The following is a 115,343-nucleotide window of genomic DNA, read 5'->3' as shown; positions in this document are numbered from 1 at the left end:
ATGCAAACGTACGATATGGTTTTTGAAGAGGCGTGTCGGCTGGTGGGGCAATGTTATCTGGAGCTGGCACAGCGAGGCGCAGCAACCGAAAAAGAGGTGCTAGCCAGCGAGTTGCGCAATCTACAGTTGCGCTATCGTGAACTCACCGGCTCACCGAATCGGGCTGTAGAGATGGCCATCGTTCAGCTCAAGCCTTGTTAATCCATCAACATTAACCCAGCAAAGAAACGCCCGGCCATCGCGCCGGGCTTTTTCATCTACTCACTTTTCTCGGTTTTCCCGGCTAACTCGGCCAGCCGCTGATAACGCCGACTGGCGGCTTCCGTTGCATCACGCCACAGCTGCGACGCTTCATCTGGCCGCTGAGTTTGCAACTGGCGGAAACGCTGCTCGTTCATTAATGCCTGTTCGAGTTCCGAGGTCGGCGGACGCGAATCCAGCGCCAGCGCGGCTTTACCTTGCTCGGCGCGTCGAGGATCAAAACGATAAAGCGGCCAGAAACCGCTGGTGGTCAGCAGGCGCATCTGTTCGTGGCTATAAGCCAGATCGTAGCCATGCTCTTCACACGGGCTGTAAGCGATGATCAGCGAGGGTCCCGGCCAGGCTTCCGCTTCCTGTATCGCTTTCACGGTTTGATTGAGCTGCGCGCCCAGCGAAATCTGCGCCACATACACATGCCCATACAGCAGCGTCGACATGCCGAGATCCTTGCGCGCCTTGCGTTTCCCCTGTTCGCCAAACGTAGTCACCGCGCCGAGCGGCGTCGCTTTTGATGCCTGGCCGCCGGTATTGGAGTAACACTGCGTATCCAGCACCAGCACGTTGACGTTTTCGCTCAGGCTCATCACGTGATCGAGGCCGCCGTAGCCAATGTCGTACGCCCAACCATCGCCACCAATCAGCCAGACCGATTTCGCCACCAGCGCATCCGCTGCTTCGTTTAACGCTTTGGCTTCATGCTGCGGTGAAGCCGCGAGCAGGGCGCGCAGCTGTGTAATCTGCTCGCGTCGTTGCGAGATGATGACGCTGTCACCTTTTAATGCGTCAACCAATGCCCCCGGTAGCTGCGCAGCGCATTGATCCAGTAGTCTGAGCGCGCGCTGTTTCTGCTGGTCGACGCTCAAGCGGAAGCCCAGACCAAATTCGGCATTATCTTCAAACAGCGAATTCGCCCACGCCGGACCGCGACCTTCAGCATTGGTGGTGTAAGGCGTAGAAGGCAGATTACCGCCATAAATGGAGGAGCAGCCGGTGGCGTTAGCAATCAGCAGGCGATCGCCATACAGCTGCGTCAGCAGTTTGATATAGGGCGTTTCCCCGCAGCCCGAGCAGGCACCGGAATATTCAAACAGCGGCGTAATCAGCTGCGAGGTGCGGATATCAATACGTTCCAGCTGCTCGGCGGTGATCTCCGGCAGCGCGAGAAAGGCATCGTAATTTATCTTTTCCGTCTCAACATGCTCCAGGCGTGATTTCATGTTGATGGCTTTGATTTCTGGATGCTGGCGGTCGCTGGCCGGACAGACTTCCACACACAGATTGCAGCCGGTGCAATCTTCCGGCGCCACCTGCAGCACGTATTTCTGTCCGCGCATATCGCGCGATTTAACATCCAGTGAAGCGAGCGAAGGTGGCGCATCGTCCAGCGCTGCAGGATCAACCACTTTGGCGCGAATCGCCGAGTGCGGGCAGGCGGCGACGCAATGGTTGCACTGCGTACAAAGATCGGGCTGCCAGATCGGCACGGCTTCGGCGATATTGCGCTTTTCCCATTGCGTGGTGCCAACTGGCCAGGTTCCATCAGGTGGCAGCGCCGAAACCGGCAGTTTATCGCCAAGGCCGGCAAGCATCGCTGCGGTGACGGTTTTGACGAAATCCGGCGCGCTATCGGCTACCACCGGCGGGCGATGCGGACTGCGATCGTCTACCGGCTGAAGCGGCACCGTCTGTAGCGCTTGTTGTGCCATCGCTAGCGCTTGCCAGTTGCGCTGCACCAGCTCTTCGCCTTTGCTGCTGTAGCTGCGCGCAATGGCGTTTTGCAGTTCAGTTAATGCGCTATCGCCTGGCAAAATCTGGGTCAGCTGGAAAAAGGCCATCTGCATCACGGTGTTGATGCGTGCGCCCAACTGGCATTCGCGCGCGATACGCGCAGCGTTGATCACATAGAAGCGCGCCTGTTTATCGTTGAGCTGGCTCTGCACTTCCTGCGGCAGGCGCGGCCACACTTCCTCAGCGCTGTAGGGCGTATTGAGCAGAAAAATCCCGCCCGGTTTAAGCTGATCGAGCATCGAATACTTATCGATAAACTGCAGCTGATGGCAGCCAATGAAATCGGCTTGCTGAATCAAATAGGCGGATTGAATCGGATATTCACTGACGCGCAGATGGGAAATCGTCAGGCCGCCGGCTTTCTTCGAGTCGTAGACGAAATAGCCCTGCACCTGCCACGGCGTGGCGTTACCGATTATCTTCAGGTTGTTTTTACTGGCGCTGACGCTGCCGTCGCTGCCCAAACCATAAAACAGCGCTTCAAGCCGTGCACGATTCGGCACGATATTGGCTTCCAGCGGCAGCGAAAGATGGGTGACGTCGTCGTAAATGCCGACGGTAAAACGCGCTGGCGGTGTTTCGCGCAGCAAAGCACGAAACACTGCCAGCACCGCATCGGGTGCGAACTCTTTCGATGACAAACCATAGCGACCGCCGATCACCTTCGGCAGCGACGCCCGCTCGCCACGGCTGTAAGCTTCAGCCAGCGCGGTCATCACATCCAGGAATAGCGGTTCGCCGAGCGCGCCGGGCTCCTTGGTGCGATCGAGCACCGCAATCCGCTGGGCGGAAGCGGGGATCTTTTGCAGCAAATGCGCCGCCGAAAACGGGCGATAGAGGCGCACTTTCACCAGCCCGACTTTCTCGCCGCGCTGCAGCATCTCATCAATCGCCTCTTCCGCCGTGCCGCAGCCGGAGCCCATCATCACCATTACGCGCTCGGCCTGCGGATGGCCATAAAACTCAAACGGCTGATAATGGCGGCCGGTATTTTCGCCAAACACGGTCATTGCAGCCTCAACGTGCTGGGTGCAATCGTCATACCAGCGGTTGGTGGCTTCGCGTGACTGAAAATAGGTATCAGGATTGGCGGATGTGCCACGAATCGTTGGGCGATCCGGCGTTAATGCACGAGCGCGATGGGCGTTAATTGCCTCGGCGGGCATCAGCGCCTGCAAGGTTTCATCGCTGATCGGCACGATCTTGTTGATCTCGTGCGAGGTGCGGAAGCCATCGAAGAAGTGGATAAACGGGATGCGGCTATTCAGTGAGGCGATTTGTGCAATCAGGGCAAAATCCTGCGCTTCCTGCACGCTGGAGGCGCAGAGCTGCGCGCAGCCGGTTTGTCGTACTGCCATGACATCGGAGTGATCGCCAAATATCGACAGCGCGTGCGTCGCCACGGTCCGCGCCGCGACGTGCAGCACAAACGGCGTCAGCTGGCCCGCCAGTTTGTAGAGCGTCGGGATCATCAACAGCAATCCCTGCGACGAGGTGAAGGTGGTAGAGAGTGCGCCGGTTTGCAGTGCGCCGTGCACCGTGGCAATCGCGCCGCCTTCAGATTGCATCTCGACCACGCGCGGCACATCGCCCCAGATATTACGGCGGCCTTCGCCGGACCAGCTATCCGCCAGCTCGGCCATGGTGGAGCTGGGCGTGATGGGATAAATGGCAATCACTTCGCTGGTGCGGAAGGCGACTGAAGCCACTGCACCGTTACCGTCGACGGTAATCATAAATCGTCCTTTGCTACGCTGAGAAACCCGCAAACTTTACGGGGGTTATCAGTTCAGTTTAGCAAAGGGCTATGATGCGACTTTTTCATCTGTGTGCTGGCGAGATGGCAGCGCACCGCAATCTAACATTGATGATTTTTACATCATCTCCAGTGATTGAACGCCTTTGATTTCCATCACTTTGTCATAGATGTTGTTCATCGGCGTACGTCGTGACAATGTCACCTCTACGCTCAGTTCACACAGGCCAACCTCCTCATCACGGTTCACCACAGCGATATGGCCGTAACGCACATTCTCGCGTTGCAGTACCAGCAGCACCAGCGGCACGCTTTTCGGTTTGAGGTGCACCAGCAGCGTATGATGACGGCCAATCAGCCAGTGACTGATGCGACGGAACGTCTCCAGCACCACCAGCGCCAGCACCGTGCCGTAAATACCGATTTCATACATGCCACTACCGATCACCAGACCAATCGCCGCAGTAACCCATAAACCGGCGGCGGTGGTGAGACCTTTCACCACTTGCTTCTGAATAATGATGGTACCGGCGCCGAGAAAGCCCATGCCGCTCACCACCTGCGCCGCAATACGGCTGGGATCGAGCGCCACATGATCGCTGACTAACATGTCGGCAAAGCCATATTTCGATACCAGCATAAACATCGCGCTGCCGATACCGACCAGAATATGGGTGCGCAAACCGGCTTCTTTGGCGCGCAATTGCCTTTCCAGGCCGATCAGCCCGCCGAGAATCCCGGCCAGCGCGATGCGAATCAGCATATCCGTCAACATCGATCTCTCCTTAGTGGTTGATAAACAAACAGTCCGCCGGGTGAAAAGGGCGGAAATATCTCAAACAGGATAATTCTGCTTGTAAACAATGAAATTAAATTTTGTAAAAAGCTGTGTCGCCTATCGATCCCTCAGCGCACCTGACATATTCTGGTGCGACTTTTTCGCTCAATCCCCGGAGCCCCATCGATGAAAGCCGCTCTCTTCCTGCTGGCTGGCGCCACCTTGTTACTTTCTGCCTGCAGCAGCAACAGTGATAACGAACCGCCGCAACAAGCTACTGCCGCCCACGTACAACCGCGCGTTGTGATGTCATCAATGGCTGAAGTGAATTGCAGTAATGCCGGGGGATCGCTGGCGTTTTCGCGTCAGTTAGACGGTTCACGCATCGGTATGTGCCAGTTGGCGAATGGTCGTCGCTGTGACGAACAGGCGCTGATGGGTGGAAGCTGCGCCCGCTAAGGCAGGCGCAGAAGGGTTAAGCGGTGACCTGATTCGGGCTGGTTTCGCCGCGTTCCAGCTGCTGCAAGTTGCTGAGCGTGGTTTCTGAAATTGCCGTCAAGGCTTCGGCGGTCAGGAAAGCCTGATGGCCGGTGAACAGCACGTTGTGACAGGCCGACAGACGACGGAACACATCATCCTGAATCACGTCATTCGATTTGTCTTCAAAGAACAGATCGCGCTCGTTTTCATACACATCCATCCCCAGCGAACCAATCTTCTGCTGTTTAAGCGCATCAATTGCCGCTTGTGAATCAATCAAACCGCCACGGCTGGTGTTGATGATCATCACGCCATCTTTCATTTGGCTGAACGCCTGCGCGTTAAGCAGATGGTGGTTTTCCGGCGTAAGCGGACAGTGCAGCGTAATCACATCGGCTTCAGCGAACAGCGTTTTGAGATCGACATATTCCGCGCCCAGCTCCAGCGCCGCCTGGCTTGGATAGGGATCGAACGCTAACAGGCGCATGCCAAATCCCTTGAGAATACGCATCGCCGCGATACCAATCTTGCCGGTTCCGACTACGCCCGCGGTTTTGTTATGCATGTTGAAGCCGGTTAAGCCATCCAGCGAGAAGTTAGCGTCGCGCGTGCGTTGATAGGCGCGGTGAATGCGACGATTCAGCGTCATCATCAGGCCAACCGCATGTTCCGCTACCGCTTCTGGCGAATATGCCGGGACGCGCACCACGTTTAAGCCGAGCGCTTTCGCCGCCGCCAGATCGACGTTATTGAAACCGGCACAGCGCAGCGCAACGTGCTTCACGCCCAGCGCCGCCAACTCTTCCAGCACCGCTTTGCTGGCATCATCGTTGACGAAAATACACACCGCATCACAGCCCGCGGCGTTCTTTGCCGTCGCCGGTGTCAGCAGGAAGTCAAAAAACTGCAGCTCAAATCCGTAGCTGTCGTTGACGTGTTCAAGGTATTTTTGGTCGTAATGCTTGGTGCTGTAAACCGCAACTTTCATTGTTTCGCTCCTGAAAAATGCAACGTCGGTATCACAACAGGATAACGTTTTCCGCGTCATTTTGCTGTGCTTCAGCCAGACTATGTCGCTAACACCTTCATTTGCCGGACGTAACATGCCATCATTTGGCTCCTCGTCAGGATTGTGTAAAGAACAGGAACGTTAACTGCCATGACGCGTGGCCTTCGCCGAACACTTGCTGCGCTGCTGGCGCTGATACTGCTGCTATTGGGATTGCTGCTGACGCTCACGCAATGGTTGCCGCGTCTGGCCGGTATCTGGCTGCCTGAAAACACCCGAGTGGAACTTAACGGCACGCCGCGCTGGCAGCAAGGCGCGCTGCATTTTCCGTCGGTGCGCTATTTGGCGGGCGATTGTGTACTGGCAAACGTCAGCGATGCGGCACTCGGCTGGCAGCAAAAGCGCTGGCAACTTAGCGCGGGTGAAGTCCAACTCAACAGCGACTGCCTGCAATCGCTGCCGCACAGCGAAGCGAGCGGTGCGCCGCGCAGCCTGGCCGACTGGCAGAAGATGTTGCCTGGCGCCGATGTCCACCTGCAAAAAATCACCATTCTGCCGTGGCAACAATATGCCGGCCGTTTCGATCTCACCTTAAATAACGATGTGCAGCGGCTGTATTATCAGGGCGACAACCTGAGTATGGATGCGCGGTTGCAAGGCCAACTGCTGCAGATTGCCCAGCTGCAGCTCAGTCATCCTTTACTGCCCAAACCGCTCAACCTGCATGGCGATGTCACCTTGCCAACCTTTGCCGATGGCTTGCCGGTAGCGGGCGAACTCAGCGCTGACCTCAATATTGTGCAGTGGCCGCAGCCGCTGGCCCTGACGCTTAACTGGCGGCAACAGCAAGGCACCTTGACGGTGACGCAGCAGGATGACGATCAGCCGCTGCTGCAGCTGCCGTGGCAGGTCGATGAGCGGCAGATTCGTATTACGCAAGGTCAATGGCGCTGGCCGCAGGCCGATCAGCCGCTATCGGGTGGCGTGGCAGTAACGCTGGAAAACTGGCAGCAAGGACTGGAAAACACGCTAGTCAGCGGGCGATTTAATTTGCTGACGCAAGGGCGCGGCGGTAAAGGCAATCTGGTATTAAGCGTTGGCCCTGGCAAACTGAGCATGGTCGATAGCGCCTTGCCGTTCCAGTTGACCGGCGAGAGCAAATTCGCCGATCTGCAGCTGTTTGGCAGCATGCCGGGCTTACTGCACGGCGTGCTGACCGATCCGCAATTGACCCTGAAACAAGGCGCGCTGCTGCGTTTGCGCGGTCGCTTGCTCTCAACGCTGGAAGTGGATGAAGCGCGCTGGCCACTGGCGGGCGTAACGGTGGCGTCGAGCGGTATTAATGGTCGCCTGCAGGCAATACTTAAGGCACACGATCCCAGCTTTGGTCGTTTCAAATTGCATCTCGATGGCCGCGCCAGCGATTTCTGGCCCGACAGCGGCGTGTGGAACTGGCGTTATTGGGGGGACGGCCTGATCGAGCCGCTCACCGCCAAATGGGACGTGAATGGCACCGGCAGCTGGCAGGACACTTTGATCAGCCTCGACACGCTGAATACCGGTTTCGATCAGCTGGCGTACGGCATGGTGCAAGTGGCTAAACCGCGCCTGACGCTCAATGCGCCGGTGCGCTGGCAACGCGATCCTGCGCATCCGGCGTTTAACGGTGGTTTCACACTAAAATCCGGTCAAACCCAGTTCAGCTACGGCGGCTGGCTGCCGCCATCAGAACTCAATTTTGAAGCCAAAGGCAGCGATCCCAGCCAGTTTATCTGGCGCGGTCAGCTGACGGCGGAGGATATTGGCCCGGTACGCGTGCATGGCCGCTGGGATGGCGAACGTCTGCGCGGCGAAGCCTGGTGGCCGGCACAATCTTTGACGGTGTTCCAGCCGCTGCTCAGCAGCGATTTAAAAATGCGTATCCAATCGGGTGAACTGCGCGCGCAAGTGGCATTCTCGGCGGCCAGCGAGCAGGGCTTTGAAGCGGGCGGTCACTGGACGGTGAAAAACGGCAGCCTGTGGATGCCGGACAGTGAAATCAACGGCATCGATTTCTCGCTGCCGTTCCGGCTGAAGGATCATCAATGGCAGCTTGGACGGCGCGGCCCGGTTTCACTGCGTATCGCCGAAGTAAAAAATCAGTTCTCACTGCAAAACATCACCGCTGATTTGCAAGGTCACTATCCATGGCAGGAGCGCCAGCCGCTAACGCTCAGCAACGTCAATCTCGATCTGTTAGGCGGACACGTCAGCATGCCCGAACTGCGCATGCCACAGCATCAAGCGGCGCGCGTCTCGCTGAAGGAGATCAATCTCAGCAAGCTGGTCAGCGCGATCAAACCCAAGCAGTTTGCCATGTCTGGCAAGGTCAATGGCGAATTGCCGCTGTGGGTGAATAATCCGCAATGGCTGGTTGAAAAGGGCTCGATCGCCAACAGCGGTCCGCTCACCTTCCGGCTGGATAAAGATATGGCGGACGCGATTGTCAGCAATAACTTTGCGGCCGGAGCGGCGCTGGATTGGCTGCGCTACATGGAAATCTCGCGTTCATGGGCCACTATCGATCTGGATAACTTCGGCAATCTAATCATGCAATCGGAAGTGAAAGGCGTTAGCCAGTTCAGTAACCGCCGACAGACCGTTAATCTGAACTACCGGCATCAGGAAAATTTGTTCCAGCTGTGGCGCAGCCTGCGCTTTGGCGATAATTTGCAATCCTGGGTGGAGCAAAATGCCACCTTACCCTCGAAGAAGGATCCCCAACCATGAGCCTCAGGGCATTACTGGTGCTGGCAGCCTGGCTGCCGCTGATTGGCTGCGTGCCGCGCATTGAAGTTGCGGCGCCGAAAGAGCCCATCACCATCAATATGAACGTCAAAATTGAGCATGAGATTCACATCAAGGTGGATAAAGATGTGGAAGCGCTGCTGAAGAATCAGAGCGGACTGTTTTGAGGAGAAGCATGATGAAACGCAAGGGGATCGCGCTGCTTGCGGCGCTGCTGTTGATGCCGTCTGCCTGGGCGCTCACGCTGGATGAGGCGCGTCAACAGGGGCGCGTGGGCGAAACGCTCAGCGGCTATGTGGCGGCGCGTCAGCAGGACGAAGAAACGCTGGCGCTGGTCAAGCGCATTAACGATGGCCGCCTGCAGCAATATCAGCGCGTGGCGCAGCAAAATAACCTGACTGCCAGCGAAGTGGCGCGCATCGCCGGCGAAAAGCTGGTGAACCGCGCAGGGAGCGGCGAGTATGTGCGCGGCATCAATGGGCAGTGGCTGCGTAAGTAAGGTTTATCCGCAGATAATCTTTTTGGGAGCTTAAAATGCCAATGCCTCAAACGACAACGGATGCACAGAAGCGCGCCTTAATCGCCGGTTCAGTGGGCAATTTCATTGAATGGTACGAGTTTGCGGTTTATGGCTTTCTCGCGACGGTGATCGCGCAGAACTTCTTTCGACTGCAAGGCGAAGCCGAGCTGACCGGCATTATTTTGACCTACGCTTCCTTCGCCATCGCCTTTTTCTTCCGTCCGTTGGGCGCAATATTTTTTGGCCGCATGGGCGATCGTATTGGGCGCAAGCCGACGCTGATTTTTGTCTTGATCATGATGACGCTGGTAACGACCGCGATCGGCATTATTCCCACCTATGCCAGCATTGGTGTGGCGGCGCCGCTGATCATTACCGGTCTGCGTATTCTGCAGGGCTTGTTTGCTGGGGGGGAATACGGCGGTGCGGTGTCACTGATGACAGAGTTTGCCCCCAAAGGGCAGCGAGGACGTTACGGTGCCTGGCAATCATTCACCGTGGCGTTGGGCCTGCTGGCGGGCGCTGGCATTGTCGCGTTGCTGTCGGCGGTGTTGAGTGTGGATCAGATGCACAGTTGGGGCTGGCGCATTCCCTTCTTCCTCGCCTTGCCGATGGGGATGGTGGCGCTGTGGCTGCGCTACAGCATGGAAGAAACGCCCAGCTTCGTGCGTCAGCAGCAAACGCAAAAAGCGCATCAGCCAATGGCGGTCAGCGCCAGTTTTGGCGCGACGCTCAGGATTATCTTGCTGGCAATCAGCCGCGTGATGGTGTGGTCAGCGGCGGGCTATACCTATCTGGTGATCATGCCAACCTATCTGCAATCTTCGCTGCACACCGGCTTTAACCAGGCGCTATTGATTGCGGTGATCTCCAATCTTGGCTTTGCCGCCACCATCATTCCAGCGGGCATGCTTAGCGATAAAATCGGACGCCGCAGCGTGATGGTTATCGCGGCATGTTTGTTGCTGGTGCTGGCATTACCGTTATTGAAAGTGTTGCAGGCCGAGTCCTCAACGCTGTTGATCAAGGCGCTGGTGGTGTTTGTGGCGGGTGGAATTGTGGGATTGCTGGCAGGACCGGGCCCGGCAATGTTAGCTGAAATGTTCCCCACGCGCGTCCGCTATACCGGGCTGGGGCTGGCCTATTCACTCTCTAACGCGGTTTTCTCGGGGTGTGCCGGACTGATTATCACCTCCCTGATTAAGCAAACGGGGAATCTGGATATCCCCGCCTGGTACATTATGGTCACGGCTGCAATCAGTATTCCGGCGCTGATGACGCTAAACAAAAAAGACCATCTGCGTTCGCTGGATGAAGCAGATGGTTGAAGACGCTAGCGTGTTGCCAGTTGCTTAACTGCTTCATGCACCGGCACTTCACCGCCGGTTAACTCAATGATCACCCGGCTGACCGCCGGTTGATCGATGATTTCAGCCAGCGTCGCCGCCACGTCATCGCGAGGAATATCGCCATACGGGATGGCCAAACCAGCACGCACCCGGCCTTGGCCTTGCTCATCCGTTAGCGTGCCGGGGCGTAAAATCACCCAATCCAGATCGCTTTGCGCCAGCTCGACATCGGCTGCTTTCTTCACGCGCATGTAATTTTCGAAGCTGGCGGAGAGGTTTTTGTTTCTGCCGGCTTCAGGGAAAGCCGACACCAGCAGAAAGCGTGAGATGCCGGCCTGCTGCGCGGCAGCAACCGCGGTGGTTAATCCTTTGCCATCAATGGCGTTCGTCATCTCTTCACCGCCTTTGCCACCAGCACCGGCGGTAAAGACCACCACATCGCTGCCCTTCATCAGCGCGGCCAGCGATGTTGCGTCCAGCGCGGTTAAGTCGCCGTTAACCGGCTCAGCACCCCGTTCACGCAAAGGCTGCTCCTGTTCCGCTTTGCGTAACAGCGGGCGCGCAACGTGCCCGTTTGCGGCCAGCAGTGATGCCAGACGACGGCCAATGTTGCCTGCGCCGCCAATGATAAATACCTTGGACATGAGTACCTCTTCAATTGCGTGGATAACAGCGAGTCAGTATAGCCAACGTCAATCTGCGGAGAAAAAGCAGCGCAGCTTTTGCCTTTCGCGTCCGTGCTGATCCATATTCTCCGCCGCCAGCCATTGGCTTAAGGCCTGCTGAATCGGCGGCCATTCGCCATCGATGATTGATAACCAATCGGTATCGCGATTACGCTGTTTGCGCGTCATGGCCTGACGAAAACGACCTTCAAAGGTAAAGCCGATGCGTTCAGCGGCGCGTCGTGAAGCCAGATTTAGGGAGTCACAACGCCACGCCACGCGGCGATAACCGAGCGCGAAGGCCTGCTGCAACAGCAGATATAACGCTTCACTGCCCAATACGTTGCGCTGCATCAGCGGCGACCAGGTCACATGGCCAATCTCAATCGCGCCGTTCTGCACGTCGATATTGGCGAAACAGACCGCGCCAACCGCTTGCTGATTAGCCTGATCGATCACCGCATAACTGACCAATCCACGGTCACCTATTTTATTGGCAATCCAATCGTTCATCTCGGCTAACGATTGCGGCTGCGATGCGCCAAGCCAGGTCCAGTCGCGATCGTCGGGTACCAGCAAAAAGGCGGCAAACAGGGCGGGCGCGTGATTGAGTTGAAGCGGTGTGAGATGGCAAAAGCGGCCAGTGAGAATATCAGCGGGCGGGAAGATTGCGGGTTGCCAGTCGGGTAGCGCAAAACCGATAGGCTGACCATATTGATTGTATTGTGTCACTTCATCTCCTTTCGCTGTGCTGAAAAATAACAGCAAAAAAAATGCCCGCCGGTTAAGCCTGGCGGGCATTGATCATGCGAAAAAAATGATTACGCAGCAACGATTTGTTTGATGGCGTCTTTTGCATCGTTAGCCGCTTTGGTCGCCACTTCTGGACCATAAGCGATGCCTTCCGCGAACACGAACTCCACGTTAGTGATACCGATGAAGCCGAGGAACAGCTTCACGTATGGGGTCAGCAGATCGCTGGCCGTATCTTTATGGATGCCGCCACGGCTGGAGAGGATCACCGCACGTTTGCCGGTCACCAGACCTTCCGGGCCTGCTTCGGTGTAACGGAAGGTCACGCCAGCGCGGGCAATCAGATCGAAGTAATTTTTCAACTGAGTTGGAATGTTGAAGTTGTACATGGGTGCGGCAATAACCACGGTGTCATGGGCTTGCAGTTCAGCAATCAGCTCATCGGAGAGAGACAGCGCTTCCTGCTGACGTGGTGACAGTGGGGCATCGGATGGGCGCAGCGCGCCAACCAGCTCACCATCCAGCACCGGAATCGGCTGCGCGGCTAAATCACGTACGGTAACCGAGTCACCTTTAGCGCGTGCTTCGTCAGCGTAGAAGTCAGCCAGTTGATTTGACTGAGAGTAACCAGCGAGGATGCTTGATTTCAGAACTAAAACTTTGCTCATGGTATTTTCCTGTGCGTTACGCGGTTGGCTTACCGCTCAATGCTTTACACTGTACGGAGTTAGCCCGCGAGGTAAAAGCGCAATATTTCGAGATCAATGTTCGAAATAATTGAATAACCTCGCACGTCCCGTTCAGGCAGGTGTTCCAAATTGTGCTATGATGCCGACCATTAATTGCTTGAATCCGCCGGGAAATCATCTGCCCGCTGCAACAACAGGTAACGCATCGCTATGTCATCATCCGACTCTTCACCTTTAGCCTCCCTCTGGCCGCGGCTCGATAATCTGACGCTGCGCGACAGTCAACGTCTGCGACGTCGACTGCTGGGCGCTGCAAAGGTGAAAAATCCTGCGGCGCAGCAGGGCATTGTGGCTGAACTGGAGCCGGAATTTGTCGCGGCGGAGCAGCGCCTGGCGCAGCGCACGGCGGCGACACCGCGCATCACTTTCCCGGACAACCTGCCGGTGAGTCAGAAGCAGCAGGACATTGCTGATGCGATCAGTCAGCATCAGGTAGTCATCGTCGCGGGTGAAACCGGATCGGGTAAAACCACGCAGCTGCCGAAAATCTGCCTGGCGTTGGGGCGCGGGGTTAAAGGGCTGATTGGTCACACTCAGCCGCGTCGTCTGGCGGCGCGCACCGTGGCCAACCGCATTGCCGATGAGCTGGAAACCTCGCTCGGCGGCACCATCGGTTACAAGGTGCGCTTTAACGATCAGGTGAGCGAAACCACCCAGGTTAAGCTGATGACCGACGGTATCCTGCTGGCAGAAATCCAGCAGGATCGCCTGTTACTGCAGTACGACACCATCATTATCGATGAAGCACACGAACGCAGTCTGAACATCGATTTCCTGCTCGGCTATCTGCGCGAACTTTTGCCGCGTCGTCCCGACTTAAAAGTCATTATCACGTCAGCGACCATCGATCCGCAGCGCTTCTCACGCCATTTCCACAATGCGCCGGTGATTGAAGTGTCCGGCCGGACGTATCCGGTCGAAGTGCGTTATCGCCCAATGGTGGAAGAGGCTGACGACACCGATCGCGATCAGCTGCAGGCGATTTTCGATGCGGTCGATGAGCTGGGACAAGAGAGCCGCGGCGATATCCTGATCTTTATGAGCGGCGAGCGCGAAATCCGCGATACTGCCGATGCGCTGATGAAGCGCGATATTGCGCACACCGAGATTCTGCCGCTGTATGCGCGCCTGTCGAACGCCGAGCAAAACCGCGTGTTCCAGTCGCACAGTGGACGCCGCATCGTGCTGGCGACCAACGTGGCGGAAACCTCGCTGACCGTGCCTGGCATCAAATATGTTATCGATCCTGGCACCGCACGTATCAGCCGCTACAGTTTCCGCACTAAAGTGCAGCGCTTGCCGATTGAGCCGATTTCGCAGGCTTCCGCTAATCAGCGAAAAGGGCGCTGCGGCCGCGTTTCGGAAGGTATCTGTATTCGCCTCTATTCCGAGGATGATTTCCTCAGCCGCCCGGAATTTACCGATCCCGAAATTCTGCGTACTAACCTCGCCTCGGTGATTTTGCAGATGACCGCGCTGGGACTGGGCGATATTGCTGCCTTCCCATTTGTCGAAGCACCCGATAAGCGCAATATTCAGGATGGCGTGCGCCTGCTGGAAGAGCTGGGTGCCATCACGCTGAGTGAAGACGAAACCTACAAGCTGACGCCTTCGGGCCGCCAGCTCGCGCAGTTGCCCGTCGATCCGCGTATGGCGCGCATGGTGCTGGAAGCGCAAAAATTTGGCTGCGTGCGCGAAGCGATGATCATCACCGCGGCGCTATCGATTCAGGACCCACGCGAGCGTCCTTCGGATAAAAAGCAGGCATCTGACGAAAAGCATCGTCGTTTTGAGGATAAAGAGTCTGATTTCCTCGCCTTCGTCAATCTGTGGAATTACCTGCAGGAGCAGCAAAAAGCGCTCTCCAGCAATCACTTCCGTCGCTTGTGTAAAACCGAGTTTCTTAACTATCTGCGCGTGCGTGAATGGCAGGATATCTACACGCAACTGCGTCAGGTGGTGCGGGAACAGGGGATGCCGGTCAACAGCGAACCCGCGCCGTATCGTGAAGTGCACTGCGCTTTGCTCACCGGCTTGCTGTCGCATATTGGTCAGAAAGATAACGACAAGCAGGAGTTTACCGGCGCTCGCAACGCGCGCTTCGCCATCTTCCCCGGTTCCGGGCTGTTTAAGAAGCCGCCGAAGTGGACCATGGTGGCGGAACTGGTGGAAACCAGCCGTTTATGGGGCCGCGTTGCCGCACGTATCGATCCGGAATGGATCGAGCCGCTGGCGCAGCATCTGATTAAACGCAGTTACAGCGAACCGCACTGGGAAAAAGCACAGGGCGCGGTGATGGCGACGGAAAAAGTGACGCTTTACGGCCTGGCAATTGTGCAGGCGCGTAAGGTTAATTACAGCCGCATCGATCCGCAACTGAGCCGCGAGCTGTTTATCCGTCATGCGCTGGTGGAGGGCGATTGGCAGACGCGTCACGCGTTCTTCCGCAATAACCTGAAACTGCGCAACGAAATTGAAGATCTGGAGCACAAATCGCGTCGTCGCGACATTCTGGTCGATGATGAAACGCTGTTCGCTTTCTACGATCGCCGCATCGGCAGCGACGTGGTGTCTGCACGCCATTTCGATAGCTGGTGGAAGCAGGCCAGCAAAGAGAATCCGGATCTGCTGAGCTTTGATAAGCAAATGCTGATCAAAGACGGCGCGGACAAAGTCAGCCAGCTCGATTACCCCAATTTCTGGCATCAAGGCAACCTGAAACTCAAGCTGAGCTATCAGTTTGAACCGGGCGCGGATGCCGATGGCGTGACGGTGCACATTCCGCTGCCGCTGCTGAACCAAATCGAAGAGACCGGTTTTGAGTGGCAAATTCCGGGCGTGCGCCGCGAACTGGTTATCGCGCTGATCAAATCGCTGCCCAAGCCGGTGCGCCGCAATCTGGTACCCGCGCCCAACTACGCCGAAGCGTTTCTCGGCCGCGTTACGGCGATGGAACTGCCGTTGCTGGATGCGCTGGAACGCGAATTCCGCCGCATGACCGGCGTCACCATTGACCGGGAAGCCTGGCAGTGGGATCAGGTGCCCGATCACCTGAAAATGACTTTTCGTGTAGTTGACGAACACAACCGTAAGCTGCAGGAAGGCAAAAATCTGCATCAGCTGCGGCTGCTGCTGAAAGGCAAAGTGCAGGAAACGCTGTCGAAAGTGGCGGATGATGGCCTGGAACAGAGCGGTTTGCACATCTGGAGCTTTGGCGATTTGCCGCAAAGCTACGAGCAGAAGCGCGGCAGCTATCAGGTCAAAGCCTGGCCGGCGCTGGTGGATGAAAAGGACAGCGTGGCGATTCGCCTGTTCGATAGCGAAGTGGAACAGCAGAAAATGATGTGGCGCGGTCAGCGTCGCCTGCTGCTGCTCAACATTCCGTCGCCAACCAAGTATCTGCACGAGAAGCTACCGAACAAAGCCAAACTCGGTTTGTACTTCAATCCCTACGGCAAAGTGCTGGAACTGATCGATGACTGTATCGCCTGCGGCGTGGATAAGCTGATGGCGGAGGCGGGCGGCCCGGCGTGGCAACAGGAAAACTTCGAACAGCTGCGCGACAAAGTGCGTGCTGATTTGAATGAAACCGTGGTCACCATCGCTAAACAGGTCGAACAGATCCTGACCTGCGTGTTCAATATCAACAAGTTCCTTAAAGGACGCGTGGATATGTCGCTGGCGCTGGCGTTAGGCGATATCAAAGCGCAAATGAATGGCCTGGTGTATCGCGGTTTCGTCACCGGCAATGGCTGGTCGCGTCTTGGTGATACGCTGCGCTATCTGCAAGGTATTGAGCGTCGTCTCGAGAAGCTGCCGGTCGATCCTCACAGCGATCGCGCGCGTATGCTGAAAGTGCAGGCGGTGGAGCAAGCCTGGCAGACGTGGCGGAATAAATTGCCGCCCCAGCGTCAGGATGATGCCGACGTGCAGGCGATTCGCTGGATGCTGGAAGAGCTGCGAATTAGCTATTTCGCCCAGCAGTTGGGCACGCCTTATCCAATTTCGGATAAGCGTATTCTGCAGGCGATGGAGCAGTTGAGTTAATTGTTAGATGGCGCGATAAATCGCGCCGCTACGAAACAGCGCGTTTTTAACATCGCACAATTCTCGAAGAAAACGGCAAGGCGGGGCAGCGGCCCCAGGGATGGGCCACGACGACGTTACGTAGCGGCCCCGCCTTTTGCCTGAGAGCGCCGAATTACTGGGCTAACTCTTCCAGCTTATCTTTAAAGGACGGCACCGCAATCGCGCGGTTATCGGCACGGTAACGATCGGCCGGCGCGGGTGCTGAACTCTGTACCGCAATCAACTGCCACTCATCACCGTTCTTCAACAGCAGCGGCGAACCGCTGTCGCCCGGCAAGGTATCGCACTGATGCGACAACACTGCACGCTGCGCCCAACCGGTCACTAAACAATCGCTGTGCGAATAGAGCGTATCCAGATGATCGGCCGGATATCCGGCTTGCGTCACTTTACGTTGCGTGGTTTTCAATGCGGCGGTTAAATCGCCACGCGAACCCTCAAACAATGGAATCGGCACAATGCCGGAGGGCGGATTATGCAAAATAACCAGCCCATAATCGTAGGGTGCGGCTCCCGGCGGCACGATCCAGCCTTCGCCGTCTGCCTGCAACCGGCGCGCTAAAGAGGGTTCAACGCGCGCATCAATATCATGAATCTCGTAGCGCCAACCTTTCGCGCTGGCCATAAAACGCAGCGCCACCGGCTTATCAAACTTGCCGGGCGGAGCCAATAAACAGTGTCCGGCGGTCAACGCCAGATGGGCAGAAATCAAGGTGGCAGTGCAGAGGTTACCGCTTTCGGTCTCTAACTGACCGATGGCATCCCAGGGCGCGGCGCTCACGTCGCTGATCGCCTGGCGATGATCTTTGCCAAAAAACAACGTTTTGATGTCTTCCGGGCTTGGCCCATCTTCATCATCGGCATGTGCTGTGTGGGTAAAACTGAAAAGACCAACGAGTAACAGGATAGCCAGGCGCATAGTTCTCTCAATGGCGAGAATAAGTAGAAGTTGTTGTCATCACGCTTGAGCGATAACTATAGTCGGTGAGCGGTGAAAAAGGGAGAAATATTGGAGTAATCAGCACGCTACAACGATTAGATAAAAAAGCTGGCTGCAACTATGCCACAGAGGATCATCACAATCAGAATAATTTCGAAGCGATAGCGACGCACCATTTTTCGCTACTCCAGTAAATAAACACCCGGCATAACCGGGTGTTTTCAATCATCAATACGGTGTTGGCGCTAAAGCGATCTTATTTAGCTGCTTTTTTCACTTTGTGGTGCTTTTTAGCAGCCTGAGCTTTCTGCGCAGCTGGCTTGGTTACTTTGTGGTGCTTTTTAGCAGCCTGAGCTTTCTGTGCAGCTGGTTTGGTTGCTTTGTGGTGCTTTTTAGCTGCCTGGGCTTTCTGTGCAGCTGGCTTGGTTGCTTTTTTGTGGTGCTTTTTAGCAGCCTGGGCTTTCTGTGCAGCTGGCTTGGTTGCTTTTTTATGATGCTTTTTAGCGGCCTGAGCTTTCTGTGCAGCTGGCGCTTTCTTCTCTACTTTTTTGTGCTTCTTAGCAGCCTGCGCTTTCTGAGCAGCAGGTTTCTTATGATGTACTGCTTTGTGTTTCGCTGGCGCTGCAGTGGTTGCTGGCGTTGCTGGAGCAGCTGTGGTCTCAGCAGCGAAAGCAACAGAAGACATACCCATAGCAGCGGCGATCACCAGTGCAAATAATTTTTTCATTGCAAAATCCTCGAACTATTTTTTCATGTGTAGCCCACTGCGGGGCCGGTGAAAACACTATATGAAAAACAATTCAGGCTTTCCGTGAGGCATTGGTATCGGCGTGTAACGGATTGTACAAAGCGGCGTAAAGGAAGAGAAAAGGGCGGCCGCATCGGCCGCCGCGCAGTTTACTCAGAGAGATAACGTTGTTCAAGGTGCTGACGGAAATAGTGCGGATTCAGCGCTTCGCCGGTGGCATTGATCAGCAGCTGCTGCGTTGGGAAACGGCTGCCGTGCTGCCAGATGTTCTGCTGTAACCAGTCAAACACTGGCTGCAACTCACCTTGCTGGATCAGCGTCTCAACCTGCGGAATGGCACGCTTCACCGCCTGGAACAGCTGGGCTGCATACATCGCACCCAAGGTGTAGGTGGGGAAATAGCCAAACGCACCGTCGGTCCAGTGAATATCCTGCATGCAGCCATCGCGATAATTACCGCGCGTATCAATGCCCAACGATTGCTGCATCTTCTCGTCCCACAGCGCCGGGATATCTTCAACTTCAATCTCGCCTTCAATCAGCGCGCGCTCGATCTCGTAACGTAAAATCACGTGCGCCGGATAACTCAGTTCGTCAGCGTCGACACGAATAAAGCCCGGCTTCACGCGCTGCGCCTGACGGATAAAGTTGTTTAGCGCCAGCGCAGGCTGATCGCCCATCAGCGCCACCACCTGCGGATGGATATGTTGCAGGAAGGCTTCACTGCGCCCCAGCTGCATCTCCATAAATAGGCTTTGCGACTCATGAATCGCGGTAGAACGCGCCTGCGCCACCGGCTGACCGCGCCACTGTTTTGGCAAATTCTGCTCGTAGCGCGCATGGCCGGTTTCATGGATCACGCCCATCATGGCGCTAAGGAAGTCGTTCTCGTTGTAACGCGTGGTAATGCGCACATCTTCCGGCACGCCGCCGCAGAACGGATGCGCACTCACATCTAAACGGCCGTGATTGAAATCGAAGCCCAGCGTTTTCATCACGCTCAGGCCGAGCTGTTTCTGCGATTCGATAGCGAACGGACCCACCGGCTGCGCGATCGGGGTTTGCTGCTGCTTCGCCACTGCTCTTTGTAGCAGGTCGGGCAACCAGCTTTTCAGATCGCCAAAGGTTTGATCCAGCTGCGCGCTGGTCATGCCAGGCTCAAACACATCCAGCAGCGCGTCGTAGCGCGATACGCCGAGTGCATCGGCACGCAGCTGCGCCTCTTCACGGCTCAGCTTCACCACTTCTTTCAGATTGGCGGAGAAACCTTGCCAGTCGTTCGCCGGACGCTGCTGACGCCAGGCGTGTTCACAGCGCGAACCGGCCAGCGACTTGGCTTCCACCAGTGAGGCGGGCAGCAGCGTCGCTTGCTGCCAGGCGCGCTGCATCTCGCTCAGGTTAACCTGCTCGACATCATTCAATAATTCCTGCTGCGCGGCATTAAACAGCCCGCCGAGGCGTTTATCGGTCAGCACTTCGTGCATGAACACGCTCAGTTCGGCCATCGCTTCACCGCGCGCCTGGCTGCCGCCCGGCGGCATAGTGGTTTGCATATCGACACCGGCAATGGCACCTAAATGGCCAAAGCGGGAGAGACGCTGAAAAGTGCGGCTAAGTTCTTGATAAGCGGAAGTCACGTAATAAGCTCCTTATGACGGTAAGCGTGGCGCAATGTCCCGCAAGGGTAGATCAACCGGCCAGCAAAAGCGAACGCTGGCGCCGCCAAGCGGGCTGCTCTCAATCGAGACATTTCCCTGCATGGCCAGCGCAATGGAGTGCACGATCGCCAGACCCAAACCACAACCGCCGGTGGCGCGATCGCGGCTTGGATCGAGGCGTACAAAAGGTTCGAACACGCGGGCGCGCTCTTCCTGCGGAATGCCCGGACCGTCGTCTTCCACCTGCAAACAGCCCAGCGCGCCATCAAACCATAAGCTTACGCGCAGGCGCTGTTGCGCATAACGCAGGGCGTTATTCACCAGATTATCCAGCACACGCTCCATCAGGCGCGTGTCAGCGCTGCCGACGTTCTCCAGCTGCGGGATATCCAGCGCAATCTGCGTCTGCGGATTCATGGTTTGCACGTCTTCAATATGTACACGTAGCCATTGCGCCAGATCGAAGGATTGCAGATGAAGATCAACGCGCGGACGATCGAGGCGCGCATACGTCAGCAACTCCTCAATCAAACTCTCCAGCTGGCCCACATCGCGGTTCAGCGCGGCGGATTCCGTGGCGGTGAGGTTATCGCTCATCTCCAGCCGGTAGCGCAGTCGCACCAGCGGCGTACGCAACTCGTGCGCGATGCCGTCAATCAGCTGTTTCTTGCTGGCAACCAGCGTGTTGATGTTCTCCGCCATCTGATTAAACGCTACGCCAAGACTGTGCAGGCTGGAGGTGCTTTCAAAATGGGTGCGCACGTCGAGTTCGCCACGGCCAAAACGCTGCGCGGCTTTCTCTAGCCGCTGCATCTCTTGCCAGTGCGGACGCAGCCAGATAAACACCGGCAGCGCCAGCGACATCCCGATAAATGCCAGCAGCGCGATATCCAGAATGCGCATCTGATGCAGATAGAAAAGATACGGAATCGGGCCAACGGAAAGCACATAGTGGCTGCGCGGAATATGCTGTAAGAAGGTGTACTGATCGTCAATCGCCACGATTTCCCCGGCGCGCAGGCGCTTCATGTCTGCATCACCCAGCTGATATTTGCTCATCGGCTCGATATTCAGATCAAACGACAGGTCAAGATCGAGGCTGCGAATGGTTTTGCTCCAGTCGCGCGGTGGGATCTCGCGCAGTTCGCTGCGCATCAAAAAAAGCGAGCTGGCCATCAAGTCGTTCATCGACTGGCGTCCGGCGCGTTCGGCGGTGAATTTGTACACCAGCCCAACCAGCAGCGTCATCACCAGAAAACAGACGAACAGCAGCAAATAGAACTGAATAAAGAGCTTTCTCATGCGGAACGGGTATCCCAGGCCTGCGGCGCGAACAGATAGCCTTTGTTACGGATGGTTTTGATGCGGAATGGCTCGGTGGCGCTGTCGTAGAGTTTTTTGCGTAAGCGAGAAATCGCCACGTCGATGCTGCGATCCATGCCATCGTAGGTCACGCCGCGCAGGGTTTTCAGCAGCGCATCGCGATTGAGGATCTGTCCGGCGTGATTCGCCAGTTCCCACAGCAGATCGAAATCGGCGGTGGATAGCACAATATTCTCCTCAAACAGCGTCACCTGGCGATTGAGCGAGTCGATGGTCAGGGAACCAAAACGCAGCACGCGTTGTGAGCTTTGTAGGGCGGGCGTCACTTCCGGCTGACCGGCATGCGCCTGACGCAGATGCAAACGTAGGCGCGCCAGTAACACCGCCGGCGGCGTGGTTTTGAGGATGTAATCGTTAGCGCCCATCTCCAGCGACAGAATGTGGTTCATGTCGCTATCGAGCGAGGTGAGCAGCACAATCGGACCTTGCCAGCTAGCACGCAGATCGCGGCACAATGTCATGCCATCTTTGCCGGGTAACATGATATCCAGCATCACTAAATCGGGATCGTGCAGGGCGATGGTGGCTTCGGCGCGGTCACCGCGCGTTTCAACAATTACTTCAATATCGTGGCGGCCAAGATAAGCGGCGATCAGTTCGCCTACTTCTGGCTCATCTTCCACATAGACGATTTTGTTCATAATTCACTGTGACGGATGAGAATCTCAGCAGCATAGCTTTTCCTGGTCCTGAGCTCTACGTTACCGCACGAAATATCCCTGCGTGACTGGTATGTATACCGTGAAATGTGCCATCATTAGCGGCGCGTTGTCGCGCAAGGTTCGGAACCGTAACGAAAAACAGGAGGAGTGCGAGAGTGTCTGATAAAGAGCTGGCTTCAGCCGGATACAGTGATCGCATCTGCTTCAATTACAGTGATTTTCTCTCCGCTTCCTGCAAAAAACGCTGGAGTTTTGTCGATGCCATTTATGGCGTGATGCCTATTTTTGGCATGGTGACGCGTAAATCGGCGCACAATCTTCAGGCCAGCGACGACCATCTGAAAGAATTAGCATTACAAATCATTTCAACACAGGTGAGCGACGAGATTAATATCGCGCGTTTGATAACCCTGGCCGAACAACAACACATCAGCCGCTTTGATATTCAGCTGCCGTATCCGCTGTCAGCGGAGCAGCTTGACGCTATTCATCAGGAATACCGTAAGCCGCTCAATCTGACACAGCAGGATGACCTGCTGTGCGTTTCCATTCCCGTCCAGCCGCACTAATTCGTTAGCTGCCACAACGCGGGCAGTGACGCCGCAATCAACAACACAATCGCGATGCGCTCCAGCTGTGACAACATTTTGTCGCCACGGCCGCCGCGTCGTGCGTACAGAAACAGCAGCAATCCGGGCGCATAGAGCACGACTGAAAGCAGCAAATGCAAAGGACCCGACGCATACAGCAGCCAAATGCCATACGCGCTGGCACCGACGCCGGTAAACATCGCCCAGGGTTTGTTCTGCCCGCGTACTACCTTAATCAGATACAGACCCACCAGCAGATAGGGCACCAAAATCATTTCTGAAGCGATGGTCAGCAGCGTGTTGTAATCCGCACCGGTTAAGGCGATCAAAATCAGGCAAACCTGTACGCTGCCGTTGGTCAGCCATAACGACGTCGAAGGGGAGTTGTGGCGGTTCTGACGCGCGATGCTGCGCGGGAAGGCACCTTGTTGTGCGGCGAGGAACGGCACTTCAGCGGCCATAATCGTCCAGCTCAGATAAGCGCCGCACACCGAAATAATCAATCCGACCGCAATCACCGCATCGCCCCAATGACCGAGCAAATGCTTCATCAAACCCGCCATAGAAGGATTGCGCATCTGCGCCAGCTCGGCACGCGGAATCACGCCTAACGACAGCAGCGTAACCAGCAAGTAGACCAGCAGCGCGGCCAGCACCGCCATCAGCGTGGCGCGTCCGACATCCTGTTTATTACGCGCACGCGCAGAAACCACCACCGCGCCTTCCACTCCAATAAATACCCACAAGGTGATCAGCATGGTTTGCTTCACCTGCTGCCACAGCGGCTGACCGAGTTCCACGCCGCTGAAATCAAAGCGGAAGCGATCATAGTTGAATGCCAGCAGCGCCAGCACCACAAACAGCAGCAGCGGCACCAGTTTTCCCAGGGTCGCCAGCACATTAATGCTGGCCGCAGTTTGCACGCCGCGCAGCACCAGACAATGCACCAGCCACAGCAGCACCGACGCGCCGAGCATCGCCTGCCACGTATTGCCATCACCAAACACCACGCGATCCGGCGTGTCGGTAAAGAAACTCAGCGCCGAGAAGACAATCACCAGATAAGAGACGTTGGCAATGACCGCACACAGCCAATATCCCCACGCCGAGCAGAAGCCTATCAGCTCGCCAAAGCCGGCGCGCGCATAGGTAAAGATGCCGCCATCCAACTCTGGTTTCAGCCGCGTCAGCAACAGCATGGCGAGCGACAGGAAGATGATGCCAACGCCGGTGATGAGCCAGCCGATCAGCAGCGCCGCCGGGCCGGCAACCGCTGCCATATTTTGCGGCAGGCTGAACACGCCAGCGCCCAGCATAGAGCTGAGTACCAACGCGGTGAGCGCACTAAGACCTAATTTTTTATCCAAAACGCCCATCCTAAACAGCAGAGTATGCTGGGTGGTGACGATTCCGCTGGAGTGTCGCGTGGCAATGAGCCAACTTTGAAACGGAATCCCCTAAAAACAGGCGGCAGATTTTACGGAGTGCAAACGGGGAAGGCAATGCAAGACTATGCAAATCTGCGCACAGATTATGCAGTTAGTATGAAGGAGATTTTGAAAAGGGCGACGGACGCCGCCCTTAATCGCTATTACTTGAACAGATCGGCGGTGACAGTCAGGTTACCGCCGCTCTGGTTCTGCCATTGACGCGTGATGTGGTAGTACTTAGCGCCTTTTTCCACTGCGCGTTTGCCAACCGCTTCCGAGATTTCGGTTGGGGTACCGAAGTGATCGGAGAAGGTGATGGTGTCAAACGGCTGCATCTGCGCAGCAGTAATCGCATTCACTTCCTGCACGCTACGGCCATCGGCAGTTTTCACCGTGTAACGTTGGCCGGTTGAGCTTTGCGTTTCGAAGAAACGACCAACGTTGCGGCTTGGGGTATCCGAAGAGGCCACGCCAGGAATGGCCACTTTAGTGGCGGCGGTGCCACCTGCGGCCAATGCAGCTTTACCGGCTTCAGAATCTGCTGGGATTGAATCAGAGGTGTTCTGTACTTTACGTTCTGGCGCATCAGCCTTATAAACATACGCGGTCACGTACTGGTTGCCGCCGTTGTTCGCATCAACCTGACGCACGATAAAGAACGATGCCGCACCTTTATTTTTGGCTGCCTTGGCAATCGCTTCATTAACATCTGGCTGGCTGGAGAAGAAGCCATTTACCGACACGGTGTCATACGGCTCAAGGCGATAGGCTTCTGCTTTCGGCAGCTCTTTCACGCCTGAGAAGGTGCGATATTTAGTGGAGTCATCCGCTTTTGGTGCGTTAGCTTTATACAAATCAGCCGTTACGCGCCAGTTACCGCCGTTGCCGTTGCTATCATTAATACCCTGAACATAGAAAGAGTCAGCGCCTTTGGCATCGGCTTGTTTGGAGATGGCATCAGTTGCATCGCCAATCGCATTGAAACGGCCGCTGATATTAATACGTTCGAATGGTTTCAACGCGGCCGCTTGCTCTGGCGTTAACTCTTTAGCAGCAAACGCATTCGCTGCCAGCAGTGATAACAAGGTTGACGCCAGAATGGTGTTCTTCAGCTTCATAAAAATGATCCTTCGCCTTACGCAAAATGAGTACGAAAACGTGCTGGACTCTTGATGTATAACAGATTAGCCGCTGATTATTGCATGTAATAATCGGCCTGTCTCAGCCAATTTAAGCGCATAACATTGACAATCTCTGCCGTTTATTCATCGACCTGTCATTGACTTCTGTTACGGCTCTTTTTTGCACAGATAACCACTTATTCTGGTAACACTTAGTGCCATAATAGTTAAAGCATTGTTAATTAAAGGTTTTTAAAAACACTTAATTCGACATGACACGATTTTGCGCAGCAGAATATTTTTTAATAAACACCAAATGCAGTGGCAAAACATGGCATTCAATCTTTGTGTCTGAATATTTGTGTGAATGTCATAAGTGGGCGTTATCGCTGTGGATCACTCTTCATATTTTCAGTAGGTTATAAAGACTTTGTTACATTGTGCATTTTTCTCATAAAAAGCTGAAACACTGTTTCGGCTTTTGAGCTTTTTGCCACTTACAGAACCTCATCCTTTAATTGTTGAAAGGAAACAGTATGTTAATTGGGATACCCAAAGAACGGTTAGCCAACGAGTCGCGCGTGGCCGCCACGCCAAAGACCGTTGAGCAACTGATCAAGCTGGGATTTAGCGTCACCGTTGAACAGAGCGCAGGACTTCGCGCCAGCTTTGATGATGAAAGCTTTATCGCCGTCGGCGCCACTATTACTAACACTCACGATGTGTGGCAATCGGACATCGTTTTGAAAGTGAATGCGCCGGACGATCAGGAGATTGAACTGACGCGCGCCGGTAGCACGCTGGTGAGCTTTATCTGGCCTGCGCAGAATCCCGCGCTGTTAGAAAAGCTGGCAGCACGCAACGTCACCGTGATGGCGATGGATTCGGTGCCGCGTATTTCTCGTGCGCAGGCGCTGGATGCGTTGAGCTCAATGGCGAACATTGCGGGTTATCGCGCCATCGTTGAAGCCGCTCATGAATTCGGCCGCTTCTTCACCGGTCAAATCACCGCTGCCGGTAAAGTGCCGCCAGCCAAAGTGATGGTGATCGGTGCGGGCGTCGCGGGATTAGCGGCCATCGGCGCGGCAGGCAGTTTAGGTGCCATCGTGCGTGCGTTCGATACGCGTCCTGAAGTGAAAGAGCAGGTGCAGAGTATGGGCGCCGAGTTCCTTGAGCTGGACTTTGAAGAGGAAGCAGGCAGCGGCGATGGTTATGCCAAAGTGATGTCTGAAGCCTTTATTAAGGCAGAGATGGAGCTGTTTGCCGCGCAGGCGAAAGAAGTGGACATTATCGTCACCACCGCGTTGATTCCTGGCCGTCCGGCCCCGAAGCTGATTACTGCCGAGATGGTTGCCAGCATGAAACCAGGCAGCGTAATCGTCGATCTGGCTGCGCAAACCGGCGGTAACTGCGAATTGACGGTGGCCGATCAGGTGACCTTAACCCATAACGGCGTGAAGATTATCGGTTACACCGATTTGCCAAGTCGCCTGCCAACGCAATCCTCACAGCTTTACGGCACCAACCTTGTCAACCTGCTGAAATTGCTGTGCAAAGAGAAAAACGGCGAAATTACCGTGGATTTCGACGACGTGGTGGTGCGCGGGGTGACGGTGATTCGTGATGGCGAAGTGACATGGCCAGCGCCGCCGATTCAGGTTTCCGCCGCGCCGAAAGCGCAACCCGCCGCACAGCCGCTGCCGAAGGCAGAAGCCAAACCGGTTTCACCATGGCGCAAGTATCTGCTGCTGGCGCTGGCGGTGGTGCTGTTTGCCTGCCTGGCCAACGTCGCGCCGCCGGACTTCCTGTCACACTTCACCGTGTTCGCGCTCTCTTGCGTGGTCGGCTATTACGTAGTGTGGAACGTGAGTCACGCATTGCACACGCCTTTGATGGCCGTCACCAACGCCATTTCCGGCATTATTGTGGTGGGTGCGGTGCTGCAGATGGGCCACGGCGGTTGGGTCACGATTCTGTCGTTTATCGCCGTACTGATCGCCAGCATCAATATCTTCGGTGGTTTCACCGTCACCCAGCGCATGCTGAAAATGTTTCGTAAGAATTAAGGGGTAGCAACATGTCTGGCGGATTAGTTACTGCAGCATATATTGTTGCCGCGATTCTGTTTATTTGCAGCCTTGCCGGTCTCTCGAAACACGAGACCTCCAAGCAGGGTAATATTTTTGGTATGAGCGGCATGGCGATTGCGCTGCTCGCTACCATTTTTGGCCCGAACACCGGGAACGTTGCCTGGATTCTGCTGGCGATGGTGATCGGCGGTGCAATTGGTTTGCGTCTGGCGAAAAAAGTCGAAATGACCGAAATGCCGGAACTGGTTGCCATTCTGCACAGCTTCGTGGGTTTGGCGGCGGTGTTGGTGGGCTTCAACAGCTATATCGATCACGCGCCAGGCCTCGCGCCGGTGATGGAAAATATCCATCTGACCGAAGTGTTCCTCGGCATATTCATCGGTGCGGTGACCTTTACTGGTTCACTGGTGGCGTTTGGCAAACTGCGCGGCAAGATCTCCTCATCAGCGCTGATGCTGCCACATCGTCATAAAATGAACCTCGCGGCGCTGGTGATTTCCTTCCTGCTGATGCTGTGGTTCGTACAAACTGATAGCACCGGTGCGCAGGTGTTTGCGCTGCTGCTGATGACCGTCATTGCGCTGGTGTTTGGCTGGCATCTGGTGGCGTCAATTGGCGGCGCGGATATGCCGGTTGTGGTCTCAATGCTGAACTCTTACTCCGGTTGGGCGGCGGCGGCGGCAGGCTTCATGCTGAGCAATGATTTGCTGATCGTTACCGGTGCGCTGGTCGGTTCCTCGGGTGCCATCCTCTCTTACATCATGTGTAAAGCGATGAACCGCTCCTTTATTAGCGTGATCGCCGGTGGTTTTGGTACCGATGTAAGCGTGGGCGGCGAGAGCGATGAAGTGGGCGAGCACCGTGAAATTACGGCGGAAGAGACGGCAGAAATGCTGAAAGCCTCTTCTTCTGTAGTGATCACGCCGGGTTATGGCATGGCGGTGGCGCAGGCGCAGTATCCGGTAGCGGAGATTACCGAAAAGCTGCGCGCGCGAGGTATCAAAGTTCGCTTTGGTATTCACCCGGTTGCCGGTCGTTTGCCGGGTCACATGAACGTACTGCTGGCGGAAGCGAAAGTGCCTTACGATGTGGTGCTGGAAATGGACGAGATTAACGATGACTTCAGCGATACCGATACCGTTTTGGTTATCGGCGCGAATGACACTGTTAACCCAGCCGCACTGGAAGATCCGCGCAGTCCAATCGCTGGCATGCCGGTGCTGGAAGTGTGGAAAGCGCAGAACGTGATTGTATTTAAACGCTCGATGAGCACCGGATATGCGGGTGTCCAGAATCCGCTGTTCTTTAAAGACAATACGCAGATGCTGTTTGGCGATGCAAAAGCGAGCGTGGAAGGCATTCTGCGCGCGCTGTAAAAAAGCAGGGCGGTGATGTGATTCACCGCCCTGAGTAGAAATAAGTAGGGCGGCCATGGCGAGCCGCCCTTTTTTTAATCAATCGTCTTCATCTTCTTCGTCATCGTGATCAATCGGCGATTTGAAATCGTCTGGCTTGATCGCCAGCAAATCACAACGCAGATGATCAATCACCTGTTCCGCAGTATTACCCAGGAAAGCGGCTGACAAGCCGGTACGGCCGATGGTGCCGAGCACCACAATGCCGGCGTCCAGATGCGAGGCAATATCCGGAATCACTTCCTCGGGCAAACCTTTCGCCACGTGGGTGAACTCTTCACTGATGGAGAATTTTTGACGCAGCGCTTTCATCGCCACTAAATGCTGGCCGCGAATCGCGTCGTTGTAAACGCTGGGATCAAAGTCGGGCAGTTCGATAGCAATATTGATCGGGGTGATGGGGTAAGCGCCGACCAAATGCACTTCGGTGTGATTCACCATCTCGGCAAGCAGCGTGGTTTCACGAATCAGCTTCTGATTTAGCTCATCATGATGCGGCTCTTCGCTGGCTAAGTTGACCGCTACCACCGCTTTGCCGCCTTCAGGCCACGCCTGATCTTTCACCATCCACACCGGACATGGACATTTACGCAGCAGATGCCAATCCGTCGGGGTGAAGATGACCGCTTCGAGGCGATCGTGCTGGTGCGCCATTTTCAGCACTAAATCATGCTGATGTGCCAGAATTTCCTGGATGATGGCTTCATACGGACGGTTATGCCAAACCACTTTGATTTCAATTTCAACGCCAGCCTCAATATATGCCTGGGCCTGTTGGCGGATCCATTCGGTACGTTGGCTGATTACCCCTTTGCGCATATTGGAGCGCTCGTCGGGCGACAGCAGCGTGGTCATTTCATATGAGAAGTCGTAAATAGGCAGGAAAGCTTTGATTTTTCCGCCAATACGTTGATTGAGATAAACCGCACGACGCAGCGCGGGCTGATCGTCCTGCTGGGCATCAATAGCCACCAGAATATTTTGGTACCGGGACATAAGCCGATCTCCTAAAACCAAAGCAAGTTGGGTTAAAGATAGCCTAAGTTTGGACAGGGCAGAAGCGGAAAAGTTGTTGCCGGATCAATAAAATAACTTTTATTAACCCGGCACAGAATCACGCGGCTTGTTCGGTCTGGCCAGCTAATTCTGCCAGCAGAGCGTGGTTCTCAATGGTGATATATTTGCCTTTTACGGCCAGCATGCCACTTTTCTGGAAGCGACCCAGCAGACGGCTGATGGTTTCTACGGTTAGTCCCAGATAGTTACCAATGTCGCCACGCGTCATGGTCAAACGGAATTCACGCTGTGAGAAGCCGCGCTGACCGAAACGACGCGACAAATTCCAGACAAACGCCGCCAGACGCTCTTCGGCATTTTTCTTCGACAGCAGCAGAATCATGTCCTGATCGCCTTTGATTTCACCGCTCATCAAACGCATCATCTGCTGACGCAGCGCCGGCATTTTACCGGAGAGGTCGTCGAGCGTTTCAAACGGGATTTCGCACACCATCGCCGTTTCCAGCGCTTGCGCAAAGCTCGGATGTTTGGCACCAACAATGGCGTCAAAACCCACCAAATCGCCTGCCAGATGGAAGCCAGTAATTTGCTCGTCGCCTTGTTCAGTGATGGTGTAGCTTTTGATGGTGCCGGAGCGGATTGCGTAGAGAGATTTCAGTTCATCACCGGCTTTGAACAGCGTCTGGCCTTTTTGAATCGGCTTTTTGCGCTCAATGATGTTATCCAGCTGATCCAGTTCGTGCTCGTTCAGCGTGAAGGGAATACACAATTGGCTGATACTGCAATCCTGACAATGGATGGCACAACCGCCAGACTGAATACGTCGAATGCTGCGTTTTTCCTGGATCATATAGTTACGCTCGATGATTATTGACTGCGGTCAATTTTAACATTTTTCTTAGCGAAGGGAACTCATCCGAGCAGTAAATGTCCTTAAAACCCCACAAATGTCAGGTATTACGGGGTTTGCGCTGGTCTGACTGAAGCGCATTTATTGATCTGGAACGTTTTGTTGCCAGGTTTACAGCTTGAGCGCGCTTATTACAGCGCAAAAAGTGACAGATGTTTTGCCCATAATCCTTTACTACTCTTTTGCTTTAGCGTCGAATTGGACGCGCAGGCAAACACCAGGCGAGAGGAAACACCATGAACCTTGATGATGAAGACCTTTTCCGTGATGCCATGGGTGATGTGACACCATTAAAAAATTGCGCTAATACCCAATGGCTACGCGCACCTTCGCCTAAAGCGCCGCGTGCGCCGCAGGAAAGTGACGAGCAGGAAAATTTCCTCACGCGTGGCTATCTCGACATCGTTCCACTGACAACACCGCTGGAATTTAAAGTTGAAGGCGTACAGCAAGGCGTGCTGGATAAGCTGCGACTGGGCAAATATCCGCCTGAAGCCAGCCTTAATCTGTTACGGCAGCCAGTGGAAACCTGTCGTCAGGCGCTGTTCAGCTTTATGCAGCAGGCCAATAAACATGGGTTGCGCAATCTATTGATTATTCATGGCAAAGGGCGTGACGATGAGTCGCATGCCAATATCGTGCGCAGCTATGTGGCGCGATGGTTGCCGGAGTTTGCAGAAGTGCAGACCTTTTGTACGGCGCAGCCGAAAGATGGTGGGGCGGGCGCGCTCTATGTTGGTTTACGAAAAACCGAACAGGCGCGCCTGGAGAACCGTGAGCGTCATGCAAAACACAGTCGCTAGCTGTGGAATTTGCGGATGGTCGCCATCAACACTTCGGCGCTCAGGCTTAACGGACTGCCGCTGCGCGTAATAATGCCCACCGGTTCGCCTGGCCCCGGCGAGGCGATCGGTAGCGCACACAACGCATCGTGATTCAAATCTTCTTTGATGGCGCCAGAAGGCACAAACCACACATAGTCGTAACGCAGTGCCAGCTGTCGCGCCAGCGATGTCGATGAAGTTTCGACGCAGTTTGCTGGTAAGGTACAACCTTGCTCATTCAGCATATGCTGCGCGATACGGCGCGGTGCGGTGCCTTCCGGCGAAATCACTACTGGCCACTGCATCGCGCGCGACAGCATAACGTTCTCGCTTAATAGCGGATGATCGGGGCGCACCACCAGTTTGAGTGATTCCAGAAACAGCAATTCATAAGTGAGTCCGGCCATCATATCGCTGTCCGCCATACGACCAATCCCGACATCAAATTCACCGGCACGTAAACCGGCCAACAACACGTTGTTATGCAATGTCGCAACCTGCACCGTGGTGTTAGGTTGCTGTTCATGGAAGCGATCGAGAATTTGCGGCAGCATGCCCATCGCCGCAGTCGTCAGCGCGCCGAGTCGAATCACCACCGGTCGGCCCGGCTGCGGTGCGTTGAAGCTCTGACCAGCATGATTAAGCGCATCCAGCACTTTCACCGCATGAACCAGAAACTGTTCGCCCAGCGTGGTGAGCTGCGCGCCGAGTCGTCCGCGCTCAAACAGTCGCGCGCCCGCCAACTCTTCCAGCTCATTCAGTGTTTTCGATAAAGCGGGCTGGCTCAGATTGAGCGTTTCAGCGGCACGACCGAGCGTGCCTTGCTGCGCCACCGCCACAAAGGTATGTAAATGACGCAAGCGAATGCGCTGATTGAAAAGGATATTTTTGTCCATACGCCCAACATAATGAGTTATGCCGAGGAGCAGCAATGAGGAAACGTTAATTATGTTAACTTGCCTGCAAATTTATATTAACAAAAACACCGCTATGCAAGCTTCGCCGCTAACCTGATGTATTTATGGGTAAAGCTGCAAAAGACACTTTTTGCAGCATATTCGCGCGCTCTTAAATCAATAACATACAGCGTAAAAAGTTGAATAGTTCTCAATTACATCCAAAAAGAGTGCCTGTTATTGTTAACGATGAGCTATGATAAGCGCCGTTTTTTTTACTAAAACTGATGCCCTAAACGGTTAAAAGTGCAGGAGTCGTTACGTGACCAGCGTTGAAGCAGTAGACGTTCGCCAGCTTATCAATAAGAGTGCGCTTAGCAGCTGGCAGAAGCGCTTAATCGCGCTGTGCTTCGTGGTAGTGGCGCTGGACGGCATGGACATTGCGCTGATGGGCTTTATTGCGCCCACGCTGAAAGCCAGTTGGGGCGTCACGAATCATCAACTCGGCATGGTGATCAGCGCGGCACTGATTGGTCTGGCATTGGGGGCGATGGTCGCTGGACCGCTGGCCGATCGCTATGGGCGCCGCGTGATGATCCTCACCAGCGTGCTGTTTTTCGGTCTGTGGACGCTGGCCACGGCGATGGCGCAGAACATCGAACAGATGATGCTGTTCCGCTTTCTCACCGGTTTAGGGCTTGGGGCCGCGATGCCCAACGTGGGCACGCTGGTGGCCGAATACGCGCCCGAACGTCGCCGCTCATTTATTATTACCGTGGTGTTCTGTGGCTTTACCTTTGGTGCCGCGACGGGAGGCTTTGCCGCTTCGTGGCTGCTGCCGCGCTATGACTGGCACTCCGTTATGCTGATGGGCGGCGTGCTGCCGCTGCTGGTGCTGCCTTTTTTAGTGCGCGGCTTACCGGAATCGGTACGTTTTCTGATTAGCCGTCGCGCGCCTGCCGCACGTATTCACGCCATCCTCGAACGTATGCTGCCCGGCAGCGTGCAGCCGGATAGCCATTATCAAAGCACTGAGCTGCCCACCGCGCGAAAAGGTTCGGTGGCGACCGTGGTGTCGCGCCGCTATCTGTTCGGCAGTTTGATGTTGTGGGGCGGCTACTTTATGGGGCTGTTCCTCGTTTACCTGATTGGCAGCTGGATGCCTTCATTGATCAGCACGCTCGGCATGTCGGTGACGGAAGCGGCGATTGTCACGGCGATGTATCAGGCCGGCGGAACCCTTGGCTCGCTGTTTGCGGGTTGGTTGATGGACCGCATCAACGCCAATCTGGCGCTGGCGGTGATCTATTTCTGCGGTGGCATTGCCATTGTGGCACTGGGTTTTTCACCCGCGCAGGTCGGCTTAATGAGCGCCATCGCTTTCTGCAGCGGCTTCTGTTTTAACGGCGCCAACACCGGCATGAATGCGCTCTCCGCCAGTTATTACCCAACTCATGCGCGTGCCACCGGCTCCAGTTGGATGCACGGCATAGGGCGCATCGGCGCCATCATTAGCGCCTTTGTCGGTGCCGAGTTATTAACGCTTGGCTGGACGTTCAGTCAGATCTTCCTGCTGCTGGCGATTCCCGCCGTGTTAACCACCATCATGCTGGTGCTGAAATGTCGCTTTGGTGACCAGTCAAACCTCACCGAGTGACAAGGCGATCACAGTTCCACGAAATTGTTACCCGCCGCTAAAGGGTTGATCTACAGTAGCAACAACCCGTTAGCCCAAGGTGATGATGATGCCAAACTTTCTCAGCAGCGATGCCATCCGCACGCTGTTCTCGCAGGCAATGTCGACCCTGTATCAGCAGGAAGTGCCGCAATACGGCACGCTGACGCAGTTGGTCACCGCTGTTAATGAACGTACGCTGGAAGCCAATCCCGAGTTAAAAAACCGCTTGTCGGCCGCCGATGAACTGAGTCGCCTGAGCGTCGAACGTCACGGTGCGATTCGCGTCGGCAAGGCTGATGAACTCAGCACGTTGCGCCAGATGTTTGCCGTGATGGGCATGGAAGCGGTGGGGTATTACGACCTGTCGCAAGCCGGTGTGCCGGTGCACTCCACGGCGTTTCGTCCGGTCAGCGATCGCGCGTTGCGCCATAATCCATTCCGCGTTTTCACTTCGTTGCTGCGTCTGGAACTGATTGATGATGCGGCGCTGCGCGAGAAGGCCGCTGCAATTCTCGCCGCGCGCGATATCTTTACGCCAGGTTGCCGCGCGTTGATCGCTAAGCAGCAGCAGGGCGGTTTGAACGCCGCGGATGCCGCCACTTTCGTGCAGGAAGCGCTGGAAACCTTCCGCTGGCATGCGCACACCACCGTAGACAGCGCCACTTATCGCGCACTGAGCCAGCAGCATCGTCTGATTGCCGATGTGGTGTGTTTTCGTGGTTGTCACATCAACCATTTGACGCCGCGCACGCTGGATATTGATCGGGTGCAAGCGCTGATGCCTTCACGCGGCATCGATCCCAAAACACTGATTGAAGGCCCGCCGCAGCGTAAAGTACCGATTCTGCTGCGCCAGACCAGCTTCAAAGCGCTGGAAGAAGCGGTGCACTTTAACGATGGCACGCCGGGCACGCACACCGCGCGCTTTGGTGAGATTGAACAGCGCGGCGCGGCGCTCACCCCGAAAGGACGCGAACTTTACGATCGTCTGCTGGCCGAAGCCGGTACCGGCAGCGATAACCAGCATCACCAGCAACATCTAAGTGAAGTGTTTGGTGATTTCCCCGACGACGAAGAGTCTTTGCGCGAGCAGCAGCTGGCGTGGTTCCGCTATCGCCTGACCGAAAAAGGCGAGCATCTGCCGCCACGCGCGGGCGAAAGCGTGACGCAGTTGCTGGCTGAAGAGCGTTTGAGTGCCGAACCGATCGTTTACGAGGATTTCCTGCCGGTCAGTGCCGCGGGGATTTTCCAGTCGAATCTGGGCGACGTGGCGCAAACACGCAGCGCGGGGAATGCCAGCCGAGCGGATTTTGAAAGCGCGTTAGGTTGCGCGGTGCAGGATGAAATGGCGTTGTACCAGCAGATGCAGCAGCGCAGTCTGGAACGCTGTGGCGTAGCCTGAAGAGAAATGTTACAGCCGGTCTGAAATTCAGCAGACCGGCTGCTTTTCTTGTGGTTATTGCAAGCGCGCGTCACGCACCAGCGTGTACTTCCCGGCACCCAAAAACATAATGGCGAGCGCACCCAGCAGGTAAAGCGCTTCTGTCTCCAGCGCCCACGCACCGACGTCGGTGCGATGCCAGACAGCGCCCATTTTTACCAGCAGTGTCGCAACAATCATGTTCACCGCAATAATGAACGCCGCAGGGCGCGTCAAAAATCCGATGATCACCATTACAGGTGCCGCTATTTCCCCGATGTAAGCACCGTAAGCGATGAAACCTGGCATTCCTTTGACGGCGAGCATGTGCGCAATCCAACCCACGCCATGCACCACTTTGAACGCCCCATGAAACAGCAGCAATCCGCCAAACGTCAGGCGCAAAAGCAGTTTGCCAAGGTCCGGGTGATCGCACATCCGGTTGAACATTTGATTAATGCCACCAAACATGGTGTTTCTCCGTCGCGCCAGGTTAACTTGCAACCTTAAAACAAATGGCCTTGATGGGGTTAGCCAAAATATTTGATGGAGTTGTTCAAAGAATCGCGCCGCGTTTCGGCTTAATCTGCAAATGCTTTCAGAACATGGACATTCGTCCAAGGCCTGCAAATAATGGAACGATGCATTATCAGGGAACCCGAGATGAAAAATGAACGACGTCTGAGGATCATGACCGCAGAAGGGGAACTCAGAGGCCTGATGGACGAAGATCTTTTTGTCTTTAAAGGAATACCGTACGCAGCTGCACCTACTGGCGCTTTACGCTGGCGACCGCCGCAGCCGGTCCAGCCGTGGCAAGAGGTGCGTGATGCGACCAAATGGGGCGCAGCAAGTTGGCAAAATCGTGACTATTGCGTGGCCGCCGGCGGTGGCGATCCCGGTCGCTTTAGTGAGGATTGTCTCTACCTGAATATCTGGACGCCGGATGTTGAGCCTTCGCGGCCGTTGCCGGTAATGGTCTGGTTGCATGGCGGGGGATTTTCCATCGGTGCCGGTAATCTTGATCCTTATCGCGGTAAAGCGCTGGCGGCGCAAGGTGTGGTGGTGGTGACGCTTAACTACCGACTCGGTCACTTCGGTTTTTTCTCTCATCCGGCGCTGGATGCGCAATACCCCGACGGGCGCGTGATCAACAACTTTGCCTTACTCGATCAAATTGCTGCTTTGCAGTGGATTCAGCGCAACATTCCTGCCTTTGGCGGCGATCGCCATAACGTGACGCTGTTTGGTGAATCCTCCGGTGCGCGTAGTGTGTTATCGCTGTGCTGCTCGCCGCTCTCCGAGGCGCTATTTCACAAAGGCATCGTACAAAGCGCCTACAGCCTGCCCGACATCCCGCAAAAGCAGGCACAACAGATCGGTTTGCAGGTCGCGGCGCATTTTGCGTTACCCGAAGATGCCAGCGCCGAGCAGCTGCGCGAGCTACCGGCCGAACAATTCTGGCCGTTAGAACGCCCGCTGGCGCTCGGCCCGGTGCCCATCAGCGGCGATGCGGTACTGCCGAAACCGATGTTAACCACGTTTATGTCCGGCAAGCAGCATCGCATTCCGTTAATGATCGGCAGCAACAGCGATGAAGCCAGCGTACTGGACTATTTTGGCGTGGATGCCACGGCAGTATTGCGACAGATGCGCAGCAAAAACCGCATCAGTTATTGCCTGATGAAGTGGCTGTACGACATTCATGATGATGCGCTGCTGGGACGTGCGGTGGCGCGCGATATGGCGTTCACGGTGTTACCGTTAATCATCGCTCAGGCGCAGCACAATATCGGCCTGCCCGCATGGCGTTACTGGTTCGATTACGTCTCCGAAAATGCGCGCGACCTCTATCCGCACGGAACATGGCACGGCAACGAAATTCCCTATGTCTTTAACACGCTGGATACGCTAGCGCCGCCAGCGGAACGCAGCTACAGCGAGCAGGATAAAGCGTTCGCCTCCACAGTCAGCGCTTATTGGGTCACCTTCGCGCGTGAAGCCAGCGAGTTCAGCTCGCACTTAGCGGGTGAAGTAGATTGGCCAGCCTGGCGACCGGGCGAAGATCTGACGCTGGCGCTGGGCGATCAGGGCAAAGCCCAGGCGGTGGTGAAGGCGCGCTTTATGCGTGGACGGCTGCGTTTGTTCCGTTTGATGATGCGCAGCCACGTTAAGCTTTAATGAGCGTGCTAATGGTGTAATCTGGCAAATCAATTTATAAGGCAAATTTTCGCCTATCTTGCTGATAAATCTTAAAAGCGCATATTCCTCACCCGCGTCAGTAAGCAATTAATTAGCTTACAAAACCGTTACATTTTCCCGATCCGATGCCGATAAACGCAATATGCCCGATTTTATCGGGCCTCCTTCGCGTTTCACACCAAGGGATTATGTATGGGTATCTTAAAAAATTTCACCATCCGCGCCGTATTGCTCACCATTCTTGGGCTGTTTTGCCTGCTGTGGTGTGCCGTTGGGCTGTTTAGCGTCCACTCACTGAACGCCCTCGGCGAGGGCAACGAGATTGACCGCCAACTGGTCAATCAAATGACGATTTTAAGCAAAGGAAATGATCAATATTTTCGTGTCGTTACGCGTCTGTCTCGCGTGATGGAAGGCCGCGCCTCAGGCAGCGCAGTCGGTGCTGATGCTTTTACCCCGGTGCAACAAGCGCTCGACAATATGAAAACGCTGCTGGCGCAGTTTAAAACCATGGCGCCAGGTCCGATGGATGCGGAGACCGCCAATAGCGTCATCACCAACTGGCAAAAACTGCTCGATGAAGGCATCGCACCGCAGGTTTCGCTGGCGCAGCAGGGCACGCTTGAAGCCTATCGTGCGCAAGCCAATAACGTCACGCCGCCGCTTAGTCGTGCGTTTGGTGCCAGCGCGGAAGCTTTCAATAAAGCCGCAGGCAGCAAACTGGATGAGACGCGCGTCACCGTCGATAAGCTCACCAGCATCACTAAAGTCATTATTCTGGTGGCGGTGGTGATTGGCTTGTTTATCTTGCTGTTTACCGATCGCTATCTGGTGGCGATGCTGGTGAAACCACTGGAGCGTATCCGTAACCATTTCACGATTATTGCGCAGGGCGACCTCAGCCAGCCGGTGGAAGATTTTGGCCGTAACTGCGTCGGCAAGCTGGTGCCGCTGCTGCGTGCCATGCAGGACAGCCTGCGCGAAGCGGTAAGCGCGATTCGCAGCGGCACTGAAAACATTTATCGCGGCGCAGCGGAGATCTCCTCCGGCAACAACGATCTCTCATCGCGTACCGAAGAGCAGGCGGCCGCGCTGGAGCAAACCGCGGCCAGCATGGAGCAGTTAACTGCCACCGTGAAGTTCAACGCCGACAACGCGCGTCAGGCCAGTTCGCTGGCCGAAACCGCTACCGGCACCGCACAGCAGGGCGGACGGTTGGTGGGCGAAGTGGTTACCACCATGCAAGGCATCTCCGGCAGCTCGAAGAAGATCGCTGAGATCACGAGCGTGATTAACAGTATCGCTTTCCAGACCAACATCCTGGCGCTAAACGCCGCGGTAGAAGCCGCACGCGCCGGTGAACAGGGCCGCGGTTTTGCCGTGGTGGCCAGTGAAGTGCGCAATCTGGCACAGCGCAGCGCCGGTGCGGCGAAAGAGATCGCCACATTGATCGAAGATTCCGTGCAGCGCGTGGAAAAAGGGTCGGCGCTGGTGAGCAGCGCGGGCAGCACCATGCACGACATTCTTAAGTCGGTGCAGGATGTAAATGAAATCATGAAGCACATCGCTGCGGCGTCAGAAGAGCAGAGCAAAGGGATTTCGCAGGTCGGTACCGCCGTCACCGAGATGGACAGCGTCACTCAGCAGAACGCCTCGCTGGTTGAGGAAGTTTCTGCCGCTGCCAGCGCGCTGGAGCGCCAGACGCAGGAGCTGCAGGCCTCGGTGGCGAAATTCCGTCTATCGGACAGCGCGCCGGTAAATAAGGCCGTGGTATCGCCAACCGCGCTGCGTCGGCCGGTGTTGACCGGCGCAGGCCTCGCACAGCCGAAATCAGCCTCTGACGAATGGGTCTCGTTCTAAACCTCAGATAACCACGCCACCAGTTCCGGCAGGAACGGTGGCGCATCTTTTTCCGCCCGCTGTAACAGGCTGTAGCTTGCGCCGGTCGCCACACTGGTGGCAAACGGCGCAATCAGTCGCCCATTCACCACATCGTTCTGCACCAAGGTGACATCCGCCACCGTGACGCCAAATCCCTGAATCGCAGCGCTGATCGCGAGATCCATGGTGGCGAAATGCTGATTGCGCGCCATTGGCAACGCGGCATCCAGCCCGGCCAGCCAAAGCTGCCAGTCGCGTGAATCCGGCGTGGGATGCAGAAAAGTAAACTTCGCCAGTTCGCCAATCTGCGTGGGCGGCGTGACGCTGCTGGCCATCACCGGCGTTAAACGCTCCTCAAACAGGCAAATCGAACCGGCTGGCGACGGGCCAAACACAATTGCCGCGTCAAAGTTATCGAGCTGCGAGCCATGATCGAGTGTGGTGGTCAACGCTACGTGAATATCTGGCCGCTGCTGTTCCAGCGCCACCAGACGCGGCACCAGCCAGCGCATGGCGCAGGTAGGCGCTTTCAGACGAATCGAGCCGTTGCTGCGGCTGGCTTTTTCTGTGGCATTCACCAGCATGGCGAAACCTTGCTGCAATTCCGGCAGCAGCGCGGCACCTTGTTCGGTGAGATGCAGACCACGGGCGTGGCGGGTAAACAGCGCGAAGCCCAGCCAACTCTCCAGCGTGGCGATTTTACGGCTCACCGCGCCTTGGGTGATGCACAGCTCGCTGGCGGCACGCGTCAAATTGAGATGGCGCGCGGTGACCAGAAACGCGTGGATGGCATTGAGCGGCAGAGCAGAGCGGGACATAACAACCTCAAGCTATGATTTTTAATCATGGCTATTATGACAACAATTCGCTTGTCGACTCAAGCCGCACACCGTTGAATAGAAATCTACTTTCGATACGTGGTTATGCAACCTTACGAGGCACCGATGACCTTGAACAGCAGTGTTAACATCTCTTCCAAACAGCCCGATGTCGGCACGACGATTTTTAGCGTCATTGGCCAGCTGTCGGCGCAGCATAAAGCCATTAACCTGTCGCAAGGCGCGCCCAACTTTCCGTGTGATCCCAAGCTGGTTGAGCTGGTCAGCCAGGCGATGCGTGACGGTCATAACCAATACGCTTCAATGACCGGCCTGCCGTTGCTGCGTGAAGCGCTGGCGGAGAAAGTTCACACGCTGTATGGCCAGCACTATGATGCCGGCAGCGAAGTGCTGATCACCGGCAGCGCCAGCCAGGGCATTTACATGGCGATTTCCGCGCTGGTCCACGCAGGCGATGAAGTAATCTTCTTCGAGCCGGCGTTTGACAGCTACGCGCCGGTGGTCCGTCTGCAGGGCGCTACGCCAATTGGCCTGAAGTTGCAGGTGCCGGATTTCGCCATCAATTGGGACGAACTGCGCGCCACCATTACGCCGCGCACCCGCATGATCATCATCAATACGCCGCACAACCCCAGCGCGCAGGTGCTGTCAGCTGCGGATCTGGATCAGTTAGCCGCGTTGACGCGCAACACCGATATTGTGGTGCTGTCTGACGAAGTCTACGAACACATCCTGTTTGATGGCCGTAAGCACTGCGGCATGGCAACGCATCCGGAACTGGCGCAGCGCAGCGTGGTGGTTTCCTCCTTTGGTAAAACCTTCCATGTCACCGGCTGGCGCGTGGGTTATGCGCTGGCACCGGCAGCGCTGATGGAAGAGATCGTCAAAGTCCATCAGTTCATGATGTACGCCGCCGATACGCCAATGCAGGTCGGTTTTGCTCACTATCTGCAAAATCCGCAGAACTATCTGCAGCTGTCGCCGTTCTATCAGGAGAAGCGCGATCGTCTGCTGACCTTGATGGAGGATTCGCCGTTTAAACTGCTGCCAAGCGCCGGTTCGTTCTTTATGTTAGCCAGCTACGGACATTTCAGTGACGAAAGTGATAGCGAAATGGTAAAACGTCTCATCGTCGATCACGGTGTGGCCACCATTCCGCTGTCGGCGTTTTATATGGACGGCACTGACAATAAATTAATTCGCCTGTCATTCGCAAAAGACGACGCAACACTTCAGGCCGGTGCAGAGGCGCTCTGCCGGGTCAAAGGGTAACTTAGGGGTAAATATAATGAAAAAATTGAACGCACTGTTTGTCGCTTTGGGCATGCTGACCTCGGCGCACGCGCTGGCGCAGGAAACCTTACGCTATGGTCTGGAATCGCAGTATCCGCCTTTTGAGAGCCGCAACGCGCAGGGTGAACTGGAAGGTTTCGACATCGAACTGGGTAAAGCGATTTGTCAGGTAGGCAACTTCGACTGTAAGTGGGTGGAAAGCAGCTTTGATGCGTTGATTCCGGCGCTGCAGGCGAAAAAATTTGATGCCATTAACTCCGCGATGAACATCACCGAAGCGCGGGCGAAAAGCATCGACTTCACTAAGCCGATCTACCGCATTCCGACTATGTTAATCGTGAAAGAGGGCGAGAAGCTGCTGCCAACCGCCGAATCACTGAAAGGGAAAAACATCGGGGTGCTGCAGGGTTCGATCCAGGAAACCTATGCCAAGAAACACTGGGAAGCGCAGGGCGTTACAGTGACCTCTTATCAGGATCAGAACCAGGTTTACAACGACATGGTTGCCGGTCGTCTTGACGGCACGCTGGTGATGTCAGCTGCCGGTCAATCGGGCTTCCTCGAAAAGCCGCAGGGTAAAGGTTTCGCCTTTGCCGGCAAGCCGGTAGAAGATGACACCATTCTCGGCACCGGTATCGGTTTTGGTCTGCGTAAAGGCGATGACAAACTGAAACAAGAGCTGGATGCGGCAATCACTAAGGTGCAAGCAGATGGTACCGTCACTAAGCTGGCGGCGAAATTCTTCCCTGGGATTGATGTTTCAGCGAGCAAATAACTTAAAACAGGTCGCGTAATGCTTGCCGGTTTAACCAACGGTGTTTGCGCAGGCCGGGGCCACTTTTGGTCCGTCGGTCCTCGCGCCGCTTACGCGGTTCCTTCACTTCGTTCGTCTGCCTGACGGACCGGCGGAGACGGGACTTCCATGTCCCGGCTCCGCCTTTCGCCCGCGTCCTGCGGGCTCTCCTGGCTTCCTCGCTTCGTTCAGCGCTGCGGATTGCCTGCCCAAAAGTGGCCCCGGCCTGCTTCTTAGCTTCCGTACATGTTGTTGAAAACGGCTCAATTTTGAGAGGCGCTGGCACGTCTGCTGCGGCAAAAGGGCTATTCGCAGCGCTGAGGCTTTTACGTTGGGCCAGGAGCCTCACGCATGGATGCGTGAGGCAGTTCGGGGTCGGCCAGGACGGCCGATCCGCGAACGGTCCGTTGGCACAACGTGGAAGCCGAAGGCACCGCGCTAGCGGCGCGAGGACGGCCCGTGACGCAGCAGATGTGTCAGCGCCCGCAGGAGTTCGTGTCGTCATTTATGACGACCTTCTTCTTTTATTTCGCGGCTAAATAACACAACGCTTCGGCCACCTGATACGACTTCACAAACGAGGGAACCGGCAAAAACTCAAAGCGCGAATGGAAATTGTGCGCGCCAGTGAAGAAGTTCGGGGTCAATAATCCTTTCGCTGACAGCGCTGCACCGTCGGTGCCGCCGCGCATCGGGATCACCTTGGGTTCCACGCCCACTTGCTCTAACGCGGCAAAAATCAGGTCAATCGCACGACGGTCTTCACCAATTGCATTACTGATATTGCTGTAAGTATCGTTAATCGTCAGCGCTACATGGCCGGTGGGATAACGCGCGGCGATTTCATCGGCCACTTCCACCAGTTGCTGTTTCTTCGCATCAAAACCCTGCAAATCGAAATCACGAATCGAGGCTTTCAACACCGCGCGGCTGGCGTTGGCATTCATATCGTTAAACCAGATATAACCTTCGCGGCCTTCGGTATGTTCGGGGGTTTTTAAGCGATCGAAGCGGGAGATGAAGTCATGCGCCATCAGCAGCGGATTTACCAATACGCCTTTGCCCGACATCGGATGCGCCGGCACGCCGGTAAACACCAGCTCAGCGGCGGCAGCATTGAAGTTTTCATACACCACTTCACCCAGCTCGCAGCAGTCGATAGTCCAGGCGAAATCGACGTTAAAGCGCTGCTCCAGATCCAGCGCTTTAGCGCCGCGCAGGCCAATCTCTTCATCGGGCACAAACGCCACCACGATATCACCGTGATCGCCGCGCAGGTTCTCCAGCAACGTCATCACCACCGTCACCGCTGCTTTGTTATCGGCGCCCAGCACGCTGGTGCCGTCGCTGAAGATAATCTCCTGCCCGAGATAAGGTTTGATCTCCGGATGTTCCGCCACGCGTAGCCAGATGTCCTGCGTGCTGTTAAGGCACAGATCTTCTCCGGTGAACCTGAGGGTTTGCGGGTGGATATCCGGCGACAGGCCAACATCCACGGTATCAATATGGGTGATAAAACCGATACGCGGCGCATCAGGGCGATTACCGGGTTTCACCGCAGTGACCGTGGCGTGCTGGTCAATCACGATATCCTGCAAACCCAGTTCGCCCAGCTCCTTTGCCAGTAACTCCGCCATCGCATGTTGGGACGGCGTACTCGGCAGCGTGGTTGATTTGGCATCGCTCTGGCTGGAAACCGCCAGATAACGGTAGAAACGCTGGGTCAATTGGCTGGCAAGTTGGTCTGTCATCACAATTCCTTATTAGCATTGCGGCGTCTGTAGTACGCGTGCTGGTTAAATCATGTTATTTATTAATCAGATGAACATTACATAACGAAGCAGACTCATGGAAGTCAATAAAAAGCGAGGATCATGATGAAAAAAATGATGGCAAATCTCACTCTCACTGCAATCGGCTTGGCGGTCGCGGGCGGGGTTTCGGCAAAAACGCTGGTGTACTGTTCAGAAGGATCGCCAGAGAACTTTAACCCGCAGTTGTACACGTCGGGAACCAGCGTCGATGCCAGCGCGGTACCGATTTTCAACCGCCTGGTGGACTTCACGCCCGGCACCACCGAACTGGTGCCGAGCCTCGCCGAGAGCTGGGATATCAGCCAGGATGGTAAGGTCTACACCTTTCATCTGCGCAAAGGGGTGAAATTCCAGAGCAACAAGCTGTTTAAGCCGTCGCGCGATTTTAACGCCGACGACGTAATCTTCTCGTTTATGCGCCAGATGGATGCCAAAAATCCCTACCACAATGTCTCCGGCGGTAACTATGCCAACTTCGAAAGCCTCGAGCTGGCGAAGCTGATCACCAGCATTGAGAAGGTCGATGACAATACCGTGCGCATCACCTTAGCTCACGCTGAAGCGCCATTCCTCGCCGACTTAGCCTGGTATTTTGCCTCGATCCATTCGGCTGAATACGCCGACCAGATGTTGAAAGCCGGCACGCCGGAGAAGGTCGATATGGAGCCGATTGGCACCGGGCCGTTTGAGCTGGTGCAGTATCAAAAAGATTCGCGCATTCTCTATAAAGCCTTCCCGGAATACTGGCAGGGCAAGGCGAAACTTGATCGTATCGTCTTCTCGATCACGCCGGACGCCTCGGTGCGTTATGCCAAGCTGGAGAAAAACGAATGCCAGATTATGCCGTTCCCCAATCCGGCCGATCTGGAGAAGATGCGCACCAATCCCGATTTAACGCTGGAACAGAAATCAGGCCTGAATACCGGTTTCCTGTCGTTCAACACCACCAAAGCACCGCTGGATAACGTCAAGGTGCGTCAGGCGCTGGCGATGGCGATCAATAAGCAGGCGATCATTGATGCCATCTTTAAAGGCACTGGCACGGTAGCGAAAAACATCCTGCCGCCGGACGTGTGGAGTGCGGATAAAGATCTGAAGGATTACGACTACGATCCGCAGAAAGCCAAAGCGCTGCTGCAGGAGGCGGGGATTAAGCCAGGCACCGAAATCGCCCTGTGGGCGATGCCGGTACAGCGACCGTATAATCCAAACGCGCGACGAATGGCGGAGATGATTCAGGCGGACTGGGCCAAAGTGGGTATCAAAGCCAATATCGTCAGTTATGAGTGGGGCGAATACCTCAAGCGCGTGAAAGGCGGTGAGCATCAGGCGGCGCTGATGGGCTGGACCACGGCGACCGGCGATCCGGATAACTTCTTCGGTCCGCTTTACAGCTGCACCTCGGCGAATGGCGGCTCCAACTCGTCAAAATGGTGTTATCAGCCGTTTGAGAAGATCATTACCGAAGCGCGCGCCGAGCAAAATCACGACAAACGCGTGGCGCTGTATCAGCAAGCGCAGCAGATTATGCATGACCAAATGCCAGCGGTGATGATTGCTCACTCAACCATCTTCGAGCCGGTGCGCAAATCGGTGACTGGTTATCAGGTCGATCCGTTCGGTAAACACATCTTCTACCCGGTGGATATCAAGAACTGAGTCACGGCTTCCAGCGCTGGCGCAGCGGTTCCTCTAACGCATCCAGCTGTTGCAGCATAAAGGTGAGAAACACATTCAGGGCGGCACTGCGAGGTCGCCCTGATTGCGTCTGCAGCTGCAGGGTGCGCTGGCTCAGCTGATCGATGCCTACCGAGCGCAAAATCAAACCGTGCGTTTCCGCTTCCTGTAGCACGGTAAAGGCGCTGCAAATTGTCACCGCCTGCGGCGTGCGCAGCAGGAATTGAAACAACATCGAAAAGGTATCGCAGGTCATCACCGGCTCAACCAGGCTGCCATTCATATGGCTGGCGAGCTCAAACAGTTGCCGCACTGTGGTGTTTTGCTGCGGCAAGGCCAGCGGATAGTGACTGAGATCGGCGAGCGTGACCTGCGGCGCGTTGGCCAGCGGATGCGTTTGATGCATCACGATTAATACCGGTGCCGGCCACGAACCCATCACTTCCACACCGCGCTCAGCGTGAAGACTAAACTGCAGCGCCACGTCACACTCGCCGTTGCGCAGCGCTTCCGCCACGCCTTGCGTGCTGGCGACTTTCACATCAAACAGCACGCCCGGATTGTCATTGCGAAAATCTGCGATCAAACGCGGTAGCAGCGTAAACGCCAGTCCATCGGTGCAGGCCACGCGAATCAACGTGCGGCGCACCGCTTTCAGTCCCTTAATTTCCGCCAGCGCATACTCCATATCCAGCAGGTTCTTACGTACGTGATGTGCAAAGATTTCGCCCGCTTCGTTCAACACCATGCCGCGCGCGTGACGCGCAAACAGCGGCACGCCAACCTGATTTTCCAGCCGCTGAATTTGCCTGCTGATCGCCGACACCGCCACAAACAGCTGTTCGCTGGCGGCGCTGAGCGAGCCGGTGTTGGCGACGGCGAGAAAATAGCGGATTTCACTGCTTAACATGCGGATGCCTCATGGTGGTGCATGCCTCGAAATCGGGCAAGCTAGCTTTGCTATAAAAGCAAATCTTACTCGATAAATTGATAATTGTGGCAAAGCAGTGTTTCCGCAAAGATGCCTTAACGACAAAACAATAAATGACAGGGCAAACATGACGGCACAACAGGCGGTTCAACAGGCCACCGCTTATTTTGACAGCGGGGAGTTTCAACAAATTTTGGCGCGTCGCGTGGCGCAACGTACCGAAAGCCAGCGCGACGATCGTGACAGCGAATTACAGCGCTATTTGCAGGATGAGATCGGCCCGCAGCTGATCGCTCTGGGCTTCACGTTGCATTTCATCGACAACCCGGAAGCCGCTAATCGACCGTTCCTCGTGGCGGTACGCATTGAAGATCCCATGCTGCCAACCCTGCTCAGCTATGGTCACGGCGATGTGGTGTTTGGTGATGATGAAAACTGGCGCGATGGCTTATCGCCGTGGCAGATGGTTGAAGAGGGCGATCGCTGGTATGCGCGTGGCAGCGCAGATAATAAGGGCCAGCACTGCGTCAATCTGGCGGCGCTGGAGCAGGTGTTTGCGTTGCGCGGTGGCAGCCTGGGCTTCAACTGCAAAATGCTGTTCGAGATGGGCGAAGAGATCAGCTCGCCAGGGCTGGCGCAGTTGTGCCAGCAGCATGGCGAGCTGCTGCAAGCCGATCTGTTTATTGCTTCAGACGGTCCGCGTCTCAATGCGGTTCGTCCAACGCTGTTCCTGGGCTCACGCGGCGCGGTTAATTTCCGTTTGACCGTTAACGCGCGTGACAACGCTTATCACTCCGGCAACTGGGGCGGATTGTTGAGCAATCCGGGTACGCAGTTGGCCAACGCCATCGCCTCGCTGGTCAACGCGCAGGGCGTGTTGCAGGTTGAGGCGCTGAAACCCAACTCTTTGACGCCGCAGGTGCGCGATATTCTCGGCGATATCGAGGTGGGCGGCATGCCGGGCGATCCCGATATCGATGTGAACTGGGGCGAGCCGGGACTGACGCCAACCGAACGCTTGTATGGCTGGAACACGCTGGAAGTGTTGTCGTTTCTCACCGGCAATCCGGCGCGTCCAATGAATGCTATTCCGGGCAGCGCCACCGCCGTGTGTCAGCTGCGTTTTGTGGTGGGTACCGACTGGGAAAATCTCGCCCAGCATGTGCGCGCCCATCTGCATCAGCACGGTTTTGACTATGTGGAGGTGGAGTTTATGCGCGGATCGCCCGCGACACGCCTTGATCCCACCGATCCGCTGGTCAATTGGGTGCTGACCAGCATGGCGGAAACCAGCGGCAAGAAACCGGCGCTGCTGCCTAACCTCGGCGGTTCGCTGCCCAATGACGTGTTCTCCGATATTCTCGGTTTGCCAACCTTGTGGGTGCCGCACTCGTATCCAGCATGTGGCCAGCATGGCGTCAATGAGCATATGTTGAAATCGATTGCCCGCGAAGGTTTGCAGATTATGACGCGTCTGCTGTGGGATCTCGGCGAGCAGGGAACGGAACTGGTAGCGCAGCATCGTGCGCACGTTGGAGGTGGCCAATGAGTACATTAAATACCACGATGCCGTTAAACGCAGCGAAGCCCAATCTGCACAAAACGCTGTTCGCGACCTGTATCGGTAACGCGCTGGAGTGGTTTGATATCGCCGTGTACGGCTTTTTTGCCAGCTACATTGCGCATGCCTTCTTTCCTACCAGCGATCCGTCGGTTTCAATGTTGCTCACCTTTGGCAGTTTTGGTGTGTCATTCCTGATTCGTCCGCTGGGCGCGATTGTGCTGGGCAACTATGCCGATCGTCACGGTCGAAAAAAAGCGCTGCTGTTATCGATCAACCTGATGATGCTCGGCGGCGCGGTCATCACCTTTATGCCGAGCTACAGCAGCATTGGCCTGATGGCACCGCTGCTGATTTTGCTGGCGCGTCTGGTGCAGGGTTTCTCCGCCGGGGGCGAATTTGGCAGCTCGACGGCGTTCCTGGTTGAACACTTCCCGGAGCGCAAAGCCTTTATCGCCAGCTGGCAGTTCGCCATGCAGGGCGCCAGTACGTTGATGGCGTCGGCATTTGGACTCGGACTGACGCAGATTCTCAGCGAAAGCCAGATTCAGGATTGGGGATGGCGTATTCCCTTCGCCTTCGGCCTGCTGATTGGCCCGCTGGGGATCTATATCCGACGTCACGTACATGAACCGGCGAGCTTTGCTGAGCACAAACCGGAAGCCGCGCCGCTGAAAAGTCTGTTTGGTCGCCAGAAGGAGTTGATGCTGTTGGCGATCGGCCTGATGGTGATTTCGACTGCGGTGAACTACATGCTGAACTATGTGCCGACTTACGCCACCAAAAATCTGCACCTGTCGGGCAGCGTGGCGTTTACTGCTACCTTGTTGGCGGGTGTGATTTTGACGGTGGTCACGCCAATTATGGGGTTATGGGCCGAGCGGGTGGGGCGCGTGCCGCTGATGTGGGGATCGTTGATTTTGCTGATCGTCACCATCTATCCGGCGTTTAAGCTGGTGGTTGATCACACCACGCCGACTACCTTGATTTTGCTGGTGTGCTGGATGGCGCTGCTGAAGTCGATCTACTTCTCAACGGTGCCGTCGGTGATGGCGGATCTGTTCCCGATGGGTACGCGCGCCAGCGGCATGGCGATCAGCTATAACGTGGCGGTTACGGTGTTTGGTGGCTTTGCCCCGCTGATTTGTACACTGGTGATTAGCGTGACCGGCACCAGTCTGGCGCCCGGTTATTATCTGATGGCGATGTCGGTGTTAAGCGGCCTGGCGCTGCTGCGCAGCCAGAAGCGGGTTTCATAAAGGTTTCAGGGTTACAGGTCGCCACTTATGGCGTAATGCTTGTCCGCTAAGGCAACGGCGAGTGTGCTGGCCGGGGCCACTTTTGGGCCGGCGGTCCTCGCGCCGCTAGCGCGGTACCTTCACTTCACTCGTCTGCCTCACGGACCGGCGGAGACGGGACGTCCTTGTCCCGGCTCCGCCTTTCGCCCGCGTCCTGCGGGCTCTCCTGGCTTCCTCGCTTCGTTCAGCGCTGCGGATTGCCGGCCCAAAAGCGGCCCCGGCCTGCTCATCAACTTCAGTGCGTATTATTGAAAAGGGCTCATTTGCCATAGGCGCTGGCGCGTCTGCTGCGGCAAAAGGGCTATTCGCAGCGCTGAGGCTTTTACGTTGGGCCAGGAGCCTCACGCAGGGATGCGTGAGGCAGTTCGGGGCCGGCCATGGATGGCCGATCCGCGAACGGTCCGTTGGCACAACGTGGAAGCCGAAGGTACCGCGTTAGCGGCGCGAGGACGGCCCGTGACGCAGCAGATGTGTCAGTGCCCGCACGAATAGCAATCCTGAAGAAAAATGCTTTCTTACTAACAAGCATTTCGCTGTTCATGGCTTCTGGAGATCACTATCTACGAGAACTGCAAATACGCCACGTGCGTCTGCAAGAACTCTTCCAAACCGTGACGGCCATCAGCGCCGCCAATGCCCGATTTACGCCAGCCCGCATGGAAGCCTTGCATCGCTTCGAAGTTTTCGCGGTTGATATAGGTTTCACCAAACTTCAACTTACGCAGGGCAACCATCGCGGTGTTGAGGTTCTGAGTGTAAATCGATGAGGTCAGACCATATTCACAGTCATTCGCCAGCGCTATGGCTTCATCAAGGGTTTTAAAGGTCATTACTGGCAGCACCGGACCAAAAATCTCCTGCTGCATGATCTCCATATCCTGACGCACGCCCGTGATAATGGTTGGCTCAAAATAGAAGCCTTTGCTGCCTGCACGCTTCCCGCCTAGCACTACTTTGCCGCCATCCGCGACCGCGTTCGTCACTTTCTGCTCAACGCGTTCCAGCGCGGCCGCAGTAATCAGCGGACCCATATCAATATCGTTTTGCTCGGCAGGATTACCGAACTTCACCTGCTTCATGGCGGTGGTTAGGGCGCTGATAAAGCGGTCGTAAATGCCTTCCTGCACGTAAACGCGTTCAGCACAGTTACACACCTGTCCGGTGTTGATCACGCGGGAGCTAACAATCGCTTTGACCGCGAGATCGAGATCGGCATCATCCATGACGATGGCCGGCGCTTTTCCGCCCAGCTCCAGTGATACTTTGGTGACATTTTTCGCTGCAGCTTCCATGGTGGCGATACCGGCGTTGACGCTGCCGGTCAGACTGACCAGGCCGACTTTCGGGTTGCCTGCCAGCTCCTGACCAATCTCCGGCCCATAGCCGTAAACAAAGTTGATCACGCCTTTCGGCAGACCAATTTCATGGATGATGTGCGCAAAAATCGCCGCATTGTTAGGCGTAAGCTCACTTGGCTTGATAACAATAGTATTGCCGGTTACCAGCGCGGGCGCGGCTTTACGTGCAATCAGGAAGAAGGGGAAGTTCCACGGCAGAATGCCGGTGGTGACGCCAATCGCTTTCCTGAACACAAAGATGTTTTCGTTGGGACGATCGCTATTAACGATCTCGCCATCATAACGGCGTGCCCATTCGGCCATGTACTCAAGATAATCAGCTGTAAACAGTACTTCAGTTTGCGCCAGACCCTGGGTTTTTCCGCCTTCGGCGACGATAGTGGCGGTCAGTTCTTGTTCACGCTGACGAATAGCAGCGGCAATTTTGCGCAGCCAGTTGCCGCGTTCAACGGCGGGGAGCGCTTCCCAATTCGGCTGCGCCACTTCAGCAGCGTCGATGGCCTGCGCGGCGTCGTGTTTACTGCCTTCCGGCACGCGCGAAAGTAATGCCTCAGTTGCCGGGTTAATCACTTCTATCCACTTGTCGTTCTGATCGGCGACAAACGCGCCATTAATATAATGTTGATGGTGTGTTGTCATGTACAGGTTCTCCGCGATCGGTTTCGTTAAAGATTTGTGAATTGCAGAGTGAAACAGATCAGGGTGTAGCACCTTTTTGCTATTGCCAATGCGACTTGAGGGATGGCAAAGAAGGGAAGAACAGCACGACAGACGCAGCATTCCTGGCGAAATGCCGCGCTTTCAGCGGCTTAGTAGTGATTTAAGGTATGTTAAAAAATGTCAGGAACCTGGCATCGCCGCGCCGCTGACAATAAACCACGCCAAAAAACTGACGCCAGCAATGATGATGGCAATAGGGAAAAGCAGTCCGATTTTCATAGTCATCCCGAGAGTTAAGCGATCTGCACGATCGCGCGATGGGTTTTCATCATACTGAACAGCTGGAATTGCGTGGCGTCGTCGACCTGACGCAGATGCTCACCTTTCTGATAATGAATCGCATGAACGTGACCCAGCTGTCGCCACACCACAATCACCGAAGCCAGCAGGGCGCAATTCTCCTCGCTCTGCACGCAATCCAGCGTGGCGTAATGTGCTTCATCTAATCCATTAATAAAGACGTTCAGCGCCTGCGCCGGCACGATGGCCCGGATGTCATCCAGCATCACGCGGCTCACCGATTGTGACAGCAACAGCCGCAATCTTTTGGTATTCATCTCAATCCTTCGTCCTGATGATTTTCCCAACGTTATACGGATTAAACGCCTGCGGGGAAAGTCTGGTACGCGGCTTTGTGTGACTGCCATGTTAACTGTTGCAGTGGCAGTGAATCAAAAACTGTGCTGATCCACACAGCATAATAGAAAAATATGTTGAAGAATAAGCCACTTATAAAAATCACCCCGTGACCTGCCTGCGAATGCGATTTTGTGATCCTTATGTTGACGACCCACCGAATTTTGCCAGCAACCTCCGCTTTCCGGCAGCCATCCAAAGGCTGACGAAAAGCTGCCCACCGTAGACTGCCGGTAATCGGGAAACCGCCGGTTTCCTGTTGGCCTAAACCTTACGAAGGAATAACAATGAACAGTGCCATCATTGCAGGTATTTTCTGGCATCTGGTGGGTGCCGCCAGTGCCGCCTGTTTTTATGCTCCATTTAAGCAGGTGAAAAAGTGGTCCTGGGAAACGATGTGGTCAGTAGGCGGCGTTATGTCGTGGCTGATTCTTCCCTGGGCAGTCAGTGCGGTATTACTGCCGAACTTCTGGGCGTATTACGGCAGCTTCAGTTTCTCTCAACTGATGCCGGTATTTCTGTTTGGTGCCATGTGGGGCATCGGTAACATCAACTATGGTTTGACCATGCGCTACCTTGGGATGTCGATGGGCATCGGTATTGCCATTGGTATCACTTTAGTGGTGGGAACCCTGATGACGCCGCTGCTGCAGGGCCGCTTTGTGGAGCTGTTCAGCTCACCCGGCGGACGCATGACGCTGCTCGGCGTGTTAGTTGCGCTGATCGGCGTGGGGATTGTATCGCGTGCCGGTCTGTTAAAAGAGCGGGCGCTGGGCATCAATGCCGAAGAGTTCAACCTGAAAAAAGGGCTGATTCTGGCCGTGATGTGCGGCATCTTCTCGGCCGGCATGTCGTTTGCGATGGATGCCGCCAAGCCGATGCACGAAGCTGCAGCCAATCTGGGTATCAATCCACTCTATGTTGCGTTGCCAAGCTATGTGGTGATTATGGGCGGTGGTGCGTTAATCAATCTGGCTTACTGCTTCATCCGTCTGGCGGTAAAAACCGATATTTCAGTACGCCGTGATTTCTCCGTCGCCAAACCAATGCTGCTGGCCAATATCGCGTTTGCCGTGCTGGGCGGCACCATGTGGTATCTGCAGTTCTTCTTCTACGCCTGGGGACACGCCAAAATTCCGGCACAGTATGACTTCATCAGTTGGATGCTGCATATGAGCCTCTACGTGCTGTGCGGTGGTTTGGTTGGTCTGGTACTAAAAGAGTGGAAATCGGCGGGTCAACGTCCGGTTCGCGTTCTCTCACTGGGTTGTGTGGTGATTATCATTGCTGCCAACATTGTTGGATTAGGCATGGCAGCCTGATGTAAAGCCTGACGCCGCTACGGCACGTCAGGCCTTCACTTTCTCTGCTGAGAGTTCACGCTGCGGCAGGAAACGCTGCCGCCACGCGCTCGGCGTTAAACCGGTTTCCCGCGTAAACACCACCGAAAAGTAGTTACTGTCATCGAAGCCGCAACGCGCGGCCACTTCACTGATTAAGCAATCCTGCGTCCGCAGCAGATATTTCGCCTGACACAGCTGTAGTTGCCGCAGATAGTGTCCCACGGTCATACCGGTTTGCTGGCGAAACAGTTGCTTCAACGCACGCTCGCTCAACTGATTCTGCTGGCAGAACACTGCCAAATCGAATGGACGGCTGATGGCACCTTGCAGCGCCGACATCAGCAGATCTAATTGTTCTCCTTCAGGTAATGCCCAGGGCCGATCGGCAGCATAACCGTGACGGCGCAGAATCAATGCTAATTGCAAAAACAGCGCCTCAGAGAGTTGAATCGATAGCGAATCACTTTTGCGGCTTTCGCGTTCCAGCTGGCTAATCACACCGCGCGCTAACGCCATCCCGCGGGTGGTCAAACGCCAGCAGCCCGGCGAATCTTCTTCTTGCGGCGGCAACAATTGGCTCCAGTCAAGGCTAAGACGAAAGCGATCGCGGCAGTAAAGAATGTTATCCAGCGCCAGATCGTTGACGCTGTCATAGCTGTGGCAGTCGTTATCGTGAATGTAAAAAACGTCGCCGCAGGTTACCAACCATGGACGATCGTTCAACACATGCAGGCCGTTACCGCGCCAGACGATAACGATTTCACTGAATTCATGACGGTGCGGAGGAAAGGAGGGCTGCGGCATGCGCTCGGCCACCGCAATCGGCAGATTGGTGGCCGGAAAATAGTCTTCGCGCGTTAAGATCAGCGACATGAGGAAACGCTCCAGTTATAGCATCTGCTGGCGCTCCGCTCTGGGCGCACAGCCAAATTCCCGCCGGAACAGCGTGGAGAAGTGATTGCTGTCACCAAATCCACATTGGTAGGCGATGTCTGTAATGCGCATATCGCTATGACGCAGTAAATGCCGCGCCTGTAACAGGCGAAGCCGATTCAGGTAACGCTGCGGTGTATTACCGGTTTGCTGCTTCATCTGGCGGTGCAGAGTGCGCAGCGACAATGAAAAACGATCGGCTAATGCATCCCACACAATCTCTTCACTGTAGTGCTCATTGAGCCAGTCGAGCAACCGATGTAAGCGTGCTTCCTGATCCTGTGATTGATCGTTGTGAGCCGCTTCGCGCAACAACACCAGCAGTTGCAGAAAAAGTTGCTCCTGACGTGCGTGACGTTCCAGCGACCACACATCTTGCTGCTTCATCTGCGTAACGATTTGCAGCGCCTGCGCCATCACCTTGTGATTAATGCGCCAGTGCGACGCGTAGTGATCCTCTTCTTCGCGCGGCAGGAGCGCCTGCAAACCCGAGAGAAAACGAAATGACGCCGGACTGCGATACAGCACGTTGGTCAGGCACAAATTTTCCGTTTGCTCATAAAGATGACGATCGTGATCGCGCACAAAGCACACGCATCCTGCGGATAAAGCTTGCGGCTGACCGTTAAACACATGAATGCCAGAACCTTGTTCCACCAACACGATTTCATGGAAATCATGATGGTGCTCCGGAAATGCCTGCTGCGGCACACGCGGCTCGATGGCGATGGCGTAATTCCCTTCAGGGAAGAAATCTGCGCTATGTAGAACGGTCATGATTCGCCTCTTAATTAACTCAACCGTTGCCGAGTCTACGCAGGCGCCCCGCACCTTACCTTGAATTTTCATCTTAGTGACGCAGGAAAATGGCTAATTTTTCAAGATCTCACCGGCGATTGACAGAAATGCGGCAAGGCTCACATCTCGCCACTTGTGTGGTTCTGTGAGCTTTCTCACGAACTTCTTTGTCAGCCTGCCAGTGACTATTACGCACTGGCAGTAAGGGGAAGGTGGCAAAAAGCGGAGATTTCTAATCTGTAGTCATCTCATTACAGGAAGAACACGCCATGAGTATGCGTAACATTGTTGCCATTGATTTAGGCGCATCCAGCGGGCGCGTGATGCTCGCACAATGGAGTTCAGCGAATCAGCAGATCAGCCTGCGCGAAGTGCGTCGCTTCACCAATCAGCGTGTGCGCCGTGCAGATTATGATTGTTGGGATTTGGGTCGACTGGAGCAAGAGATTCGTTTAGGGCTGGCCCAGCTTGATGATGAAGGCATTGTGCCGGACAGCATTGGCATCGATACCTGGGGCGTTGATTTGGTGTTGCTGGATGCCAACGGTGAACGCGTCGGCGAGGCGGTAAGTTATCGCGATAAGCGCACAGAAGGGCACATGGCTCAGGCCATTAACGATCTCGGCAAAGGTGCAATCTATCAGCGCACCGGCATTCAATTCTTGCCATTCAACACCCTTTATCAACTGCACGCACTGCATCAGCAGCAGCCAGATTGGCAGGAAAAAGTGCAGTATGCGCTGATGATTCCTGACTATCTGCACTATCGCCTTACCGGCCAGATGAACTGGGAATACACCAATGCCACCACCACACAACTGCTCAATATTCACAGCGGCGAATGGGACAGCGATTTGCTTGCTTGGGCTGGCGTGCCAGCTAAGTGGTTCGGCAAACCCTCATCGCCAGGTAACACTGTCGGTAACTGGACCAGCGCCAGCGGCAACCACGTTCCGGTGATCGCGGTTGCGACTCACGATACGGCGAGCGCGGTTTTGGCCACACCGTTAATGCAGGATGATGCCGCTTATCTCAGCTCGGGAACCTGGTCACTGATGGGGATTGAGAGCTTGCAGCCTTGTGTCAGCACGGCGGCGCTCAATGCCAACGTAACCAATGAAGGTGGAGCAGAAGGCTACCGCGTTCTGAAAAACATTATGGGTTTGTGGCTGCTGCAACGTGTCTGCACTGAGCTGCAAATTACCGATCTCTGTTCGCTGATCAAAGAAGCCGCAAAAGAGCCCGCCTGTTGTGCGCTGGTTAACCCCAATCACAGCCGTTTTATCAATCCAGACAGCATGGTTCAGGAGATTCAAAACGCCTGCGCCGAACAGAACATGCCCGTACCGCAGACGCCGGCTGCGCTGGCTCGCACCATCTTCGACAGTCTGGCCTTACTCTATCGCCAGGTGATTGGCGAACTCGGCACACTGCGCGCGGCACCGCTGCGTCAACTGCATGTGGTGGGCGGCGGCAGTCAGAACCCGCTGTTAAATCAATTGTGTGCCGATGCCTGCCAGCTGCCGGTATTGGCGGGGCCGATTGAAGCCTCGACGCTCGGCAACGTCGGCTGCCAGCTCATTGCTTTGGGCGAACTGCGTGACGTCAGCGATTTACGCCGCTGCATTAGCCAAAACTTCCCGTTAGAAAAATTTGAACCGTTGAACAACAGCGCCTTCGCTGCCAATCAGGCACGCTTTACCGCGCTCAGCCAACCTGCTAAGGAACTTGCATATGACTAAGCTGATTGAACAGGCCTTCGAACTGGCCAAACAACGTTACGCCGCCATCGGTGTGGATGTGGAACAGGTAATGGCGCAGCTGGATGGCATTCCTGTCTCGATGCACTGCTGGCAAGGTGATGACGTGCGCGGCTTCGAAAATCCCAACGGTGAACTGACCGGCGGCATTCAGGCCACCGGCAACTATCCAGGACGAGCACGTAATGCTGATGAGCTGCGCTCTGATGTTGAAAAAGCGATGTCACTCATTCCGGGTGCTAAACGCCTCAATCTGCATGCGATTTATCTGGAGAGCGATAAGCCGGTCGATCGTGATGCGATTGAACCGAAACACTTCAGCAACTGGGTGGAATGGGCCAAAACGCACAAGCTGGGCCTCGATTTTAATCCAAGCTGTTTCTCCCATCCGCTGAGCGCCGATGGTTTTACATTGTCACACGCCGACAAAGGGATTCGTCAGTTCTGGATCGATCACTGCAAGGCCAGCCGTCGTATCTCTGCACACTTTGGTGAGCAACTGGGTACCGCATCCGTTATGAATATCTGGGTGCCGGACGGAATGAAAGATCTCACCGTCGATCGTTTAGGACCGCGTCAACGCCTGGCGAGTGCGCTTGATGAAGTGATCAGTGAAAAACTCAATCCTGCGCACCACATTGATGCGGTAGAGAGCAAACTGTTTGGCATTGGCGCAGAAAGCTACACCGTGGGTTCCAATGAATTCTGCCTGGGTTATGCCAGTAGCCGTCAGACCGCGCTGACTCTGGATGCCGGCCACTTCCATCCAACCGAAGTGATTTCCGACAAAATTTCCACGGCCATGCTCTATGTGCCGCGCCTGCTGCTGCACGTAAGCCGTCCGGTGCGCTGGGACAGCGATCACGTGGTGATTCTCGACGATGAAACCCAGGCCATCGCTACCGAGATTGCGCGCCACAAACTGTTCGACAAAGTGTATATCGGTCTCGACTTCTTCGATGCGTCAATCAACCGCATCGCGGCGTGGGTAATTGGGACACGTAATGCCAAAAAAGCGCTGCTGCGTGCTCTGCTGGAACCTACCGATCAGTTACGCAAGCTGGAGAGCGAAGGGGATTACACCGGCCGCCTGGCGATGCTGGAAGAACAAAAATCGTTGCCGTGGCAAGCCGTGTGGGAAGCCTGGTGTCTGCGCCACGATGTCCCTGCTGATGCCAGCTGGCTGAGCGAAGTCCGTCATTATGAACAACAAACACTGCGTCAACGTTAAGGGACACACCATGCAAAATATTCTCTCTTCCGCTTTTGTTCAGGGAATGGTTAAAGCGACCAGCGACATGTGGTTGAAAGGCTGGGATGAGCGTAATGGCGGCAACGTCAGCTTACGTTTACTGCCAGAACAAGTTAAAGATTTCGCCGGTGATTTCTACGCCGAGCCGCGCTGTATCGAGCTAACCAAACCTGCTCCAGCGCTGGCCAATGATTGGTTCCTGGTCACCGGATCGGGTAAGTTTTTCCGTAACGTTCAGATCGACCCGGCCGACTGTCTGGCGCTGCTGCAGGTCGATGACAAAGGCTTGTCATACAAAATCCATTGGGGTTTGAGTAATGGCGGCCTGCCAACGTCAGAGCTGGCAGCACACTTTCAGTCGCACAGCGTGCGCAAGCAGGTTTCAAACGGTGTTGATCGCGTCATCATGCACTGCCACGCCACCAACTTTATGGCGCTGAGCTATGTGGTCGATCTGGATTCCGCACGCTTCACACGACTGCTGTGGGAAGGCAGCACCGAATGTCTGGTGGTGTTCCCGGATGGCGTCGGTATTCTGCCGTGGATGGTGCCAGGCACCGACGGAATTGGTCAGGCAACAGCCGACGCGATGGCAAACCACAGCATTGTGATGTGGCCGTTCCATGGCATCTTTGGCGCCGGTCCAAACCTCGATGAGACCTTTGGCCTGATCGACACTGCGGAGAAATCCTCCGAAGTGGTGGTGAAAGCCCTGTCGATGGGTGGCATTCGTCAAAGCATCACCACTGAGCAACTGATCGCACTGGGTGAGCGCTTCAACGTTAAGCCGTGGCAAGCCGCTCTGCAGGCGGAGCGCAGCGATGTTGCGTAAAGCCTTTGTGATGCAGGTGCATGCACACTGCCACGATGAGTATCTGCGCCGTCACACGCCAATTTGGCCGGAGCTGGCCGAGACGTTAAAAGCGCATGGCGCGCACAATTACGCTATCTGGCTGGATGCTGAACGTAATCTGCTGTTTGCCAGCGTGGAAATTGAGTCTGAAGCGCGCTGGGAAGCCGTGGCAAAAACGGAGGTGTGTCAGCGCTGGTGGGCATCCATGAAGGATTTAATGCCATCCAATCCGGATAACAGTCCGGTGAGTGCGGCGTTAAAACCGATGTTTTTCCTGCCTTAACGCTCGCTCGCCTCACCGCTCGAATAGAGGCAGTAATTTCAGGCCGACAGGGAAGTCGGCCTGAATTTTATTTGGTGCTCAACTCACAATATCCCGCCAGAGCAGGCCAGATTGCCATCTGCGTATCTACAATCTGGTCAAGATCCTCTCGATTGGCCCCTTCACGCGCACGTACCGACATGCCCTGCAGTAAACACGCCAGATAGCTGGCTAGGGTTGCACTATTGGCACATTGCGGTAATTCACCGCGCTGCTGCCGGGTATCAAGGAATGCTTTTAACGCTGATTCCTGCGAATGATGCTGCTGCGCCAGCATTTGCGCCACTTCTTCCGAGCCGGAAGAGAGCGCGCTCGACGTACAAATGAAGAAACAGCCTGCTGGCTTATCACATTCAGTAAAGCACGCGGCGGTTGCCCGAAAATAGGCTTCAATTGCCGTTTTCACGTCTGATGCATCATCGTTCAGCACTGCTTTACGTTGTGCGCTGAAGGTTTCAATGTATCGCTGCATCGCCGCACGGAATAAACCCTCTTTATTCTCAAATTCAGCATAAAGGGTTGGGGCTTTCGCACCGGTAGCGTTAACCAAATCGGACAGCGAAGTGCCTTCATAGCCATGCGCCCAGAACAACATCAATGCCTTGTCCAGGGCATCGTTGCGATCAAACACTTTCGGACGGCCGCGCGTTTTCCTGTTCACCACATCGATAACTTCTGTCATTGGGCACCTCAAAGCGTAGAAACACCCAATTAAATTACCGATCATTAAATAAATATGCAAGCGCAGCCCGGAATGAGCCTGTTCGTCTTTGCCCGTTTGTGCTTTTGGCTGGCGACAGCACCCAAATGGATAAGTCATAAAGGGCTGGGAAGCCCATAATCACGCCACTTCCGATTAAAATAATGACCGTTAATAAAATGATTGACGCGCTGACCCTTTCGGCAGTAGCATTTAATTAACGGTTGTTAACTTAATCGCGACCGACCCCAATTCATCTGTTTAAGAGAGCAAAATTATGAAAAGCATCAAACTGACTTTGGCCGCTGTAGCATTGTCTTCAATCGCGTTTGGTAGCATGGCTGCAGACTTAGTAAACGAAGCGCCGCTGAATCAACAACAAATTGGTGTTGTTAGCGCATCAGGTAGCACCAACCTGACATCGCTGGAGAATCAGCTAGCGGAAAAGGCCAGTGCTGCCGGAGCAAAGTCATTCCGCATCACTTCGACCTCTGGCAACAACAAGCTAAATGGCACAGCAGTAATTTATAACTAAGAGAATTGAGCGGAGGGCAATTTAGCATTCCGCAGGAAGTGAATAAAAGGCTTCAGAAGATAACCTTCTGAAGCTTTTTTTCTTATCCGTTTGAACGCAGCTGAGGATAGCGGCGGAAGATAGCGATACACCAGAACAGTGCGGCAAGGCCAATAATGCCGCCGACGTTACCGACATCAGACATTTGCATATGCAAACTGACCTGATTACCCAGTAGCGCACCCGCGCCGATACCGATGTTATAGATACCCGAGAACAGCGACATCGCGACGTCGGTGGCATCCGGTGCCAGCGCCAAAACGCGCACCTGCATCGCCAGACCAATCATCATCATTGCCATGCCCCAAACGATGCACAGCACGGTGATTGCAGCGGGACGTACTGCAGCAAACACCAGCAAGCCCATGCTTAGCGTGATCATCGCAATCGCGGCGATCAGCATCGCAGAAGGGAATCTATTGCCCAGCGTACTAAACAGCACGCTGCCGAGAATGCCCGCTGATCCAAACAGCAGTAACAGCAGCGTGGTGAAATTGTCATCGGCATTGGCTACCACCTGCATAAACGGTTCGATGTAGCTGTAAGCGGTGTAATGCGCCGTCACCACCACGGTAACCAGAACGTACATTGCCACCAGCGCCGGACGGCGGAATAGCATCGGAACGCTGCTCAGTGAACCCGTGTGCTCGCTCGGCAGACGCGGCAGTATGCGCATCAGCAAAATCAGCAATACCAAAGCAGACAAGCCGATCATGCCAAAAGTAGTGCGCCAGCCAAGATATTGACCGACGATACGCCCAATCGGCACGCCCAGCACCATCGCCAGCGCGGTACCGGTTGCCAGCATACTCAACGCCTGAGTTTTCTTGCCTGCAGGCGCCACGCGAATGGCCAGCGAAGCGGTAATTGACCAGAACACGGCGTGCGCTAAGGCAATACCGATGCGCGAGATAACCAGTGAGGTGAAATCCCATGCCAAAGACGAGAGCAAATGGCTGGCAACAAACACGATGAACAACACGGCCAATAGCAGGCGACGCTCAATATTGCGCGTTAACAGCATTAGCGGCAGCGACAATAGCGCGACAACCCACGCGTAGATAGTCAGCATGATGCCAACATCGGCAGTCTTCATGTCATAGCTGGCGGCGATATCCGACAGCAGACCGACAGGCACGAATTCTGTGGTGTTAAAGACAAAAGCAGCAATAGCCAGCAGTACAACGCGTAGCCAGGCCGTTTTACGTGAAACAGTAGTAGATTGCATGGAGTTCAAATCAGTCAGACGGCAAATGAAAGGGCAAAAAGCACCCCAGAAAGTGACCGGAGTCACAAATTGCCGCTATTGTGGAGCATTAATGAGCGGAGGGAAACCGTTTGTCGGGCTTTTATTACTGAATATTTTTTATCAAGAGTGGCGTAATTAATAGCCTGAGGTTTTTACGCTTTCTGTCATCAATAAGAGAGCGAGCAAGATTAACAACGGGGGAGAAAGAGGCAACTGGACCTGACGCCACTTTGAGCGCCTTAAGGTCCAGTTATTATTACACTTAAATTTATCGTTATTATGAAACGCCGCAGTTCTACTTAACAAAAGAGTTAGGTCTGCTGACCACTCTCACATCATGATTATCAGAGTCGCACCATGTGTTTTAGTGCCACGCTATTCTGAGTCGTCATGTTTTTTTTTAACCCAACCGGACAGCAGTGCTCGCAGCCCAGCGCGCTGCCATAAAATTTACGCGCTTGCTGAATGGCGGCATTTGGCGTGTAGAAAGTCCCAAGGAAACGGCGTGCCTCATCGGCGGGTAGGTACGGGCATCCCGTTGCATGAACTACATGGTTGTCGTTATAGCCGGCATGCTTATCGACGTAATAATAGAGTCCCATCTATCGTCCTCATTGCTGTGAAATAATAAAAGTCTAACTATTGTTGGAATGGAATGAATTATAGCGACGAATGGCCGTTTTGTTTTATCTGGGACTGTGAGATCACCGGATGGCGTGGACTTGATGAGAGAACGGGGCGCATTAGCCCCGTTTAACAGATGAAAGGTATTACAGTTTCCGGCACTGCAATCGCCAGCCGACCAGCAAAGCCATTAATAGTAGCAAGCTAATGAATGTCGTAACGCCCATCCAGCCATAGCTGTGCCAGAACACGCCGCCCAACGTACCCGCCACGCTGGATCCAACGTAATAGCTAAACAGATAGAGTGACGATGCCTGGCCTTTAGCCCGACGCGCACGCGGGCCAATCCAGCCGCTGGCAACGGAGTGCGCCGCAAAGAATCCGGCGGTGAACAACATCATGCCGGGTAAAATCAGCCACAGTGAGTTAAACGCCGTCAGCAGCAATCCCGTCAGCATAATCGCAGTTGCGCCAATCATCACCGGACCGCGTCCAAAGCGGCTGGTCATCGCGCCAGCTTTCGGTGAACTCCAGGAGCCGGTCAGATAGACCACCGACAGCAATCCCACCACCGCCTGGCTCAGCGACCAGGGCGCACTCAGCAGGCGATAGCCGATGTAGTTGAACAGCGTGACGAACGCGCCCATCAGCAGGAAGCCCTCAGAGAACAGCAGCGGCAATCCTTTGTCGCGCCAGTGCAAACGGAAGTTGATCAGCAAACTACGCGGACGCAGCGAAGCTGGACGGAAATGACGCGACGCAGGCAGGATTTTCCAAAACATCAGCGCGCCCGCCAACGCGAAACAGCCAATCACGCCCACCGCAACGCGCCACGAGAAGAAATCGGTCAATACGCCCGTCAACAGGCGTCCGCTCATGCCGCCAATCGAGTTACCGCTGATGTACAGCCCCATGGAAAAGGCGATAACGCGTGGATGAATCTCTTCACTCAGATAGGTCATGCCAACCGCCGCAACCCCGCTCAGTGACAAACCAATCAGCGCGCGCATCAGCAAAATCCCCTGCCAGCTGCTCATGGTGGCGGAAATCAAGGTACAGATAGCCGCGAGCAACAGCGCGGTAACCATCACCGATTTACGCCCAATCGCATCTGACAGCGGCCCGGTAAACAGCAATCCCAATGCCATTAAGCCGGTCGATAGCGAGAGAGAAATACTGCTTTGCGCTGGAGAAACACCAAACTGTTGCGATAACACCGGCAAAATGGGCTGCACGCAATACAGCAGGGCGAAAGTGGCAAGACCGGCGGAGAACAGCGCCAGCGTCACGCGCATAAACTGCGGCGATCCGCGTTCAATCCATTCTGAAGGGGTTGCAGCTGGAGCAGGCTTTACGGACAACTCGTCTTCATCGAGTATCACCGCCTGAGAAGAGCGACTCACGGAACATCCTCGTTTGAACAATCATGCCGTTACTGTAGGAAAGGGCGAATAGGTTGTACAATATATTAATAATCTCAAATGAGACTTTTAAAGTATGAATGTTGAGTTGCGTCATTTACGCTATTTCGTTGCCGTCGCGGAGGAACTGCATTTTGGCCGCGCCGCGCAGCGCCTGAATATTTCGCAACCGCCGCTGAGTCAGCAGATTCAGCAACTGGAGCAGGAAATTGGCGCCCAGCTTTTTACCCGCACCAATCGCAGCGTACAGATCACGCCCGCCGGCGCGCTGTTTTTGCAGGATGCGCGTGCCATTTTGTTACAGGTGGAGCAGGCCACCCGCCGCGCCGCACGCGTGCACAGTGGGCAGGAGGGCGAGTTGCGCATCGGCTTTACCTCCTCAGCGCCGTTTACCGGTCTGGTTTCTGACGCGCTGTACCAATTCCGTCAGCGTTGGCCAGAAGTACACATTCAGATGCAGGAGAACAACACGCGGCAGCAGCTTGCGCCACTTCATGATGCTCGACTCGATCTTGGTGTGATGCGCAATACGCCGCTGCCCAGCGATCTGCAGCACCGCGTGTTACTGCGTGAGCCGCTATGCGCGGTAGTGCATTGGGCGCATCCGCTGGCCGATGCAGAGTCGATTTCCATTCAGGCATTAGCCAACGAGCCGTTTGTATTTTTCGATCCGCAGGGCGGCACTGCGTTATACGGTGAAATCCTGGCGCTGCTGCATCGCTATCAAATCAAACCTTTTATTACGCAGGAAGTGGGCGAGGCGATGACCATCCTTGGTCTGGTGGCGACCGGACTCGGCGTTTCCATTTTGCCGGCGTCATTCAGCCGTGCACGTCTGGCCGATGTGGTGTGGATCCCTTTGCAGGAGAGCGACGCGATTTCTGAAGTTTGGCTGGTCTGGTCGGCGACGCGAGAACCGACGGCGCAAATGACCAATATGATGTCGCTGATGCTGCAAAATGCAGAGAATTGAGTCCGCAGTTGAATGAGGGCCCAAACTTTATGTGCGATAAATCACATTTCTAATCAAATATTTGACGCTGCTGGTCAATCTGCATCACCATAGCTGCTGTTTATTTAGAAGCGCGAAAATAATGGGAGCAGGGCGTGAATCTGTACAGTCAACCTGGTCATATTGATCAGATAAAACAGACCAACGCAGGTGTGGTTTACCGACTGATTGACCTTTACGGCCCGATTTCGCGTATTGAGCTTTCTAAACGTGCCCAGTTAGCACCCGCCAGCATTACCAAAATCGTGCGTGAAATGCTCGATGCCCATCTGGTTCAGGAAACTGAATTTCAGGAGCCGGGCAGTCGCGGTCGTCCCGCGATTGGTTTGATCCTCGATACGCTCGCCTGGCACTATCTCGCCGTGCGCATTCAGCCCGGATTCATTACGCTGACGCTGCGCGATCTCAGCAGCCGCGCGCTGCAGGAAGATCGCCTGCCGCTGCACGCCAGCGCCGACAAACCACTGCTGCAAACCTTGCACGAGACAGTGAATGACTTCTTTATTCGCCACCAAAGCAAGCTGGAGCGTTTGACCGCCATCGCCATTACCTTGCCAGGATTGATCAACGCCGCTTCTGGCGTGGTCCATCGTATGCCGGGTTATGACGTGCAGGATATGCCGCTGGGAGAAACGCTGGCGCAGCGCACCGGTCTGCCGGTGTTCGTGCAGCATGATATTTCCGCCTGGACGTTAGCCGAAGCGCTGTTTGGCGCATCCAGTGGCGCGCAACATGTGATTCAGATTGTGATTGATGAAACCGTCGGCGCGGGCGTGATCAGCGGCGGACAACTGCTGCACAAAAATGGTCGTACGCTGGTGGAAATTGGTCATACGCAAATCGATCCTTACGGCCAGCAGTGTTATTGCGGCAATAACGGCTGTCTTGAAACCGTCGCCAGCATCGGAAGCTTGCTCACTCTCACCGCCCAGCGTTTGCCGTCGCAGCCGGACAGTGTATTGCATCAGACGCCGTTGACGATTGAGAGCTTATGCGCAGCCGCGCAGCAGGGCGATCGCCTGGCGCGTGATGTGATTGCGGGCGTCGGACATCATATTGGCCGCATGCTGGCGATGATGGTGAATATCTTTAATCCTCAACAAATCCTTATCGGTTCGCCGCTCAATCAGGCCGCCGATGTGCTGTTCCCTGCGGTGAGCAGTACCATCCGACAACAGGCGTTGCCCGCATACAGCAGTGAAATTCAGCTCACACCAACGGCTTTCAGCGATCCCGGCACCTTTGGCGGCGCCGCACTGATAAAAGACGCGCTCTATAGCGGCCATTTATTGGTAAAACTGTTGCAGGGATAATTACAGCTCACCTTAAGTTTGTCCTAACGCAATCTGCCCGTGAAAACATTTCCTTAAACTGCCTCCTTCGCACGTTACACATCGCTTTAATGAAGGAGGAGAATGGTGAAAACGCTTTTTGTCACCGGTACCGACACCGCGGTGGGTAAAACCGTGGTATCACGCGCGTTATTGCAGTGCTTTGCCAAGGCGAATCTGTGCGCCGCAGGCTTCAAACCTGTCGCCAAAAGCGCGCAACTTACAACTGAAGGCTTACGTAATAAAGATGCCCTGTTATTACAGCAAGCTTCAGGTATCGCTCTCGATTATTCCGCCGTCAATCCTATCGCCTTACAAGAGGATGAAATCAGCACCAGCGCGTCGCAGCGTATAGATTATCCGTTGCTCAGCCGCAGTCTAAACGATTTGCAGCAGCGCGCCGCGCGCGTAGTGGTAGAAGGCACCGGCGGCTGGCGCAGTTTAATGAACGACTTACAGCCTTTGTCCCACTGGGTGCGGCAGGAACATTTACCCGTTGTGTTGGTAGTCGGCATTAAGGAAGGTTGCATCAGCCACGCTTTACTGACCGCCGAGGCGATTGCGCAGGATGGATTGCGACTCGTGGGTTGGATAGCCAACCGTATTAATCCCAGTCTGGCGCATTACGCTGAAATTATTGATGTTTTGAGAGAAAAGCTAGGCGCACCTTTACTAGGCGAGTTGCCTTATCTGCCGCGCGCAGAACAGCGGGAACTGAGTGGTTATCTGGATGTTTCACTGCTCGATGAAAATTTTACGCACGACAACAGTGCAAAGCCTGCGGCTTGATGAAACAAAAAGCCGCAAATGATCAATGGCTGAATCTAAGATTTCAGATTCAGCCCTCCTCTTTACTGAATTAATTGCCAGAATATTCAATATCTTACTTCCAATTTTTAATAAACCCCTTGTTCTGGCGTGATTCATGCATCAGCAGCTCTGATGAATATCTTGCCGGAGCACCTGTATGTCGCAATCAGATGAGAAAGGTTTGTTGTATGGGCTGAATGACCGCATCGGTCCATTGCCTGCATTTTGTGCCGCACTGCAACATGTGCTGGCCAGCGTAGTGGGCATCATTACGCCGCCGCTGATTATTGGTTCCGTGTTGGGATTACAGGCATGGATCCCTTATCTGATCAGTATGTCACTGCTCGTTTCCGGTCTCGGTACTTTCCTGCAGGCGCGCCGCTTTATGGGCATTGGCGCAGGTATGATCTGCCTGCAGGGCACCAGCTTTGCCTTTCTCGGGGTGATTCTGTCGGGCGGATTGATGGTCAAAGCGCGCGGCGGATCGCCAGAAGAGATCATGGCGATGATCTTTGGTTGCAACCTGGTGGCGGCGATGATTCCGATGTTGATCAGCCGCTGCATCGCGCCATTACGCAAAGTGTTGACGCCGGTGGTTACCGGCACCGTTATTACCTTAATTGGTATCAGCCTGATCAAAGTCAGCATCACCGATTGGGCTGGCGGCCATAACGCCAGCGATTTTGGCGCGCCCGGCAATCTGGCGCTCGGTGCCTTGACGCTGCTGGTGATTATCGTACTTAACCGTTCGCAAAATCGCTGGACGCGGCTGGTTGCGGTGGTGGCCGGCATTGCTGCGGGCTGTATCGCCGCAGCGTTAACCGGCCATCTCACCCTCAAGCCAATGGGCGATACGCCGTGGCTGGTAATGCCGGCGCTATTCCGTTTTGGTTTTGCCTTCGACTGGACCATCTTCATTCCCATCGCGCTGGTATCGGTGATAGCCGTGATTGAAGCGGTGGGCGACCTCACGGCGAACTGCATGTTGTCGCAGCAGCCGATTGAAGGCGAAGCGTTTGAGCGCCGCATGCAGGGCGGTATTTTCGCCGATGGCATCAGCTGCTTGCTCGCCGCCGTGTTCTCTGCCTTTCCCAACACCACTTTTGCGCAAAATAATGGCGTCATCCAAATGACCGGCGTTGCCAGCCGTTATGTTGGCATGGTGATCGGCGTGATGCTGGTGCTGCTCGGTATGTTCCCGGCGATTGGCTATATGCTGCAGCAGATTCCACCGCCGGTACTGGGCGGCGCGACCATCGTGATGTTTGGTAGCGTGGTGGCGGCTGGTATCCGTGTGATGACGCAAACGCCACTTGGCCGTCGCGAGATGCTGATTGTTGCCGTGTCGTTTGGTATCGGTTTGGGTGTCGAAGCGGTACCTGAAGTGCTGAAACAGTTCCCGACACTGATCAGCAACCTGTTTGGTCACGCGGTGACTACCGGCGGGATACTGGCGATTATTTTGAATGTCGTGCTGCCTTCAGAGCGTAGCGAAGCGGTAGCGGTAAATACCGCTGAGGAATCACGCTAACAAAGCGCACGTAGTCAAATAGCCGAGGGGCATATGGCAGAGGAGTAAAGCATCCCGCGCCAGGGAAGGCGCGGGCTGAGCCTCAGGGATGATTTATGGCGACTTTACGATCTGCCATATGCCCCTCGGCGACTGCTTAGGGTTTTACGGATTCAACCGACGGCGCGTACGTCCAGAACTGAGATAATCGGCAATGTAATCCTGCGATATCTCGCCGCTATAACGACCTTCCTCATCGACGATCGGCATCCACACCGTGTTGTGCTCATACAGCTTCGACAGCACCACGCGTAGGTTTTCTTCCGCTTTGCCGGTCACTTTAAAGGTATGCAGCATCTCTTCGCAGCGGCCAGTGGCGCCGCGCGCTTCACGCCGCTTCACAAATCCCAGTGGCTTGCCATCTTCATCAACCACCGTCACCGAACGCATATCGTTATCGTCCATGGTGGCGAAGGCCTCCTGCAGCGGCGTATTACGCTGCACGGTGATGGTGGGCTGCTGATCGGTGACATCGCCGGCCTGCACCAGCAACAAACGTTTCAGCGTACGGTCCTGACCGACAAAGGAGCCAACAAAGTCGTTCGCCGGTTTGGCTAACAGCTCATCCGGGCTGGCGCACTGCACAATTTTGCCCTGACCAAATACCGCGATGCGGTCGCCGAGCTTCAGCGCTTCATCAATATCATGGCTAACCAGCATAACGGTCTTTTTTAACTGGCGCTGCATCTCAAGGAATTCGTTCTGAATCACTTCACGGTTGATTGGGTCGACCGCACCAAAAGGTTCATCCATCAGCAAAACCGGTGGATCCGCAGCCAGCGCGCGAATCACGCCAATACGCTGCTGTTGACCGCCGGACATTTCGCGCGGATAGCGATGCAGGAACTTGGTCGGATCGAGCGCCACCATGCTCATCAATTCCGTGGCGCGTTCACGGCAGCGCTTCTTATCCCAACCCAACATGCGTGGCACCACGGTAATGTTCTCCTCGATGGTCATATTCGGGAACAGACCAATCTGCTGGATGACATAGCCAATATTGCGGCGCAGGGTGACGGTATCTTGTCCGCTGGTGTCTTCACCGTTGATCAAAATCCTGCCGCTTGAGGAGGGAATCAAACGGTTAATCATCTTCAGGGTGGTGGTTTTGCCACAACCCGATGGGCCGAGCAGCACGCACATTTCCCCGGCAGGCACTTCAAGGCTGACGTTGTCCACGGCATTGAGTGATGTGCCGTTCTTTTGCGTAAAGGTTTTCGTCAGGTTTTCCAGTTTTATCATTATCGAATCCCCTTAGGAGTCAGCGCCGACTGCAAACGGTGCAGCAGCCAATCAAGCACAATCGCGAGCAAACAAATCATCAAGGCACCGGCAATCAACATGCGCACATCGCTGCCGCTGATCCCGTCGAGCAGTTGCAGGCCCAAACCGCCCGCACCAATCACGGCGGCAATCGCCATCACGCCGACATTCATCACCACCGCTGTACGAATACCGCCAAAAATCACCGGCAGCGCCATCGGAATTTCTACCCAGCGCAGACGCTGCCAGAAGGTCATGCCAATCCCGCGACCGGCTTCACGCAGTCCGGGAGACAAATTCTCCAGCGCGGTGTGGGTGTTACGCACAATCGGCAGCAGCGAGTAGAGGAACACGGCGGTGATAGCGGGAAGGGCGCCAATGCCCTGACCGATCATAGAAAACAATGGAATCATCAAACCAAACAACGCGATGGTGGGAATGGTTAACACAATGGTGGCGATGCCGAGCACCGGCGTGGCCAGCCACTTAAAGCGCACAATCAAAATGCCCAGCGGTACGCCAACGATAATGGCGAAACCGACCGCCACCAGTACCAGCCACGTGTGTTGCCAGGTGAGCGTCATCAAGGTGTGCCAGTTATTCATGATGTAATGCAAGGTATCCACAGCGCCTCCTTACAGCATGTTCTTGGATTGAAGGAAATCACGCGCCACCTGTTGCGGCGACTGATGATCAATATCGACACGCTTATTCATCTCGGTGATCGCTTCGTCATTAATCAACGCGGAGAGCTGATTAAGCGCCGTATCCAAACCCGGATGGCTCTCCAGCACATCCTGACGCACTACGGGCGTGACGTTGTAACTTGGGAAGAAGTGCTTATCATCTTCTAACACTTTGAGTTCGAACCCTTTCACGCGGCCATCGGTGGTGTAGATCAAACCGGCATCAACAAAGCCATCGCGAATCGCGTTGTAAACCAAGCCGGGATCCATCTGGCGAATCTGCGGACGATCGAGCGGCATGTTGTAGGCTTTCTGCAATGGCTTAAGACCATCGGAGCGGCCTGAGAATTCCAGGTCCAAACCCAGTTTCCAGTTATGATCCGGATCGTTCTTGCGTACCTCTTCCAGCTTCGCCACCAGTTGCGACATAGTATTGATGCCTTCTTTCTCCGCACGATCGCGTTGCATGGCAAACGCATAGGTATTGTTCATCGGTGCAGGATTAAGCCACACCAGGCCCAATTTCGCATCCAGCTGTTTTACCGTTTTATACGCGTCTTCGGTCGACATCGGCTTATTGATGTGGTTAAAGATGATTAGCGAAGTACCGGTGTATTCCCATGTCATATCAATCTGTTTATTAATCATCGCGTTACGACCAATGGTGGTGGCGATATTAGTCTTGGGAATCACCTGAAAACCTTTCTTCTGCAACCAGATCACCGTCATCGCGGAGAGGATGTGCTGCTCCGTAAAGCTCTTAGTTGCCATGGTAATCGGGGTTGCAGCCGCGGCGCTTTGGCTGATTGCCAGCGTCGCGGTGAGTGCCAGCGCAGTACGTTTAACCCAGCGCGCCAGTTTGTTGGCAGTGGCCATCACAAAGCTCCTTGTGTTAAGCCGCAGAGTGCGGGCTGAGATAACGTCCCAATGCCGCGAGCAGCATGTCGAGCACCAGCGCAACCAGCGCGGTGGCCACAGCGCCGAGGATCAGCGTAGGGAAGTCGTTGAGGTAGATGCCGGGGAAAATCAGCTCACCAAAACTGCTGGCACCGATCAGGAACGCCAATGGCGCGGTACCGACGTTAATCGCCGTGGCGATGCGCACGCCTGCCAGAATCACCGGCAGCGCATTGGGAATTTCCACCTGACGCAAACGCTGAAACTTCGTCATACCTATACCGTTGGCGGCTTCAATCAGCGACGGCGGTACCGCGCTTAAACCGGCAAAAGTATTACGTACAATCGGCAGCAGTGAGGCGAGGAACAGGGCAATCAGCGCGGGACGATCGCCGATACCGACAATCACCATCGCGAGCGCCAATACCGCCAGCGGTGGCAGCGTGTTACCCACGTTGAAAATTTGCATCACGTGCTCTGCCCAGCGACGAGCAGATGGACGGCTAAGCAGGATGCCGCTGGGAATGCCCACCAGCAACGCAAAGAACATTGACCAAAACACTAAAAACAGATGCTGCTGCCCGAGATAAACCAAATCTTCCCGCCGGTCGCGCAGCGTATTCAGCCCCAGACCCCAAACCAGCAGGGCAATCACCGCAACAATCGCGAGCAGAGCCAGCCCAGCGCGGCGGGCGAGCGATGCATTTTGCATAGCCAGTGTCTCCCTGATTCAAGAAATCGTTCGATAGGTAATGTCATTCCCAGGATGACGGCGCAGTGTTAAAACGTACACATACGAAAATCCTTCACCCCGTTAAATTGCAGTTAAAATGACTGTTATCAGATGCTTTTTCAGTGAATATCTGGAAAGCACCGCTTAGACCTATAGCAATGCTTGTCGATAAGCGCTAGTTTTTGCGGCAAAATCAGACAGATAGAAATAATAAAAAACGCCATCTAACCCGCGTGGAATAAGGCATCGTCCGACAATAAAAAATTTTCATCGAAATAAGTGACGTCGTCACAAATGGGGCGCACGCAGAGGAAACTGGTCTGGTGAATTTTCAGCTAGCCTTGTTAGAAATTAAGGAGACGTATGACTGAAACTGCAGAATTGAACACGGAACATCGCCACTGGATTCTTATCGGCTGCATGCTCGCTATGTTTATGGCGGCGATTGAAGTCACCATCGTGGCCACCGCCATGCCAACCATTATTGCCGATCTTGGCGGCTTTTCGCAGTTTGGCTGGGTATTTTCCATCTATCTACTGACGCAAGCCGTCAGCGTGCCGCTGTATGGCCGACTGGCAGATATGTGGGGCCGCAAACGGCTGTTGTTTATCGGTGTTTCGCTCTTTTTACTGGGATCGATTCTGTGCGGATTTGCCCACAGCATGGCGTGGCTGATCCTGTTTCGCGCTTTTCAGGGGTTAGGTGCCGGCGCGATTATGCCGCTAACGTCCACCATTGTGGCAGACGTCTATTCGCCGCGCGAACGCGCCAACGTACAGGGCTGGCTCTCCAGCGTCTGGGGCGTGGCGGCAATCATTGGTCCGCTTAGCGGCGCGTGGCTGGTGCAGCACTTTAGCTGGTCGGTGATTTTCTGGGTCAACGTGCCGATTGGCGCCATCGCCATGCTGCTGCTGGCGCGTTTTCTGCCATCGCGTGAGCAAAATCAGGCCACCACGCTCAATCTCACCGGCAGCTGCTGGCTGATGATCTGCGTAACGGCATTATTAGTCGCGCTGTTGCAGGCCGAAGTGCTCGGTTTCTGGCTGCTGCCATTCCTGCTGCTGGCAGTCATCGCCGCCTGGCGTTTAAAACATCATGAACAGCGTGCTGATGCGCCGCTGTTCCCGCTGGAAATCTGGCGCAGCCGGCTCATCGTTGCAGGCAACATCGGCAACCTGATCATCGGTGCCAGTATGATGGGCATCAGCGCCTTTCTGCCAACCTGGATTCAGGGCATCACCGGCGGCACGCCGCTGCAGGCCGGCAGCGCACTGGCGATGATGTCGATTGGCTGGCCGCTGGCCAGTACATTGAGCGGTAGGTTGATGCTTATCACCTCCTATCGCTTCACCGCGCAGTTGGGCGCGCTGCTGCTGATTGCGGGCAGCGCATTACTGCTGCTACTGCGCAGCGACAGCTCAATCGTGCAGGCCGGATTCACCGCCTTTGTGATTGGTACCGGCATGGGCATGACCAGCACCACGTTTCTGGTATCGGTACAGAACCATGCGCATTACGACATTCGCGGCATTTGCACCGCCTCAATCATGTTCAGCCGCATGATCGGTTCGGCGATTGGTACCGCGTTATTGGGCGCGGTGCTGAACCTCAACTTGTCGCTGCGTCTGCCGCAGGCCGACGATCCGATGCAGAAAATCATGTCGCCTGAAAGCCGTCAGACGCTGTCGGAGGCGACATTGCATGACTGGACCGGACAAATCGCCAGTTCTTTACATTGGGTGTTTGTCGTGTCGTTGCTGATTGCGCTGCTAACGTTGTGGGTGGCGTGGATAATGCCGCGACAAAGGCCGGAAGTGGAATAAAAGCAGGGCGGCCAGAGAGCCGCCCGAAAGTTTACTGCGCTGGCGTATCCTGAGAGCTTCCCGCGCTGTCTGGCACGGTGCTGTCACCATCACGGCCATTTTTCTTGTAGACGATTTTCTGTGTGTCGTTCTCACAATGACCCACAACCTGGCCGCCGACCTGATCGGCTTGATCATTGGCCACGATATCCAGCGTGAAGTCCGATTCGGCGACGCCGTTGTTAATGATTTTTTTGCTGATGTCCGCTTTGACGCTTTCACAAGAAGCTTGCGCCAATACCGGCAGCGACAACATCGCCATCAGCAGCACTGCATTACGTTTTTTCATCATTCACTCCTTTGGTCAGAAATCCTGTCAAAACTATAGCAGTGATAAACGATTAAGGTGCAATTGGACGTCCGGTGCGGCGGTCGAGGCAACGCAGCGTATTCGGTTCCCAATAGGCGTTAACGTTGTAGCTCTTTTCGCAGGAATCGCGGGTATCAAAGGCTTTGTCCGCTTTATCGAACTCTTTCTCAACGCGCGTATTGACCTTATTACGCAGGTTTTTGGTATCGTTCCACTGCTCTTTGCTCTGGCGCGCGGCTTCATTACTGGAGGCGCTGCTGCCATCTTCAATAATCAGGCGATCGGTTTTGGCCGTAGCGATGGGCGCAGCCATTAACAGGCTCGACGTCACCACGGTAGCCAGCAGGGCGGAAAACAGTTTTTTCATCGTCATTTCCTTCAGTTAACACCAGCACAGCCGGGATCGCGGCTGTAACAACCACTGGCGCTAGTATATCATCGCTGCTTCTTTGCTCACCAGCGGTGAGCGCTTTGTTTAGCTTAGCGAGAGATTTTCTATGCTGGTCAAAACCGCCTTGCTGTTTTTTTTCACTGCGATAGCGGAAATTGTTGGCTGTTTCCTGCCGTGGCTATGGTTGAAGAAGGGCATGACTGCGTGGCTGCTGGTGCCAGCCGCGGCAAGTCTGGCGCTGTTTGTCTGGTTGTTGACGTTGCATCCCGCCGCGAGCGGGCGCGTTTATGCGGCCTATGGCGGCGTATACGTGCTGACGGCGCTAATCTGGCTGCGCGTGGTGGATGGCGTAAAACTGAGTACGTGGGATTGGGTCGGCGCGCTGGTCGCCTTGAGCGGCATGTTGATTATCGTGACCGGTTGGGGCCGCGCGTAATCATCGGCCACACCGGCGTGCGAGATCAGGGGAAACATCCCGATGCGGTCGTCGCGGCAAAAGCCGCCGGAGCGCCTCACAGGATGGTCGCCCCGGGTATTTCGATCAAACAGCGTGTAACCGCGATTAACCTTTATGCACCTTCAGTCCCGCGGTGGTTTGCGTCACCGGCATAATCTCCAGCGTATTGATGTTGACGTGCTTCGGCAGCGTCGTCACCCAATACACCGCTTCGGTGACATCTTCCGCCGTCAGCGCGGTGGTGCCTTCATAAACCTGGCCCGCTTTATCGTCATCGCCCTTAAAGCGCACGTTTGAGAACTCGGTTCCGCCCACCAAACCTGGCTCGATATCGGTCACGCGCAGCGCGGTGCCGTGAAGGTCGGTACGCAGATTCAGGCTGAACTGGCGCACGAACGCTTTGGTCGCGCCATACACGTTGCCACCCAAGTAAGGCCAGCTGCCGGCAATCGAACCGATATTCACGATATGACCAACATTGCGTTCAACCATTGCCGGCAGCACCGCACGCGTCATGTACACCAAACCTTTGTTGTTGGTGTCGATCATATTTTCCCAGTCTTCGATATTGGCTTTGTGCGCCGGTTCCACACCCAACGCCAGGCCAGCATTGTTAACCAGCACATCAATATTGCGCCATTCAGCGGGCAGGGAGGCGATCGCTTCATCGATGGCGGCGCGATTACGCACGTCCAGCTGAACGGTATACAGATTGTCGCCCAGCTCATCTTTCAGCTCTTTTAAACGCTCAGCGCGACGTCCGCTGGCGATCACTTTGTGACCTGTAGCAATGAAGCGGCGGGTAATACTTTGACCAAAACCAGCAGTTGCGCCAGTAACACAAATAATCATCTCACTGTTCCTTATACGATTTCAGGTTATCAGCCACACCTTAGCATTAACCTCGAACCCATGCTCATGAAAACCCAAAGCAGCGTGTTGCAGGATTTTTCCTGCACATTACGAGTGCAATGGCGCACCACAAAGACGCATCTCAACAGGCGATAATCACGCCATGCGCAATAAAACTCGCCGCAATGTTAAATCGCAACCGTTTGCGATAGCAGGCAACCGGTTGCGCATACGTTTGCTCGTCAAGCTTGACACAAAAACGCATCGGAACAACCTATTATATTGAAAGTAAACAGTATTTTTTGTTCTTTGCATTGGCATGCGCTTTGCAAACTATCTTTAAGGCAATCACCTGCACTCATAAAAAAGCACCAAGGAACCATTATGCTTTACGCACCCGAAACGCTGCTGCGCGCCAGCTTCTTTGATTTCACCGCTCTGGCCGCGCAGCCAGACGACATCGCTGCCAATGCACGCTATCTCGAAGATGGCTTATTAACGCTGCGTGACGGCAAAGTGGTCAGCCTGGAAAGCTGGCAAATCGCGGAAGGGCGCGTTGATCCCACTCGCGTCACCGATCTGCGCGGTAAACTGATCGTGCCCGGCTTTATCGATACCCATATTCATTATCCGCAAACCGAAATGATCGGCGCCTTTGGCGAACAGCTGCTGGAGTGGCTCAACCAATATACCTTCCCGGTGGAGAGCCAATATCACTGTCCCGATCACGCGGCAAAAATGTCGGCGTTCTTCCTGCATCAGCTGCTGTCGAATGGCACCACCACCGCGCTGGTGTTCGGCACCGTGCATAAGCAGTCGGTCGACTCGCTGTTCAGCGCCGCGCAGCAGCTGGATATGCGGCTGATTGCTGGCAAAGTGATGATGGATCGTAACGCGCCGGAATACCTGACCGAAACGCCGGAAGAGAGTTATCAGCACACGCGTGAACTGATTGAGCGCTGGCATCAGCGCGGTCGCCTGAGCTATGCGCTCACGCCGCGCTTTGCACCGACCTCGTCGCCGGAATTGCTGGATAAAGTGCGTCAGCTGCGCGAGGAGTTTCCTGATGTCTGGATGCACACGCACCTAAGTGAAAATCCGCAGGAGATCGCTTGGGTAAAAGCGCTATTCCCGGAGCGCGCAGGCTATCTTGATGTTTATCATCATCACCAACTTACCGGCAAACGCAGCGTGTTCGCGCACTGCCTGCATCTGGAAGATCAAGAGTGGCAATGCCTGCATGACACCGATTCATCAATTGCCTTCTGCCCGACCTCAAACCTGTTCCTCGGCAGCGGCTTATTCAACATCAAACGCTGCTGGCAGCAGGGCGTACGCATGGGCATTGGCACCGACGTGGGCGCAGGCACCACCTTTAATCTGCTGCAAACGCTGGGCGAAGCCTACAAAGTCGGCCAGCTACAGCAATACAAACTCAGCGCCTGCGAAGCGTTTTATCACGCCACCTTAGGCGGCGCGCACGCGCTCGATCTGGATGACGTTATCGGCAATTTTAACCCCGGCAAAGAGGCCGATTTCGTGGTACTCGATGCGGCGGTGTCGCCGCTGCAGAAGCTGCGCAATGCCAACAGCAAAGACATCTGGGAGCGGCTGTTTGTAATGATGACGCTTGGCGACGACCGCAACATCGCGCAAACCTGGGTGAGCGGCAAACCGGTTTGGCAGCGCGAAAGTGAGGAGCAAATCGCATGATCCAGTTCTTACTCAACGATCGTTTAATCACCGAATGCGAGCTTGATCCCAATCTCACCGTGCTTAACTACCTGCGCGGCCAGCAGCAGCGTCGCGGTACCAAAGAGGGCTGCGCGTCTGGCGATTGCGGTGCCTGCACCGTCACGCTCGGTAAAGTCGTCGATGGGCAGATGCAGTATCAGGCGGTGAACAGCTGTTTGACGCTGGTCAGCAGCCTGCAAGGCAAGCAATTGATTACCGTGGAAGATCTCAAGCAGGGCCGCGAACTGCACAGCGTGCAGCAAGCGATGGTGGATTGCCACGGCTCGCAATGCGGCTACTGCACGCCGGGTTTTGTGATGTCGCTGTTTACTCTGCAGAAAAACAGCGCTGGCTGGGATCGACATCAGGCAGAACAGGCGCTGGCGGGTAATTTATGCCGTTGCACCGGCTATCGTCCGATCATGGATGCGGCGCAGCAGGCGTGTGAACAACCAGATGCGGATGCCTTCCGTGCCAATGCACCCGCGCTAGTACAGCGTTTACAGGCGCTCAGCAACGATGAAGTACAGATCATCGAAGCCGCGGGCAGCCGCTGCTATCTGCCGAAAACAGTAGCGCAACTCGCCGAGCTCTATCAGCAATATCCTGAAGCCCGCCTGGTGGCTGGCGGTACCGATCTGACGCTGCAAATCACTCAGCAATATCAGCGCTTGCCGCTGCTGATCGCGCTGGAGCAGATTGATGAGTTGAAGGTCTGCCACGAAGATGAAACGCATCTTTACCTCGGTGCTGCCGCCTCATTGCAGCATTGCTATCAGTTTTTAGCGCAGCACATTCCAGCGTTTAGCAGCATGCTGGAGCGTTTTGCCTCATTGCAAATTCGTAATCAGGGCACGCTCGGCGGCAATATTGGTAACGCATCGCCGATTGGTGATTGCGCGCCGATGCTGCTGGCTTTAAATGCGCGTCTGGTCTTGCAGCAGGGCAACAAGCAGCGAGAAGTCCCGCTCGATCAATTCTTTACTGCTTATCGTCAAACTGTCTTGCTGCCGGGAGAATTCATTCACAGCATCACCATCGCCAAAGTGACGGTGTCACCCAACTTTGCGGCGTGGAAAGTGGCTAAACGGCTGGATGATGATATTTCCGCGGTTTTCGCCGCTATCAATCTGCACATCGCGGAAGGGGTAATTGTGGAAGCGCGGCTCGCCTTTGGGGGTATGGCCGCCACGCCAAAACGCGCGCTGGCGGCTGAAGCACAACTGCTGGGCCAGCCGCTGCATCTCAGCGCCATCGAAAAAGCCTGCGCCGCGCTGAGTGAGGATTTCCAGCCGCTAAGCGACTTCCGCGCCAGCGCCGATTACCGCCTGCAGGTGGCGCGCAATCTATTGCGCCGCTATTACGCACAAGCGTCTGGCGAGCTGACCATTACTGAGGTATCGCGCTATGTCTCATAACCGTCCGGAACTGAACGAAACGCTGCTCAAAGCCCAGTTTGCCACCGACATGCAAACGGGCGTCGGGCGCAGCAATAAACACGAAAGTGCCGATAAGCATGTCTCCGGTGAAGCGCTGTATATCGACGACAAGCCAGATCTGCCAGGATTGCTGCATCTCTGTCCGCGTCTGAGTGAGCATGCGCATGCGCGCATCACCAAACTGGATGTGCAGCCATGTTACGCGGTGCCGGGTGTAGTCAGCGTGCTGACGTGGCGCGATGTGCCGGGCCTCAACGATGTCGGTCCGCTCGAACCGGGCGATCCGCTGCTGGCGCAGGACACAATCGAATATTTCGGTCAAATCGTCATTGCCGTCGCCGCTGATTCACCCGAAGCGGCGCGTGCCGGCGCCGCAGCGGCGATCGTGGAGTACGAAGCGCTACCGGCCGTCCTCGACGTGCGTGAAGCGCTGGAACAGCGTTTCTTTGTGCAGCAGCCGCACATTCACCAACGCGGTGATGCCGACGCTGCGCTGGCGCGGGCGTCACGCCGTATTCAGGGCGAATTTCACATCGGCGGTCAGGAACATTTCTATCTGGAAACCCAGACGGCGCTGGTGATCCCCGGCGAAGATGACAGCTTGCAGGTGTTCTCCTCGACGCAAAACCCCACCGAAGTGCAGAAACTGGTGGCGGAAGTGATGGGCATCACCATGAACAAAGTCACCATTGATATGCGGCGCATGGGCGGTGGCTTTGGCGGCAAAGAGACGCAGGCGGCGGGCGTGGCGTGTTTGTGTGCCATCGCCGCGCGTCAGCTGCGAAAACCGGTAAAAATGCGCCTGGCGCGCCGCGACGATATGCTGATCACCGGCAAACGCCATCCGTTTTTTGTCCGCTACGATGTCGGCGTCGATGACAATGGTCGCTTCTGCGGCGTGAAGATCGATCTGGCCGGCAACTGCGGTTATTCACTCGATCTCAGCGGATCGATTGTCGATCGTGCGATGTTCCACGCCGATAACGCGTATTACCTCGGCGATGCACTGATTATCGGCTATCGCTGCCGCACACATACCGCCTCGAACACCGCGTACCGTGGCTTTGGCGGGCCGCAAGGCATGGTGGCGATTGAGCAGATCATGGATCACGTCGCGCGCGAAGTGGGAGTAGATCCACTCGAACTGCGCAAACGTAACTATTACGGCAAAACCGATCGCAACATCACCCATTACCACCAGCAGGTGGAAGACAATCTGCTGGATGAGATGACGGAGCAATTGGAAACCAGCAGCGAATACGCCGCGCGGCGTCGTGACATCAGCGCATTTAACGCCAGCAACCGTTTTATGAAACGCGGACTAGCGCTGACGCCGGTGAAATTCGGCATCTCTTTTACCTCCAGCTTCCTCAATCAGGCCGGCGCGCTGATTTTGATTTACACCGATGGCACGGTGCAGCTCAATCACGGCGGCACCGAAATGGGCCAGGGCTTAAACACCAAAGTGGCGCAGATTGTGGCGGAAGTGCTGCAGATTGATATCAGCCAGATTCAGGTGACCGCCACCGATACCGGCAAAGTGCCCAACACCTCGCCAACCGCAGCGTCCAGCGGGGCCGATCTCAACGGCAAAGCGGCGCAAAATGCGGCGCAAATCCTGCGCGATCGCATGACCGAGATGCTGTGTCAGCAACATCAATGCGCGGCAGACGCGGTGCATTTCAGCAACGGTATCGTGCGCGTCGGCGAGAAACACTTCACCTTCGCCCAGGTTGCACAGCAAGCGTGGCTTAATCAGGTGCCGCTTTCTGCCACCGGTTTCTACAAAGTGCCGGGCATCCATTACGATCGCGCCGCCGGACGCGGTAAACCGTTCTATTACTTCTCCTACGGCGCGGCCTGCTGCGAAGTGCTGGTGGATACGCTGACCGGCGAATACCGCTTGCTGCGCGCCGACATTTTGCATGATGTGGGCGCGTCGCTGAATCCGGCCATTGATATCGGCCAGGTTGAGGGCGGTTTTGTGCAGGGCATGGGCTGGCTCACCTGCGAAGAACTGGTGTGGAACGACAAGGGCAAATTGCTCACCGATGGCCCGGCCAGCTACAAAATCCCGGCGATCAGCGATGTACCCAGTGATTTGCGCGTCACGCTGGTTGAGAACCGCAAAAACCCGCAGGACACGGTGTTCCACTCCAAAGCCGTCGGCGAACCGCCGTTCATGTTGGGCATCGCCGTGTGGTGCGCATTGCAGGATGCGGTTGCCAGCGTTGATAACTATCTTCGCCATCCGCAGCTGGACGCACCCGCCACGCCGGAGCGGGTATTCTGGGGGATTCAGCGCTTATCGGGAGCGGAACATGATTTATCATGACTGGATCAGCGTGTTGCACAGCCTGCGGGAAAAACGCGAAAGCTGCGTACTGATTACCGTGCTCAGCGAGCGGGGCTCCGTGCCGCGCGATCGTGGTAGCAAGATGGTAGTCAGCGCCAGCGACACTTTTCTCACCATTGGCGGCGGCCATCTCGAATATCAATGCATTGCGCAGGCGCGCGAGATGCTGCAGCAGCGCTGCACCCAGCCGCGCAGTGAAGAGTTTGCGCTGGCTGCACGTCTCGGCCAATGCTGCGGTGGTCACGCCACTTTGCTGTTTGAACCGCTAATGCAGCAGCAGCCGGAAATCCAGGTGTACGGTGCAGGTCATGTTGGCCAGGCGCTGGTGAATCTGCTTGCCACTTTGCCGTGCCGTATTACGTGGATTGATAGCCGCGCCGCGCAGTTTCGCGCCGTGCCGCCCGGCGTGACGGTGCGTCAGGTTGAGGATCCGATTGATTGCGTGCAGGAAGCCGCGCCCGACAGCTATTTTGTGGTGATGACGCACGATCATCCACTCGATCTAGCGCTCAGCGAAGCGATCTTGCGGCGCGGCGATTTTCGCTATGCCGGTGTGATTGGTTCTGCCACTAAAGCCCAGCGCTTTCGCTATCGCTTAGAGGGCAAAGGCATTGCGGCAGATTCCCTCGCACGTTTGCGCTGCCCGATTGGTTTGGCGGATGTGAAGGGCAAGTTACCGGCGGAAATTGCCGTCGCGGTGGCGGGAGAAATCATCAGCGTTTATCAGCAGCAGGCGATAAGTTGTTGAGTGACGAGGAAACTGCCAGGATAGAACCATCCCGCCGCCACCGTGCGGCGTTGCTGATTATCAGGAGCGATAATGAATTCACGAGCCAATCCGTTTTTCACCGCCAGCACCTTGCCGTATCAAACCCCGCCATTTGACCAGATTCAGGAAGAGGATTTTCTGCCGGCGCTGGAAGCGGGGATTGAAGAGAAACGGCGCGAAGTGGCGGCGATCGCCAGCAATCCTGACGCGCCAACCTTTGCCAACACCTTTGAGGCGCTGGAGCGTAGCGGCCAGTTGCTGAAGCGCGTGAATCTGGTGTTTGGTGCCATGACTTCCGCCAACACCAGCGATCGCCTGCAGGAAATCGATGAACTGATTACCCCGCAACTCACCGCGCTCAATGACGAAATCTACCTGAACAGCCAGCTGTTTGCTCGCCTCGATACCGTTTACCAGCATCGCGGCTCGCAGTGCCCGGATGCCGAAGCGATGCGGCTGGCGGAAGTCACCTGGCAGCATTTTCAGCTGGCCGGTGCCAGCCTGAACGAAGCGGATAAAACCCAGCTGCGCGCCTGCAATCAGGAGCTGGCGAGCCTCAGCACCCGCTTCGGCAATAAGTTGCTGGCGGCCACCAAAGCCGGTGCTTATGTGGTGAGCAATGTTGCGGCGCTGGCCGGATTAAGTGAAGAAGAGCTGGCGCATGCCAAAGCGGCGGCCGAAGCACGCGGCTTGCACGGCGAATGGCTGATTGCGCTGCAAAACACCACGCAGCAACCGGCGCTGCAGGCGCTGGAAGTACGCGCCACGCGTGAAGCGCTGTTCCAGCAGGCGCTAACACGCAGCGAGCAGGGCGATGATAACGACACGCGCGACATCGTGTTACGCATGGCGCAGCTGCGCGCGCAGCAAGCGAGTTTGCTCGGTTTCAAAACCTATGCCGAATGGAGCATGCAGGATCAGATGGCGAAAACGCCGGAGGCGGCTTTTGCCTTTATGCGCAATATTGTCCCTGCCGCGCGGGCTCGCGCTGAACGCGAAGCCGCCGACATTCAGCAGGCCATTGAAGCCGCGCATCACCGTTTTCCGCTGCGCGCCTGGGACTGGAGTTTTTATGCCGAGCAGGTGCGTAAAGCCCAATACGCGCTGGATGAGAGCCAAATCCGCCCGTACTTTGAGCTGAATAACGTGCTGGAAAAAGGTGTGTTCTGGTCGGCCAGCCAGCTTTTTGGCATTCGCTTTAGCCAGCGCCACGATCTGCCGGTTTATCATCCGGACGTTAACGTTTACGAGATTTTCGATGCCGACGACACGCCGCTGGCGCTGTTCTACACCGATTTCTTTAAGCGTGATAACAAAAGCGGCGGCGCGTGGATGAGTAATTTCGTCGACCAAACCACGCTGCTCGGCACCAAACCGGTGATCTACAACGTGTGCAATTACACCAAGCCGCAGGCAGGCCAGCCGGCGCTGCTGAGCTGGGATGAAGTGATCACGCTGTTCCACGAGTTTGGTCATGCGCTGCACGGTTTGTTCGCCACGCAACGCTATCCGAGCTTGTCGGGCACCGCCACGCCGCGCGACTTTGTCGAGTTCCCGTCGCAGATTAATGAGCATTGGGCCAGCAACGAAGCGGTGTTTGCCAACTATGCGCGCCATTACAAAACCGGAGAGGCGATGCCTGCTGAGCTGCGCGACAAGATGGTGCGCGCCGCGAAGTTCAACAAAGGCTACGACATGACCGAGCTGCTGGCCGCCGCGCTGCTGGATCTGCAGTGGCATTCACTGACCACGCACGACAATCCGCAGGATGTCAGCCACTTCGAGCTGCAGGCGCTGGCCGCCGAAAACATTGCGCTGGCGACGGTTCCGCCCCGTTATCGCTCCAGCTATTTCCGCCATATCTGGGGCGGCGGCTATGCAGCCGGTTATTACGCCTATATCTGGACGCAGATGCTCGCCGATGATGGCTATCAAGCCTTTGTCGAACGCGGTGGATTAACACGTGAAAACGGTCAGCAGTTCCGCGAACATATTCTGTCACGCGGTAACAGCACCGATTTGCAGCATCTGTGGCTGGCGTGGCGCGGCAAAGAGCCGGACATCGGCCCAATGCTGAAAAATCGTGGATTAGAGTCGTAGAACCGCCATTGATGGCGACCTGGTTCAACCCAGCGGACCGCCTTCAATGGTATCGCACATGCCGGCCAGCACGCGCTCGCCGGTTTCGTTTTTCAAATCTGCATACCACGCCGCCGTCACTTCCGCGTCTTTAGCGTGGGTCACATCGCAGCGCTTACGGGCTTTCAACACCAAATCTTTGGTGCGATCCACACGACGGGCTTCATAACGCAACAACGCATCCTCAATCCCTAAAGAGTGTGACGCCAGCGTCTGCGCCAGCACCACCGCATCTTCCATCGCCGCACAACCGCCTTGCCCGATATCCGGCGTGGTGCTGTGTGCGGCATCGCCCAGCAACGCCACGCGACCTTTAACAAAACGGCTAAACGGTTCGATGTCGTGGATTTCCACGCGGTTGGTGGTTTCCGGATTGAGGCGTTCAATCAGACGCTGCACCGGTTCGGCCCAGCCGCTGAAGTAGCCTTTGAGATCGTTTTTCAACGTTGCGCGATCTTCCGGCAAGCCTTTTGGCAGCGGAACATCAAAGAAGAAGTAGAAGCGGTTATCGCTGACCGGCATCAGCGACACGCGTTTGCCTTCGCCGACAAAAGTGGTCCATTGATCGGCGGGCGCAATCGCTTCATCAATTGTCACCAGTCCGTTCCAGTTGACGTAACCGGCGTAACGACGTTCCACGCTTTCACCCAGCACATAGTGGCGGATCACCGAGTGCGTACCATCGGCGGCAATCAGAAAATCACCTTCGGCCTGGCTACCGTCATCAAACCAGGCGGTGACGCCATGCTCGGTTTGCTCAACCTGCGTGACGCGTTTACCAAAGCTAATGCGCGAACGTCCGTAGGTATCGATCAGCATCGCCTGCAATTCGGCGCGCGCCACCGGATAGGGATATTCCCCCACCTGCTGCACCAGCGGTTTCATGCTGAAGCGGGTGAGCGTGCTGCCGCTGTGCGCATCGTTGTAGGCCATAAACGCCATGTTGCCGCCCAGTGCGCGCAGCGGCTCTTTCATGCCCAACGCGTTGAGACATTTCACGCCGTTGGGCCAGATAGATATCGCCGCACCCACCGGCTTCATCTCTTTCACTGCTTCAAATACGGCGGTGTCAAAACCCGCTTTCTCCAGCGCAATCGCAGCACTCATACCGCCAATGCCCGCGCCAATCACAATCGCTTTCATATCCGTCTCCTTTGCTATGCATTAAAGACTGCAACTTTTGTACCAGGTTGGAAGATTGGCCAAATGAAGGCTAACTCATTGATTTTAAATTAACGAAGCAGCATCTGATCTTGCCGCTCTGCACTACAGTGGCGCACGCCCATGCACTGTAGCAGAGCAACTTCTGTGAAAGAGTGAATCGATTGTTTCAGCATGGTAATTGGCCCCGCAGCAGCCATACTCATTGCACCCGTTCTGCGAGGACTCAATCATGAAATGGATAATGGCTTTTACCTTGCTGTTCAGCGCCAGCGTGCTGGCACAACCGCAATGGCAGCCGGAGCGAAAAGCACCGGTGGTGCAGCTGACGCCGATTGCCGCGAAGTGCGATGTTTCAGCCTGTCAGCAAAACTGCTATGTGCAGCAATCACAGTGTAAAAATGACAATAACGGCGGCTGCGGCTCGCTGGCACAAATTTGCGTACAAAACTGTGCTAGTCAGTGTCGTTAAATGAAATAAATCTGTCATAACCGAGTGCTAGCGTGTTTCCCCGGCAAGGTAATATTCTGATAACAGGGGAAAATAATGAAAACCCGCTTCACACTGATTGCAACGGTTATTCTGCTGGCACAGCAAGCACATGCGGTTTCACTGCCCGATGCGGCCGCGCTGGCAGGCTTAACCTCTACCGGTTCCACCTCCGCTTATAGCGATCTCGAGCAGCAATCGCTACAGGCTGAACGTCAGGCGCTGCAAGGTGATAGCAGCACGTTGACGCGCGAGCAACTGGAAAAAGCCAAACAGACCGCGAAACAGGCTGACACGCAGTGGCTGAAAAACAGCGGCTACGATTTCAAAATTAAAGAGAACCAGCAGGCCGGAATTGCGCTGCTTTCAGGCTTTAGCACGTTGCCCGCTAGCGTGCTTGATGCCAGTCAAGCCACCGTTACCCACATCAATCTGAACGCCACGCTAAATGTGCGTCATCAGGCTCTGGCCGATGCAGAAGCCATCAGCTATCTCTATTTCCTCTCCGATGCGCTTGGTCCGCGCCTTGGCAAAGCCTTCCTCGCCGCTTACGACAAAGGTGAGATAGGTAAGGCCGCCGCGCTAATTAAAGCCAGTGAAGTCAGCACCAGCGCGGCGAAAAAGCACTTTAACTATCCGCGGCCGTTACTGCGTGAAGGCAACAGCATCCATCTGGTGCCGGACGATGTAGTGGTGAAGGATAACGTGCGTTACACCGCCGACGGCGGCTCTTTCCCGAGCGGTCACACCAACACCGGTTATACCGATGCTTTGTTGCTGGCCGAAATGGTGCCGGAACGTTTTGAAGCATTGGTGACGCGCGGCGCACGCTACGGTTATTCGCGTTTAGTGTTGGGCGTGCATTACCCGCTGGATGTGATGGGTTCGCGCATGGTAGCGCAGCGCAACGTGGCGAATTATCTCAACGATGCGCGCTATCAGGCACTGTTTAGGGAAGCGCGCGATCAGCTGCGTGCCGCGCTGGAAAAAGAGTGTGGCACGTCGCTGGCAGAGTGTGCGCGCAGCAATGGCAATGACGATCCGTATCGCTCACCGGCGATGAAGCAGTTCTATCGTTTCACCATGAGTTACAACCTGCCGAGAGCCAATGTGCAGAACGCGCCTGTCAAAGTCCCGCAGGGCGCGGAGATCCTGCTGAAAACCGCGTTGCCGCAGCTGTCTGATGCGCAAATTCGTAGCCTGATGGTGAAAAGCGCGCTGCCAAACGGTTATCCGCTGTCCGGCAATGATGCGGATCAGTCATTCTGGCAACGTGTGGATTTAACGGCGGCGTATGCTTTAGCGAAACCGGCGCGTTGATATTTTGCTTTAAATTCGGTGCGGGCGCAGACACATCTGCTGCGTCACGGGCCGTCCTCGCGCCGCTAGCGCGGTGCCTTCGGCTTCTACGTTGTGCCAACGGACCGTTCGGGGATCGGCCGTCCTGGCCGGCCCCGAACTGCCTCCCGCATCCATGCGTGAGGCTCCTGGCCCAACGTAAAATCCTCAGCGCTGTGGATAGCCCTTTTGCCGCAGCAGACGCGCCAGCGCCTTTAGCAAATGTGTCCTTTTCAACAACTCGCACTGAAGCAATACCCTCGTCACGCTTTAATTCGGCGATCAAGCGCGAAGGGCGCTGAAGTGGCTTGTGCAAATAGGGCGGCAGCGGCGGGATGGTCGGGATTGAGAATGGCGTTGTCTTCGCCGGTCAAAATGCTGGGTACCGTTAATAGCAAAGGAAAGCCGCCTTGCACATCGAGGAATGCGGCGCCAATCGCCTGTGTTTCTTCCTGTTGCTGATACTTTTGCCAATCGTCGGGCAGTTTATTGCTGTCCAGCGCCATGATTTCGCTCTCAGGGATCGGCAGAGTAAAAATCACAAAGCGACTTTTCTCCAGCATCGCTTTACCGGCATGCACCACCAGTTCCAGCGTAGCGAGCGCCTTTGAACTGCTGAGATACACCGTCTTAATGCCGGGCGGATTCCAGCGTCCGCCCCATTTTTCAGCGCCAGCGCCGCTAAATGCCTCGCTGGCGTACTCTTCTTTCACGAGTCGATAAAACAGCCGATAGGGAGCATCCGGTTCCTTCCGTTGCGTCATTACACAATTACTCCGTGTTCCAGGCGTCCAATCAGCGTCAACACCGCATCACAACCCGCAGGCGTGCTCAGCATCTCCATCGGCAATGCATCATCCAGTGCCAACGCAGGTTGATACATCCAGCGCATGGCAGCGTCAACGTCACCGGAAAATAATTGCAATACGGCATCCAGAATTTCGAACACCTGATACACGCGCGCACCTTGCTCCACCGAAAGTTGCGATCCGGCTTTCTCGCGGCGGCGATAGGTATTGCGATCGATAGAGACCATTTGGGCCACATCCAGTGGCGTTGCTTTCAGCACCGTGGCCGCGCGTTCAACGATGCCGACATCCAGACCTTCGGTGATCAACTGGTGCGCTTTCAGCGGATTACGCGGTAAGCCCATTTGATCCATAAACGATTGCTGAGCGTGCTGGATCAGCGTGGGATCGAAGACGCGTGCGGCATTGCCGTGATTGAATGGGGATGCAGTTGTCATAACAACCTCCTGAACAATGTTCATTTGAACATTTTGATAGCTCAAGTGTACATCACTGCGCAGGGGTTGTCATTTTTTGTACGATCATGAAACTAACAGGCGGTTAATCAACAATAAACAGCTTTGCACCGCTAACGGTTGAGGAGCGATGCGCTTCTGCATTGTCCGCGACCTGATAACTTACGCCCGGCGTTAACGTGAAGGTGCGACCATCATCCAGCTCCGTCACCATTTCGCCTTCGAGGCAAAGCAGAATATGGCCTTTGCTGCACCAGTGATCCGCCAGATAGCCCGGCGAATACTCCACCATCCGTACCCGAATATCGCCAAAGCGTTGGGTGCGCCACAAAGCAAAGCCCTCATCGCCGGGATGGGTTTCAGGCGCGATGTCGTCCCAGTTGGTGATGCCGAAAGGAAGCTGATTGATCTGCATTAGGATGTCCTTAGATGGGTAAGACAGCCATGATTAGCAGTGAGAGGCCAATTAAGCCAGTAAAATCAACTGGCTTCCTGCCACATCTCGCGCATCGCCAGCTCCAGCTTTTTAAACACCCGATAACGTACGTCGTGAAACGCAACGCGCTCTGGTCGCGGCAACAATTTGCCGGGATTGATCTGCACCGCCTGCTGCGCGGCCTCGGCAAGATTGCGCCACGCGCCGACGCCCACACCGGCACACAAGGCGGCGCCCAGCGCGCCGGTCTCTTTGCACTCCGCCACGCGAATCGGTATGCCTAACACGTCAGCAAACATCTGCGGCCAGATGCAACTGCGCGCCGCGCCGCCCGACAAAATGGCCTGCGTAAAAGGGATGCCTGCCGCACGCAAGCGATCAATATGCGCCCGATGGGCAAAGGTCACGCCTTCAAACAGCGAAAACAGCATATCGGCGCGCTTATGCCAGCCGCCTAAGCCATAAAACCCGGCCTTGGCCGGTTCCGATTTGCGTCCGGAATAAAGATAAGGATGATAGAGCGGTAGCTGGGCATTGGGTTGCACGTGCGCCACGCTATCGCTGCTGCGCACCGCGCCCTGACCGCCGCGACCATCGTCGAATTCGCGCAGGAACCAGTCAAGATTCGCCGCCGAGGTGGCGCTGGCCTCAATCGCCATATAACGGTCTAACTCTATAATGGAGTTCATAAATACCGGGCGCAGATAGTCGGGTTTATCCACCACCACCTGATTGATGCTCCACGTACCGGCGACAATCGAGGCTTGACCGGTGTTCACCACGCCTGAACCCACGGCGCTGGCCACCACATCAAATATGCCCGCCACCACCGGAATGCCCGCCGGTAATCCGGTGAGTTGGGATGCACGTTCTGTGACATGGCCAACCACCTCGCAGGATTCACGCAGTGCGGGCAGCAGGGCGAGCGCGTCTTCGATGTCGTACAGCGCCATCAATTCACGGCTGTAGCTGCGCGCACGATAATCAATTAAGCCGGCACCGGCGGCATCTGAAAAATCAGCGCTAATCGCACCGCTGAGAAAATGGGCGATAACGTCTTTCGCCAGCAATAAATGTCCGATTTGCGCCCAGCGCTCGGGTTGATGTTGCTTAATCCAGCTGATCAATACCGGCGTTGCCGCAGGCCAGGGTTTTTGCAGCGAAATCCGGTAGATGTGCTTATCCGCGCCGCTCATTTCCAGCGCGTGCACTGTGTCACAAGCTCGATGATCGATAGATTGAATACCAAACAGTGGCTGCTGATGCTTATCCAGCGCGTACAAACCGTTGCCGTGGCCGGCCGCGCCAACCGCAATCACATCGCTGGCGGGCGTCTCCGCCTGCTGCAGACAACGGCTCACCGCATCGCTGACGCCATGCCAGATATCCGCTACCGGCCGTTCGGCGTAGCCTTCCTGCGGACGATGGGTTTCTCCCGCGCACTCGGCCACCGACAATACGCGACCGCTGAGATCAAACAGCACCGCTTTGATCATGGTGTTTCCGGCATCAATACCGACTATCTTCATATCCGACTCCGTGCAACTGGCGAAGACGGCGCACCGCTTAAGCGCCGGTGCAGGTAAGGCTCAACCCTGCTGATAGATTTCCATGGCGTCCGCGCCGCTGGCGCCCTGATGAATAATCGCCATCAGCGCGTTCACCACGCGTGACGGATTATCGTGTTGATAAACATTGCGGCCATACACCATACCGCTGGCACCTTGCGCCATCAGCGCAGCACTTTTCGTCAGCACGCCAGCCAGTTCACCTTTGCCGCCGCCGCGTACCAGCGTGGGACAGCGTGCCGCTTCCACCACGCGATGAAAATCTTCCATGTTCTCAGTGGGATCGGCTTTGATGATATCGGCACCTAACTCACGCGCCAGCCGCACCAGCGGCACAATTTTCTCGACATCGCCGAGTGAGCCGTAAGCCGCGCCTTGTCCGGCGGGGGCCATCACCAGCGGCTCAATCATCAGCGGCATGGCGTAGCGATCGCAAGCCTGGCGCAAGCGGCCAATATTTTCGACGCACATGCGGAAAATGCCCGGTTCATCCGGGATCAGATAGAGGTTCACTACCACTGCGGCGGCGTCCATCTGCAATGCGGCAAGAATCGGTTCATCCGGATTGTGCAGCACCGCCCACATTTCCCGGTGACGCGCCGCGTTATAGGCATTGCCCACATCGGTGCGCATCACCAGCGCCGGTTTGCGTCCCGCCACACGCTGCAGCAGATCGGCCTGACCATAGTTGACCTGAATCGCATCCGGCTGCGCGGCGATCAGGTTATCCATCACGCCCTCAATATTCTCCAGACCGATGAGAAAATCGGGCTCGTTGGCGATACCGTGATCAATGGCGACATCCAGGCATTTACCGTGCTGAAACAGACGCTGCATGCGCACTTTATTGGTTACTAACATGTCGTGTTTCCTCCTGAAAAACCGTGGGGTAAAGGCCGGTAAGCCCGTGCAAACGTGCCAGATTGGCGCAGCCGCGCTGCAGCTGCTGCGCGCGTTCGCTATCACTCCAGCCCAGCGTCGCGGCCATGATCTGCGCGATCTCCTGCACCAGCGGCGCGCTAAGTTCACCGCAAATCGCCAGCGAGGTGCGGCGCACCAGCAAATCCTCCAGCTGACAAACCTGCTCGTGCTCAATCAGATACCGCAATTCGACATCGCTGTAGGCGGCGTGATGCTGCAACATTTGCTCGCCGTGCTGCTGGATCAGCGCCAGCAGCGGCAGGGCGCGGCTGCCGTAACGTTTGGCGAGTTGCATTACGCGCGGTAGCGGCACGCCATAACGCTGCGCCAGTTGCGCCAGCCACGCGGTTTGTCCTGAAGGTTTGGGGAAATCACGTCCGCCGCCAATCGGCACATCACCACTCGAGACCTGACGTTTTTCGCCGAGCAGCCGCAGCACGCGATCCGCCGCCTCTTCACCAAACTGGCGGAAAGTGGTCCATTTGCCGCCGACTAAACAGAGCGTGCTCCAGGCGCGATTGGCGTCAGCCGGCAACACCACTAACGAGTGATTGCGCGAGATTTGGCCGTTAAGTTTGGCCTCGCTGGCGGGCAGCGGACGCACGCCGCAGAAGGTGTAAACGATGGCGGAATCCGCCACCTCGATATGTGGGAAGACGAAGCGCAGTGACTCCAGGATATAACTCTTTTCCTCCTCTTCGCACACCACTGCATCGGGATCGTCCACGCGGATATCGGTGGAACCCACCAGCACCTTGCCAAACCACGGAAACATGATGCAGACGCGGCCTTCCTGGTTTTCGAAATAGACCATTTCTCCATCCAGCATCTGCAGCAATTCGGGATGGTCGAGGATCAGATGCGATCCTTTGGTGCCGCCAATCAGCTTGGGCAGATCGTTGCGTGAAGAGATGCGTTGGTTGAGCTGATCGATCCAGGCACCACCGGCATTCACCAGCACATGCGGTTGCAGGCTAAATCGCTCACCGCTCAACGCATCCTGCAAAATAACCGTTTCGCCCTCGGCGCTGACCAGCTGCAGATAATTGAGCGCCAGCGCCTCTGGACAGGCTTTTTCGGCATCATCAATCAACTCAAACCCCAGCCGTTCCGGCGCGCTGATCCACGCATCGTAATAGCTGGCGCTGTATTTCACCCAAGGCGCGAATCCTGGCCAGCGGTCACGCGTGGCGGCTTCATTGCGCACCTGATGCTTCGGCATCGATCCATATTGGCGGGTGTAAATGTCATACAGGCTAAGCCCGGTTTTGATCAGCAACGCCCCGCGCCGCGTCGGTTTATCGCTCAGGCGTAGAAAACGGCGGGTAGCATTCACTAAACCGCCAGCGAGATTATCGATCGGCACCGTGGTGCGTAGGGGGAAAACATAGTGCGAGGCATTTTTCAGCAGGCGATCGCGCTCGGTGACCGACTCTTTGACCAGCGTAAATTCACCGGTTTCCAGATACCGCAAACCGCCATGAATCATGCGCGACAGCGCACCGCTGGCGGCCTGACACCAGTCGCCTTTTTCCACCAGAATCGCCGGAATGCCCTGCAGCGCCAGCTCACGAAAAGTGCTGATGCCGTTGATGCCGCCACCGACAATCAACACCGGTGTCGATGAACGCAGGCGCAGGGCGCTCAGGCGTTGTTCGCGGGTTTTGATGTTATCCATGAGATGCTCCTCGGCTCAGGGCCAATTCCAGTACGCCTGCCGCAGTCGATTCATCAGTGACCATGCCTTTCAGCCACTGACCGTGCAGCACGCAGTCAATCGGGTCCACTTTGTCACGACCAGCCACCACCGCCATTGAGAAGGGAATGCGTTGCAGTTCAGGCAACGTCAGGCCAACCAAACGCCGGTTGGCATCGAACGGAGCCGGTTGGCCGTTAGCATCCAGCAGCCAGGCTAACAGTTCACTGCGCGCACCGCTGGTTTCAATGCTGGAGGAAGCATGGCGCGCCGAGAGGTTAAGATCGTAGTAGCTGGAGTTGTCGCTATGAATTGATCCTAAACCCACTACCGCTAACGTGGCGTTACGCGCTTTATCCAGCACCTGGTCGACGGCGCTAATGCCCATCAGCATGTCGCGTTCATCGGCAGAATCAGTAAAAAGCGGGGCGTGAATCTGCCATGCGTGTCCGCCAAGACGCGCCGCCATTTCCGAGGCCACATGATTGACGTCGGTGTAATGTTTGCCTTGCACGCAGCCCAGCGCGGGTACCACTTGAACATCGTATTTACGTGAGGGTTGTAATGCTTCAACCAGCGCACTTACACCTTTGCCACCAGTAATAGCAATGACATCGCCATCCTTTAAGCGTGATAACAAATATTCTGCCGCCGCTGCGCCGACCATTTGCAGACTATGATCCTCACTGCGTGCAACGTTCGGCGCCACCACCACCTGTTGCAACTGACCGAGGGCAGCCAGATCGCTCTCCAGTTGATGTGCTGAAAGCCAAGGGGATTTGATGGTGATTTCCACCATGCCGCTCTCCTTACCCTGACGTATCAGACGATTAACGCTGGCAACCGATAAGCCGGTTTCAACCGCAATCTCCGACTGTTTCTTGCCATCGAGGTAATACATCACCAGAACCTGGTAAATCTGACGCGCGCTATGAAACGCAGGGTGCTCATTAGCGAATTCCATGGGCGATAATTCCTTATGCAGCACGGTATTTATTCAGTAAGTGATCGATTGAGACGGCGGCCAGTAAAATCAAACCTTTAATCAACTCCTGCCAGTAAACGGAGACGTTGATTAATATTAGCGAGCTGGTGACGATCGACAGCAATGCAACACCAAGCACCGCGCCAAGAATCGAGCCAGTGCCACCTTTCAGACTCGCGCCGCCAATGACCGCCGCTGCAATGACATTCAGTTCCATACCGACACCAAAGGTTGGCGTTGCAGAGCCAAGACGTGCCATATAAATAATGCCGGCGAGTCCTGCCAGCGTAGAGGTCAGTACTGTGACCCACAATTTGATGCGATTAATGTTGATGCCGGAATAGGCGGCGGCACGTTCATTACTGCCGGTGTAGAACACTTTGCGAAATAACGTGGCTTTACGCAGCAAGAAGTCGAACAGTGCGACCAGCACGAAGAACAGCAGGATAACGAACGGAACGCCCCACAGAGCGCCCTGGCCGATAAATTTGAAACTCACAGGCAGGGTAAATAATGATAGCGGCGTTCCCTGAGTGACGATCATACACAGGCCGCGCACGATAACCATCGCCGCCAGCGAAGCGATAAAGTGACTGAGGCCGATTTTTGTTACCGTCAGCCCCATTAAAAAGCCAACCAGCGCCGCCGCCGCAATGCCGCCTACGCCAGCCAGCCAGGGATCCACGCCGCTAAGAAATAGCTGCCCAGCGACCACCATTGAAAGACAAACCACTGCGCCAACCGAAAGGTCGATACCGCCAACTATTAGCAGAATAGTCATGCCAATCACCACAATGCCTTCAATTGAAAACGACAGTAGCATCGCCTTCATGTTGGCCCAGGTGAGAAAGTAGGGGGAAGTGAAACTCATCACCATGAAGATCAGTGCAATGATCGCAATCAGTCCCACTTCGCGCTGTTTATGAATGCCGCCAAAAAGAGACCAACGCGATTTTTGCAGTGTAGGCAAGGTGGTATTCATTGTCATACAGCCTCCGCTTCTGGAATGATGCCAGCCGCTAGCCGCATCAGGTTCTCTTCATTCATTGCCTCACCGGTCACTTCTCCGCTCATGCGCCCTTCATGAATCACGATGATGCGATCACACAGGCCAATGAGTTCCGGTAACTCTGATGAAATCACGATTAAACCCACACCGCTGGCCGCCAGTTTGGCGAGGATACTGTAGATCTCAGCCTTGGCGCTGACATCCACGCCACGTGTTGGTTCGTCAAGAAATACAATTTCCGGCTGTACCGATAATACGCGTGCTAGCGCGACTTTCTGCTGATTCCCACCCGATAGCGACGACACCGGATCGCTTAATTTGGCAAGCTTGAGTTTCACTTGCTTTGCCAGCGCCTCTGCCTGCTGACGCTCAAGCTGCGGACTGATCAACAAACGATGATGACTGACTGCGTTGACATCCAGAGCCGAAATGTTCCATTCGATCGGCATCGCTAAAAAAAGTCCGGCATCTTTGCGATCCTCCGACAAATAGACCATGCGCAGCGCAATACTCGCGGCGTAATCCCTCAATGTCACAGCTTTGCTCTTGATACGGATTGCGCCACGTTTGATGGGCAGTAAACCGCAGATACCCTGCGCAATTTCGCTGCGTCCTGCCCCCATCAAACCGCCAATGCCAAGGATTTCGCCGGGACGCAAATCAAAATTGATATCGTTGAAGTGTTTGCCATCGCCAAGCTCACGCACTTCAAGCAATGGTGAAGCGGCGCTAACTGGGCGTTTATCAGGATAGAGTTGCGACAGTTCTCGTCCGACCAAACGTGTAATCACTTCATCGGGCGTCATGTTTTGCAGCGATGAACTGTGTACCGTAAGGCCATCGCGCAGAATGGTGACGTGCTGGCATAGCGCAAAAATCTCTGCCATGCGATGGCTGATATAGACCACTGAAATACCTTGCGCCTGCAACTGGCGCACAATCGTAAACAGCGTTTGAGCCTCTGGTTCGGTTAGCGCGGCGGTGGGTTCATCCAGAATGAGCAGGCGACAATCCAGCGTCAGCGCTTTGGCGATCTCCACCAGTTGCTGCTGAGAGAGAGAAAGTTCACCCACTTTTTTAGTCACCGCTATCGGCGCGAGTCGATTCATCACCTGCTGCGCTTTTTCACGTAGTATTTTATGCGGCATGAGCACGCCGCGCTGGCCAGCGGCATGCGCCATCCAAATGTTTTCATAAATGCTGATATCAGGACAAAGAGCAATTTCCTGATGTACCAGACCAATGCCAAGACTCTGTGCTTCACGTGGTGAGCGAATGGTCACGGCCTTGCCACACAGCAATATCGCGCCACCATCTGGACGCAAAATGCCATCAATAATGTTCATCAACGTTGATTTTCCAGCGCCATTCTCTCCGGCCAGCGCATGAATTTCTCCTGCGCGGAGCGTGAGATCTACCCCCTGTAAAGCCCGTACCGCGCCAAAACTTTTAGTGATGCCACGTAATTCCAATAGTGCTGTCATAATCGTCGCCTTACTCATTGATGCCTTTAGTGCCGCGGCGTTTCAGATAAGCATCCCAGCGGAAATCATCGGCGTTGTCTTTAGTCACCACCGCATAACCGTTATCAAGGATTGGGAAGGCAAAAGGATTGGTCCCGTTGCGTTTGGCGTCATTCATCGGATCGATCAGTTCAGGATGAGCAGCAAGGAACAAGGTCATAAAACCCATATAGCCCTGGATGCCCTGATTTGGATTGATTGCGCCAAATACCTGACCGCTTTTAATCATATCCAGCACCTTAGCGTTGACATCCACGGTCATCACTTTCACTTTGCCGCCGTTTTCAGCCACTGCCTGCGCAGCACCAATCGCAGAGCTGGCTTCCGGCATAAAGATGCCTTTCAGATTGGGGTTCGCCTGCAACATTGAGAGTACGGCGTTATAGGCTTTCGAAGGGTCCTGATTCGTCGCAGCGCGTGCGACTAATTTGCTGTCAGGAAAGGCGGTTTTCATCTCATTAATAAACGCAGTGACACGCCTATCGTGATTATCCTGACCGGGGTTTTCCAGCACCGCAAATTCGGCACCTTTACCCATTGCTTTCCCTAGTTCGTCGGCTGCGGCTTTACCCTCACGAAAATTGTCTGAGGTGATATAAGCAACGCGTTTACTGTTAGGTGAATCGGCGGCAAACGTCACCACTGGAATGCCCATTTCAGCAGCACGATTAATGGGCTCAATAAAGGGGTCAGGATTCATCGGATGAAGAAAAATACCGGCGGGTTTTTGTGCCAGGATTTGTTCAAAGCTTGAGAGTTGCTGGTTAACGTCATAAGCGGGTGTGCCACCGTATACGGTCTTACAGCCCAGCTGATGCGCAGCCTGCTTGAACATTTCGTAAACCGGGAACCAATACTCTACGCCTGTCACCATCACGTTCATGTAGTAAGTTTCGCCGGGTTTACAGCGAAATTGAGGCGCATCCGCTGCTTGCGTGATGCTGGTGAAACTGCCCGCCATGAACAAACTGGCGAGTAGAACAGTGATTTTTTTCATGTTTATTCCCCGGAACTGACGCTGAATGTGTATGGCTCAGCCGTGACGACAAAACGCGGAAAAACGAGCCGGGGTTGACCTTGAAAATTATTTCTTATGCATGAAATAATTTTCAAAAGGTATAAAAGCTGTCGGGGAAAAGATCAAACGTTGGTTAATGAATTGTTTCTGACTTGTGAGTGCGTTCACTAATTGCGCAAGGGGCTCTTACCGTTTTACACATTTAGTGACGAAAGCTATTTACGCATCCAGCGCTGCAAACGTGCCAACTGGGACGTTCAGCCAGGAAAGAGGAAACCTGGCCTGCAGTGATAATAAAAATCGCATTCACCGTCAGGCTAATCACGATTGAACATCAATGTAAAATAGGAATTAATTAATGCTCATCACGTTTAGTGGATTACCCGGCACCGGCAAAAGCACCATTGCGCGCTTATTAGCGCAGCAGATCGGCGCGGTGTATTTACGCGTCGATACTATCGAACAGGCGTTGCGATCGGGTGAAGAGAGCGAGAAAGCGATCGGGCCGGAAGGATATTTCGTTATCTACGGATTGGCACGCGACAATTTGCTGCTCGGTTCCACCGTTATTACCGACTCGGTTAACGACCTGCAGCTGATCCGCAACGCTTATCGCGATATCGCCTTGTTGAGCGGTGCGCCGCTGCTGGAAGTCGAAGTAATCTGTTCCGATCATAACAAACATCGCTTTCGCGTCGAAAATCGCGCTTCCGATATTAGAGGTTTGAAGCTGCCGGATTGGCAGGCAGTTGAACAGCGCGAATATCAAGCTTGGGAGCGCGATCATTTGCAGCTTGATAGCGCCTTGCTTTCGGTGCAGCAGTGCGTGGATGCCATTCTGCAAGCGCTGCCGAAAACCTCACAATCCTGATCTTTCAGTGGCGGCATTTAATATGCCGCCACTTTCACCTGAAATCCATCCTTCGATCTTAATGTGATCAACCTCCGGATTCGGCGGTTGCATTATTGTTTATTGCTGCGCATTTGTTATGAATGAAGCGTATTTTAGTTTCGAATGAAACTCGCAAGTTAACGAATCGGAGCATGTCATGAATAATACTTTCACTTCATTGCAACAACCTGATGATTTCAAACAAAACGTATGCCTGATGAAAAGGGTGCTGAGAGAGCAGATCGGCGATGTCGAAGGTCTGTTTGAACAGGTCAGAAGCAAAATCGTCAGCGAAATTGCCGCCGCGCGCGCGGAAGAGGCGCAAAACGGCAGCGCGTGGCCGCAGGTCAGCCAGCAGGATATTGCGGCAGGACGTATCACCGATGAGGTGAAGGAGCATATTCGTCGGCGCGGTTGTGTGGTAGTGAAGCAGACATTCCCGCGCGATCAGGCGTTGGCCTGGGATGAATCAATGCTTAAGTACCTCGATGACAACGATTTCGACAGCGTCTACCAAGGGCCGGGCGATAACTTCTTCGGCAATCTTGATGCGTCACGTCCGGAAATCTATCCGATTTACTGGAGCGATGCGCAGATGTCCGCGCGCCAAAGCGATGCCATGGCCCAGACGCAATCTTTCCTCAATCGCTTGTGGACGTTTGAGTCGCGCGGCTCGCGCTGGTTTGAACCTGACGTCAGCATCATTTATCCCGATCGTATTCGTCGTCGCTTGCCGGGCACCACCTCCAAAGGTCTTGGCGCGCACACTGATTCAGGCGCATTGGAGCGTTGGTTACTGCCGGCGTATCAACAGGTGTTCAGCAAAATTTTCACCAACCAGTTTGATCAATACGATCCCTGGGATGCGGCGCATCGCACTGAAGTGAATGAGTATCAATCGGGGACTACCACCAAGTGCTCGGTATTCCGTACCTTCCAGGGCTGGACCGCGCTGTCGGATATGCAGATTGGTCAGGGCTTGCTGCATGTGGTGCCGGTGCCGGAAGCGATGGCCTATTTGTTGCTGCGTCCGTTGTTGAAAGATGTACCGGAAGATGAGCTTTGCGGCGTTGCGCCGGGCAAGGTGCTGCCGGTTTTAGCGCAGTGGCATCCGGAACTGATTGAGGGCTTGTGTTCGATTCCCGCGCTGCAGGCTGGCGATTCGGTTTGGTGGCATTGTGATGTGATCCACTCGGTCGCGCCGGTAGAAAATCAGCAAGGCTGGGGCAATGTGATGTACATTCCCGCCGCACCGCTGTGTGAGAAAAATGCCGCATACGCGACAAAAGTGGCGCAGGCGCTGGCCAGCGGTGCGTCGCCAGGCGATTTCCCGCAGGAGGATTATGAAACGCAGTGGCGCGATCGCTTCACCCTCGACGCGCTGAATGCCAATGGTCGCCGCAGTCTGGGATTGGGCTAAATTTCTGGTAAGCTTGACAAAAATTTCACAGCAGCGGGTGTTATGAACGCACGTCATCAGCAGATTATCCAATTGGTCAGCGAGCGCGGCAGCGTCAGCGTAAATGAGCTGGCGCACACCACCGGCGTCTCAGAAGTGACGGTGCGTCAGGATCTCAATCTTCTGGAGAAAGGCGGCTTTCTGCGCCGCGTGCACGGTTCCGCCGTGGCGCCAGAAAGTGATGATGTTGGCGCGCGTATGCAAACCCGCTTCGCGGTGAAAAAGCGTCTGGCCGAGTACGCGGCGTCGCTGGTGAACAGCGGTGAAACGGTGTTTATCGAAGGCGGCAGTACTAACGCCTTGCTGGCGCGTGAACTGAGTGAACGCAACGATATCACCATCATTACCGTGAGCCATTACATCGCCGGATTGCTGCGCGAAAAGGGCGGCGATGTGATCATCCTTGGCGGCCTGTTCCAGAAAAGCAGTGAATCGGTGGTGGGGCCGCTGACGCGTCTGTGTATTCAGCACCTCAATTTCCACAAGGCGTTTATTGGGATTGATGGCTGGAATGCAGTCACCGGCTTTACCGGCCGCGATATGCTGCGCTGTGACGTGGTCAACGCCATCATGGAAAAGCCTACATACACCATCGCGCTGACGGATTCCTCAAAGTTTGGCCAGATTCATCCGTTTGCGCTGGCACCGCTTCAGCCGTTTAACCAACTGATCACCGATGCCGAACTGGAGGCGAGCTATCAAAAAGCGCTGCGTGAGAAGGGCGTGGAAGTGAGTTTGGTCTAGCTCACGCAATCAGCTATTCAAGTGAAAAAGGATTGATGAACTGCCTGTGCCACAAGCTTTCCCGATCCACCTTGCTCAAATCGGCTTCATCACAAACATGATGCCAATAGGTTTCAATCGACGTTTTTATCAGCATGAAATGCGCATGCGCGTCAGCGCGACTCAAAGCAAAGTGATGAGCGGCATCCAGGCAGCTGCTCATACGACTCAGATTATTGTTGCCACTAATCAACATCGCCTGCGAGGCTTCGTTGCCAGCACGACCTTGCGGGCAAATGTCATAAGCAGGCGTGAGACTGAAGCTGTTACCATCCCAAAAGGCGGCATGATTGCGGGCATGGTCATCGGTGTTGCCGCTGAGAATATTGAAGCAAAGCCGTTTATACAGCTCTAGCAAAGTGTCTTTGGGCGCGGCAAAACGTTGACGAATAATTTCAGCGAGTGTTTCGTAGCTGGCATAGCGCGCCAGCATATCGTCGAGTTCAAATAGGGTCAGCGCCGAAAGCATCACTTTTCGCGTCCATCCATCGGCTTTATGTTCGCGGTCAAAGCGCTCAATCATGATCACATCGCGTCCTGCTGCTTTGACTAACGTCACCGGAGCGACATGCAATCCTGCCAACTGCGCCAACCGCATCGCCAGGAATTCGCCTTTCACCACGTTCCAAATATCCGCACTGGCAGAAAATTTCGCGATGTATTTTTTTCCCTCGGCCTCGATCAGCGCTTTTGGCCGCGCGCCACCGATCGACGTCCCATGGAAAAGCGCCTGATCCAGTTCGGGTGTTAGCGGCACGCCTTTTTCAACCCGATCAGCCGACTCCAGTAATTCAGGAAGGGTGACATTTGCAGTTGAGCGCGGAATGTATTCCGTTGCTGAGTGCTGGAAATCCAGGGCACCAATGCGATCTGAACCGGACTCAATGAGATACGTCAGCTCATCGAGTATTCCGGTATCGACGTTCGCGCCTTTCCGTCCCATTCGACGGTTGATAATGACACGGCGTCCCCAGGCATCAGGTGCGCTGTCACGGATACATCCCGCAATGTTTAACCCATTCAGCGGCGGAATAACGCCAGTCCGCAGAGGAAGTTCATTGGGATTGAGCGGAATGCGGTTTTCTCGCTGCAGATAACTACGACCATAGTTAAAAAGCAGCGTATCGCCTTCAGCCTCAAGCCTGCCCGCCACCACTGGTGATGTTTCACCAGGCAGCCATATCCATACGTAAGCGTCTCTAAAACGCGCTTCAGAAGTCATCCTTCACCTTCCTGCTACTCTTTTTTTTACTGGTGTGTTTGGGTAACAGCTTGAGCTTTTCTTCAACACGATTTCGATGACTGACCAATGATGGCAAACTCACCTCTGCATCAAACAGGGGAATGCCCAATATGGCCGCAATCTCGAAATAACTGCCAATCTGACATTTCACGTCACCTTGCTCAATGCGATGTAAAGTCCCACGCGAAATACCGGCTCTTTCTGCTAACTCGGATACTGGAATTTGCTTCTCGATACGTTCAGCACGAATCAAGGAAGCTAATAGGGCAATCGCTTCCTGAGCATAGCGTGAGGTGGGTGAAGTGATAGAAGCCATGACTTGTTCCATACAGGGTACCAATAAACGTAATTTGTACTATATATGGAACATCTTAGCCTGATGTGAAGGGTTTTTTCAACGGCGCATAATGTCAGAGATGTTCACTGTGTAGTACCAATTACGCTTATTGGTACTACACAGTGAACACTTCTTCATTGCAATTCAGCCCACTAATGCCTGCGCGGTAACCTCATCCGTGATCAAACCGGTCACCAGACCGCTGGCCAGCACTGCGCGAATCGCGGCGACTTTACTGGCGCCGCCCGCCAGGGCGACAATCTCTGCGCGATGCGAGAGATCGAGATCCACTGACAACGTGCGGGCCGTTAGGTTGGTGTGAATCATCTGTCCGCTGGCATCGAAGAAGTGGCCCAGCAGCTCGCCGACCGCGCCGGATGAGGAGATATCATTGATCTCCGCTTCATCAATCATGCCGGCTTCAACCAGCTGAGCCGCGGGTTCCACGGTGCCAATTCCCACCAGTTTGACTTCACTTTGCGCCGCCATGGCAAACACCTCGCTCACGCCGCGCTGCGCCAGTAACACTTGGCGATCTTCCTGGGTATTGGCAAAGAAAGGCACGGGCATCATGTAGGCCTGCGCACCGGTTTTCTCGGCGATGCGGTGCATAACGTCGTGAGGATTGAGCGCGTAGTTGCGGGTTAAACAGCCGAGCAGCGAGACAAAGCGCATATGCGGCGCATCAATACGTGGCAATTGATGGATGGCGGCGGAAAGGGTGCGGCCATGCCCCAGACCCAAGGTGGTAGAAGGCGACGCGGTGAGCAGGTTACGCAGGTAATCCGCGCCCGCCATGCCCAGCGCGCGGACCGGCAAGCCTTCTTCGCCGAGATCGGGGGCGACATGACAGAAGTTAAGCGCGAATTTCGCGCGCAGACGATCTTCTAATTCGACGCAGGCGACGATATCGCCATCAATCGACACCTTTACCGCGCCTTCCGCCACCATGCGCGCAATCATGCGGTGCGTTTTCACCGACGGCAGCCCGAGTCGTTTCGCCACTTCCGCCTGCGTTAAACCGCCGACGTAGTGCAGCCAGGCGGCGCGCAGCGCCAGAGATTCGTCGCGTTCAGTCGAGGTTGGTGCCGGTTTCATGGGTTGTCCTTTGGTTTATATGGTGCGCTTAAGCCCTCATCCCAACCTTCTCCCACAAGTGGGAGAAGGGGCCGTTCGAGCAGCGTGCGCGGACAGTTCCCTCGCCCGCTTGCGGGAGAGGGTTAGGGTGAGGGGGAAACCGCGCCCCTCACTCCGCCAAATGCAGATCATGCACGCCGGTATCAATATGCCCGGCCCAAAAGGCGACGCTTTCGGCGATCTCCGCCACCACGTTGCTATCGGTTGGCTCGCGCTCTTTAAAGCTCAGCTCAAGGCAGATCTCATTATCCTGCGCTCCGCCGCGCGCCAGCGCGTCCAGCAGCGGCTGCGGCTGAATGCGGCCGCCGGCATTGTACTGCAATGTAAAAGGTCTGTGTCCGCCTTTATCCAGCATGCTCTGTTTAATATGGATAATCGGCGAGTAACGCGGCACCGCTTCGGCCCACGCATAAGGATCGTAATCGCGCGGATCGGCGGAAGTGACATCTCCGTGATCGATATCCGCCATCATCCACATCGGCAGCGCCATTGGGGCAGCACTCAAACGCTGCTGTAGCGCCAGACAGGCCGGAATGGTTTCGCCAAACTCGCGGCCCACGCTCATGGGTTCCCAAAACAGGTATTTCAATCCGGCGGCTTTAGCGTGTTCGGCAACGTCGGCCCAGCAATCAATGGCGATGTCGATCAGTGCGTCGCGGCGCGCAACATCGTTGAAATCCTGCTGGGTAAAAATGGCGAACTGCGAACCCACCGCGTCGCCGCCCAGCTCGGCGGTGATATCAGCGAAGGTTTTAAACCAGTCAACATAATAGCGGCGCACTTCGACATCAGGATGACCAAAATGGTTGAGGCGACCATAGGGTCCGGTCATGCCGGAGGTCACGCGCACGCCGGTGGCGCGTAGCGCCTGCTGCATCTTGCGCGTCATGCGCAAGATGGTCGCAGCAGGCCAGCCGGGATTGATAAATTCATGGGTGAGCTGCACATCACGGATGCGGATCTGCTGCGCCACGGTGGTAATCAAATCCTGCGGGTCGGCAAAGCGGTTCACCAACGGATTAGTGTTCAGTGACAGCGTTAACGGCATGATTCACCTCTTATCCGGCATGCGCACGCAGCGGCGCGGGAGCAGCAAAGGTAGCGTTGAACCACAGGGTGAAAGCCTGTTGCTGCGCGTCATCGAGGTGCAACTTATGCTTGGTGCGCCGCCACAACACATCCTCGGCCTGCTGCGCCCACTCGTTTTCCACCAAATAACGCACCTCGGCTTCGTACAGCTGCCCACCAAAATGGCGGCCAAGATCGCCCAGCGCATTGGCATGACCGATCAGCTTATCGATACGCGTGCCATACAGCCGCGCATAGTGTTTACGCAGCGCCTGCGGTAGCCACGGCCAGCGCGCTTTGACCTGCTCTAAGAAACTGTCGAAATCGGCGTGTGGCATATCGCCGCCCGGTAAGGTGGCGTCCCGCGTCCAGTCCGCGCCCATGTTGGGGAAGAACGGCGCCAGTTTCTGTATCGCATGTTCAGCCAGCTTGCGGAAGGTGGTGATCTTGCCGCCAAACACATGCAGCAGCGGGGCGTTTTGTTGATCGTCGAGGTCAAACACGTAATCACGCGTCACTGCCGATGGATTGCCTTTGCCGTCATCAAACAGCGGACGCACGCCGGAGAAGCGCGTGATCACATCGCTGGCGCGCAGTTTCACCTTGAAGTAGCGATTCACCACGTCGATCAGGTATTGCTGTTCGCTGTCGTCGGCGGTAACCGCTTCCGCTTTGCCTTGCCACGGAATATCGGTGGTGCCGATCAGCGCTTTATCACCTTCATACGGGTTGATAAAGATCACTCGCTTGTCGGTGTTCTGCACCAGATACGCCTGCTGACCTTCCCAGAATTTCGGCACGATGATGTGCGAGCCTTTGACCAGCCGCACGTTGCGACTGCTTTTGGTGTGCGTGACCTGATTGACGATATCCAGCACCCACGGTCCGGCGGCGTTGACCAGCACTTTGGCAAACACGGTGCGTGAGGTACCGCTGGCATCCTGCAGGGTGATTTCCCACTTGCCGTTATGACGTGTCGCCGCTACGCAGCGGGTACGCGGCAGAATGGTGGCGCCGCGCTCGGCGGCATCCAGCGCATTCAGCGTCACCAGCCGCGCATCATCCACCCAGCAATCGGAGTACTCGAATCCTTTACTGTAACTGTCCAGCAGCGGCGCACCTTCAGGATCGCGGCGTAAATTCAGCGAACGCGTGCCCGGCAGTTTCTGACGGCCGCCAAGGTGGTCATAAAGAAACAGGCCAAGGCGCACCAGCCACGCCGGGCGATCGGTTGGGCTGTGCGGCAAGACAAACCGCATCGGCCAGATGATATGCGGCGCGGCGTTGAGCAGCACTTCGCGCTCGATCAGCGCCTCACGCACCAGCCGAAACTCGTAATACTCCAGATAACGCAGCCCGCCGTGCACCAGCTTGCCGGAGCGCGATGAGGTGCCCTGCGCGAGGTCATCTTTCTCGCACATCATCACCGACAATCCGCGACCGGCAGCGTCACGCGCGATACCAGCACCGTTGATACCGCCGCCAATCACAAACAGATCCAGCATGTGTTCACTCATGATTTACTCCTCAAAACTGTTTTAGCGCGTGCCAGGCGGCAGGAAGATCGTTACGCAGCTGCTGATAGGTGGGAAACAGCTGGTTATAGCGCTGCATCAGTTCGCTCGCGGGCGCTTCGGGCGCATCCAGCAGCGGCATTACCCAGGTTTTGACGCAGCTCTCCATCGACGGATACGCGCCAATCGCCACCGCCGCCATCATCGCGGCACCGGCCGCTCCGGCTTCGTCGCGCTGGCTGATACGCACTGGCGCACCAATGCAGGCAGATAAAATCTGGCGTAACGGCTGCGAACGCACCGCGCCGCCGGTTAAACGAATTTCTCCCGGCAAACTGCCCATCGCCTGATAGCAATCGCGCGCTGCAAAACCGATACCTTCAATGACCGCCCGCACCAGATCGCCAAAATTGTGGGTGTAACTTAGGCCGGTAAAGCTGGCGCGCGCCTCGGCATTAACAAACGGTCCGCGCTCACCGGCAATCGAGATATACGGGTGATAGAGCAGGCTGCCGGGCTTCGCCGCGTTGAGCCAGCGATCGATATGGCCCACCAAACGGGCATGATCGATTTCACAGCCAAAGCTGTTAAGCAGATCGCTGGCGAGATTCAGTAGCCAGTCAAGATTGAGCGTTGATGCCATATTGGTTTGCACCTGCGTGACATAGCCCGGCCACGGCAGCGGGATCACGTAGCCGGTTTGTGCCGGATTCAGCCACACCTCATCAATGGTGACGCTGCGCAGATGTACGCCGGTCGAGCCAACAATCGAGCAGGCGGTATTGGCTTCGCCGGTGTGCACGCCTGCGCCAAGCGCGGTCATCGCCATATCGACATAGCCGAGGCAGATTGGCGTGCCAGCCCGTAAACCGGTGGCCTGCGCGGCTTCCGCGGTTAACGGATGCGTGGTGTCTGTGCCTTCAATGATCTCCGGCAGCAGATGACGATGCTGTTCCAGGCCTAGCGCGGCAATCACCTGATCGTCATAGCGCTGGTGGCGGAAGTTGCCAAAGGTAAAGCTGGCCTCAGAAGGATCAGTGGCGCGGATGCCGGTGAGATTGAGGTAGAGCCAATCTTTGCAGTGCAGCACCACTTCGCTGTTAGCTAACAGCTCGGGATAGAGGTGATCCATGTGCGCCAACTGCGATCCCTGCTGACAGGTGTTGAGTCCGGTGCCAGTAGCGCGAAAGCGCTCGGCGGCTAACGGGTGCTGATTGAGTTTTTCAACCGTTGGTGCCGCACGCGCATCCAGCCAGATCCAGGCATCGCCGACCGGCTGATTGTTGGCACCCACCAGCCAGCTGCCGTCGCCTTGCGCGGTGACGGCCACGGCAACCACCCGCGCGGCCAGGTTGTCGACACGCTCGCCCAGTTTGCGTATCGCCGTGACTGCATCCTGCCAGGTTTGGCTCATTGACTGCTGCGCTGCGCCGCCTTCGCTGCGGTAATAACGGTTACGCACCGATGCGCATGCCAGTTGCGTGCCTTCCAGATCAAACGCCACCGCTTTAACCACTGAGGTGCCGGAATCCAGACCCAGAATGATATCGCCACTGTCCACATACACCTCCGAAAGAAGAAGAGTTCAATTCATCGCCGCCAAAACCGAAAGGTGTTAACGGGCTGTGATGAATTTGCTAAATAATGTCTTACACCACTTCTCACTGAGATAACATATCAACTGTATTATTTTTCGATAAAACCAATAAATTTCACTTGAAATAGCGATTGCGATCACGAATTAGGCGTCAAAACCTTACAGGTAGAAATGAGATAACACGGCGAACAGGCTGATAAGGCGGGGTTTATTGCGCTTTGTGATGGGGCCGACATCAATTAAGCGATCCAGATCGCTCTCCTGAAAAAATTGCGCGTCACCTGTTGACAATTTAGTCACATCAGCACAATCCTCATCACACAAGTTATCACATTTATAACATTATCGGCGCGATTATCGCAGCTGATGTCAGTGAGAGGTCACGTTATGTCCGATGTCTCAATCCAGGCCCAGCAAATTTCCCGCAAGCGCGTCCAGCGCTACGCCACCCTCGGCGTGATGGTGATTGCGCTGATCGCGGCGATGGCGCTCGACACCAAGGTGGTAAAAATTGGCTCCGCCGATGATGCGCAGGAGCAAGGCTTCTCGCCCGAGAGTTACGGCCAGAAAACTTTCCCGACTATCCAGCAGGATGTGGCATCACGCGCAGTAGACGCCAAAACGTTAGCCGATGCGCTGCAAACTAATCAGCAGGAAGCGGTGCAGAAATATGGCGTTGGCGCACCGCTGCCGGTCTTTGCCGTCAAGTTCTCCGGCGTGGTGCAAGCCGGGCAGATGGGCATCTTCCCGATGAAAATCGATGGATTAGCAGGTGATATGCAGGTGCGGCTGCAAACCGGTCCAGCGATCACTGGTACCGATCTGCGTGACGCTAACGGCAAGATCCAGTTCGGTGATTTCACGAACCAAATCGAATATCAAAATGCCGGTTCCGCCATCAATCGTGCGATGAAAAGCGCGGTGCTCGACAAGCTGGATCGTGATGCGTTGCCGGGAAAAACCGTGCAGGTGGTTGGCGTGTTCCGCTCACTCAACGCGAAAAACTGGATGGTGACGCCGGTCAGCATGGAGGTGAAATGAAACCGTTCAACCTCAATCCCGCCTTGCTGAAAGGCGAAGTGATCCTGCAAGCGCGCAACGTCAGCAAAGTGTACGGCTCCACGCACGCGCTGAAGGGCGTCAATTTCGAAATTCGTCGTGGCGAAGTGACCACGCTGTTTGGTGAAAACGGCGCGGGTAAATCGACGCTGATGAAAATTTTGTCTGGTGTGATTACGCCAACAACCGGGGAAATCTTGTTACACGGCGAGGAGAAGACCTTTCGATCCGCCACCGAAGCGCGTGACTGTGGCATCTCGATTATCCATCAGGAGCTGAATCTCGCGCCGAATATGAACGTGCGCGACAACATCTTTATGGGCCGCGAAATCATGAAGCCGGGCGGCGTCGATTATGCCGAAGAGGCGCGCGTGACGGCGCACCTGATGGCGGCGCTGGAGGAGGAGATCGATCCGCTGACGCCGGTGGAAAACCTGCGTCTGGGACAGCAGCAGATTGTGGAGATTGCCCGCGCGCTGTCGGTGAATTCGCAGATTCTGATCATGGATGAACCGACCTCGGCACTGAGCGCGGCAGAAGTGGCGGTGCTATTTCAGGTGATCCGTGATTTAACCAGCCAGGGCGTGGCGATTGTCTATATCTCGCATCACCTGGAAGAGGCGTTGGAGATTACCGATCGGGCGGTGGTGCTGCGCGATGGCGTGATGACCGCCTATGCCAAACGCGATGAGATCGATCTCGAATGGATCGTGCGCAACATGGTGGGCGATCACTTTGATCTGGGATCGCCGCCGCAGGGCTACGACTTCGGGCTGCCAGCGCTGACGGTGAAAGATCTGACGGTGAAAAGTAAAACCGGCATTCGGCTGGTGGACAACTTATCGCTGGCGGTGCAAGCCGGGGAGATTGTCTGCATTTACGGGCTGATGGGCGCGGGGCGCACCGAGCTGCTGGAGTGCATCGCCGGACGTCTGCAGCAAAGCAGCGGTCACATTCTGCTGCAGGACACCGATATCTCCGCGCTGACCATCTCACAACGCATTCAAATTGGGCTGGCGCTGGTGCCGGAAGATCGGCAGCGCGATGGCCTGGTACAAACCATGTCGGTGGGGGAAAACCTGTCGCTGGCCAGCATCGGCGACTTTGTACGCGGACTGGTGCTCTCCAGAAGCCGGGAAAAACAGCTGGTCAACGACAGCATTCGTAACGTGACGGTGAAAACCGCTAGCGGCGATGCGGCGATTGGATCGCTCTCCGGCGGCAATCAACAAAAAGTGGTGATCGGCAAAATGCTCGCCACCCGTCCCAAAGTGATACTGCTGGATGAGCCGAGCCGCGGCATCGACATCGGCGCTAAAGCGGAAGTGTTTCGCCTGCTGGCGGAGAACGCCAAAAAGGGGCTGGCGGTGGTGTATACCACCTCGGAAGTGGGCGAATGCCTGAGTATTGCCCATCGCATTGTGGTGATGAGCAAAGGGCGCATCTCCGCCATCTTCGACGCCAGCGTCAGTAAAGAACGCATTATGGCCGCTTCAGGCGAGTCTTTGGTGGCATGACATGAAAAGTGGAGCAAAAGGTATGACTGACAGAACCCAAACGCTGGACACGCCGCCGGTGGTAAACAAGAAAAAAAGCGACAAGCAGCTGAATGTGGCGCGTCTGCTGCTGGAAGGGCGCGCGTTTATCGCGCTGCTGGTGATTATCGCTACCTTCTCCATGTTGTCGCCCAACTACTTTACCGGCGCTAACTTTCTCACCATGGCGTCGCACGTGGCGATCTTCGGTTTGCCGGCGATCGGCATGCTGCTGGTGATCCTCAACGGTGGCATCGATTTATCGGTGGGCTCCACGCTCGGTCTCGCTGGAGTGATGGCCGGATTTATGATGCAGGGCATCAGCCTAGAAGCGCTCGGCGTGGTGCTCTATCTGCCGGTGTGGGCGGTGGCGATTTTGACGCTGGTGGTGGGCGCGCTGGTGGGATTAGTCAACGGCGTGCTGATCGCCTGGTTCCGCGTTCCGGCCTTCGTCGCCACGCTCGGCACCATGTATGTGGCGCGCGGCATTGCGCTGCTGATCACTAATGGTCTGACCTACAACAAACTCTCCGGCAGCGAAGCGCTGGGGAATACCGGTTTCGACTGGCTCGGTTTTAATCGCCTCTTCAATATCCCGGTTGGCGTGCTGGTGCTGGGCGTGGTGGCGCTGGCGTGTGGTTTCCTGCTTAGCCGCTCAGCGTTTGGTCGCTGGCTGTACGCGTCGGGTGGTAACGAACGTGCGGCCGATCTGTCGGGTGTGCCGGTGAAGCGCATCAAAATCAGCGTCTATGTGTTGTCTGGCGTCTGCGCGGCACTCGCCGGGCTGGTGCTCTCCTCACAGCTTACCTCGGCCGGCCCAACCGCTGGTACCACTTATGAACTGACTGCGATTGCGGCAGTGGTGATTGGTGGCGCGGCCCTGACCGGTGGACGCGGCAACGTGCGCGGCACGCTGCTTGGCGCGTTCGTGATTGGTTTTCTCTCTGATGGCCTGGTGATTATCGGCGTCTCTGCTTACTGGCAGACGGTGTTCACTGGTGCCGTGATCGTGCTGGCGGTATTGCTCAACACCTTGCAATACGGACGACGCGCTCGCTAACTCACGCGCGCTGTTTCAGCAGCGCGCGGATATCCGTAAAACCTGTACCCAAATAATAACGGAGCACCAACTATGTTCACTAAACGTCTCTTCATCGCGGCTGCGGCTATGGCTATCACCACTTTTGCTGCACCCACCTGGGCAGATAACGCGTTAATGACCATCATCGTTAACGATCCTTCCAACCCTTACTGGCTAACGGAAGGCCAGGTAGCGCAGAAAGCGGCGGAAAAGCTGGGCTACAGCGCCAAAGTCAGTGCGCACAAAGGCGATACCAATACCGAAAGTCAGCTGATTGATACGGCGATCACCAATAAATCGAAGGCGATTATTCTCGATCCGGCGAACGCCGATGGTTCGGTCGGCTCGGTGAAAAAGGCCATCGCCGCCAATATTCCGGTATTTATCATCAATGCCGAACTGAACCAGAGCGGGCTCGCCAAAGCGCAGTTGGTTTCTAACAACGCGCAGGGCGCGGCGGTTGGCGCAATGGAGTGGGTGAAGCAGGTGGGCGATAGTGCGAACTATGTCGAGCTGGTCGGCCCGCCGTCAGATAATAACGCCGCTACCCGCGCCAACGGTTTTGATACGGTGCTGTCGCAATATCCCACGCTGAAGAAAGTCGGTCAGGAAGTGGCTAACTGGGATCGCACACAAGGCTTCAACAAAATGCAGTCATTGCTGCAAGCCAATCCCAACATTAAAGGCGTGATCAGCGGCAACGACGAAATGGCGCTGGGCGCGATCGCTGCGTTGAAAGAAGCTGGTAAGCTGAATCAGATCAAAGTCGGCGGTTTTGACGGTTCACCGGATGCGGTTGACGCTGTGAAAGCCGGTACGCTGGCCTACACTGTGATGCAGCCGGTGGCGCAGTTCGCGCAGAAAGCGGTAGAGCAGGCGGATAGCTTCCTGAAAACCGGTAAGACCGGTGCGGCCTCGGAGAAGCAGCTGTTTGACTGCATCCTGATCACTAAAGAGAACGCCGGTAACTTTGCTTCACCGTTTGTTCTGAAGCAGTAAAAGTTGCGCAATAAATTGCGCCACTGCGCTAGGTGCGTTTTTTATAACAACCACCTTTGAAACGCACGTATTCGTAGCGGCGCGATTTATCACGCAGTGTAACGTTAGTCGCAATTTGCCAAAATCCGTATTAAACGCTGTAATGAGTGCCGAAAACGCTTCTAGCTTCACTTTCCCGGATGAAATATGGCGCATAACCCGCAGGACTCTTCACTTGGCGTATTTATGGCCGAAACCTTACCCAGCGATAGCCGCCAGGCGCGTCAACTGGCCCGTCGCCAGTTAATCGCCGAAGCGGTGATGGCAGAAGGGGCGATTCGCATCGAAGACATCACCGATCGCTTCGGCATCAGTTTGATGACCGCCCATCGTGATATCGACGAAATGGTTGAGCGTGGCCTGCTGCATAAATCGCGCGGCGTGGTGTCCGCGACGCCAACTAGCCTGGTTGAATCCAGCGATATCTATCGCGCCACGCGTCAGCTGGAGGAGAAACAGGCGATTGCCGATGTCGCCGCGACCTACCTCGAACCGGGACAGGCGATTTTCCTCGATGATTCCACCACCGTGCAGCAGATGGCGCGGCTGCTCTCGGCGCGCGCGCCGCTAACGGTAATCACCAATTCCCTGACCTTAATGAACGAGCTGCGCAATGGCCGCGATATCACATTGATGGGCCTCGGCGGACAGTTCTATCACTGGTGCAATGCTTTTATGGGCCGCATGACGCGGGATGAAATTGCCAGCCTGCGCGCGGATGTGTTTTTCGTCAGCATGTCAGCGATTATCGATGATGCAGTGTTCCACCAATCCGCCGAAACGGTGGAGACTAAGCGCGCGATGTTTGATGCCGCGCAGAAGCGCATTCTGATGATGGATAACACCAAGTTTGAACGCCGGGCGCTGCACCGTTTTGCGCATCTGAGTGAATTCGATGTGGTAATTGTTAATCAGGGCACGCCGGTGCCTATTTTGCGGCGGATGCAGGATTTAGGCGTGAATGTGGTGGTCGCCCCGATGAAAATAAATCATTCGGTTAATGCCTGAAAAGGCGGGTACCCTAAATGGCGACCTTTATATGGCATGCCAATCTTTACATTAATTTAAATATATCCCGCCTCGTTGATTTTTTTTACTTTCTTTAATCTGCTCAGCGTCTTATTCGGGGATTTCCTGGTTATGTACGCTGCGTAGTGCTCTATGGTTATTATTCGGCCCTGGTTCAGAATAATGAGGTATCTGATGCTGATTAAACTTAAACGCACACGAACGCATGATGAGGACAGGAATCTGGCAATGTGGCTCGCCACGGCCGCCGGCGTGCTCAATGCAATCGCCTTGGGGGCGTTTGGCTTTTTCCCCTCGCATATGTCAGGTAATACCTCTCAATTATCCAGTGAAGTATCGAACGTTAATTTCCGTGATATCACCTTTTTAGCCACCATCCTGTTTGCCTTTGTTTGTGGTGCGGTCACGGCGAGAATGGTGGTGATCAGCGGATTAGCCAATGGCAATCGCATTATATTCTGCCAAATATTGTGGGTTGAAGGGCTGGCCTTAATAGCGTTATCGCTGTTTGAAATGTTCTTTTATTCGTCGGCCAACAACCGGGAAGTTATTGTCATTCTGGGTTTCCTGATGGGCGTGCATAATTCAACCTCAAAGGCGGCGACTTTTTCGCCGCCTCGCTAGTGCCAGCCGCAAATAAGAATTTTTACCTTCCGTCTCATCATAAAACACCTTAAATTCACGCCGACGAGCAGTGCCAGTCACAACAGATTGGGTATTTTAACAACAATCAAATAAACACTTTTGCATGCCATCTATTCATGGCAGTGAGGCTTTGTATGCTTTTAAAACGCAGCTGTAATATTGCTATTGTCGTACTGGTCATGTTTTCTGTTACCGCTTGTGGCATGTCGCATCGTGGCAGAAATACCGCGATTGGTGCCGGTGTTGGTGCGGTAGGCGGTGCGGTACTTACCGGTGGTAGCACCTTCGGTACATTGGGTGGCGCGGC

The 115,343-nt window shown here is 55.3% G+C and carries 101 protein-coding genes and 1 pseudogene (1 of these 102 running past the window's edge); 49 read left to right on the top strand and 53 right to left on the bottom strand.

All coding sequences use genetic code 11. The annotated features are described in order from the left end of the window. Complete coding sequence (locus FCN45_RS10160; protein ID WP_008106442.1) at positions 1-201, top strand: DUF2767 family protein; 201 nt, start codon at positions 1-3, stop codon at positions 199-201. Between the two features lie 56 nt (positions 202-257). Here FCN45_RS10160 and nifJ read toward each other — a convergent pair whose 3' ends face one another. Both nifJ and FCN45_RS10150 read right to left on the bottom strand, forming a co-directional pair. Further along, positions 258-3,785 (bottom strand): pyruvate:ferredoxin (flavodoxin) oxidoreductase, encoded by a 3,528-nt coding sequence (nifJ, locus tag FCN45_RS10155; RefSeq protein ID WP_137385860.1) that lies wholly within the window; start codon positions 3,783-3,785, stop codon positions 258-260. Positions 3,786-3,923: 138 nt separating this feature from the next. Next, the gene (locus FCN45_RS10150) at positions 3,924-4,580 is read right to left on the bottom strand and encodes an MgtC/SapB family protein (protein WP_137385859.1); all 657 of its coding nucleotides are present in this window, start codon (positions 4,578-4,580) and stop codon (positions 3,924-3,926) included. Between the two features lie 189 nt (positions 4,581-4,769). On the opposite strand from FCN45_RS10150, the gene FCN45_RS10145 reads away from it, so the two are divergent. Then, positions 4,770-5,042 (top strand): DUF333 domain-containing protein, encoded by a 273-nt coding sequence (locus FCN45_RS10145; RefSeq protein ID WP_061718809.1) that lies wholly within the window; start codon positions 4,770-4,772, stop codon positions 5,040-5,042. 16 nt (positions 5,043-5,058) lie between these two features. Here the strand turns inward: FCN45_RS10145 and FCN45_RS10140 are convergent, their stop codons facing one another. Continuing rightward, positions 5,059-6,051, bottom strand: a complete 993-nt coding sequence (locus tag FCN45_RS10140) for a 2-hydroxyacid dehydrogenase (protein ID WP_137385858.1) — start codon at positions 6,049-6,051, stop codon at positions 5,059-5,061. A gap of 171 nt (positions 6,052-6,222) precedes the next feature. On the opposite strand from FCN45_RS10140, the gene FCN45_RS10135 reads away from it, so the two are divergent. Genes FCN45_RS10135 through FCN45_RS10120 form a run of 4 tightly spaced genes read left to right on the top strand, consistent with a single transcriptional unit; the run spans position 6,223 to position 10,707 of the window. Then, positions 6,223-8,841, top strand: a complete 2,619-nt coding sequence (locus FCN45_RS10135; protein WP_137385857.1) for a YdbH family protein — start codon at positions 6,223-6,225, stop codon at positions 8,839-8,841. After that, positions 8,838-9,026: a YnbE family lipoprotein gene (locus FCN45_RS10130; protein ID WP_008106429.1), complete on the top strand. Its 189-nt coding sequence runs from the start codon at positions 8,838-8,840 to the stop codon at positions 9,024-9,026. Before FCN45_RS10135 ends, FCN45_RS10130 begins: the two co-directional genes overlap by 4 nt. Positions 9,027-9,037: 11 nt before the next feature. Further along, positions 9,038-9,358, top strand: a complete 321-nt coding sequence (locus tag FCN45_RS10125) for a YdbL family protein (RefSeq protein ID WP_101764307.1) — start codon at positions 9,038-9,040, stop codon at positions 9,356-9,358. A 35-nt stretch (positions 9,359-9,393) separates the two neighbouring features. Then, positions 9,394-10,707 carry an MFS transporter gene (locus tag FCN45_RS10120; protein WP_137385856.1) on the top strand — a complete coding sequence of 438 codons (1,314 nt, stop codon included), beginning with the start codon at positions 9,394-9,396 and terminating at the stop codon, positions 10,705-10,707. A 5-nt stretch (positions 10,708-10,712) separates the two neighbouring features. Here FCN45_RS10120 and FCN45_RS10115 read toward each other — a convergent pair whose 3' ends face one another. The 3 genes from FCN45_RS10115 to FCN45_RS10105 form a co-directional block, all read right to left on the bottom strand. Next, on the bottom strand, positions 10,713-11,372 hold the full coding sequence (locus FCN45_RS10115; protein ID WP_137385855.1) for an NAD(P)H-binding protein: 660 nt from the start codon (positions 11,370-11,372) through the stop codon (positions 10,713-10,715). A 48-nt stretch (positions 11,373-11,420) separates the two neighbouring features. Further along, positions 11,421-12,125: a GNAT family N-acetyltransferase gene (locus FCN45_RS10110; RefSeq protein WP_210421260.1), complete on the bottom strand. Its 705-nt coding sequence runs from the start codon at positions 12,123-12,125 to the stop codon at positions 11,421-11,423. Between the two features lie 89 nt (positions 12,126-12,214). Next, positions 12,215-12,814 (bottom strand): FMN-dependent NADH-azoreductase, encoded by a 600-nt coding sequence (locus FCN45_RS10105; RefSeq protein ID WP_137385853.1) that lies wholly within the window; start codon positions 12,812-12,814, stop codon positions 12,215-12,217. 231 nt (positions 12,815-13,045) lie between these two features. On the opposite strand from FCN45_RS10105, the gene hrpA reads away from it, so the two are divergent. Continuing rightward, complete coding sequence (gene hrpA / locus FCN45_RS10100) at positions 13,046-16,942, top strand: ATP-dependent RNA helicase HrpA (protein ID WP_137385852.1); 3,897 nt, start codon at positions 13,046-13,048, stop codon at positions 16,940-16,942. A gap of 154 nt (positions 16,943-17,096) precedes the next feature. Here hrpA and FCN45_RS10095 read toward each other — a convergent pair whose 3' ends face one another. From FCN45_RS10095 to rstA, 5 genes are all read right to left on the bottom strand, one after another. Then, a complete protein-coding gene (locus FCN45_RS10095) occupies positions 17,097-17,903 on the bottom strand; it encodes a serine protease (protein WP_137385851.1) in 807 nt (268 codons plus the stop codon). Between the two features lie 277 nt (positions 17,904-18,180). Further along, positions 18,181-18,651 (bottom strand): acid resistance repetitive basic protein Asr, encoded by a 471-nt coding sequence (asr, locus tag FCN45_RS10090; protein WP_007888004.1) that lies wholly within the window; start codon positions 18,649-18,651, stop codon positions 18,181-18,183. A gap of 170 nt (positions 18,652-18,821) precedes the next feature. Continuing rightward, complete coding sequence (locus FCN45_RS10085; protein ID WP_137385850.1) at positions 18,822-20,309, bottom strand: carboxypeptidase M32; 1,488 nt, start codon at positions 20,307-20,309, stop codon at positions 18,822-18,824. A gap of 12 nt (positions 20,310-20,321) precedes the next feature. Then, positions 20,322-21,632 carry a two-component system sensor histidine kinase RstB gene (rstB, locus tag FCN45_RS10080; RefSeq protein WP_137385849.1) on the bottom strand — a complete coding sequence of 437 codons (1,311 nt, stop codon included), beginning with the start codon at positions 21,630-21,632 and terminating at the stop codon, positions 20,322-20,324. After that, positions 21,629-22,354 carry a two-component system response regulator RstA gene (gene rstA / locus FCN45_RS10075; protein WP_101764317.1) on the bottom strand — a complete coding sequence of 242 codons (726 nt, stop codon included), beginning with the start codon at positions 22,352-22,354 and terminating at the stop codon, positions 21,629-21,631. Before rstA ends, rstB begins: the two co-directional genes overlap by 4 nt. 176 nt (positions 22,355-22,530) lie before the next feature. Here rstA and FCN45_RS10070 point away from each other — a divergent pair, with 176 nt between their 5' ends. Next, a complete protein-coding gene (locus tag FCN45_RS10070) occupies positions 22,531-22,944 on the top strand; it encodes a hypothetical protein (protein ID WP_008106403.1) in 414 nt (137 codons plus the stop codon). Here FCN45_RS10070 and FCN45_RS10065 read toward each other — a convergent pair. Beyond that, complete coding sequence (locus FCN45_RS10065) at positions 22,941-24,332, bottom strand: amino acid permease (protein ID WP_137385848.1); 1,392 nt, start codon at positions 24,330-24,332, stop codon at positions 22,941-22,943. The genes FCN45_RS10070 and FCN45_RS10065 overlap by 4 nt on opposite strands. 224 nt (positions 24,333-24,556) lie before the next feature. Continuing rightward, complete coding sequence (gene ydgH, locus FCN45_RS10060) at positions 24,557-25,513, bottom strand: DUF1471 family protein YdgH (RefSeq protein WP_101764318.1); 957 nt, start codon at positions 25,511-25,513, stop codon at positions 24,557-24,559. 539 nt (positions 25,514-26,052) lie between these two features. Here ydgH and pntA point away from each other — a divergent pair. After that, a complete protein-coding gene (gene pntA, locus FCN45_RS10055; protein ID WP_137385847.1) occupies positions 26,053-27,582 on the top strand; it encodes a Re/Si-specific NAD(P)(+) transhydrogenase subunit alpha in 1,530 nt (509 codons plus the stop codon). An 11-nt stretch (positions 27,583-27,593) separates the two neighbouring features. Continuing rightward, positions 27,594-28,982 (top strand): Re/Si-specific NAD(P)(+) transhydrogenase subunit beta, encoded by a 1,389-nt coding sequence (gene pntB, locus FCN45_RS10050; protein WP_137385846.1) that lies wholly within the window; start codon positions 27,594-27,596, stop codon positions 28,980-28,982. A gap of 78 nt (positions 28,983-29,060) precedes the next feature. On the opposite strand, the gene uspE is transcribed toward pntB, so the two are convergent. Next, entirely contained in the window at positions 29,061-30,017 is a 957-nt protein-coding gene (uspE, locus tag FCN45_RS10045) for a universal stress protein UspE (protein ID WP_101764321.1), read from the bottom strand. A 118-nt stretch (positions 30,018-30,135) separates the two neighbouring features. Then, complete coding sequence (locus tag FCN45_RS10040) at positions 30,136-30,888, bottom strand: FNR family transcription factor (protein ID WP_008106391.1); 753 nt, start codon at positions 30,886-30,888, stop codon at positions 30,136-30,138. A 296-nt stretch (positions 30,889-31,184) separates the two neighbouring features. Between FCN45_RS10040 and smrA the strand changes: the two genes are divergently transcribed. After that, positions 31,185-31,751: a DNA endonuclease SmrA gene (gene smrA, locus FCN45_RS10035; RefSeq protein ID WP_137385845.1), complete on the top strand. Its 567-nt coding sequence runs from the start codon at positions 31,185-31,187 to the stop codon at positions 31,749-31,751. Here the strand turns inward: smrA and FCN45_RS10030 are convergent. Beyond that, positions 31,748-32,668: a LysR substrate-binding domain-containing protein gene (locus tag FCN45_RS10030; protein WP_101764323.1), complete on the bottom strand. Its 921-nt coding sequence runs from the start codon at positions 32,666-32,668 to the stop codon at positions 31,748-31,750. The genes smrA and FCN45_RS10030 overlap by 4 nt on opposite strands. Positions 32,669-32,990: 322 nt before the next feature. Between FCN45_RS10030 and FCN45_RS10025 the strand changes: the two genes are divergently transcribed. Together FCN45_RS10025 and FCN45_RS10020 are read left to right on the top strand one after the other, a co-directional pair. Further along, complete coding sequence (locus FCN45_RS10025) at positions 32,991-34,325, top strand: aromatic acid/H+ symport family MFS transporter (protein ID WP_137385844.1); 1,335 nt, start codon at positions 32,991-32,993, stop codon at positions 34,323-34,325. 88 nt (positions 34,326-34,413) lie between these two features. After that, entirely contained in the window at positions 34,414-35,748 is a 1,335-nt protein-coding gene (locus FCN45_RS10020; RefSeq protein WP_210421259.1) for a VOC family protein, read from the top strand. A 54-nt stretch (positions 35,749-35,802) separates the two neighbouring features. On the opposite strand, the gene FCN45_RS10015 is transcribed toward FCN45_RS10020, so the two are convergent. After that, positions 35,803-36,237, bottom strand: coding sequence for a DoxX family protein (locus FCN45_RS10015; protein WP_101764325.1), 435 nt, complete (start codon positions 36,235-36,237; stop codon positions 35,803-35,805). Between the two features lie 192 nt (positions 36,238-36,429). On the opposite strand from FCN45_RS10015, the gene FCN45_RS10010 reads away from it, so the two are divergent. Continuing rightward, the gene (locus tag FCN45_RS10010; protein WP_137385843.1) at positions 36,430-37,947 is read left to right on the top strand and encodes a carboxylesterase/lipase family protein; all 1,518 of its coding nucleotides are present in this window, start codon (positions 36,430-36,432) and stop codon (positions 37,945-37,947) included. Between the two features lie 213 nt (positions 37,948-38,160). Then, a complete protein-coding gene (locus FCN45_RS10005) occupies positions 38,161-39,828 on the top strand; it encodes a methyl-accepting chemotaxis protein (protein WP_137385842.1) in 1,668 nt (555 codons plus the stop codon). Here the strand turns inward: FCN45_RS10005 and FCN45_RS10000 are convergent. After that, positions 39,825-40,667 (bottom strand): LysR substrate-binding domain-containing protein, encoded by an 843-nt coding sequence (locus FCN45_RS10000; protein ID WP_137385841.1) that lies wholly within the window; start codon positions 40,665-40,667, stop codon positions 39,825-39,827. The two genes, FCN45_RS10005 and FCN45_RS10000, sit on opposite strands and share 4 nt — an antisense overlap. Positions 40,668-40,793: 126 nt before the next feature. Here FCN45_RS10000 and FCN45_RS09995 point away from each other — a divergent pair, with 126 nt between their 5' ends. Next, the gene (locus FCN45_RS09995; RefSeq protein WP_137385840.1) at positions 40,794-41,960 is read left to right on the top strand and encodes a methionine aminotransferase; all 1,167 of its coding nucleotides are present in this window, start codon (positions 40,794-40,796) and stop codon (positions 41,958-41,960) included. 16 nt (positions 41,961-41,976) lie between these two features. Beyond that, positions 41,977-42,756, top strand: a complete 780-nt coding sequence (locus FCN45_RS09990; RefSeq protein ID WP_110866208.1) for a transporter substrate-binding domain-containing protein — start codon at positions 41,977-41,979, stop codon at positions 42,754-42,756. A gap of 542 nt (positions 42,757-43,298) precedes the next feature. On the opposite strand, the gene pepT is transcribed toward FCN45_RS09990, so the two are convergent. Then, entirely contained in the window at positions 43,299-44,525 is a 1,227-nt protein-coding gene (pepT, locus tag FCN45_RS09980) for a peptidase T (protein WP_137385839.1), read from the bottom strand. Positions 44,526-44,651: 126 nt separating this feature from the next. Between pepT and FCN45_RS09975 the strand changes: the two genes are divergently transcribed. Continuing rightward, positions 44,652-46,247 carry an ABC transporter substrate-binding protein gene (locus FCN45_RS09975; protein WP_137386877.1) on the top strand — a complete coding sequence of 532 codons (1,596 nt, stop codon included), beginning with the start codon at positions 44,652-44,654 and terminating at the stop codon, positions 46,245-46,247. A gap of 1 nt (position 46,248) precedes the next feature. On the opposite strand, the gene FCN45_RS09970 is transcribed toward FCN45_RS09975, so the two are convergent. Continuing rightward, entirely contained in the window at positions 46,249-47,175 is a 927-nt protein-coding gene (locus tag FCN45_RS09970) for a LysR family transcriptional regulator (RefSeq protein WP_137385838.1), read from the bottom strand. Positions 47,176-47,323: 148 nt separating this feature from the next. On the opposite strand from FCN45_RS09970, the gene FCN45_RS09965 reads away from it, so the two are divergent. Beyond that, entirely contained in the window at positions 47,324-48,745 is a 1,422-nt protein-coding gene (locus FCN45_RS09965; protein WP_137385837.1) for a M20 family metallopeptidase, read from the top strand. Beyond that, complete coding sequence (locus tag FCN45_RS09960) at positions 48,742-50,016, top strand: MFS transporter (RefSeq protein ID WP_137385836.1); 1,275 nt, start codon at positions 48,742-48,744, stop codon at positions 50,014-50,016. Before FCN45_RS09965 ends, FCN45_RS09960 begins: the two co-directional genes overlap by 4 nt. 599 nt (positions 50,017-50,615) lie before the next feature. Here FCN45_RS09960 and aldA read toward each other — a convergent pair. The 3 genes from aldA to FCN45_RS09945 form a co-directional block, all read right to left on the bottom strand. Further along, complete coding sequence (gene aldA / locus FCN45_RS09955) at positions 50,616-52,052, bottom strand: aldehyde dehydrogenase (RefSeq protein WP_137385835.1); 1,437 nt, start codon at positions 52,050-52,052, stop codon at positions 50,616-50,618. A 201-nt stretch (positions 52,053-52,253) separates the two neighbouring features. Further along, entirely contained in the window at positions 52,254-52,352 is a 99-nt protein-coding gene (locus FCN45_RS09950; protein ID WP_137385834.1) for a YoaK family small membrane protein, read from the bottom strand. Positions 52,353-52,366: 14 nt separating this feature from the next. Then, on the bottom strand, positions 52,367-52,690 hold the full coding sequence (locus tag FCN45_RS09945; protein ID WP_101764337.1) for a hypothetical protein: 324 nt from the start codon (positions 52,688-52,690) through the stop codon (positions 52,367-52,369). Between the two features lie 366 nt (positions 52,691-53,056). On the opposite strand from FCN45_RS09945, the gene rhaT reads away from it, so the two are divergent. Beyond that, positions 53,057-54,091: an L-rhamnose/proton symporter RhaT gene (gene rhaT, locus FCN45_RS09940; RefSeq protein WP_101764338.1), complete on the top strand. Its 1,035-nt coding sequence runs from the start codon at positions 53,057-53,059 to the stop codon at positions 54,089-54,091. A 27-nt stretch (positions 54,092-54,118) separates the two neighbouring features. On the opposite strand, the gene rhaR is transcribed toward rhaT, so the two are convergent. Both rhaR and rhaS read right to left on the bottom strand, forming a co-directional pair. After that, a complete protein-coding gene (gene rhaR, locus FCN45_RS09935; RefSeq protein ID WP_137385833.1) occupies positions 54,119-54,985 on the bottom strand; it encodes an HTH-type transcriptional activator RhaR in 867 nt (288 codons plus the stop codon). 15 nt (positions 54,986-55,000) lie between these two features. After that, a complete protein-coding gene (gene rhaS, locus FCN45_RS09930; protein ID WP_137385832.1) occupies positions 55,001-55,822 on the bottom strand; it encodes an HTH-type transcriptional activator RhaS in 822 nt (273 codons plus the stop codon). Positions 55,823-56,112: 290 nt separating this feature from the next. Here rhaS and rhaB point away from each other — a divergent pair, with 290 nt between their 5' ends. Genes rhaB through rhaM form a run of 4 tightly spaced genes read left to right on the top strand, consistent with a single transcriptional unit; the run spans position 56,113 to position 59,991 of the window. After that, positions 56,113-57,585 carry a rhamnulokinase gene (gene rhaB, locus FCN45_RS09925; RefSeq protein WP_137385831.1) on the top strand — a complete coding sequence of 491 codons (1,473 nt, stop codon included), beginning with the start codon at positions 56,113-56,115 and terminating at the stop codon, positions 57,583-57,585. Then, entirely contained in the window at positions 57,578-58,834 is a 1,257-nt protein-coding gene (locus FCN45_RS09920; RefSeq protein WP_137385830.1) for an L-rhamnose isomerase, read from the top strand. The genes rhaB and FCN45_RS09920 overlap by 8 nt, the downstream gene beginning before the upstream one ends. A gap of 10 nt (positions 58,835-58,844) precedes the next feature. Further along, on the top strand, positions 58,845-59,687 hold the full coding sequence (rhaD, locus tag FCN45_RS09915; protein WP_137385829.1) for a rhamnulose-1-phosphate aldolase: 843 nt from the start codon (positions 58,845-58,847) through the stop codon (positions 59,685-59,687). Beyond that, positions 59,677-59,991 (top strand): L-rhamnose mutarotase, encoded by a 315-nt coding sequence (rhaM, locus tag FCN45_RS09910; RefSeq protein ID WP_008108878.1) that lies wholly within the window; start codon positions 59,677-59,679, stop codon positions 59,989-59,991. Before rhaD ends, rhaM begins: the two co-directional genes overlap by 11 nt. A 67-nt stretch (positions 59,992-60,058) precedes the next feature. On the opposite strand, the gene FCN45_RS09905 is transcribed toward rhaM, so the two are convergent. Next, a complete protein-coding gene (locus FCN45_RS09905) occupies positions 60,059-60,712 on the bottom strand; it encodes a TetR/AcrR family transcriptional regulator (RefSeq protein WP_137385828.1) in 654 nt (217 codons plus the stop codon). Between the two features lie 295 nt (positions 60,713-61,007). On the opposite strand from FCN45_RS09905, the gene FCN45_RS09900 reads away from it, so the two are divergent. Then, positions 61,008-61,265 (top strand): YdgH/BhsA/McbA-like domain containing protein, encoded by a 258-nt coding sequence (locus FCN45_RS09900; RefSeq protein WP_101764345.1) that lies wholly within the window; start codon positions 61,008-61,010, stop codon positions 61,263-61,265. Between the two features lie 82 nt (positions 61,266-61,347). Here the strand turns inward: FCN45_RS09900 and FCN45_RS09895 are convergent, their stop codons facing one another. The 3 genes from FCN45_RS09895 to FCN45_RS09885 all read right to left on the bottom strand — a co-directional run bounded on the left by FCN45_RS09895 (position 61,348) and on the right by FCN45_RS09885 (position 64,580). Further along, positions 61,348-62,532 (bottom strand): sugar transporter, encoded by a 1,185-nt coding sequence (locus FCN45_RS09895; protein WP_137385827.1) that lies wholly within the window; start codon positions 62,530-62,532, stop codon positions 61,348-61,350. Between the two features lie 365 nt (positions 62,533-62,897). Next, complete coding sequence (locus tag FCN45_RS09890; protein WP_137385826.1) at positions 62,898-63,155, bottom strand: hypothetical protein; 258 nt, start codon at positions 63,153-63,155, stop codon at positions 62,898-62,900. A gap of 168 nt (positions 63,156-63,323) precedes the next feature. Further along, complete coding sequence (locus FCN45_RS09885; RefSeq protein ID WP_137385825.1) at positions 63,324-64,580, bottom strand: MFS transporter; 1,257 nt, start codon at positions 64,578-64,580, stop codon at positions 63,324-63,326. Between the two features lie 94 nt (positions 64,581-64,674). Here FCN45_RS09885 and FCN45_RS09880 point away from each other — a divergent pair, with 94 nt between their 5' ends. The 4 genes from FCN45_RS09880 (at position 64,675) to FCN45_RS09865 (ending at position 69,282) form a co-directional block, all read left to right on the top strand. Next, the gene (locus FCN45_RS09880) at positions 64,675-65,571 is read left to right on the top strand and encodes a LysR family transcriptional regulator (protein WP_137385824.1); all 897 of its coding nucleotides are present in this window, start codon (positions 64,675-64,677) and stop codon (positions 65,569-65,571) included. A gap of 134 nt (positions 65,572-65,705) precedes the next feature. Further along, positions 65,706-66,923, top strand: coding sequence for an ROK family protein (locus FCN45_RS09875; protein WP_137385823.1), 1,218 nt, complete (start codon positions 65,706-65,708; stop codon positions 66,921-66,923). 102 nt (positions 66,924-67,025) lie between these two features. Next, a complete protein-coding gene (bioD, locus tag FCN45_RS09870; protein WP_137385822.1) occupies positions 67,026-67,730 on the top strand; it encodes a dethiobiotin synthase in 705 nt (234 codons plus the stop codon). A 178-nt stretch (positions 67,731-67,908) separates the two neighbouring features. Beyond that, positions 67,909-69,282: a nucleobase:cation symporter-2 family protein gene (locus FCN45_RS09865; RefSeq protein WP_137385821.1), complete on the top strand. Its 1,374-nt coding sequence runs from the start codon at positions 67,909-67,911 to the stop codon at positions 69,280-69,282. A gap of 144 nt (positions 69,283-69,426) precedes the next feature. On the opposite strand, the gene osmV is transcribed toward FCN45_RS09865, so the two are convergent. The 4 genes from osmV to FCN45_RS09845 are packed head-to-tail and all read right to left on the bottom strand — an operon-like array spanning position 69,427 to position 72,879. Beyond that, positions 69,427-70,563 (bottom strand): osmoprotectant ABC transporter ATP-binding protein OsmV, encoded by a 1,137-nt coding sequence (gene osmV, locus FCN45_RS09860; protein WP_101764353.1) that lies wholly within the window; start codon positions 70,561-70,563, stop codon positions 69,427-69,429. Further along, entirely contained in the window at positions 70,563-71,210 is a 648-nt protein-coding gene (gene osmW / locus FCN45_RS09855; protein ID WP_064738719.1) for an osmoprotectant ABC transporter permease OsmW, read from the bottom strand. The genes osmV and osmW overlap by 1 nt, the downstream gene beginning before the upstream one ends. Before the next feature lie 9 nt (positions 71,211-71,219). Continuing rightward, complete coding sequence (locus tag FCN45_RS09850; protein ID WP_008108905.1) at positions 71,220-72,146, bottom strand: glycine betaine ABC transporter substrate-binding protein; 927 nt, start codon at positions 72,144-72,146, stop codon at positions 71,220-71,222. 16 nt (positions 72,147-72,162) lie between these two features. Further along, positions 72,163-72,879, bottom strand: coding sequence for an ABC transporter permease (locus FCN45_RS09845; RefSeq protein WP_137385820.1), 717 nt, complete (start codon positions 72,877-72,879; stop codon positions 72,163-72,165). Between the two features lie 384 nt (positions 72,880-73,263). Here FCN45_RS09845 and FCN45_RS09840 point away from each other — a divergent pair, with 384 nt between their 5' ends. Then, on the top strand, positions 73,264-74,724 hold the full coding sequence (locus FCN45_RS09840) for an MDR family MFS transporter (protein WP_137385819.1): 1,461 nt from the start codon (positions 73,264-73,266) through the stop codon (positions 74,722-74,724). A 31-nt stretch (positions 74,725-74,755) separates the two neighbouring features. On the opposite strand, the gene FCN45_RS09835 is transcribed toward FCN45_RS09840, so the two are convergent. Beyond that, positions 74,756-75,052, bottom strand: a complete 297-nt coding sequence (locus FCN45_RS09835; RefSeq protein ID WP_110866185.1) for a DUF1161 domain-containing protein — start codon at positions 75,050-75,052, stop codon at positions 74,756-74,758. Positions 75,053-75,104: 52 nt separating this feature from the next. Next, positions 75,105-75,440 carry a DUF1283 family protein gene (locus FCN45_RS09830; RefSeq protein ID WP_137385818.1) on the bottom strand — a complete coding sequence of 112 codons (336 nt, stop codon included), beginning with the start codon at positions 75,438-75,440 and terminating at the stop codon, positions 75,105-75,107. 130 nt (positions 75,441-75,570) lie between these two features. Here FCN45_RS09830 and FCN45_RS09825 point away from each other — a divergent pair, with 130 nt between their 5' ends. Then, a complete protein-coding gene (locus FCN45_RS09825) occupies positions 75,571-75,900 on the top strand; it encodes a YnfA family protein (protein WP_137385817.1) in 330 nt (109 codons plus the stop codon). 126 nt (positions 75,901-76,026) lie between these two features. Here FCN45_RS09825 and ydfG read toward each other — a convergent pair whose 3' ends face one another. Beyond that, positions 76,027-76,773, bottom strand: a complete 747-nt coding sequence (ydfG, locus tag FCN45_RS09820) for a bifunctional NADP-dependent 3-hydroxy acid dehydrogenase/3-hydroxypropionate dehydrogenase YdfG (RefSeq protein WP_137385816.1) — start codon at positions 76,771-76,773, stop codon at positions 76,027-76,029. Positions 76,774-77,157: 384 nt separating this feature from the next. Here ydfG and guaD point away from each other — a divergent pair, with 384 nt between their 5' ends. The 5 genes from guaD (at position 77,158) to dcp (ending at position 85,171) form a co-directional block, all read left to right on the top strand. Beyond that, complete coding sequence (gene guaD / locus FCN45_RS09815; RefSeq protein WP_137385815.1) at positions 77,158-78,486, top strand: guanine deaminase; 1,329 nt, start codon at positions 77,158-77,160, stop codon at positions 78,484-78,486. After that, positions 78,483-79,925 carry a xanthine dehydrogenase small subunit gene (gene xdhA / locus FCN45_RS09810; RefSeq protein ID WP_137385814.1) on the top strand — a complete coding sequence of 481 codons (1,443 nt, stop codon included), beginning with the start codon at positions 78,483-78,485 and terminating at the stop codon, positions 79,923-79,925. Before guaD ends, xdhA begins: the two co-directional genes overlap by 4 nt. Continuing rightward, on the top strand, positions 79,915-82,281 hold the full coding sequence (xdhB, locus tag FCN45_RS09805; RefSeq protein WP_137385813.1) for a xanthine dehydrogenase molybdopterin binding subunit: 2,367 nt from the start codon (positions 79,915-79,917) through the stop codon (positions 82,279-82,281). The genes xdhA and xdhB overlap by 11 nt, the downstream gene beginning before the upstream one ends. Beyond that, positions 82,268-83,050 (top strand): xanthine dehydrogenase accessory protein XdhC, encoded by a 783-nt coding sequence (xdhC, locus tag FCN45_RS09800; protein ID WP_137385812.1) that lies wholly within the window; start codon positions 82,268-82,270, stop codon positions 83,048-83,050. Before xdhB ends, xdhC begins: the two co-directional genes overlap by 14 nt. 72 nt (positions 83,051-83,122) lie before the next feature. After that, positions 83,123-85,171, top strand: coding sequence for a peptidyl-dipeptidase Dcp (gene dcp, locus FCN45_RS09795; protein WP_137385811.1), 2,049 nt, complete (start codon positions 83,123-83,125; stop codon positions 85,169-85,171). A gap of 24 nt (positions 85,172-85,195) precedes the next feature. On the opposite strand, the gene hpxO is transcribed toward dcp, so the two are convergent. Continuing rightward, positions 85,196-86,353, bottom strand: coding sequence for an FAD-dependent urate hydroxylase HpxO (gene hpxO / locus FCN45_RS09790; protein ID WP_110866178.1), 1,158 nt, complete (start codon positions 86,351-86,353; stop codon positions 85,196-85,198). A gap of 250 nt (positions 86,354-86,603) precedes the next feature. On the opposite strand from hpxO, the gene FCN45_RS09785 reads away from it, so the two are divergent. Together FCN45_RS09785 and FCN45_RS09780 are read left to right on the top strand one after the other, a co-directional pair. Continuing rightward, positions 86,604-86,843: a hypothetical protein gene (locus FCN45_RS09785; RefSeq protein WP_101764365.1), complete on the top strand. Its 240-nt coding sequence runs from the start codon at positions 86,604-86,606 to the stop codon at positions 86,841-86,843. Positions 86,844-86,918: 75 nt separating this feature from the next. After that, positions 86,919-88,181, top strand: a complete 1,263-nt coding sequence (locus tag FCN45_RS09780; protein ID WP_137385810.1) for a phosphatase PAP2 family protein — start codon at positions 86,919-86,921, stop codon at positions 88,179-88,181. 281 nt (positions 88,182-88,462) lie between these two features. On the opposite strand, the gene FCN45_RS09775 is transcribed toward FCN45_RS09780, so the two are convergent. The 10 genes from FCN45_RS09775 to FCN45_RS09730 form a co-directional block, all read right to left on the bottom strand. Continuing rightward, complete coding sequence (locus tag FCN45_RS09775; RefSeq protein ID WP_101764367.1) at positions 88,463-88,963, bottom strand: RES family NAD+ phosphorylase; 501 nt, start codon at positions 88,961-88,963, stop codon at positions 88,463-88,465. Then, positions 88,963-89,445 carry an antitoxin Xre/MbcA/ParS toxin-binding domain-containing protein gene (locus tag FCN45_RS09770; RefSeq protein ID WP_101764368.1) on the bottom strand — a complete coding sequence of 161 codons (483 nt, stop codon included), beginning with the start codon at positions 89,443-89,445 and terminating at the stop codon, positions 88,963-88,965. Before FCN45_RS09770 ends, FCN45_RS09775 begins: the two co-directional genes overlap by 1 nt. Before the next feature lie 103 nt (positions 89,446-89,548). Further along, positions 89,549-89,878, bottom strand: a complete 330-nt coding sequence (locus FCN45_RS09765; RefSeq protein ID WP_137385809.1) for a DHCW motif cupin fold protein — start codon at positions 89,876-89,878, stop codon at positions 89,549-89,551. A 65-nt stretch (positions 89,879-89,943) separates the two neighbouring features. Then, positions 89,944-91,428 carry an FGGY-family carbohydrate kinase gene (locus FCN45_RS09760; protein WP_137385808.1) on the bottom strand — a complete coding sequence of 495 codons (1,485 nt, stop codon included), beginning with the start codon at positions 91,426-91,428 and terminating at the stop codon, positions 89,944-89,946. Between the two features lie 60 nt (positions 91,429-91,488). After that, positions 91,489-92,328, bottom strand: a complete 840-nt coding sequence (locus FCN45_RS09755; protein WP_137385807.1) for a class I fructose-bisphosphate aldolase — start codon at positions 92,326-92,328, stop codon at positions 91,489-91,491. Then, on the bottom strand, positions 92,312-94,066 hold the full coding sequence (locus FCN45_RS09750; protein ID WP_137385806.1) for a glycerol-3-phosphate dehydrogenase/oxidase: 1,755 nt from the start codon (positions 94,064-94,066) through the stop codon (positions 92,312-92,314). The genes FCN45_RS09755 and FCN45_RS09750 overlap by 17 nt, the downstream gene beginning before the upstream one ends. Beyond that, on the bottom strand, positions 94,059-95,048 hold the full coding sequence (locus FCN45_RS09745; protein ID WP_101764372.1) for a sugar-binding transcriptional regulator: 990 nt from the start codon (positions 95,046-95,048) through the stop codon (positions 94,059-94,061). The genes FCN45_RS09750 and FCN45_RS09745 overlap by 8 nt, the downstream gene beginning before the upstream one ends. Positions 95,049-95,061: 13 nt before the next feature. Then, positions 95,062-96,057, bottom strand: a complete 996-nt coding sequence (locus tag FCN45_RS09740) for an ABC transporter permease (protein ID WP_137385805.1) — start codon at positions 96,055-96,057, stop codon at positions 95,062-95,064. Then, complete coding sequence (locus FCN45_RS09735) at positions 96,054-97,562, bottom strand: sugar ABC transporter ATP-binding protein (protein WP_137385804.1); 1,509 nt, start codon at positions 97,560-97,562, stop codon at positions 96,054-96,056. The genes FCN45_RS09740 and FCN45_RS09735 overlap by 4 nt, the downstream gene beginning before the upstream one ends. Before the next feature lie 10 nt (positions 97,563-97,572). Continuing rightward, complete coding sequence (locus FCN45_RS09730) at positions 97,573-98,598, bottom strand: substrate-binding domain-containing protein (protein ID WP_101764375.1); 1,026 nt, start codon at positions 98,596-98,598, stop codon at positions 97,573-97,575. Between the two features lie 379 nt (positions 98,599-98,977). Here FCN45_RS09730 and FCN45_RS09725 point away from each other — a divergent pair, with 379 nt between their 5' ends. From FCN45_RS09725 to FCN45_RS09715, 3 genes are all read left to right on the top strand, one after another. Next, positions 98,978-99,490, top strand: coding sequence for an AAA family ATPase (locus tag FCN45_RS09725; protein WP_137385803.1), 513 nt, complete (start codon positions 98,978-98,980; stop codon positions 99,488-99,490). 178 nt (positions 99,491-99,668) lie between these two features. Beyond that, positions 99,669-100,931 carry a DUF1479 domain-containing protein gene (locus FCN45_RS09720; protein WP_137385802.1) on the top strand — a complete coding sequence of 421 codons (1,263 nt, stop codon included), beginning with the start codon at positions 99,669-99,671 and terminating at the stop codon, positions 100,929-100,931. Positions 100,932-100,973: 42 nt separating this feature from the next. After that, complete coding sequence (locus FCN45_RS09715; RefSeq protein WP_137385801.1) at positions 100,974-101,714, top strand: DNA-binding transcriptional regulator YciT; 741 nt, start codon at positions 100,974-100,976, stop codon at positions 101,712-101,714. Positions 101,715-101,727: 13 nt separating this feature from the next. Here the strand turns inward: FCN45_RS09715 and FCN45_RS09710 are convergent, their stop codons facing one another. From FCN45_RS09710 to FCN45_RS09685, 6 genes are all read right to left on the bottom strand, one after another. Next, the gene (locus FCN45_RS09710) at positions 101,728-102,975 is read right to left on the bottom strand and encodes a type II toxin-antitoxin system HipA family toxin (RefSeq protein WP_137385800.1); all 1,248 of its coding nucleotides are present in this window, start codon (positions 102,973-102,975) and stop codon (positions 101,728-101,730) included. Next, entirely contained in the window at positions 102,965-103,312 is a 348-nt protein-coding gene (locus FCN45_RS09705; RefSeq protein WP_110866164.1) for a helix-turn-helix domain-containing protein, read from the bottom strand. The genes FCN45_RS09710 and FCN45_RS09705 overlap by 11 nt, the downstream gene beginning before the upstream one ends. 165 nt (positions 103,313-103,477) lie before the next feature. Next, positions 103,478-104,431, bottom strand: a complete 954-nt coding sequence (locus FCN45_RS09700; RefSeq protein ID WP_137385799.1) for a sugar-binding transcriptional regulator — start codon at positions 104,429-104,431, stop codon at positions 103,478-103,480. Between the two features lie 148 nt (positions 104,432-104,579). Beyond that, the gene (locus FCN45_RS09695) at positions 104,580-105,518 is read right to left on the bottom strand and encodes a sugar phosphate isomerase/epimerase (RefSeq protein WP_137385798.1); all 939 of its coding nucleotides are present in this window, start codon (positions 105,516-105,518) and stop codon (positions 104,580-104,582) included. 10 nt (positions 105,519-105,528) lie between these two features. Beyond that, positions 105,529-107,055: a glycerol-3-phosphate dehydrogenase gene (locus tag FCN45_RS09690; protein ID WP_137385797.1), complete on the bottom strand. Its 1,527-nt coding sequence runs from the start codon at positions 107,053-107,055 to the stop codon at positions 105,529-105,531. Positions 107,056-107,065: 10 nt separating this feature from the next. Then, positions 107,066-108,613 carry an FGGY-family carbohydrate kinase gene (locus tag FCN45_RS09685; RefSeq protein ID WP_137385796.1) on the bottom strand — a complete coding sequence of 516 codons (1,548 nt, stop codon included), beginning with the start codon at positions 108,611-108,613 and terminating at the stop codon, positions 107,066-107,068. 423 nt (positions 108,614-109,036) lie between these two features. Between FCN45_RS09685 and FCN45_RS09680 the strand changes: the two genes are divergently transcribed. The 7 genes and pseudogenes from FCN45_RS09680 to FCN45_RS09650 all read left to right on the top strand — a co-directional run. Then, positions 109,037-109,690 (top strand): DUF2291 domain-containing protein, encoded by a 654-nt coding sequence (locus tag FCN45_RS09680; protein WP_137385795.1) that lies wholly within the window; start codon positions 109,037-109,039, stop codon positions 109,688-109,690. Continuing rightward, positions 109,687-111,225, top strand: a complete 1,539-nt coding sequence (locus FCN45_RS09675) for a sugar ABC transporter ATP-binding protein (protein WP_137385794.1) — start codon at positions 109,687-109,689, stop codon at positions 111,223-111,225. Before FCN45_RS09680 ends, FCN45_RS09675 begins: the two co-directional genes overlap by 4 nt. Before the next feature lie 22 nt (positions 111,226-111,247). Further along, the gene (locus FCN45_RS09670) at positions 111,248-112,303 is read left to right on the top strand and encodes an ABC transporter permease (RefSeq protein WP_137385793.1); all 1,056 of its coding nucleotides are present in this window, start codon (positions 111,248-111,250) and stop codon (positions 112,301-112,303) included. 72 nt (positions 112,304-112,375) lie between these two features. Beyond that, positions 112,376-113,323, top strand: a complete 948-nt coding sequence (locus FCN45_RS09665; protein ID WP_137385792.1) for a D-ribose ABC transporter substrate-binding protein — start codon at positions 112,376-112,378, stop codon at positions 113,321-113,323. 186 nt (positions 113,324-113,509) lie between these two features. Beyond that, positions 113,510-114,370: a DeoR/GlpR family DNA-binding transcription regulator gene (locus tag FCN45_RS09660; RefSeq protein WP_137385791.1), complete on the top strand. Its 861-nt coding sequence runs from the start codon at positions 113,510-113,512 to the stop codon at positions 114,368-114,370. A 195-nt stretch (positions 114,371-114,565) separates the two neighbouring features. Next, a pseudogene (locus tag FCN45_RS09655) lies at positions 114,566-114,985 on the top strand (YoaK family protein); the annotation flags it as partial. 185 nt (positions 114,986-115,170) lie between these two features. Next, positions 115,171-115,343 carry the 5' portion of a glycine zipper 2TM domain-containing protein gene (locus FCN45_RS09650; RefSeq protein WP_061718879.1) on the top strand. It continues 37 nt past the right edge of the window, so only the first 173 of its 210 coding nucleotides appear in the window; its start codon is at positions 115,171-115,173; the stop codon falls past the right edge of the window.

This window comes from Pantoea sp. SO10 (assembly GCF_005281435.1).
Taxonomy (GTDB): domain Bacteria; phylum Pseudomonadota; class Gammaproteobacteria; order Enterobacterales; family Enterobacteriaceae; genus Pantoea; species Pantoea leporis.
Note: the sequence above shows the minus strand (reverse complement) of the source record. Positions and strands in the feature narration are given on the sequence as shown.

Coding starts and splice junctions, on each gene's coding strand:
- FCN45_RS10160 (WP_008106442.1), top strand. CDS start 1: ATGCAAACGTACGATATGGTTTTTGAAGAGGCGTGTCGGCTGGTGGGG.
- nifJ (WP_137385860.1), bottom strand. CDS start 3,785: ATGATTACCGTCGACGGTAACGGTGCAGTGGCTTCAGTCGCCTTCCGC.
- FCN45_RS10150 (WP_137385859.1), bottom strand. CDS start 4,580: ATGTTGACGGATATGCTGATTCGCATCGCGCTGGCCGGGATTCTCGGC.
- FCN45_RS10145 (WP_061718809.1), top strand. CDS start 4,770: ATGAAAGCCGCTCTCTTCCTGCTGGCTGGCGCCACCTTGTTACTTTCT.
- FCN45_RS10140 (WP_137385858.1), bottom strand. CDS start 6,051: ATGAAAGTTGCGGTTTACAGCACCAAGCATTACGACCAAAAATACCTT.
- FCN45_RS10135 (WP_137385857.1), top strand. CDS start 6,223: ATGACGCGTGGCCTTCGCCGAACACTTGCTGCGCTGCTGGCGCTGATA.
- FCN45_RS10130 (WP_008106429.1), top strand. CDS start 8,838: ATGAGCCTCAGGGCATTACTGGTGCTGGCAGCCTGGCTGCCGCTGATT.
- FCN45_RS10125 (WP_101764307.1), top strand. CDS start 9,038: ATGAAACGCAAGGGGATCGCGCTGCTTGCGGCGCTGCTGTTGATGCCG.
- FCN45_RS10120 (WP_137385856.1), top strand. CDS start 9,394: ATGCCAATGCCTCAAACGACAACGGATGCACAGAAGCGCGCCTTAATC.
- FCN45_RS10115 (WP_137385855.1), bottom strand. CDS start 11,372: ATGTCCAAGGTATTTATCATTGGCGGCGCAGGCAACATTGGCCGTCGT.
- FCN45_RS10105 (WP_137385853.1), bottom strand. CDS start 12,814: ATGAGCAAAGTTTTAGTTCTGAAATCAAGCATCCTCGCTGGTTACTCT.
- hrpA (WP_137385852.1), top strand. CDS start 13,046: ATGTCATCATCCGACTCTTCACCTTTAGCCTCCCTCTGGCCGCGGCTC.
- FCN45_RS10095 (WP_137385851.1), bottom strand. CDS start 17,903: ATGCGCCTGGCTATCCTGTTACTCGTTGGTCTTTTCAGTTTTACCCAC.
- asr (WP_007888004.1), bottom strand. CDS start 18,651: ATGAAAAAATTATTTGCACTGGTGATCGCCGCTGCTATGGGTATGTCT.
- rstB (WP_137385849.1), bottom strand. CDS start 21,632: ATGAGAAAGCTCTTTATTCAGTTCTATTTGCTGCTGTTCGTCTGTTTT.
- rstA (WP_101764317.1), bottom strand. CDS start 22,354: ATGAACAAAATCGTCTATGTGGAAGATGAGCCAGAAGTAGGCGAACTG.
- ydgH (WP_101764318.1), bottom strand. CDS start 25,513: ATGAAGCTGAAGAACACCATTCTGGCGTCAACCTTGTTATCACTGCTG.
- pntA (WP_137385847.1), top strand. CDS start 26,053: ATGTTAATTGGGATACCCAAAGAACGGTTAGCCAACGAGTCGCGCGTG.
- pntB (WP_137385846.1), top strand. CDS start 27,594: ATGTCTGGCGGATTAGTTACTGCAGCATATATTGTTGCCGCGATTCTG.
- uspE (WP_101764321.1), bottom strand. CDS start 30,017: ATGTCCCGGTACCAAAATATTCTGGTGGCTATTGATGCCCAGCAGGAC.
- FCN45_RS10040 (WP_008106391.1), bottom strand. CDS start 30,888: ATGATCCAGGAAAAACGCAGCATTCGACGTATTCAGTCTGGCGGTTGT.
- smrA (WP_137385845.1), top strand. CDS start 31,185: ATGAACCTTGATGATGAAGACCTTTTCCGTGATGCCATGGGTGATGTG.
- FCN45_RS10030 (WP_101764323.1), bottom strand. CDS start 32,668: ATGGACAAAAATATCCTTTTCAATCAGCGCATTCGCTTGCGTCATTTA.
- FCN45_RS10020 (WP_210421259.1), top strand. CDS start 34,414: ATGCCAAACTTTCTCAGCAGCGATGCCATCCGCACGCTGTTCTCGCAG.
- FCN45_RS10015 (WP_101764325.1), bottom strand. CDS start 36,237: ATGTTTGGTGGCATTAATCAAATGTTCAACCGGATGTGCGATCACCCG.
- FCN45_RS10010 (WP_137385843.1), top strand. CDS start 36,430: ATGAAAAATGAACGACGTCTGAGGATCATGACCGCAGAAGGGGAACTC.
- FCN45_RS10005 (WP_137385842.1), top strand. CDS start 38,161: ATGGGTATCTTAAAAAATTTCACCATCCGCGCCGTATTGCTCACCATT.
- FCN45_RS10000 (WP_137385841.1), bottom strand. CDS start 40,667: ATGTCCCGCTCTGCTCTGCCGCTCAATGCCATCCACGCGTTTCTGGTC.
- FCN45_RS09995 (WP_137385840.1), top strand. CDS start 40,794: ATGACCTTGAACAGCAGTGTTAACATCTCTTCCAAACAGCCCGATGTC.
- FCN45_RS09990 (WP_110866208.1), top strand. CDS start 41,977: ATGAAAAAATTGAACGCACTGTTTGTCGCTTTGGGCATGCTGACCTCG.
- pepT (WP_137385839.1), bottom strand. CDS start 44,525: ATGACAGACCAACTTGCCAGCCAATTGACCCAGCGTTTCTACCGTTAT.
- FCN45_RS09975 (WP_137386877.1), top strand. CDS start 44,652: ATGAAAAAAATGATGGCAAATCTCACTCTCACTGCAATCGGCTTGGCG.
- FCN45_RS09970 (WP_137385838.1), bottom strand. CDS start 47,175: ATGTTAAGCAGTGAAATCCGCTATTTTCTCGCCGTCGCCAACACCGGC.
- FCN45_RS09965 (WP_137385837.1), top strand. CDS start 47,324: ATGACGGCACAACAGGCGGTTCAACAGGCCACCGCTTATTTTGACAGC.
- FCN45_RS09960 (WP_137385836.1), top strand. CDS start 48,742: ATGAGTACATTAAATACCACGATGCCGTTAAACGCAGCGAAGCCCAAT.
- aldA (WP_137385835.1), bottom strand. CDS start 52,052: ATGACAACACACCATCAACATTATATTAATGGCGCGTTTGTCGCCGAT.
- FCN45_RS09950 (WP_137385834.1), bottom strand. CDS start 52,352: ATGAAAATCGGACTGCTTTTCCCTATTGCCATCATCATTGCTGGCGTC.
- FCN45_RS09945 (WP_101764337.1), bottom strand. CDS start 52,690: ATGAATACCAAAAGATTGCGGCTGTTGCTGTCACAATCGGTGAGCCGC.
- rhaT (WP_101764338.1), top strand. CDS start 53,057: ATGAACAGTGCCATCATTGCAGGTATTTTCTGGCATCTGGTGGGTGCC.
- rhaR (WP_137385833.1), bottom strand. CDS start 54,985: ATGTCGCTGATCTTAACGCGCGAAGACTATTTTCCGGCCACCAATCTG.
- rhaS (WP_137385832.1), bottom strand. CDS start 55,822: ATGACCGTTCTACATAGCGCAGATTTCTTCCCTGAAGGGAATTACGCC.
- rhaB (WP_137385831.1), top strand. CDS start 56,113: ATGAGTATGCGTAACATTGTTGCCATTGATTTAGGCGCATCCAGCGGG.
- FCN45_RS09920 (WP_137385830.1), top strand. CDS start 57,578: ATGACTAAGCTGATTGAACAGGCCTTCGAACTGGCCAAACAACGTTAC.
- rhaD (WP_137385829.1), top strand. CDS start 58,845: ATGCAAAATATTCTCTCTTCCGCTTTTGTTCAGGGAATGGTTAAAGCG.
- rhaM (WP_008108878.1), top strand. CDS start 59,677: ATGTTGCGTAAAGCCTTTGTGATGCAGGTGCATGCACACTGCCACGAT.
- FCN45_RS09905 (WP_137385828.1), bottom strand. CDS start 60,712: ATGACAGAAGTTATCGATGTGGTGAACAGGAAAACGCGCGGCCGTCCG.
- FCN45_RS09900 (WP_101764345.1), top strand. CDS start 61,008: ATGAAAAGCATCAAACTGACTTTGGCCGCTGTAGCATTGTCTTCAATC.
- FCN45_RS09895 (WP_137385827.1), bottom strand. CDS start 62,532: ATGCAATCTACTACTGTTTCACGTAAAACGGCCTGGCTACGCGTTGTA.
- FCN45_RS09890 (WP_137385826.1), bottom strand. CDS start 63,155: ATGGGACTCTATTATTACGTCGATAAGCATGCCGGCTATAACGACAAC.
- FCN45_RS09880 (WP_137385824.1), top strand. CDS start 64,675: ATGAATGTTGAGTTGCGTCATTTACGCTATTTCGTTGCCGTCGCGGAG.
- bioD (WP_137385822.1), top strand. CDS start 67,026: ATGGTGAAAACGCTTTTTGTCACCGGTACCGACACCGCGGTGGGTAAA.
- FCN45_RS09865 (WP_137385821.1), top strand. CDS start 67,909: ATGTCGCAATCAGATGAGAAAGGTTTGTTGTATGGGCTGAATGACCGC.
- osmV (WP_101764353.1), bottom strand. CDS start 70,563: ATGATAAAACTGGAAAACCTGACGAAAACCTTTACGCAAAAGAACGGC.
- FCN45_RS09850 (WP_008108905.1), bottom strand. CDS start 72,146: ATGGCCACTGCCAACAAACTGGCGCGCTGGGTTAAACGTACTGCGCTG.
- FCN45_RS09845 (WP_137385820.1), bottom strand. CDS start 72,879: ATGCAAAATGCATCGCTCGCCCGCCGCGCTGGGCTGGCTCTGCTCGCG.
- FCN45_RS09840 (WP_137385819.1), top strand. CDS start 73,264: ATGACTGAAACTGCAGAATTGAACACGGAACATCGCCACTGGATTCTT.
- FCN45_RS09835 (WP_110866185.1), bottom strand. CDS start 75,052: ATGAAAAAACGTAATGCAGTGCTGCTGATGGCGATGTTGTCGCTGCCG.
- FCN45_RS09830 (WP_137385818.1), bottom strand. CDS start 75,440: ATGAAAAAACTGTTTTCCGCCCTGCTGGCTACCGTGGTGACGTCGAGC.
- FCN45_RS09825 (WP_137385817.1), top strand. CDS start 75,571: ATGCTGGTCAAAACCGCCTTGCTGTTTTTTTTCACTGCGATAGCGGAA.
- ydfG (WP_137385816.1), bottom strand. CDS start 76,773: ATGATTATTTGTGTTACTGGCGCAACTGCTGGTTTTGGTCAAAGTATT.
- guaD (WP_137385815.1), top strand. CDS start 77,158: ATGCTTTACGCACCCGAAACGCTGCTGCGCGCCAGCTTCTTTGATTTC.
- xdhA (WP_137385814.1), top strand. CDS start 78,483: ATGATCCAGTTCTTACTCAACGATCGTTTAATCACCGAATGCGAGCTT.
- xdhB (WP_137385813.1), top strand. CDS start 79,915: ATGTCTCATAACCGTCCGGAACTGAACGAAACGCTGCTCAAAGCCCAG.
- xdhC (WP_137385812.1), top strand. CDS start 82,268: ATGATTTATCATGACTGGATCAGCGTGTTGCACAGCCTGCGGGAAAAA.
- dcp (WP_137385811.1), top strand. CDS start 83,123: ATGAATTCACGAGCCAATCCGTTTTTCACCGCCAGCACCTTGCCGTAT.
- hpxO (WP_110866178.1), bottom strand. CDS start 86,353: ATGAAAGCGATTGTGATTGGCGCGGGCATTGGCGGTATGAGTGCTGCG.
- FCN45_RS09785 (WP_101764365.1), top strand. CDS start 86,604: ATGAAATGGATAATGGCTTTTACCTTGCTGTTCAGCGCCAGCGTGCTG.
- FCN45_RS09780 (WP_137385810.1), top strand. CDS start 86,919: ATGAAAACCCGCTTCACACTGATTGCAACGGTTATTCTGCTGGCACAG.
- FCN45_RS09775 (WP_101764367.1), bottom strand. CDS start 88,963: ATGACGCAACGGAAGGAACCGGATGCTCCCTATCGGCTGTTTTATCGA.
- FCN45_RS09770 (WP_101764368.1), bottom strand. CDS start 89,445: ATGACAACTGCATCCCCATTCAATCACGGCAATGCCGCACGCGTCTTC.
- FCN45_RS09765 (WP_137385809.1), bottom strand. CDS start 89,878: ATGCAGATCAATCAGCTTCCTTTCGGCATCACCAACTGGGACGACATC.
- FCN45_RS09760 (WP_137385808.1), bottom strand. CDS start 91,428: ATGAAGATAGTCGGTATTGATGCCGGAAACACCATGATCAAAGCGGTG.
- FCN45_RS09755 (WP_137385807.1), bottom strand. CDS start 92,328: ATGTTAGTAACCAATAAAGTGCGCATGCAGCGTCTGTTTCAGCACGGT.
- FCN45_RS09750 (WP_137385806.1), bottom strand. CDS start 94,066: ATGGATAACATCAAAACCCGCGAACAACGCCTGAGCGCCCTGCGCCTG.
- FCN45_RS09745 (WP_101764372.1), bottom strand. CDS start 95,048: ATGGAATTCGCTAATGAGCACCCTGCGTTTCATAGCGCGCGTCAGATT.
- FCN45_RS09740 (WP_137385805.1), bottom strand. CDS start 96,057: ATGACAATGAATACCACCTTGCCTACACTGCAAAAATCGCGTTGGTCT.
- FCN45_RS09735 (WP_137385804.1), bottom strand. CDS start 97,562: ATGACAGCACTATTGGAATTACGTGGCATCACTAAAAGTTTTGGCGCG.
- FCN45_RS09730 (WP_101764375.1), bottom strand. CDS start 98,598: ATGAAAAAAATCACTGTTCTACTCGCCAGTTTGTTCATGGCGGGCAGT.
- FCN45_RS09725 (WP_137385803.1), top strand. CDS start 98,978: ATGCTCATCACGTTTAGTGGATTACCCGGCACCGGCAAAAGCACCATT.
- FCN45_RS09720 (WP_137385802.1), top strand. CDS start 99,669: ATGAATAATACTTTCACTTCATTGCAACAACCTGATGATTTCAAACAA.
- FCN45_RS09715 (WP_137385801.1), top strand. CDS start 100,974: ATGAACGCACGTCATCAGCAGATTATCCAATTGGTCAGCGAGCGCGGC.
- FCN45_RS09710 (WP_137385800.1), bottom strand. CDS start 102,975: ATGACTTCTGAAGCGCGTTTTAGAGACGCTTACGTATGGATATGGCTG.
- FCN45_RS09705 (WP_110866164.1), bottom strand. CDS start 103,312: ATGGCTTCTATCACTTCACCCACCTCACGCTATGCTCAGGAAGCGATT.
- FCN45_RS09700 (WP_137385799.1), bottom strand. CDS start 104,431: ATGAAACCGGCACCAACCTCGACTGAACGCGACGAATCTCTGGCGCTG.
- FCN45_RS09695 (WP_137385798.1), bottom strand. CDS start 105,518: ATGCCGTTAACGCTGTCACTGAACACTAATCCGTTGGTGAACCGCTTT.
- FCN45_RS09690 (WP_137385797.1), bottom strand. CDS start 107,055: ATGAGTGAACACATGCTGGATCTGTTTGTGATTGGCGGCGGTATCAAC.
- FCN45_RS09680 (WP_137385795.1), top strand. CDS start 109,037: ATGTCCGATGTCTCAATCCAGGCCCAGCAAATTTCCCGCAAGCGCGTC.
- FCN45_RS09675 (WP_137385794.1), top strand. CDS start 109,687: ATGAAACCGTTCAACCTCAATCCCGCCTTGCTGAAAGGCGAAGTGATC.
- FCN45_RS09670 (WP_137385793.1), top strand. CDS start 111,248: ATGACTGACAGAACCCAAACGCTGGACACGCCGCCGGTGGTAAACAAG.
- FCN45_RS09665 (WP_137385792.1), top strand. CDS start 112,376: ATGTTCACTAAACGTCTCTTCATCGCGGCTGCGGCTATGGCTATCACC.
- FCN45_RS09660 (WP_137385791.1), top strand. CDS start 113,510: ATGGCGCATAACCCGCAGGACTCTTCACTTGGCGTATTTATGGCCGAA.